Origin of the sequence: Rodentibacter myodis, from assembly GCF_001999305.1 — a bacterium.
GTDB classification, from domain to species: Bacteria; Pseudomonadota; Gammaproteobacteria; order Enterobacterales; family Pasteurellaceae; genus Rodentibacter; species Rodentibacter myodis.
In genome coordinates this window covers 1-111,832 of sequence record NZ_MLHQ01000015.1, presented here as the reverse complement: position 1 = coordinate 111,832, position 111,832 = coordinate 1, and the positions used below count along the sequence as shown (strand labels likewise).

The window sequence follows — 111,832 nt, the reverse complement described above, 5'->3', positions numbered from 1 at the left end:
ATTGTTAAAGAGCAAAAAAACAACGACGCACTGTTATCATTCAAATGTCCCACAACAGTGCGTCGTTGTGTGCCGTGTATTATAGGGAAAAATGAAATCCTTGCAAGCGGTTTTTGTAAAAAAATTTAAATTTTTGATCTTTTGATTAAGTCCTATTCAATTTGTATAAGAACCAATAAAATTTTGCTACTTTATTGAACGTTTTAGCTCTCTCGGTAAATCGGCAAGAGAATCCAACACATAGTCAGCTAATACTTCTCCTTCCTCAGTGATCTTTTTTCCGGTGCGCACTAACACATTCGTCTTCACTTTTGCCCCAATTCCCGCTTTCAAATCATCGATTTTATCCCCCACCATCACAGACTGCGTAGGATCAATCTTTAATTCCTTGATCGCTTGCAACAACATCCCCGATTTAGGTTTACGGCAATCACAATCTTCTTGATATTCACCTTTTCCCTCCGGATGATGAGGGCAGTAATAGATGCCATCCAAATCTACGCCTTGTTCTGCCAATGACCAATCCATCCACTCCGTTAATTGCAAAAATTGCTCTTCTGAAAAATATCCCCGAGCGATCCCGGATTGGTTGGTGACTAACACCAATAAATAGCCCATTGATTTTAACTCACGCAATGTCTCGATCACCCCATCGATAAATTTAAAATGATCAATGTCGTGTACATAGCCATAGTCAATATTCAACGTACCATCGCGATCAAGAAATACCGCTTTATTCATTTTTATCTCCAATTCATAATGATACCGCTATAGTATCACGAATTGAAAATGCGTCCTTAGGAATAATTGCCCCGCGATAACCAATGACACAACCGGCAAGAGTGTGTCCCTGACGAGCGGATTCTACTTCATTTCTACCCTCTAAACGTGCAGATAAATAACCCGCACTGAAAGAATCTCCCGCAGCGGTTGTATCAATAATATGCTTAATTTTTTGCGAAGGAATATCAAATCGTTGATGAAAATGCACAACAATACAACTGTCTGCACCACGCTTAATGACAATTTCCAGTACACCAAATTGCTGTGTTCTTTCAATACATTTTTCTAGCGAATCCTTTTTCCATAACTTAACTTCATCATCTAGGGTTAAAAACGCAATGTCGGTAAAAGATAAAATTTTTTGATACGCAGCTTGCGCACTTTCCACATCACGCCACAAAATCGGGCGGTAATTATTATCAAATGCAATTTTTCCACCATTGGCTTTAAAGTGCGGTAGAAAATCAAAGAGTTTTTGTCGGCTTGCTTCATTTAAAATCGCCAAACTGATTCCGCTGAAATAAAGATAATCAAAACTTTTTAATTGATTTAATACATCATCGGTCAAATCTGTATCCAACCAATATTTCGCCGCAGAATCATTGCGCCAATAATAAAAAGAACGTTCTCCGAACTCATCGGTGATGATGGAATAAAGCCCCGGTAATTTATGTGGCAATTGCTGAACCAAAGCGGTATCAATGTCTTCTGCCTGCCAAGACGTCAACATCATTTGACTATAAGGATCACAACCTAACGCGGAAATGTAATGCACGGAAAAAGTTTCTTTTGGCAATAACCTTGCCAAATAGACCGCTGTATTTAAAGTATCGCCCCCAAAACCAAGTTTGGTTTTTCCTTCTACTTGGGAAAGCTCGAGCATACATTCCCCAATAACACCTATCTTCATTACCACCTCACTTCACGTTATCGACTGCCTGCTTCGCCAATTGGTAAATCTTGTCAAAATCCCCCTGTTCGATTTGATCACGCGGAACAAACCAAGTTCCACCAACACAAAGCACATTATTTAATGCCAAATAATCCCGATAGTTTTTTTCGCTCACACCACCTGTTGGGCAAAATTTCACCTGTGCAAAAGGGCCGGAAAACGCTTTCAATGCCTTCACCCCCCCATTAATTTCTGCCGGGAAAAATTTCAATACCGTCAAACCGTATTCCGCCGCCGACATTAATTCGGAAGACGTTGCCACACCGGGAATAAAAGGAACGTCATATTCTTTACTTTTTTGTAATAATTTCTCCGTCAAACCGGGGCTAATAATAAATTGCGCCCCAGCCTCTACCGCCTGAGTATATTGCGATACGTTTGTTACCGTGCCGGCACCAACAATAGCCTCCGGTATGGCTTGCTTTATGAGACGAATCGCCTCTAAGGCACAATCTGTTCGTAAAGTCACTTCCAGCACCTTAACCCCTGCAAGCACGAGTGCTTTTGCCAAAGGAACAGCATCTTGCACGCGTTGGATAGCTATCACCGGCACAATCGGTGAGGTCGTTAGGACATCAAGTGCGGTTAAATTTTTCATTGTTTTCCCTCCTACAACGTGACGCCACTTTTGAAAATAGCGAGTTCACGAAATTCATTTAATTCATTTTTCGTTTTTTGACCATTTACGGTTGCTACAACCAAATCAATAAATTTTTCAAGTAATTGCGTCATACTCACGTCATAAATTAATTGACCGGCATTAAAATCGATCCAATGTGGCTTTTTCGCTGCTAATTCACTATTTGTAGAAATTTTCATTGTTGGCACAAAGCCGCCATAAGGCGTTCCCCTGCCGGTGGTAAATAGCACCATATGACACCCGGCTGCGGCTAAAGCACTGGTCGCCACCGCATCATTCCCCGGCGCACTTAATAAATTTAATCCGGCAACTTTTAAACGCTCGCCATATTGCAACACATCCACCACCTGACTATTGCCTGCTTTCTGCGTACAACCTAAGGATTTATCTTCAAGGGTTGTAATGCCCCCTGCCTTATTCCCCGGTGAGGGATTTTCATAAATCGGCTGATGATATGCCATAAAATAGCGTTTAAAATCATTCACCATCCGAACCGTTTTCTCAAACGTGGCTTCATCTCGACAATGGTTCATTAAAATACGTTCAGCACCAAACATTTCCGGTACTTCTGTCAAAACGGTCGTACCACCGTGAGCTGTTAAGTAGTCCGAAAAATGCCCTAGCATTGGATTTGCCGTAATACCGGAAAGCCCATCAGATCCGCCACATTCCAAGCCAAAATGTACTTCACTTAATTTCCCTTTCTCACGCTTATCCTGACGCATCGCTTGATAAAGCTGTTGTAAAAGTTGCACGCCTTGTTCAACTTCATCATCACAATGTTGGGCAACCATAAATTTCACACGCTGATCATCAAATGCGCCCAAGCCTTTTTTAAACGGTTCAATCTGATTATTTTCACAACCCAAACCAATCACCAACACCGCACCCGCATTTGGATGTTGCACCATATTTTGCAACATAATTTTGGTATTTTCGTGATCATCTCCCAACTGTGAACAACCATAGTGATGATTGAATGTAAAGACGCCATCAATATCACTGAGATCGTTTCTCTGCATAAACGCATTTTTAATTTGATTGGCGATCCCCACCACACAGCCTACTGTCGGAACAATCCATAATTCATTACGAATACCAATATCTCCGTTTTGTCGGCGATAAATCAATACATCACGATCCGGATTGGTAACAGAAAGTGCGGTCAATTTTGGCTGATATTTATATTCATTAATATCACTCAAATTTGTTTTCACATTATGAGTATGAATATGTTCACCGGCTAAAAGATCACGCAAGGCGTGACCAATGGGATAACCATACTTCACCACATTTTCACCTGCGGCAATGCCACACAACGCAAATTTATGGCCACGGGCAATCGCCTCTCGCAAAGTAATCTTCACATTGTCAATTTCTAACAATGTACCAGCCGATAAATCCTGCAACGCCACCGCAACGTTGTCTTGCGTGCGGATTTTAATAAATTGTTTCATCATCACTCCTCAGCGTAAGACAACAAGGCTTCACGCATTCCTTTCTCTAAAATAGCTTGTAATTGTTCGGTTACCGTATCGACCAACTGAGGAATTTCCACGAGGTTGGTTTCCCAATGTTGTGTTTGACTTAATACAGAAACAACGAATTGATAAAGAGATGTTTCGCCCGCCTCAACCAGTCGCCATCCGGTTTGAAAATGTTCCAACCAAAAACGATCGTCCTGTAATGGAATGACCTGTCCCTGACGCTGCCCCCGATAAAATGCAATCAATGCGGCTAATGCAAAAGTTAAACGCACCGGCAAATGATGATATTTAGCTTGATATGCCAATAATTGAGGCAAAATACGCGTACGATATTTCGTCATACTATTCAGTGCGATGGATAAAAGTTGGTGCTGAATAAACGGATTTTGGAAACGTTGGATCACAGCTTGAGCAAACTGATGTAATTCCGACTCGGGTAATGAAAGAACCGGAATAATCTCTTTTTCGACCGCACTTTTCACGAAACCACAGAGTTGCTCATCTTGCATCGCCTCACCTACAGTATCAACACCGGATAAATAGGCGACAGGAACAAGCGCGGTATGTGCGCCATTTAAGATCGCCACCTTACGTTCTTTGTAAGGTTTAATATCATCCACGACTAAAATATTTAATTTCATTTGTTCTAAATAAAAAACATCACGCAACCATTGTGGGCCTTGAATAACAAACAAATAGAAATATTCTGCCGTATCTAAAAAGGCATCCCGATAGCCTAATTCCGTTTCCAACATTTCAGCTTCGGCTCTTGGGTAACCGGTTACAATGCGATCGACTAAGGTCGAACAAAATGTATTTTTAGCCTCAAGCCAATCAAGAAATGCCTGAGAAAGTTCCCATTCTTTTGCATAACGCAAAACAAGCGTTTTTAATTGTTCACCGTTATAATCAATTAATTCACAAGGCAAAATAATAAATCCCGGTGCATTTTTGCCCAAAACATCAAAACGCTCGTATAGTAAACGCGTTAATTTAGCCGGATAACTCACCGGTGGGCGATCATCAAAACGATCATTTTCGTGATAACTAATTCCGGCTTCCGTTGTATTGGAGAAAATCATCGTAATATCCGGATTGTGTGCCAATTTTAAATACTCATCAAATTGATGATAAATATTAATCTCTTCATTCACCGAACGAATAATACGTGATTGTTTTACGGTATTTCCCTGTTCATCTAATCCGCGGATTACCGCAGTGTAAAGTCCGTCTTGTGTATTTAACGAAGGCGGAAATTCAGAATTAATCGGACGAACAATCGCTATGCCCGAATTAAAATCCGTTTTTTCATTCAATAAATCAATTTGCCAATCAATAAAAGCCCGTAAAAAATTACCTTCACCAAATTGAATAATTCGAGTGGGATATTGTGGACCGGGGAAATTTGTTCTATTTAATGTTTGCATCATCGTATTCCTTCTTAATTTAATTCAATTTCAAAATAATTTTTGGCGTTGTTAAAACAAATATTTGAAACCATTTCACCTAACAGTTTAATATCTGCCGGCGCTTCACCATCACGCACCCAATGTCCTATCATTTGGCATAAAATACGGCGGAAATATTCGTGACGGGTATAAGAAAGAAAACTACGACTATCGGTTAACATTCCCACAAAATGGCTCAATAAACCTAATTGGCTAAGTTGGGTCATTTGACTGATCATTCCGTCTTTTTGATCGTTAAACCACCAACCGGAACCAAACTGCATTTTGGATTTAATGCCGCCTTGTTGGAAATTCCCCAGCATTGTTGCCAATACTTCGTTATCCCGCGGGTTTAAACAATATAAAATCGTTTTAGGTAACCGATTATTTTTAGCTTGCGCATTTAATAATTTTGCCAAGGGTTGTGCTACCGACGCATCATTAATCGAATCAAAACCGGTATCCGCCCCTAACTGAGAAAACATTAAACTGTTTGTATTACGCAGCGCACCAATATGATATTGTTGAACCCAATTTCTTTTATGATATTCGTGACCCAGAAAAACTAAAACGGCAGTTTTAAATTTTGCAATTTGTACTTCGCTTAATGCTTTTCCGGATAATTTTTCCTGCAAAATTTGGTCTAATTCCGATTCATTGGCATCACAATATAAAACCACATCAAGCGCGTGATCCGAGACTTTACATCCGTGGGCGGCAAAATAATCAATACGTGAAGCCAAGGCTTGGCAAAGCGTATTAAACGAAGAAATTTCAATATTTGCCTTTTCCCCCAGCAAATGCAGATATTCGGTAAAGGTTTCTAATTCAATATTGAATGCTTTATCAGGCCTAAAACTTGGTGCAACTTTAGTTTGGAAGTTGTTATCTTGAGCAATCATTTCGTGATAATGAAGATCATCAATAGGATCATCTGTCGTACCAATAAATTTCACATTCATTTGTTTAATGATCCCTTTGGCGGAAAAATCATCTTGTTGTAACAAGGTATTACATTGATCCCAGATCTCCCTAGCAGTATCCGGTGATAACAATTTATTACGAATACCAAATGGACGTCTTAATTCTAAATGCGTCCAATGATAAAGGGGATTGCCAATTGTATGAGGCACGGTTTCACACCACGCTAAAAATTTGTCAAAATCGACCGCACTTCCGGTACAAAACTTCTCATCTACACCATGACTTCGCATAGCCCGCCATTTATAGTGATCACCTTTAAGCCAAATATCATACAAATTTTTAAACCGATAATTCTCTGCTATCTGTTGTGGAGGCAAATGGCAATGGTAGTCAAAAATAGGTTGATCTTTGGCATAGCTAAAAAACAAGTCCTTAGCAAAATCTGTATCTAATAAAAAATCTTCAGTCATAAAACTTTTCATTACTTTCTCTCCTATAACGAACATATAATTCATTCACACAATATGTTATACCAATTAAATAAAATTAATAGCTTTTTTTTGTGATCGTTGTCACAAAACGAAAAATTTGTATGATATTTATAAAAATAAAATGATACCATTGCGCTGTAAGTTACTGAGAGATAGTTCTTTAATCTCAATTAGCATACATAAAGAGATACAAAATCCTCTTGTCATACAACATAATGGAGATCACTATGAAACTCAAAAAATTTATCTTATCCGGCTTATGCGTTGCATTGCCAATGTTATCCCTTTCTAATAACGTATTTGCTAAAAAAGTAGTGTTGAAATTAGCACATAATCTCGATCAAACCCACGTGGTTCACCAAGCCTTGGATAAAATGGCAAAAGAAGTACAAGAAAAATCAAATGGTGAACTAAAAATTCGGATTTATCCTAGCGGACAAATGGGCGGCCCAAGAGAAACGGTGGAGCTTATCCAAAATGATGCCTTAGATATGACAAAAGCAAGTGCCAGTGAAATGGAGTCTTTTGTTAAAGAATTTTCTATTTTTAGCACGCCGTATTTATTTGATAATGAAGAACATTTCAAACGCGTATTATTCGGTGATATTGGTAAAAAAATTACGGATAAAACACAAAACAGCGGATTTAATGTATTAGCTTCTTATGTCGCAGGAACACGCAGTTTCTATGCCAAAAAACCAATCCATTCACCTGCCGATATGAAGGGGATGAAAATTAGAGTGGTATCGACACCAACGACCAATAAACTTATCGAACTGCTAGGTGGCTCACCCGCACCAATTCCATTTGGGGAAGTTTATACCGCACTTCAACAAGGCGTTATTGATGGTGCAGAAAATAATATTCCTTCTTATGAACAAACCCGACACGTTGAAGTGGCAAAATATTACATTGAAGATCAACATACCAATGTTCCTGACTACTTAATCATTGCGAGTAAAACGTGGAATAAACTGGATGAAAATCAAAGAAAAATCCTACAGGAAGCGGCAAAAAACTCAGAAATCTATCAGCAAGAACTTTGGGATAAAGAGGTGGCGAGAGCAAAAGAGTCGGCTCAAAAAACCGGTGCTACCTTTATTCAAGTTGATAAACAGCCATTCCGTGATGCATTAAAACCACTCTATGATGACTTCGCTAAAAATCCTGATTTATCCGACATTATTGAAGCCATAAAACAGGAAGGAAAGAAATAAGGTTAATCTCTCCTCTTGTTTGTAGTGGAGAGATATTTGACTTATTTGAAAATTTGGAGCGTACGCTATGCAATTAGAAAAAATAAAAAAACCGGTAGATAAATTTATCTCGACATTCTCAATTATTGTGATGGTATTACTGGTTATTTGTGTTACTTGGCAAGTATTCAGCCGATATGTATTACATATACCAAGTACCGTCACCGATGAAATTGCCCGATTTAGTATGATCTGGGTAGGATTATTAGGGGCAGCTTACACTGTAGGTTTACAAAAACACCTTTCAATTGATTTGTTTACCCATAATCTAACCCACAAGAAAAAAGCCATTAGCAACATCTTCATCAATCTCTGCATTTTCACTTTTTCTCTAGGGGTAATGGTATTTGGAGGTTTCACGCTTATTGGAAATGTTTATGCCTCCGGACAAATCTCCCCCTCAATGCAAATCCCAATGGCTTATATCTACGTTGCCTTACCGTTAAGCGGAATATTAATGCTCTTTTATAGTGCATTATTTTTAATCGAGAATATTTTTTCCTTAAAGGAGAATAAATAATGGAATGGTTATTTTCTTGGGAATGGTTTGTTCCTTCCGTGATGTTTTTATCTTTCTTTGTTCTTGTCTTTTTAGGCATCCCGATTTCTTTTTCAATCGGTATAGCCACATTAGCCGCCGCCTCTTTTATGCTTCCTCCGGATACGGTGATGATTGTATCGGGACAAAAAATCGCAACAGGGCTTGATAGTTTTTCTTTATTAGCCATTCCGTTTTTTATTTTAGCCGGTTCATTAATGAATAGCGGTGGTATTGCAACCCGATTAATTAATTTCTCACAAGTTTTAGTAGGGCGAATTCCGGGTTCGCTAGGACACGTCAATGTGCTGGCAAATATGATGTTTGGTTCAATTTCCGGTTCAGCAGTAGCGGCTGCCGCGGCGGTAGGTGGCACAATGGCGCCATTACAAAAGAAAGCAGGGTATGATCCGTCTTATTCTGCAGCAATCAATGTTTCTTCTTGTATTACCGGATTATTAATTCCGCCCTCAAACGTTATGATTGTTTATGCACTAACGGCAGGCGGTATCTCAGTTGCAACTTTATTTATGGCAGGATATATCCCCGGAATTTTGATGGGGTTAGGGATTATGGTTGTCAATTATGTTATCTCTAAAAAAAGGCATTACCCCGTATCTGAAAAACCAACATTCGCAATGGTTATAAAATACGCGGTTGATGCAATTCCCAGTATGCTAATGGTCATCATTGTCATGGGCGGAATTTTGGGTGGCGTATTTACTGCAACCGAAGCCTCTGCGATTGCCGTAGTCTATACCTTCATCTTATCCGTTTTGATTTATCGTGAAATAAAATGGAAAGACTTACCCCGAATTATCTTGGATTCCGTTGTTACCACATCTATCGTGTTATTTTTAATTGGTGTGTCAGTGGCAATGTCTTGGGCAATGACAAATGCAGACATCCCATATATGGTAAATGATCTGCTCACAAGTCTGTCAGATAACTTAATTGTTATTTTATTCATCATCAATATCTTATTACTTGTTATTGGCATATTTATGGATATGACCCCGGCTGTGTTAATCTTTACCCCAATCTTCCTGCCTATTGTAAAAGAACTAGGAATGGATCCCGTTCATTTTGGTATTATGATGATTTTTAATCTTTGTATCGGTCTTTGTACCCCACCTGTCGGCAGTGCTTTATTTGTTGGTTGCTCTGTTTCCGGCGTTAAATTACAAGATCTCATAAAGCCAATGTTGCCATTCTTCATTGTGTTATTAGTCACGCTATTTTTAGTCACTTACGTGCCTCAACTTTCCTTATTTCTACCTAATCTGCTCGGATTATGATACCTCCACAACTTACCGGGTCTATCAAACCCGGTAAGTTGTATTACAAGAAGCATTAAGATCTATGTTATAATCTCGCATTATTTTTAACAGTAAAAAAAACTATGGAATGGTCTGATAATCAAAGGTTATATCAACAACTTGCACAAAAATTAAAGCAAAGCATTACTTCAGGAATATACAAAGTTGGAGAAAAACTCCCACCCGAGCGACTAATTTGTGAAGAAATGAACGTTAGTCGAACCGTTGTTCGTGAAGCTATCATTATGCTTGAAGTTGAAGGTTTTGTTGAAGTGAAAAAAGGTTCCGGTATTCACGTCATTTCATCCTCTCCGAAAACGCATACGGAATATTTAAATCAAAGTCGTGGTTTAGAATTTGCTGAATGTGGGCCTTTCGAGTTACTACAGGCAAGACAGCTCGTTGAACCCATTGTTGCTGAATTTGCAGCAAGTCAAGCCACAAAAGAAGATATTATTGAGTTAATGGAAATTCAAAAAAATGCCCGACAGGAAGATCGGTTTCGTGATTCAGAATGGGACTTTAAATTCCATTCAAAAATCGCGCAAATCACACGCAATAGTGCATTAATCACCATTGTGCAAGAAATGTGGCGTCAACGGGTACTTAATCCTTATTGGTTAAAATTACACGAACATATTGATGCAAAATCGATTGATAGTTGGTGTGAAGAACACGATGCCATCTTGAACGCCTTGAAAAATAAAGACTCACAAGCCGCTAAAATTGCTATGTGGACACACCTTGAACACACTAAACAAATGCTCTTTAATGGTGCAAATGATGATTTTGAAATTGATGTGGATAAATTTATGTTCTCTGAAAATCCGGTTGTTCACTTAACCGAGGCTATCTCAACATTAAATACAAAATCATAGGGAATGGAATGCCATATAAATCGCTTATATGGCAATCTTCCCCAAATGTCATCTCCTTCGCCTCATCAATTATACCCCTAACGACTAACCCATAATTAATCCGTCTAAAAAAGATTCCCCAACATATTGACACGGCGATCTAGACGTCTAGAATACCGAAACAGGTTTAAAAGCAATAAAGAACAAGGGCTTATATGATTAAGCTAAATAATATTACGAAGATTTTTGAGCTGCAGGGCAAGAAATTGACCGCACTTGATAACGTGTCGTTAAAAGTCGAGAAAGGTCAAATTTGTGGTGTCATTGGCGCATCCGGTGCAGGGAAAAGTACGTTAATTCGTTGTGTCAATTTGTTGGAGAAACCAAGCAGTGGTTCTGTCGTTGTTGACGGTATCGACCTCACCCAATTATCCAATCGTGAACTCATTCGCGCCCGCCGACAAATCGGGATGATTTTCCAGCATTTCAACCTATTAACCTCACGCACTGTCTTTGAGAATGTGGCATTACCGTTAGAATTAGAAGGTTTACCGAAAGCAAAAATTCAAGAAAAAATAACCGCACTTTTAACTCTCGTGGGGTTAAATGATAAACGTGATGCTTATCCGTCCAATCTTTCCGGCGGTCAAAAACAACGCGTGGCAATTGCACGTGCCTTGGCAAGCGATCCGAAAGTGTTGTTATGCGATGAAGCAACGAGCGCACTTGATCCAGCGACCACACAATCCATTCTAAAATTATTAAAAGAAATTAACCGCACTTTAGGTATCACCATTTTACTGATCACACACGAAATGGAAGTGGTGAAACAAATTTGTGATCAGGTGGCGGTGATTGATAAAGGCCGCTTAGTGGAGCAAGGTACGGTTGGTGAGATTTTCTCGAATCCGAAAACTCAACTGGCACAAGAATTTATCAGTTCAACATTTCACATTACGCTGCCTGATGAATATTTATCCAATCTTACCGATACACCAAAACACAGCAAGGCTTACCCTATCATTAAATTTGAATTTACCGGTCGCTCCGTGGATGCCCCTTTACTTTCACAGGCATCCAAAAAATTTGGCGTGGAACTCAGTATTCTTACTTCACAAATTGACTATGCCGGTGGAGTGAAATTTGGCTATACCATTGCAGAGGTGGAAGGTGATGAAGATGCCATCACTCAAACTAAAATTTATTTAATGGAAAACAATGTACGCGTGGAGGTTCTCGGTTATGTTCAATGATTTATTGACAATGCTTGGTCATCAATTTCCGGACCGATTTGCAAGCCTTCTCGCGGTTTCTACCCTTGAAACGGTGTATATGTCGGTCCTTTCAACCTTAATTGCGGTATTGCTCGGGTTACCCATCGGTTTTTTAACATTTTTAACAAATAAAAGGGCAATATTAGAAAATAAGAAACTTAACGCCTTTTTAAATATTATTATTAATATTGGTCGTTCTATTCCTTACATCATTTTGTTATTGGCACTCATTCCATTAACCAGCTGGCTGTTACCGGGCGGAAGTATTGGTTCTAATGCAGCAATTGTTTCATTAAGTGCGGCGGCAACCCCTTTCTTTGCCAGATTAACCAGTAATGCACTTTTTGAAATTCCCGCCGGACTAACCGAAACTGCCAAAGCAATGGGCGCAACCCATTGGCAAATTATTCGTAAATTCTATTTACCTGAATCGCTACCAACCATCATCAATGCTATCACACTTACTTTTGTGACGTTAATCGGTTACACCGCAATGGCAGGGACGCAAGGTGGTGGCGGATTAGGCAGTTTGGCGATTAACTACGGTGTATATCGTAATATGCCTTACGTAACTTGGGCGGCTACCATTGTGATTGTTGCAATTGTAATGATTAGCCAAAAACTTGGTGATACCCTTGCGAAACGGGTTGATCATCGTTAATCATTTCTTAAACTCACACAAGGAAACATTATGAAACTAAAAAATTTATTCGCAATCACGGCTATTGCCTCAGCGCTTGTTTTAACAGGTTGTAAAGATGACAAAAAAACTGAGACGGCTGGCTCAACTTCAATTAAAGTGGGTGTAATGGCAGGCCCTGAGCATCAAGTCGCAGAAACAGCAGCGAAAGTCGCCAAGGATAAATACAACTTGAATGTTGAGTTTGTTCTTTTCAATGATTATGCCTTACCAAATACAGCCGTATCTAAAGGCGATTTAGATGCCAACGCAATGCAACACAAACCTTATTTAGACGAAGATGCGAAAGCAAAAAATCTCGATAATTTAGTGATTGTCGGCAATACTTTCGTCTATCCATTAGCCGGCTATTCTAAAAAAATCAAGAATGTAAATGAATTACAAGAAGGGGCAAAAGTGGTTGTTCCAAATGATCCGAGCAATCGTGGTCGCGCATTGATTCTTCTTGAAAAACAAGGGCTAATTAAATTAAAAGATGCTAATAATCTGCTTTCAACCGTATTAGACATTGCTGAAAATCCTAAAAATCTGAAAATTTCAGAAGTCGATACTTCTGTTGCCGCGCGTGCATTGGATGATGTGGATTTAGCCGTAGTCAATAATACTTATGCGGGTCAGGTAGGCTTAAATGCTCAAGACAATGGCGTTTTTGTGGAAGACAAAGATTCCCCATATGTAAATATCATTGTTGCCCGTACGGATAATAAAGATAGCAAAGCAATCCAAGATTTTGTGAAAGCATATCAAACAGAAGAAGTATATGAAGAAGCAAAAAAACACTTTAAAGACGGTGTTGTAAAAGGCTGGTAATTTCAACCGCACTTTAGATCTTTTCATATTAAGCCCCTAGTTAGTGATTAACTAATTAGGGGCTTAATTTTTGGATACGACACCTAATGACTATTTAAAGGTAGCTTATATTCACAATGAGATCATTAGGCATAATTTTAAAGTTAGCGTAGAAATTAACAATGAAATTTAAATAGGTTCACTATCGTTTTTTACATTGAGATTTCCTAATTTCAATTAAGGGCAAGCTGGAAGGAAAAGGAAAAGGAAAAGGAAAAGGAAAAGGAAAAGGAAAAGGAAAAGGAAAAGGAAAAGCAATAATCAATAAAAAAGCCAATAGTAACAACTATTGGCTTTTATTTTTTTATAAATAATTATTCAGCTGCTTCTGCAACTTCAGGGCGATCAACTAACTCAATATAAGCCATTGGTGCATTATCGCCTGCACGGAAACCACATTTCAAGATACGGGTGTAACCACCTGCACGTTGAGCAAAACGTGGACCTAATTCATTGAATAACTTCGCAACAGTTTCGATGTTACGGGTACGAGCGAATGCTAAACGACGGTTTGCAACGCTATCTTCTTTTGCTAATGTAATTAACGGCTCAACTACACGACGTAATTCTTTAGCTTTAGGCAAAGTAGTTTTGATAATTTCGTGACTAACTAAAGCACTTGCTAAATTACGGAACATCGCTTGGCGATGACTACTATTACGGTTTAGTTGACGACCACTCTTACGATGGCGCATGATCTTATCCTTCTCAGAAAAATCTTAACCTATGACCAAACTAGTCTTCAGCAATACTTGCTGGTGGCCAATTTTCAAGGCGCATACCAAGTGACAAGCCTCTAGAAGCAAGCACATCCTTAATTTCAGTAAGCGATTTCTTACCAAGATTAGGTGTTTTTAATAACTCAACTTCTGTACGTTGAACTAAGTCACCGATATAGTGAATTGTTTCTGCTTTCAAACAGTTAGCAGAACGAACTGTCAACTCTAAGTCATCAACAGGACGTAATAAAATCGGATCAAACTCCGGTTTTTCTTCCTTGACTTCTGGTTGACGAACATCACGCAAATCAACGAATGCATCAAGTTGCTCTGCTAAGATTGTTGCTGCACGACGAATTGCTTCTTCAGGATCCAACGTACCGTTTGTCTCTAACTCAATAACCAATTTATCTAAGTCTGTACGCTGTTCAACACGTGCTGCCAAAACATTATAGGAAATGCGTTCGACAGGGCTGTAACAAGCATCTACAAGTAAACGACCAATAGGACGCTCATCTTCTTGAGTACGGGCTGAAGCCGGAACATATCCTCTACCTCTTTGGACACGAATACGCATATTAATAGATACGTTTTCATCCGTTAGATGACAAATTACGTGATCCGGATTTACAATTTCAACATCGTCATCGTGAACGATGTCCGCTGCAACAACAGGGCCAATTCCAGATTTATTTAGCGTCAGAATAACATCATTTTTATTCTGTACTTTAACCGCTAGACCTTTAAGGTTTAAAAGGACATCTTGAATATCTTCGTGAATACCTTCCTTACTACTGTATTCATGCAATACACCTTCAATCTCAACTTCAGTTACCGCACAACCCGGCATTGAAGATAGAAGGATACGACGTAATGCATTACCTAAAGTATGACCAAAGCCACGTTCTAACGGTTCAAGGATCACCTTAGCATGAGTTGGGCTAATTTGCTCAATATCTACTAAGCGTGGTTTTAAAAATTCTGTAACAGAACCCTGCATTTTATCCTCTCTCTAGTTTTAAGCTTAACTATTATTTAGAGTAAAGCTCAACGATCAGATGTTCGTTAATGTCTGCTGATAAATCAGAACGCTCAGGAACACGCTTAAACACACCTTCCATTTTTGCAGAATCAACTTCCAACCAAGTTGGTTTTTCTCTTTGTTCTGCTAATTCTAAAGATGCTTTAATACGTGCTTGTTTTTTGGATTTCTCACGAACAGCAATAACATCATTAACTGAAACTTGGAAAGATGGAATGTTAACAACACGACCATTTACAACAATCGCTTTATGACTCACTAATTGACGAGCCTCTGCACGAGTTGCAGCAAATCCCATGCGATAAACAACGTTATCCAATCTACCTTCTAGTAACACAAGTAGATTCTCACCGGTGTTACCTTTTAAACGGTTTGCTTCTTTATAGTAGTTACGGAATTGACGCTCTAAAATACCATAGATACGACGAACTTTTTGTTTTTCACGTAATTGACTACCATAGTCAGACAAACGCGGTTTACGAGCCCCATGTTGACCTGGTGCTGTATCAATTTTACATTTTGAATCAATCGCACGCACGCCTGATTTAAGGAATAAATCAGTGCCTTCACGACGGCTGAGCTTGAGTTTAGGACCCAAATATCTTGCCATTTTCTTTCTCCAACTATCCTATTACGCCATTAAACACGACGTTTTTTCGGTGGACGACAACCGTTATGAGGAATCGGAGTCACATCAGTAATATTCGTGATACGAAAACCCGCTGCATTCAATGCACGGATTGTTGATTCACGACCCGGCCCCGGACCTTTAACCATAACTTCCAAGTTCTTTAAGCCGAATTCTTTAACGATTTCAGCACAACGCTCTGCTGCAACTTGTGCAGCGAATGGAGTTGATTTGCGAGAACCACGGAAACCTGAACCACCTGCAGTTGCCCATGCTAGAGCGTTGCCTTGGCGGTCGGTAATAGTAACGATTGTATTATTGAAAGATGCGTGAATATGTGCAACGCCATCTACAACTTGTTTTTTTACACGTTTACGTGCACGAACTGGTGTTTTAGCCATTATTTACCCCGACTATTTTTTGATCGGCTTACGAGGACCCTTACGGGTACGCGCATTAGTTTTAGTACGTTGACCACGTACCGGTAAACTACGACGATGACGTAAACCACGGTAACAACCTAAGTCTAATAGACGTTTGATGTTTAGTGTCACTTCACGACGTAAGTCACCCTCAACGGTAAATTTACCAACTTCGTCACGCAGTTTGTCAATCTGCTCTTCAGACAATTCTCTGATCTTGACATCTTCAGCAATACCCGCAGCAGCACAGATAGCTTTTGAACGAGTCTTACCGATACCATAAATTGCAGTTAACGCAATTACAGTATGTTTATGATCAGGAATGTTAATGCCTGCAATACGGGCCACTATGCACTCCTATTTTTAATTAATTGGCAAACTGATCTTGAAAAGCCCGTTTTCAGGATACTCAAACAGAATGCCAAGGACATAAATGAGCTGAGCAGTATAACTGCTCAACTGGTTCTTTGCAAGAAAATTATCAATTAACCTTGACGTTGTTTATGTTTAGGGTCACTGCATAATACACGCACAACACCTTCACGTTTAACAATTTTACAGTTACGACACATTTTCTTTACGGAAGCACGAACTTTCATTGCTTATCCTTTCTATGTTAGATGGACAATTACTGTCCTAAACCCTTAAGGTTTGCTTTTTTCAACGCAGATTCATATTGAGACGACATTAAGTGACTCTGAACTTGCACGATGAAATCCATAATTACAACGACAACGATTAAAAGAGATGTACCACCGAAATAAAACTTCACATCCCAAGCCGATGTCATAATATAAGGGACTAAACACACAAACGTTACATAAAGACCACCAATCAAAGTTAGGCGAGTCATTACTTTATCAATGTAACGAGATGTTTGTTCACCCGGTCTAATTCCTGGAATAAATGCACCAGATTTCTTTAAATTATCTGCCGTATCACGCGGGTTATACTGCATCCCCGTATAGAAGAAACTGAAGAAGATAATTGCTATTGCATAAACAAGTAAATACAAAGGCTGTCCGGGATTCAACAACATTGATAAATTATTTAACCATTCAAATTTATCATTTTGACCAAACCATTGCGTTAACGTAGCCGGAAATAAAATAATGCTTGAAGCAAAAATTGCAGGCATTACATTTGCCATATTAACTTTTAATGGTAAGTGTGTTGAGTGTCCACCTAAAATCTGACGACCTTGTTGACGTTTAGCATACTCAATTCTAATCCGACGTTGTCCTCTTTCTACGAAAACAACAAAATAAGTCACTGCAAAAACAATCGCAGCAATCAGTAAAAGAACCAATGGATGCATTTGCCCTTGACGAGCCTGTTCAATTGTTTGCAATATTGCTGAAGGTAAACCGGCCACAATACCACCAAAAACAAGAATTGAAATACCATTTCCAATTCCTCTTTCTGTAATTTGTTCACCTAACCACATCAGAAACACAGTACCGGTTACTAGACTTACTACAGAAGTAAAATAAAAACTGAATCCCGCATTTGGAACCAGTCCAGGTAGCATATTTGGTAAACCTGTAGAAATAGCAACAGCTTGGATCGTCGCAAAAACCACAGTAGCATAACGTGTATACTTTGTAATTTTTCTTTGACCTGCCGCACCTTCCTTCTTCAACTCAGCTAATGCAGGGGAAACCGTTGCTAACAACTGAATCACAATAGATGCCGAGATGTATGGCATAATACCTAATGCGAGAATTGAAGCTCGGCTTAATGCACCACCAGAGAACATATTAAACATATCAATGATGGTGCCTTTTTGCTGTTCAACTAATTGCGCAAGTACGGCTGCATCAATACCAGGAACCGGAATAAAGGAACCAATACGATAAATAATCAGTGCACCCAAAACAAAAAGTAATCTACTTCTCAGTTCACTTTTACCACTATTAGTACTTCTGGTTTGATAACCTGGTTGTTTAGCCATCTGCTAATTATTCCTCAACTGAACCGCCAGCAGCTTCAATAGCTGCTTTTGCGCCTTTAGTCACGCCTAGACCACGAACTGTAACTGCAGACTTCACTTCACCAGCCAAAATAACTTTAGCAAATTGAATATCTTTAGTTAAAACATTCGCTGCTTTTAAGGTTTCTAAAGTTACCACATTACCTTCTACTTTAGTTAATTCATTCAAACGAACTTCTGCTGTTACAGCAGCCTTCATTGATGTAAAACCAAATTTCGGTAAACGACGGTATAAAGGCATTTGACCACCCTCGAAACCGCGACGAACACCGCCTCCAGTACGAGATTTTTGACCTTTATGGCCACGACCACCAGTCTTGCCTAATCCTGAACCAATACCACGGCCAAGGCGTTTAGCACTATGCTTCGCACCTTCAGCCGGAGATAGAGTATTTAAACGCATCTCTTACTCCTCCACTTTAACCATGTATGAAACTTGGTTAATCATACCACGTACTGCAGGCGTATCAATTAACTCAACAGTGTGGTGCATATGGCGAAGACCAAGACCACGCAAGGTAGCTTTATGCTTCGGTAAACGAGCAATTGCGCTACGAACTTGTGTTACTTTAATAGTTTTAGCCATAATAAATTACCCCAAAATTTCATCAACAGTTTTACCGCGTTTCGCAGCAACCATTTCTGGTGATTTCATATTTGCTAATGCATCAATAGTTGCACGAACAACGTTGATTGGGTTTGTAGAACCATACGCTTTAGAAAGAACGTTACGTACACCGGCAACTTCTAAAACCGCACGCATTGCACCACCTGCGATGATACCTGTACCTTCACTGGCAGGTTGCATAAATACGCGGGAACCGGTATGAACACCTTTAACCGGGTGTTGTAATGTACCTTCATTTAAAGCAACATTAATCATATTGCGACGTGCTTTTTCCATCGCTTTTTGGATCGCTGCCGGAACTTCGCGTGCTTTACCATAACCAAAACCTACGCGACCGTTACCATCACCTACTACGGTTAACGCAGTAAAGCTCATAATACGACCACCTTTTACAGTTTTTGATACACGGTTTACTGCGATTAGCTTCTCTTGCAGTTCACCAACTTGTTTTTCGATGTTTGACATCTCAATTTACCTCATTAGAACTGTAGACCAGCTTCACGAGCAGCGTCCGCTAAAGTTTGGACACGACCATGATATTTAAAACCGGAACGATCAAACGCAACCGCTTGAATACCTTTTGCTAATGCACGTTCTGCAACGGTTTTTCCAACTACTGCAGCGGCATCTTTGTTGCCGGTGTATTTTACTTGCTCACGAATTGCTTTCTCAACAGTTGAAGCAGCGGCAAGCACTTCTGAACCGTTTGGTGCAATAACTTGTGCATAGATATGACGTGGAGTACGGTGAATAACCAAACGGGTTACACCCTGCTCTCTCATCATATGACGTGCACGAGCTGCACGACGGATACGAGCTGATTTCTTATCCATAGTGTTACCTTAATTATTTCTTCTTAGCCTCTTTAATACGTACTACTTCATCAGAGTAACGTACCCCTTTACCTTTATAAGGCTCAGGACGGCGATAAGCACGAATATCTGCTGCAACTTGACCGATTAACTGTTTATCTGCACCTTTCAATACAATCTCGGTTTGAGAAGGGCATTCAGCAGTAATACCTGCCGGTAAAGTATGCTCAACCGGGTGAGAGTAACCTAAACTTAATGCAACAACATTGCCTTTAAGTTGAGCTCTGTAACCAACACCGACTAATACTAATTTCTTCGTGAAGCCTTCTGTAACGCCGATAACCATTGCATTAATCAACGCACGTGCTGTACCTGATTGTGCATTTGCTTCAACAAAACCTTCACGAGGTGAGAAAGTTAGTTGACCGTTATCGTGTTTAACTTCAACTGAGTTATGAATTGTGCGAGATAACTCGCCATTTTTACCTTTTACTGTTAATAGCTGACCGTCGAGTTTAACATCAACGCCGGCAGGAATATTAACAGGTGCTTTTGCAACACGAGACATTTTCCTACCTCTCTATTAAGCTACATAACAGATGATCTCACCGCCTAGGCCCGCTTGACGAGCTGCACGGTCAGTCATAACACCTTTAGATGTAGAAACAACAGCAACACCTAAACCGCCCATAACTTTTGGTAATTCATCTTTACGTTTGTAAATACGAAGACCGGGACGGCTTACACGTTGGATACTTTCTACAACCGGTTTGCCCTGGAAATATTTTAAAGTAATTTCCAATTCAGGTTTTACACCTTCTAAAACTTTAACGCTTTCGATATAACCTTCAGCAGCTAATACATTGGCGATTGCCACTTTTAGCTTGGATGAAGGCATACTGATCGCAACTTTGTTCGCAGCTTGACCGTTACGAATACGGGTCAACATATCTGCGATTGGATCTTGCATACTCATTGTACTTTTTCTCCGATTCCAAAATAAAGTGGTTATTACCAGCTAGCTTTTTTAAGGCCTGGAATTTCACCGCGCATCGCAGCTTCACGAACCTTAATACGGCTTAAACCAAACTTACGAAGAACGCCATGAGGACGTCCGGTTTGGCGGCAACGGTTACGTTGACGAGACGGGCTTGAATCACGTGGTAAAGTTTGTAACTTTAACACTGCATTCCAACGATCTTCATCAGAGGCATTTACATCAGAAATGATTTTTTTCAACTCTACACGTTTTGCATAGAATTTTTCAGCCAATTTAACGCGTTTTACATCGCGTGCTTTCATTGATTGTTTAGCCATTATAACCTGCCTTATTTACGGAATGGGAAATTAAAGGCAGCAAGTAGTGCTTGACCTTCTTCATCATTCTTAGCAGTAGTTGTGATAGTGATATCTAAACCACGAACACGATCTACTTTATCGTAATCGATTTCAGGGAAGATGATTTGTTCACGCACACCCATGCTGTAGTTACCACGACCATCAAATGATTTCGCACTTAAACCGCGGAAGTCACGAATACGTGGAACAGCAATTGTAATTAAACGTTCAAAGAACTCCCACATACGCTCACCGCGTAGTGTTACTTTACAACCGATTGGATATCCCTGACGGATTTTAAAGCCGGCAACAGATTTACGAGCTTTAGTTACTAAAGGTTTTTGACCGCTAATTGCTGTTAAATCCGCTACTGCGTTGTCTAGCAATTTTTTGTCGGTCAATGCTTCACCCACACCCATATTCAGGGTAATCTTTTCGATTCGTGGGACTTGCATGACAGATTTGTAGCCGAATTTATTTTTTAATTCGCTTACTACTTGATCTCTGTAGTAATCATGCAGTTTCGCCATCGCATTACTCCAGTTTGTTAGATAATTTCATTGTTAGATTTAAAGAAACGGACTTTTTTGCCGTCTTCAAATCTAAAACCTACACGGTCAGCTTTGTTTGTTTTCGGGTTGAAAATTGCAACATTTGAAGCATCAATTGCCGCTTCTTTTTTCACTAAACCGCCGGCTTTACCTAATGCAGGAACCGGTTTTTCGTGTTTAGTGATAATGTTGACACCTTCAACAAACACTTTACCATTTGGTAACACTTTAGTTACCTTACCACGCTTGCCTTTATCTTTACCGGCAAGCACAATTACTTCATCGTTTTGACGAATTTTTGCAGCCATTTCTCACTTCTCCTTACAGTACTTCTGGTGCCAAAGAAATGATCTTCATAAACTTCTCAGAACGAAGTTCACGAGTCACCGGTCCAAAAATACGAGTACCGATAGGTTGCTCTGTGTTATTGTTTAAAATGACACAAGCGTTACCATCGAAGCGAATGACTGATCCATCTGGGCGACGAACACCCTTCTTGGTGCGCACAACAACTGCTTTTAACACATCACCTTTTTTTACTTTACCGCGTGGAATTGCTTCTTTCACAGTAATTTTGATGATGTCGCCAATTGCAGCATAACGACGGTGCGATCCACCTAGAACCTTGATACACATTACGCTGCGAGCGCCTGAATTATCAGCAACATCCAGCATAGTCTGTTCTTGGATCATATTAGTGCTCCGTTAAGTTTAAAAAAACACCCTTTCGGGACGAACCTACTTACATAAGATAGATGTAAGAGGGTGCGGAATATAGCATAATGCCCTAGGCAAATCAATAAGATTTTATGCGAAAATCCTAGTTAAGAAAAGGAATAGGGGGAGAGGATTATTTATAACGCCATTTGTGGGAAAAATTGCTCGCTAATCGTCACTAAATCCGCCAAAGACACCAGTTGTACTTGGCTTTCTTTGGATAAAAGTGCGGTCAAATTTCTTGCTGAAATATCTTGCTCTAAGGCAAAGCAATGTCCTTTGCAATGCTGAAAAAGTTGAGGGAATTTTATCGCCAACAATACGCCATCTTGCCAAAGTAGCACTGCATCATTTTCTGTGACAGTGCGAAGATAATTAACCAATTCATCCTTGTCATAAACGGCTTGAGAAAAACAATAAAGCATCTTTAATTCCTTAAAACGTCAGCAATTTTTCGGCTTGATTTAACTTCGCCATCAACAAAGTACGGTCAATTTTTTCGGCGGATAAAACCAATTCATTTTCGGTTATACCGAATTTTTCCAACGAATCTTGGCACACAAAGCGTTGATTAATGTCATATAAATCCAAGAGTTTGAAGGTACGAACAAAATCTTTCTGTAATAACCGTTCCGGTTGCTGTCCATTTAATAGATTGAGTACACCGTCATCCACAAAAAAAACACCGATATCCTGCTCATCACAAAAAGCCGTTGCCGCCAATAGTGCGTCTAATCCTTCTCTTGTCTTGGATGAACCGTGCGGTGCAGAACGAAATAAAAAAGCAATTTTCATAATGTGATCACTCTATCCGCTTTTAATGTTGCCGCAATAAATTCACCTAAACCGGCAATCACAAACCCCTCTGCCAAATTGACCTCTCCTTCGCATTTTGCCGTGGTTTGATCCACCACGCCACGGCGTTGGGAAGCCGCCACGCACAAATGCAACGGAATATGATAAGTTTGAGAAAGCCTTTGCCAACGTTGCTGTAAATTCACTTCATCATTAGCAGGATAAACAAACCCGTTCCCATTGCTCACGCCCTCTTGAAAGAAAAAAATTTGCGTGATGCAATGCCCTTTTTCAACCAAGGCTTCAGCAAATTGATAAGCAAGATAAGCACTTTGCTTACCGTAAATCGGGCTTTTTACTGCAAGTACGTAGTTCATTATTCCTGCTCTTGCTTAATTTGACGAATATAAAGATAAACAGTGTGACGGGAAATATTCAAACGTTCCGCGACTAAATTGATGGCATCTTTAATATCAAAAATGCCCTTTTCATAAAGAGAAATCACAATTTGACGATTTTTATTATTATTCGCCAGTGAACGATCCACATTGACTTCTTCAATGGTTTTTTCAATCGTCTGCGACACCAAATCTTCAACAGAACTGGCAAAATTCACCGTGGAGGTTTCATCGCTTTCAACGGTCGGCATAAGGGCTTGAATAAATTGTGAAATCGGTGCATCCAAATTAATATTAATGCAAAGTAACCCTATCATTCGCTGATTTTTATTGCGAATTGCAATGGTCACCGACTTCATCAATACATTACCTTTCGCGCGGGTAAAATAAGGTTTTGAGACGTTTTCACTCTGCATATTACGTAAAGAACGTAAAGCAAAATCGGTAATGGGCGATCCCACTTGGCGATTTGTGTTATGTCCGTTGGCAATACGGATTGCAGAATGTTCAATATCTTCTAAAGAATGTAAAACAATCTCGCAATGCTCCCCGATAAGCGCACTGACGCCATCCACCACGGCATAGTAAGAATTTAGAATTGTGCGATCTTCATCCGTGAAAATATGCTTATCCTGTAACATAAATAGGTTCCAAATCTATGCTAAAAATAACCGCACTTTTGGTGCTGAAAATGAACAAAAAAGCACAAGCCAACGCCTGTGCTTTGATCGAATAAATAAATTATTTTGCTTTAGGATTAACGTCTAACACTTCCACTTCAAAATAAAGGGTCGCATTAGGTGGAATAGAAGCTCCTGCACCTTGTTTGCCATAAGCCAATTCCGGTGGAAGCACCAATTCAATTTTACCGCCTTTTTTGACTAACTGAAGCCCTTCCGTCCAACCTTTGACCACTTGATTTAAACGAAACTCCGCTGGCTGACCACGCTCAACAGAGCTGTCGAACACCTCACCATTTGGCAATTTACCGGTGTAATGCACCTTCACGGTATCTGTCGGCTTAATTGTTTCGCCTTTACCGGCTTCAACCACGCGATACAACAAACCGGATTTTGTTGTTTTCACGCCGTCTTTTTTAGCGAAATCGGCACGATATTTATCCCCTTCCGCTTGTGCTTTTTGAGCAAGTTCTTTTGCTTTCGCCTGTTCTTGGGCAATCATTTTTTGCTCAAATTTTTCTAAAGTTTTGCCTAATTCACCAATTTTTTCTTCGTTCAAATCACCTTTCAACACATCGGCAACGGCTTTATTCACTTGGCTTTCGTTTAATTTTATGCCACCTTGTTCCGCCATTAATTTTGCTTGTGTCATTGAATAAGCGGTTAATGCGTAAGAAACATCATCATTAAATTTAGCATCGGCTTTTTCATCGGCAAAAACACTGCCGGAAATGACCGCACTTACCATCAATGCCGCAAATGATAACTTTTGAATTTTTAACATTTTTTATTAATCCTTTATAATAGAAAAGTGCCGGATAGATTAAATCGGATTTAACCTATTCTCAACTTTTTTTTAAAATTTAGAGAAAAATTATGCAAATTCAACAAATGTTAGAAAATCGCATTGCCGAACTTGAAACAAAAGTCGCATTTCAAGAACAGCTTTTAGAGGAATTGAACCAAGCATTAGTTCAACAACAATTTGATATGGATAAAATGCAAATGCAATTACGTTACATTGCAGGCAAATTAAAAGATTTTCAACCCTCCAATATTGCCAGCCAAGCCGAGGAAACGCCTCCCCCCCATTACTAATAAAAAGGGATAATAACATTCTGCTATTATCCCTTTTTGTTAATGATTACTTCACCACACTAAATGACATTGGTTTATAGAATTTATTCATCACTTGAACCTGTAACGTATATTTGCCGATTGGATCTTGTTCATCAAAACGCCAACAGTTGCCCACGATTTTGCCCTGATTGGCACTTTCTAAAGAAGTTTGAATCACATTGGTTTTACGCCCGTCAGAACTTGACACCTTCGCCCCTTTTGCAACAATCGTTTGTTTTTCCGGCGCTTTCATTGTTTCAATCACATTCACCTTTTTGCTAAACGAACCCTGCACCGCCCAACAAAGTTGAAGATTGGGGTTGCTACGGGAAACTTGCGTAGTATTCAGATCCGTCAAAAGCCCTTTTGAGGCATCAAATACAGACAAATAAATTTCCGGCGTATTTGATTTTTGCATCTTTGCCTTATCCGCTTCTTTTGCCACCACAACATTCGCACCGCTTAATAAAAACGCTGCCACCGACACTAAACCTAAGTATTTTTTCATTCTATTTCCTTAAAATAATTGTGATTAAATTTTTATAAAAATGACCGCACTTTACTGCACGATCAGCACACCAATACAGCCCATATCCGCCAACATTAAGTTGGACGAACCAAAAATAAAGGGATAAGTATTGGAAGAGGGCTTTTCAAAACGCACTAAAATTTGCGTTTTTCCTCTCACCCAAACCGTATCTTTCCACGCCAACTCATTTTCTTCCGGCGCCCCCTGTTCATTGCTTTCTACAATAAATTTTGCCCCTTGAATACTAAAGCCAACCGGTAAAGAAGCGGTTAAAATCCAACGTTCTATCGTTCCTTGTTTCGCCACCACATCCACACGGCGTGGATCAAAACGTTTTTGATTAATTAAGCCGTTGGTCACGTCTAATACAAATTCACGTTCTTGCACCACATTTGCTTTCAGCATTGCAACCGCATCTGTCTCAAACCGAACATCCATTTTTTGTGCAAATGCCGAAAATTCGCCTTGAGGACGTAACTCAAGCACGGTGTTATCCGCCAGCTCCCCTTCGGAAGAAAACACGTTTTTGATGGTATCGAAAATGCCCCGTTTATGTCCGGTGATAAGGGATACGCCCTCGCCTTCCGTTAAATTAATTAAAATTTCCGTACGTTCGCCCGGCGCTAACACGAAAGATTTCACCACTTTGCCTTGAGGTAAAAAACCGAGATCTTTGGCGATAATCATTATTTCTTGATCATTATTCAACCGTAAATCATAAGCCCGTGCCAACGATGCATTCACCAAACGCAAACGCACCCAACCTCGCGGCACCTCCAAATAAGGGGCTTCCAAACCATTCACCAATAAGCGGTTTCCCACAAAGTGCGGTTGATTTTGTTTGAATAATTGCAAGCCATCACCGTTCAATTCCATATCCTGCAAAATGAGCGGTATATCATCCACACCATATTTACGTGGAAGAGGCGATTTCAAACTTTGCTCATCCTCAATCAACCACATTCCCACCAGCCCACGATAAGTCTGATAAGCAGAATTTGCCAAAGTGGCGGAACGATACCAACAGGTTGTGGCAGGTTGTTCAATCGGCACAATCGGCGACCAAGATTCCCCTTTTTTCAACACCCGAGCCGCCCCACCAAATAATTCGCCGGATGCTTGCAATCCCTGAATGGAAAGGGAAACGTGCTGCGGTAAATTATTGTGATAATTTAATTTTGCAAAGCTACCTGATTTAATTTTAATGGTCGGGCCTAAATAATTACCGTTGAATCCCCACACACTCACCTGATGTTTACCGTCTAATTTGTAGCCCATTTCTTCCATCGTCAAAATTATCGGGCGACCACGGCGAACCTCAATTAACGGCGGTACAACCAATTTCGGGCGGGAGGCAGCCAATAATGGTGATGGCACGGCGGCAAGTGCGGTGGAAATTACCGTTGTTTTTAACAACTGACGGCGGGAAAATTTAGGCATTTTGGCTTTCCTTTTCGGCTTGAGCAATTTCCGCATCTAATTCCGCAATGCGTTTTTCCATCAAGTCGTGGCAATATATCGCCAGATCACGCACCGTCTCTTTGCTATAACCGGTCGTATCAATCGGTTCCATCATTTCACAAATCACTTTGCCATTATGCCAACGGTTTAAATTGATTTTATTATGGGTTGTCGAACACACCACCGGAATAATGGGTACGCCTGCCGCCACTGCCGCATAAAACGCCCCCGTTTTGAACGGCAATAACCCACGCCCACGGCTGCGTGTACCTTCCGGAAACATCCAAACGGAAAGGTTATCTTTATGAATACGTTCTGATAACTGCGTCATTGTGCTATGTGCTTTGGCGCGATTTTCACGATCAAGAAAAATGTTGCCCGTTACCCAATACAAAATGCCAAAAAACGGAATCCAAATCAGACTTTTCTTCCCAACACTTACCGTTCTAGGCTGCACCATATAAGAAATGGTAACCATATCGTAGTTATTTTGGTGATTACCGATATAAATCGCACGCCCAAGATTTTCTTTATGTGGCGGAAAACGATGTTCCACCTGCAATCCGAAAAGCGGATACAAACGCCCGAACCAACGTGCCACCACGCCTACATTACTTGGATTTTTAAAACGAATAAAAGAATAAATCGTGCCAAGCACGCAAATAAGGATACAACAAATCGTGATAATAATAATTCGAGCCGCTTTTAACATATCAATCCCTGAGAGAAAATTTCGGCGAAGTATAGCAAATATGAAGGGATTTTGTGCTAATCTAAACAAAAATTACGGAATTTTTATGAAAAAAACCTATTTCATCGCCGACCTTCATCTTAGCGAAACGCAACCCAAATTGACCGCACTTTTCCTCGATTTTATGCAAAATCTCGCCCCAAATGCGGAACGGATTTACATTCTCGGTGATTTATTTGATTTTTGGATTGGGGATGATGAGCAATCGGCGTTAATCGAACAAGTCAAATGTGCCATCAAAAACGTGACCGAAAAAGGTATCCCGTGCTATTTTATTCACGGGAATCGGGATTTCTTAATCGGCAACGGTTTTGCAAAAGAAACCGGCATCATTTTACTGCCGGACTATCAAGTCATCGAACTTTACGGCACGCCCACCCTGCTTTGCCACGGCGATACACTCTGCACCGATGATGTGAAATATCAACAATTTCGCCAAAAAGTGCATCAAAAATGGCGACAATGGCTGTTTCTCCATTTACCTTTAAAAGTGCGGTTAAAAATCGCCGAGAAAATTCGAGCCAAAAGCAAACGGGATAAAATGCACAAATCCAATGAAATTATGGATGTCAATCTTCCTTTTACACAACAAACAATGCGTCAATTTAATGTTCCGCAGTTAATTCACGGACATACCCACCGCGAGGCAATTCATCAATACGAAAACCAAAAACGCATTGTGCTTGGCGATTGGCGAACCGATTACGCCTCCATATTGGTCGCAGAAGAAAAAAGAGAATGTTATTTTCTCAAATGATACGACCAAGTGCGGTCAAAATCCTGATGATTTTTCTGTATTGTCGCGTACCAATAATGCGGCTCGAAGGAACGTCGCGCTCGTGTCCTTATCAACACCCCAAACAATTGCAATAAATTAACAACAAGGACGCCGGCGTGGGGCGTCTCTACCAATCACGTTACGTTATCTTTGTGCGTTTGCTACATAATGCCGTTATTTTCAACCGCACTTTATAACTTTTTCATCTATCAAATAGCCTTTATTTCTTTCCCTCATCTAAAACACTCACATAATATCTACCTAAACAAATAACTTTAGCAACCTATACAGGAGAACTTTATGTCACAATTCACCATTCACACTATTGAAAGCGCACCTGAAGCAACAAAAGAAGCATTAAATGCAGTAAAAAATGCGAATGGATTTATTCCCAATCTTATCGGTGTATTAGCCAATGCCCCAACCGCTTTAGAAACCTACCGTACAGTGGGCGGTATTAATGGCAGAAACAGTCTCACCCCAACAGAACGTGAAGTAATACAGATTACAGCAGCCGTGGTCAATGGTTGCGGTTTCTGCGTGGCGGGACACACAAAAATTGCATTAAAAGCATTAAAACTGGAAGAAGAATTAGTTAATCAAATCCGTGCAACGGCACGCATTGAAAGCGATCACAAACTTGATATCTTGGCACGCTTCACCCTTGCCGTGATATTACAAAAAGCCAAGCTAACAGAGGCTCAGTTACAAACTTTCTTTAAAGCGGGTTACACTCAAGAACACGCCATTGATGTGATTCTCGGCATAAGTCTTGCCACATTATGTAACTATGTCAATAACCTTGCGGAAACACCGATTAATCCGGAATTGCAACCTTTCGCTTAATTCATAAGGGAACAATAGCAAAGTTTAAACTTTACTATTTTCACATTTGGCTTTAAAAGCTCGAACCGGGTTGGGTTAAAAATTCAATTTCTTCTGCGGTGCTTTCTCGTCCAAGCACTTCGTTACGATGTGGATAACGCCCAAAGCGATCGATAATGACTTTATGCTTTAATTCAAAATCTAAGGTTTCCGGCGGGCAATATTTTTCAAATAAACGGGCGGCTTCAGCGTGAATAACTTTGCTTTCACTGTGCATTAGCGGCATCAACATAAAATGGCGTTCACTTACCGTCATCAAAGGAAATTCCGGCTGTTTAATGGCTTCCTGCGTCAATGCCACCGCCATATTGTCTTGTGCAAATGCCAAAGGGCTATTGCGGTGTAAATTGCGGGAAAATTGATCCAACACGATAATTTCAGCCAAACGCCCTTTTAGGCTTTCACGCCAATGACTTAATTCCGCCTGTGCCGCCTGTTGCCATACGGCATAAAATTGTTCCCGAATTTGGCGATCAAATTCCTCACTTTTAGCGAACCAAAAGGGTTTTGTCTGCTCGCTAAACCAAAAATCCAATACCGATTGATAAGACATCATTTGCTCCATTTATACCGTTAAAAGGAATAATTGTTTTATATAAACAGCCCATTAGAATAACAGTTAGTTATATAAAATTCTATATCATCCTTGTCATAGCCCAATAGTCTTCCTATTTCTCTTTCTACCATAGGATTAAATTCCCCTGCCGCTTCTTTTAGTAGTTCCACTAAGTAGTTTACATCCTTTATGTATTTGTCTTTATAGATTATATTATAGGAAAAGGGATTCTTTAATTCATCTACTGGATTAACTACTCTAAGTTTAAATATATTATTTTCTAAATAAGGCAAAAAACTTTCCGGAATATCATAATCACTATAAAAAAGTGCTATATTTTTTTGATTATTTAACATTAATTCCAATTCTTTACCCTCATGAGGTCCGATAACAGCCATTAGTTTGTTTTCCTTTTAGTTACTGAGTTCCATAAAAATAAAATTACTTGTATCAACGCCAACATATTCATATATTATAGAAAATCCAATTAATATCGAAACAAATTTATTCCCTAAAAACCACCACGCAATCGTTTTCGTTTTCTGTGTTTTCCTTTATAATGGCGCGCAATTTTTACTTCCATTCAGACTCAAAGGGAATCCTTATGTTTCAAATTTTCCGCGGCTCTCCTGCCCTTTCCGAATTCCGTATTAATGGCTTAATGCAAAAATTCCGACAAAATGATGTGCCGGTCAAATCCGTCTATGCGGAATATGTGCATTTTGTGGAACTCAACACGGCACTTTCCACCGAGCAGGAAAGCAAATTGAAAGCCCTGCTCCATTACGGCCCAACCTTGGCAGAACACGAAGCAAAAGGCGAAACCTTTATTGTGATTCCTCGTATCGGCACAATTTCTTCTTGGTCATCAAAGGCAACGGATATTGCCCATAATTGTGGTTTGAAAGAAGTGGAACGTATTGAACGGGGATTGGCGTATTATTTTGAATTTAGCCAACCTTTGAATGAAAAAACGCAAGAAAAATTGACCGCACTTTTGCACGACCGAATGATGGAAACCGTGGTGCGTGAAGCAAAAGAGGTGGAAATCTTATTCCGTCATCAAGCCCCAAAACCTTTCACCACAGTGGATATTTTAAATGGCGGTCGTCAAGCCTTAGAAAGGGCAAATATTGAATTAGGCTTGGCACTGGCGGAAGATGAAATTGATTATTTGGTGGACAATTTCACCGCCCTTGGACGTAACCCAAACGATATTGAACTCTATATGTTCGCCCAAGCCAACTCAGAACATTGTCGCCATAAAATCTTTAACGCCGATTGGATAATTGATGGTGAAAAACAAGATAAATCCTTGTTTAAAATGATCAAAAACACCTTTGAGAAAACACCTGATTTCGTGCTTTCCGCTTATAAAGATAATGCGGCAGTTATGGAAGGTTCAAAAGTCGGGCGTTTCTTTGCCGATCAAGACGGACAATACCGTTACCACAATGAAGATACCCACATTTTAATGAAAGTGGAAACCCACAATCACCCGACCGCCATTTCGCCTTTTCCGGGGGCGGCAACCGGTTCCGGCGGTGAAATTCGTGATGAAGGTGCAACCGGTCGTGGGGCAAAACCAAAAGCCGGTTTAACCGGTTTTTCCGTCTCAAACCTTATGATTCCAAACTTTGAGCAACCTTGGGAAAATCCGCTTTCTAAACCAAACCGCATTGCTTCAGCCCTCGATATTATGATTGAAGGCCCATTGGGTGGGGCGGCATTCAACAATGAATTTGGTCGTCCGGCATTGCTCGGTTATTTCCGCACTTATGAAGAAAAAGTAAACAGTTTCAATGGCGAAGAAGTGCGTGGCTATCATAAACCCATTATGCTTGCCGGCGGAATTGGCAATATCCGCGCCGAACACGTGCAAAAAGGCGACATTCCTGTCGGTGCAAAACTCATTGTCTTAGGCGGTGCCGCAATGAATATCGGTTTAGGCGGTGGCGCGGCATCCTCAATGGATAGCGGCAAATCAAAAGAAGATTTGGATTTTGCTTCCGTTCAACGTGAAAACCCTGAAATGGAACGCCGTTGCCAAGAGGTGATCGATCGCTGTTGGCAACTTGGCGAAGACAACCCGATTTTATTTATCCACGATGTGGGGGCAGGCGGCTTATCCAACGCAATGCCGGAATTGGTACACGATGGCGAACGTGGCGGCAAATTCGATTTACGTTCCATTCTTTGTGATGAAAAAGGGATGTCGCCACTTGAAATTTGGTGCAACGAATCGCAAGAACGCTACGTTTTAGCCGTAGCACCGGAAAAACTTGAATTATTTACCGCACTTTGTGAGCGTGAGCGTGCGCCATTCGCGGTGATTGGCGAAGCGACCGAAGAAAAACATTTAACTTTGCACGATAGCCATTTCAATAATAATCCGATTGATTTACCGATGAATGTGCTACTCGGTAAAACCCCGAAAATGACCCGCAATGTACAATCAAGTGCGGTTGAAAATCCCCGTGTTTTACAAGAAGGGATTGAACTAAAAGAAGCCCTTCACCGTGTATTACGCTTGCCGGTCGTGGCAGAAAAAACCTTCTTAATTACCATTGGCGATCGCTCCGTTACCGGTATGGTCGCACGTGATCAAATGGTCGGGCCGTGGCAAATTCCGGTCTCGGATGTGGCTGTTACCACCGCAAGTCTTGATAGCTATCACGGTGAAGCAATGGCAATGGGCGAACGTGCGCCTGTCGCCTTACTTGATTTTGGTGCTTCCGCACGTTTGGCGGTTGCCGAATCCATTACCAACATTGCCGGCACCAATATTGGCGAGATTAAACGCATTAAACTTTCCGCAAACTGGATGTCTGCCGCAGGCCACTGCGGTGAAGATGCCGGTCTTTACGAAGCCGTAAAAGCGGTGGGGGAAGAACTTTGTCCGGCATTGGGTCTTACCATTCCGGTGGGGAAAGATTCAATGTCAATGAAAACTACTTGGCAGGAAAATGGCGAACAAAAAACGGTAACCGCCCCTCTTTCTTTAGTGATCAGTGCATTTGCACGCGTGGAAGATGTGCGTAAAACCGTCACACCGCAACTTCGCACCGATAAAGGCGTATCCCGCCTACTCTTCATTGATTTGGGCGAAGGAAAAAATCGCCTTGGGGCGACCGCCCTTGCTCAAGTTTACAAACAACTTGGCGATAAACCTGCCGATGTGGTGAACGTAGCGACATTGAAAAATTTCTTCAATGCAATGCAATCTCTTGTGGCGGCACGTAAATTATTGGCTTATCACGACCGCTCAGACGGCGGTTTAATCACCACCTTGGCAGAAATGGCATTCGCCGGTAACTGTGGTGTGGAAGTGGATATTTCCGCATTAGGCGACAATGATCTTGCCGTATTATTCAACGAAGAATTGGGGGCAGTGATTCAAGTTGCCGAGGGCGAATTAAGTGCCGTGCGTGATATCTTACAAGCCCACGATTTATTGCCAATCACACACGAAATCGGTGCGGTTATCACCGATGATCGCATTGAAATCGCACGCGGCAACCAAAAATTACTCAGCGAAAAACGTTCGGCATTGCGTGGAATTTGGGCCGAACTCACCCACCAAATGCAACGTTTACGTGATAATCCTGAATGTGCCGATGAAGAATTTGAAGCGAAAAAAGATCCAACCAACAAAGGCTTATCAGCATTCTTAACTTATCACCCAAATGAAGATATTGCCGCCCCTTACATTGCCAAAGGGGCAAAACCAAAAGTCGCCGTATTGCGTGAACAAGGCGTAAACAGCCACGTAGAAATGGCAGCCGCCTTTGACCGTGCAGGCTTTGCGGCAATTGATGTACATATGAGCGATTTAATGGCAGGTCGCTATAACTTAAATGACTTTAATGCAATGGTTGCCTGCGGAGGATTCTCTTATGGGGATGTACTCGGTGCAGGTGGTGGCTGGGCAAAATCCATTTTATTCAACCCACAATTACGCGATCAATTCAGCCAATTCTTCGCCAATGAAAATACCCTTTCACTCGGTGTATGTAACGGCTGTCAATTTATCTCAAACCTTGCAGAAATTATCCCGGGGGCGGAAAACTGGCCTCGTTTCGTTCGTAACAAATCCGAACGCTTTGAAGCCCGTGCCGCAATGGTGAAAATTAACGATACCTCCTCCCTCTGGTTTCAAGGTATGGCGGGATCACATATGCCAATCGCCGTATCACACGGGGAAGGGCGGGTGGAATTTAAAACACCGGAAAATTTGACCGCACTTCAAGCACAAAACTTAATCGTTGCACAATACATTGATAGCCATTTGAAGGTTACCGAAACTTATCCGGCAAACCCAAACGGCTCGGCATTGGGCATCACCGCAATCACCAACACTGACGGCCGCATTGCTGCAATGATGCCTCATCCGGAGCGGGTATTCCGTGCTGTCTCTAACTCTTGGTATCCGGAAGAGTGGAGCGAAGACGGTGCTTGGATGAGATTATTTAGAAATGCAAGAATAGTGTTGAAATAGCGATGAATATAACGAAAAAAGCAACAACCCAAAAGGCTGTTGCTTTTTTATCCTCTGTACTTTTATTTACAAATTTAAAATGATTGGATATTGTGCGAATATTGTTACGACTATAACTGTAAAAGGCGAAAAGTGCGGTTAAAAACAGTGTAGTTTTGCGTGTTTTGTTCTTGTATGAAAAGACCATCACAAATCTAATCACTACCTATTTTCACTCACTTTATTTCTCCCCTTTTCCCTGACCATAGTCTTTCAACAAATGATGCAATCGTTTGGTGTTTTTACCAAAAGCCCGACAATACGGACAAATGAGTAAATGGGTTTTAAGACGAATTTTCTGATAAGTCGACAAGGGTTGCTCATAAGATAATGAAATAAATTGAGTCGCTTGTTTACATCGCATCATTTTCACCATTAAACCAATTTCTTGCCAAACAAACCTGCAGTTGTAATCTGGCACGATAAAGTAACACATTAAGGTTACTCACTGAAATTTCGCATTCTTGGCAAATCTCTTGAGTGGCTAAACCGAGATAGTTACGCATCATAAAAACACGAGCTTGTTGAGCGGGGAGTTTATTTAAACAAAGATGAAAAATTGCCCAAAATTCACTCTTATACACCGTAGCTTGAATACCGGTCCATTCCGAAGGAGCATCATTTTCGCTCCAATGCCCTGTCTGGTCAAAAAAATTTTCAATCTCGTGATCTTCCACCAATTCCGATACCGGGATCGGTTTCTTTCGCTTCAAAGCATCAATAATTTTATTTTTAAGAATGGAAAATATCCAAGTTTTCAAAGCTGATTTTCCGCAGAAAGTATCTGCATATTTATAGGCAGATTCAAATGCTTCTTGAACAATATCTTCCGCTAAATTTGAATCAGAAAGTTGTAATACAGCAAATTTAAGCATTTGCAACCGTATTTCATCTAATTCTTTATTTGATAGGTTATACATTTTGTTTTTCTAATTTTTTGTAAGGATTTTAAATGATTTTCGTCAAACAAGAAAACTATTTTTATAAAACAAGGAGATAAACGATGCTAAAACAATCAGATGTTACCCCTGAAGCGATTTTTAAGCAAAGACGTAAAATTATCGCAGCCCTTGGTCTTGGGGCGGTGGGGGCATTGTTGCCAAAAACAAATTTTGCGGAAACCACGTCCCGATCGCCCGATAAACTGATACTGACCCCCGAAGAAAAAGTGATCGGTTATAATAATTTTTATGAATTTGGGGTAGATAAAGGCTCGCCTGCCCAATACGCCAAAGATTTTAAGACAAACCCGTGGCAACTTGAGATTGACGGTGAAGTGGAACAACCTTTCACCCTTGATTACGCCGCTTTAACCAACACCTTCCCGTTGGAAGAACGTATTTACCGTTTTCGCTGTGTCGAGGCGTGGTCAATGGTCATTCCTTGGCAAGGGTTTGAACTCGCCCGTTTAATTGAAAAAGCCAAACCCACCGCCAAAGCCAAATATGTTGTCTTTCATACACTGTTTGATCCGGAACAAATGCCCGGACAAAAAAATCACTTTTTCGGTGGCGGCATTGAGTACCCTTATGTAGAAGCCTTACGCTTGGATGAAGCCTTAAACCCACTCACCTTGCTTGCAACGGGCTTATACGGAAAGCCGTTGCCACCACAAAATGGTGCGCCGATTCGATTGGTTGTGCCGTGGAAGTACGGCTTTAAAAGTATCAAATCCATTGTCAAAATCACCTTCTCGGAAACCCGTCCGCTCACCACTTGGGAAAAACTCGCCCCGCAAGAATACGGTTTTTACGCCAATGTGAATCCGAATGTGGATCATCCTCGTTGGTCGCAAGCCTCCGAAAGGGTTATCGGCAGTGGTGGATTGTTCTCGGTTAAACGTCAACCAACCTTAATGTTCAATGGTTACGAAAAAGAAGTGGCACAGTTGTACACCGGTTTAGATTTAAGGGAACATTTCTAATGCTACGTTTTTGGCAAATATTAATTCATTTATGCTGTCTTAGCCCGGCAATTTGGTTGGGCTATGCCTTAAGTGGCGACAATCCGAACCTGCTCGGCAGTGATCCAATTAAAGAAATTGAGCATTTCCTTGGTTATACGGCAATCATTATTTTTTGTGTGATGTTTTTGGTTGGGATAATGTTGCAAGTATTGCGTAAAAATCAGTACCAAATTTTACGCCGACCACTTGGATTATGGGCTTTTGTTTGGGCCGCATTACACGTTACAAGCTATTTTATGCTGGAATTGGGGCAGGATGTCAGGTTATTCTTCAGCGAACTGTTTAGCCGACCTTATTTAATCTTGGGGTTTATCGCCTTTGCTATTTTAACGGTCATGGCGATCACCTCATTACCTTCACTTAAGCGTAAACTCGGGCAAAAATGGTTTAAAATCCATCAATGGGCTTACCCCGCCATTGGGTTGGCAGCAGTGCATTATTATTGGTCGGTGAAAAGCGTTACCCTCGCCCCGCTCGTAATCGGCGCTTGCGTATTCGTGATTTTGTTGTGGAAATGGCTTTCACCAAGGTTTCTTCGTTAAGCCTTCATAAGGGAAAACCTGTCATCAACCGGTTTTCCCTTTATTTTCGGTATTATGTTGCCGTTGTGCAATGAAGGGGTTATTTGAAAAAGGACGACAGCGTGGCTGTCTCTACTATTCACACTATTTTTTCTTTGTGCATTTGTTTCATCACGCCACCAAATTTTCTTCCTCTGTTTATCAAGAGAAATGCTTGAAATACCCAATTTTCCTTCCCTCTCTCCATTTACAAAAGAATGTGCCTTAGGCTGAGGGAGAGAAAAGTGCGGTTATTTTTCACAAAGTTTTTGCGACTACGTTACAATCCCTCCCTCAGTCACTTCGTAACAGGTTACTCTCTTCGCTCGCCCCTTTGGGGTCGTAGGCAAAGCCAACGCTCAAATGTAAGCATCAGTCCTCCGCAAGCAGAGAGAGTGAAGAAAATATAAACGATGTGTTCGGGGTAAGATGTAAAGGATGTTATCAGGTTGCCCCCCTTTCTCTCTCCGCTTGCGGAGGGAGGTGCCGCAGGCTGAGGGAGGAAAAGTACGGTCATTTTTAGGGAGTTTTTTAACTCACCAGTTTCTTCAACTGATATAAATATGCCAACGCTTGTTTTGGGCTGAGTTCATCGGGGTCGAGTTTTTCAATGGTTTCCCGTAGAACATCCGTTGTTTGTTCAAACATTAATTCGCCTTGATTTTGATTGGCCTCACGCAAGGCTTGAATTTGTTGATCCGCCGAATGTCCGGCGTTTTTTTCTAATTGCGTTAATTTTTGTTTTGCCAATTTTATGACAGGTTGTGGCACACCTGCCAATGCCGCCACCGCCAAGCCATAACTTTTACTTGCCGCTCCCTCTTGCACGGCGTGCATAAAAGCGATGCTATTGTTGTGTTCCAATGCATCCAAATGGACGTTTTGAATGCCTTCAAACTGTTCCGGCAAAACGGTCAGTTCAAAATAATGGGTGGCAAATAAGGTGAGGGCGCGAGTTTTTTTCGCCAACCATTCGGCACAAGCCCAAGCCAGAGAAAGTCCGTCATAAGTGGATGTTCCCCGCCCGATTTCATCAATCAGCACAAGGCTTTGTGCCGTGGCTTGATGAAGAATATTTGCCATTTCCGTCATTTCCACCATAAACGTAGAACGACCGGAAGCAAGATCATCCGATGCGCCAATGCGGGTGAATATGCGATCAATCTGCCCGATTTGCGCACTGTCTGCCGGTACAAAACTACCGATATATGCCATTAGCGTAATCAACGCGGTTTGGCGCATATAAGTGCTTTTACCGCCCATATTCGGGCCGGTAATGATCAGCAAATGGCGATCCGAATTCAGTTCAACAGGATTGGCAATAAACGGCTCTTTTAAGACTTGTTCCACCACCGGATGGCGACCGTTTTCAATGCTCACCCGAATATCATCGCAAAAAGTCGGCATTACATAATTTAAGGTGTCCGCACGTTCTGCCAAGTTCACCAATACATCCAGTTCTGCCAAGGCAAGGCTTGCCATTTGCAATGCCCCTAAATACGGTAACAATAAATCAAACAATTCCTCATACAGTTGTTTTTCTAATGCCAATGCCGCCCCTTTGGATTTCAGCATTTTATCTTCATATTCTTTCAATTCGGGGATGATGTAACGCTCGGCATTTTTCAAGGTTTGGCGGCGTACATAATGGATTGGAGCTTTATGCGCCTGCCCTTGGCTGATTTGAATGTAGTAACCGTGTACGGCATTAAAACCGATTTTGAGGGTATCAATGCCCGTGCTTTCACGTTCCCGTTTTTCAAGATTTTCAAGATATTGGGTTGCGCCATCAGAAAGGGTTCGCCATTCATCCAGTTCGGCATTGTAACCTTTGGCAATCACGCCACCATCACGAATTAATAAAGGCGGCGTTTCGATAATCGCACGCTGAAGCAAATCACATTGTTCGCTAAAATCGCTAATTTGCCCGAAAAGTGCGGTCAAAAATGGCGGTGTTTTTTGTTGAACAATGGTTTGCAATGCGGGAATTTGCTCCAATGCGGTACGCAAACGGGTTAAATCACGTGGACGTGCCGAACGCAATGCTACTCGAGCCAAAATGCGTTCCATATCGCCCACTAATTGCAAGTAAGGTTGCAACTCATCCACCAGATCAAAATTGAGAATTTCCGCAATGGCTTGTTGGCGTTGTTGCAATTTTTGTCTATCCCGAATCGGTTGGTGAATCCAACGTTTCAATAAACGACTGCCCATTGGCGTGACGCATTTATCCAACACGGAAGCCAAGGTATTTTCCGTTCCGCCGGCAAGGTTTTGGGTCAGTTCTAAATTACGGCGTGTCGCTGCATCAAGCTGAATGCAGTCTTGGTTTTGAATCACACTAATACTTTGAATATGTGGCAGTGCCGTACGTTGTGTTTCTTTTGCATATTGCAACAGGCAACCTGCGGCACTTAATCCCAGTGGTGATTTTTCCACGCCAAAAGCACGAAGATCTTTTGTCCCGAACTGGCGGTTTAATAAGGTAATGGCGGTACTAAGTTCAAATTCCCAAATCGGGCGGCGGCGTAAACCTTTACAATGTTCAATCGCTGCCATTTCGGTAAAATCTTCACAATAAAGCAATTCAACAGGGGCAATGCGTTGCAGTTCTGCCCGTAAAGTTTCTTTATCTGCCGGCTCACAAAGCTGAAAACGACCGGAAGTCATATCCAAGGTGGCTAAACCAAATTTGTCTTTTTCTTGATATACGGCTGCAATGAGATTGTCTTGCCGTTCCGGCAATAAGGCTTCATCACTCACGGTGCCGGGGGTGACAATCCGTACAATTTGACGTTCCACCGGCCCTTTACTCGTTGCCGGGTCACCCACCTGTTCACAAATTGCGACCGGTTCTCCCAACTGAACCAATTTGGCCAAATAACCTTCCACCGCGTGATAAGGCACACCTGCCATTGGAATAGGCTCGCCTGCCGACTGTCCTCGTTTGGTTAAGGAAATATCCAATAACGCTGCCGCTTTTTTCGCATCGTCATAAAACAACTCATAGAAATCCCCCATCCGATAAAACAGCAAAATATCCGGATTCTCCGCTTTAAGTTTGAGATATTGCTGCATCATTGGGGTGTGTTGTGAAAAATTTTCTTGAGAAATCATTGAGTTACCTGTTTATGTGCTAAAAATCGGCAGAAATGCGATCAGTAAATGGGGCTTATTTTAGGGCTTGAGGGAGAAAAAAGCCAATAGCAATCCGGTACAAGTTTAAATTATGCCCTTTCAAAGAATTGGGTGATTTGGGTCATTACCTTTGATCTTAATTCATCCCGTTCAAATAAAATTTCGTGTTTGGCGTTTTGGATTAATTCGCACTGAGCATTGGGGAAAAGTGCGGTGAGTTTTTCCAGTGTTTGGTTATCGACAATTTTTTCTTTTTCCGATTGTAAGATTAACACCGGAATTTCAATGCGTGGAATGATGAGTGGTAATCGTTTGATGGCATTAAGACATAAATGCACCCAGCGAAAAGTAGGGCCGCCGAGGTGAAGTTCGGCGTATTTTCGGTTTATCCGATTCATCCATTTCATTCGGGTTTTACAAAAACTAAGTTCGTTATTTTCTAAATGTGCCGGTTTATACGCACCTTTGCCGAAGACATAACGTTTCCCCAGTCCGAATAAATTCATCGTGGCGATAATTAATTCATCCCGAATCGGGTGTTTTAGCGGCACGCCAAAAAAGGGGGAGGATAATACGGCTTTTTTGATGTGGTGGTCGCAATTTGCCAAATAATAGGTGGCAATTAATGCCCCAAGGGAATGGGCGAGTAAATGTTGAGTTTGATAAGCAAAAAGTGCGGTGGTTTTTTCGATGATTTTTGCCATATCTTCCACATAGAAACGAAATTCATCCAAATGCCCTTTTTCCGTCTCTTTTAAAAGCCTGTCTGAGTAACCTTGTCCGCGGTGGTCAAAAAGTAAAACATCATAGCCTTGGTGGTAAAAATCATAGGCAAGTTCCGACCATTTCAGCATATTTTCCGCTCGTCCATTCACCAAAATCATCAATTTTCTGACCGCACTTTTATTGTGAACAAAATGACGATAGGCAATATTGATGCCATTTTTCCCATTCAAATATTGCGTTGGAAATTGTTCAAAGAAGGGAAGCAGTTCGGTTAAAGCAAATTGGGTGAATTGAGGTTCTCGGATCATAGATATTTTAGGCAAGGTTTATTAGCCGGAATGATGTTGAAAATAAAAAAGGTGTGCGAACCCTCGGTTCACACGCCTTATCAATTATGCGACTAATTGTTTTAAAATTCGGCGAACCGGCTCTGCGGCACCCCATAATAATTGGTCGCCCACGGTGAACGCCGCTAAGTATTCAGGCCCCATTGCCAATTTGCGTAAACGTCCAACTGGTACACTTAATGTGCCGGTGACTTTAGCCGGTGTTAGTTCACGCAATGTGGTTTCTTTGTCGTTTGGAATGACTTTCACCCATTCATTGTGTGAGGCAATAATTTGTTCGATTTCTTGCAACGGTAAATCTTTTTTCAATTTAATTGTGAAGGCTTGGCTGTGGCAACGTAATGCACCGATACGCACGCATAAACCGTCCACCGGAATTGGGTTGTCACTCAATCCCAAAATTTTGTTGGTTTCGGCATAACCTTTCCATTCTTCTTTGGTTTGTCCTGTTTCCGGCAGTAATTTGTCAATCCAAGGAATGAGGCTGCCGCCTAATGCTGCACCGAAGTTTTCGGTTGGGAAATTGTCGCCACGCATTTCAGCCGTTACTTTACGTTCAATTTCTAAAATGAAAGAAGCGGGGTTGGCTAATTCTTCTTTCACCGCATCACGCAATAAGCCCATTTGGGTGAGCAATTCACGCATATTTTTTGCACCGGCACCGGATGCCGCTTGATAGGTAGCGACAGAAATCCATTCCACCAAATCTTTTTCAAATAAACCGCCGATTGCCATTAGCATTAAGCTGACGGTACAGTTTCCTCCCACAAAGGTTTTTACGCCATTTTTTAAGCCTTCGGAAATCACGTGTTGATTCACCGGATCTAATACGATAATGGCATCATCTTTCATACGCAGTGCAGAGGCGGCATCAACCCAGTAACCGTCCCAACCGGTGGCTTTTAATTTAGGATAAATTTCGTTGGTGTAATCACCACCTTGGCAAGTAACAATAATGTCCAACTTTTTCAATTCTTCAATATCAAAAGCATTTTTCAGCTCGCCTGCCTCTTTACCGGCAAACACCGGCGCTTTTTGTCCTGCTTGTGATGTGGTGAAGAAAACAGGGTTTAAATCCGCAAAATCATTTTCTTGCACCATACGATCCATTAAGACGGAACCAACCATTCCGCGCCATCCAATAAAACCAACGTTTTTCATAGTGTTTCCTTAATTGTGTTTGAATGGCGTTATTAATTACAAGATAGTATTTGTAAAATCAAGTATTTTTATCGGGAAGGAGAAGAAATTTATTAATTGATTAATTTTCGTCAATAAAAAATCCCCTTTCGGGGATTTTCATTATTTTTTAGCTTTCTTTACGGTTTTTCCGCCGGTTTTCTTTTCTGCAGTTTTGGCTGCAGATTTACCTTCGGATTTGACCGCACTTTTTTTGCTTGTGGCGGCGGTTTTGGTTTCAGTCGCTTTTTTAGTCGCCGACTTTTTCGCTGCCGCTTTTTTCTTCGGTTTTTCACCTAAATTCGCCACTTTCCATTCATCAAATTTTTCTAACAAGACTTTACCCATTGGGCTTGGATCGCCGGTAAAGAGGGTTTTTAAGCCATTGGTTTCAATAATATGGCGGCGTAAAGCTAAACGTTCTTCGTGATTTTCAGCCAAACGAATTGCACGTTCAACATATTCATCTACAGTGTTGGCAATTAACCATTCCGGTAAACCTAAACGTTTAAACAAGCCTTCGTCAATGTGTTCGTGAACTTCCGGCCCGGTTTTACAAATGCCCACTAAACCAAGCGTCACCATATCGATAATTCCGTTGGTATTGCCGAATGGGAATGGGTTTACCATCATATCGCAGTTATGCAAAATTCTGAGGTATTGATGATATGGCGAATGGGCGTGAGCGGTTGCATCATCACCTAAATAGGATTTAATAAAACGTTCAACATACGGATGGGTAATACCGCTTGATTGTCCCAATGCGAAGTGGAAATGCACTTTCACTTTTGCACGATCACGGATTGCTTTCAACGCTTCTAAGAAATATGGGTTTAATTTCATCGTTGTTGAAGCGATACCAATATTCACCACTTCCGGATTTTCACGTAAGCGATACTCCACATTTTGCGGTGCAAGGGCGGACGGTACGTAAGGAAGGGCATCCTTCGGCAAGCGTAGCAAGGTTTCACTGAAACAATCTTCAGAACCCACGTAGTCATCTTCCACAATGACATATTCGATAAAATCAGAATGGGTAGTTGCCGGATGTCCCAACGCAATCACTTGGATTGGCGCAAGTCTTGTGTTGCTGGCAAAAATCGTGGTGAGATCCATACCGATACTCGGCATATAGAACACCGCCGCACCGTTTTTATTACAAATATCTTTAATTAAATGCAATTTATCGAAAATATTGTTGCCTTCTAATAAATGAAACTCATCAAACACCGCTCTGCCGGCCTCATCCACCGCTTGGCTACCAATACCAATTAAATGGAAGCGTTCACGTGCCGCCACCATTGAGGTGGAATGGGTACGATAAATAGAATGTGCGGAATGGAAATGTTCCAACAATACCACCATCACCGGTTTGCCGTTTCTTGTGCCAATTTGAGTAACATCACGATCTTCCCAACCTAATTCAAGCAAATGGCGGCGGATAACTTGGTTCAAGGCTTTTTTCACTAAATGTTTGTTTGAGGCAATGTCATAACTACAATGCATATACACATCGTGAGAAATACCGCTTGGCAGGTTATTCAAATTGTTAAGTTGCGCCAATTTTTCCGGGAACCATTGCAATAATGCACCACGTTTACCGAATGATTGTTGCGTTCCGATAAAACGAGGGGATTGCAATGCAAAACAAAGTGAGGCACAAAGTTCCGGATCAAGCGTCCACAAGGCATCTAAATTTAGGCTAACGTTTGATTCCGGCAAATATAAAATACAGAATTTAATTAATACCGCTTGTGTCGGATCTAAATGAATATCCAATGGATTTGTCGGTGCCGGATTACGGTTGTAAGTTTGTAAAATGTGATCAGCATTGACAAAAGGTGAGGAGGCAAAAATTAAGTTTAACCAACGTTGCAAAGTAAAGAAACGTTGCGCACCGGAAAGAGAAATTTCTAATTTCGGATCACTGAATAACTGCGTGATCGCAACCGCCATACGGGTACAAAAATAAACGGTTTTTTCTTGTTCTAATTCGTTTAATTGTTCAGGGCAATCAAATTCAATATCTTGAATGCCACCGAAATTTGAATCAATTTTGCCAAGAATATCGAGTAATTCTACACACGCCGCTTCATAATTTTTAGCTGCCACTTCTTTTTCAAAGCGTGCAACATTTGTTTTTTTCACTTCAGACATTTTATTTTTCCTTTCGATTTTAACTAACAGGTTCCCCAAAGATCGTATTCATCCGACCGGGTAACGGTTACTTTAATCACGTTACCAACTTTTACATCAATGCCGCTTAAATTATCCACATAAACTAAGCCATCTACTTCCGGTGCATCAGCCTTAGAGCGTCCGATGATTCCTTCATCATCAATTTCATCGACTAAAACATCAAGGGTTTTGCCGATTTTCAATTTTAAGCGATTCGCAGAAATTTCTTGCTGTAATTGCATAAAACGATGGAAGCGTTCTTCCTTCACGTCTTCCGGTATTTGCTCCGCCATCTCCGTTGCCGGTGCGCCCTCAACAGGACTAAATTTAAAACAACCTACTCGGTCAAGTTGTGCTTCTTTTAAGAAGTCTAATAATAATTGAAAATCTTCTTCCGTCTCGCCCGGAAAGCCTACAATAAAGGTAGAACGCAGGGTTAAATCCGGACAAATTTCACGCCATTTTTTAATCCGCTCCAAAGTGCGGTCAATAGCACCCGGTCTTTTCATTGCTTTGAGAATTTTCGGGCTGGCGTGTTGTAACGGAATATCTAAATAAGGCAACAATATGCCGTCTGCCATTAATGGAATTAAATCATCCACGTGCGGATACGGATAGACATAATGTAAACGCACCCAAATACCAAGTTTTCCTAACTGTTTGCAAAGGGTGATTAAATCATTTTTGATAGGCATTCCGTTCCAAAAAGCGGTTTTTACACCACCATCTTGGCGTTTTAAATCCATTGCATAAGCAGAGGTATCTTGCGATACCACAAGCAATTCTTTTACACCGGCTTCCGCCAAACGCTTGGCTTCATCCAATACTTGGGTAATAGAACGGCTTTCCAAATCCCCCCGCATAGAAGGAATAATGCAGAAAGTGCAACGATGATCACAACCTTCCGAAATCTTTAAGTAAGCATAATGTTTCGGGGTTAATTTCACGCCTTGTTTCGGCACAAGACTGGTGTAAGGGTTATGCATTGGCTTCGGCACATATTTATGTACCTGTTCCATTACCGCTTCATAACTATGCGGGCCGGTCACTTCCAACACTTTTGGATGTACTTCACGAATACGGTCTTCTTTTGCCCCCAAACAACCGGTAACAATGACACGACCGTTTTCTTCTAACGCTTCACCAATGGCTTCCAATGATTCTTGCACCGCACTGTCAATAAAACCGCAGGTATTGACGATCACCAAATCCACGTTTTCATAACTCGGTACGATGTTGTAACCATCGCTGCGCAATTCTGTCAAAATACGCTCGGAATCCACCAAGTTTTTTGGACAACCAAGGCTTACAAAGCCAATATTTGGTGTAGAAGTCTGCATAAAGCCCTATCTCTATCTGCTCATATTTAAGTCGGCAGATTCTACTCAATTTCCCCTGAGAAGTCGAACAGATAAACGTAAAATATTGTAAATTTAAGTATATTTTTATTTTTCAAATCGCTAGAATTGACGGATTGTTTTTTGCTCAAATCCCCTTATGGAAAATTCACCGCTTATTTTGACCGCACTTTTAGAATCCCTTCATTTAACCATTCTTGGAAAAATGTTTTTGGCATTAATTTTAGGCAGTATTATCGGGCTGGAACGTGAACTCAAACACAAACCGGTCGGCATTAAAACCTGTGCCATTATTGCCATTACCACCTGCACGCTCACCATTGTTTCTATTCAGGCGGCGGAACATTATGCGCAGGTGTCGGAAAATATTCGTACCGATCCAATGCGTCTTGCCGCTCAAGTTATCAGTGGTATCGGTTTCTTAGGAGCTGGGGTGATTTTACATAAAAAGAACGATGCAATTTCAGGTTTGACGACTGCGGCAATTATTTGGGCGGCTGCCGGAATCGGTATTGCAACAGGAGCAGGTTTTATTTTTGATGCCTTGATCGCCACAGCGATGATCTTAATTGCCATTCGATTCAGTCCAATGGTACAACGTTTAATTCGTCGTAAAGGACGCAAAAAGAAAACCAAAATTATCATTCACCTCAGTGCTTCCGATGATATTGCGGCAATCACCAATTTATTGATTCAAAATGATTACCGTATTGAAAATCTTTCCGTAAAAGATTTGGCGAATGGCGAGGTGCGTGTACAAGTGAGATGTTTCGCGATCGATACAACAATGATTAAAGATGTTTACACACTGCTCAAAACAGAAGAAGGCGTACTAAGCGTGGAGTTGTTTGAAAATTAAAAGGGATAAGTACAAGCAGAGATTTTATATTGACTTGCTCCGCCATAAATGCCAGCGAGAAAATCTCTCATATTTTTGACGATTATATAGGGTAAAACCTTATGTTTTACCCTATTTTGTTTGAAGAAATTAAATTATGCCCAGTATTTGTCGATTTCCGCACGAATGGCTTCGGCGGTGGCTTTGCCTTTTTCACCCACTAAAGCACGGCCGGCAATAAAGGCTTTGGCATTTTTAATTTCTTTAAAGAGGTGAATATCTTCAGGTACGATACCGCCGGTGATAGATAATGCTAAGCCAAGATCAGACAGTTGTTTCATTAATTCCACATCTTCCGGTGTCCAACCTTTGCCGGCAAGTTCGGCATCGCGGGAGCGGTGATAAATAGCTTGTTTTACGCCAAGTTCTACCCATTCCTTCGCATCTTTTTCGACTGTCCAGTTGCCGTAGATTTCGATTTGAATTTCTTTTTTCACTTTTAATTCGGGATGTGCGGCATTAAATTCATCCGCCACTTTTTTACACGCCGCTTTGGTGGCAGGATGTGCCGCTGCAGAAACGGTCAGCCAATCTGCACCGGCTTCAAATGCCATTTTCGCCAAAATTGCACCGCCGTCTGTGGTTTTTAAATCGCATACAATAATGTGATTTGGGTGCAATGCACGCAAGGTGCTAACCGCTTTCATTCCTTCTGCACAGGCTAAAATCGTGCCGACTTCAATGATTTCAACCACTGATTCCGCCTGTTTGGCATCGGCAACGGCTTTTTCAAGACTTAAAGAATCCAGTGCGATTTGGAGTAAAGGTTTAGACATAGTATGTTCCTCTCAGTGAAATAAAATTAGGTGCTTTGGGATGAAGTGCGGTCAATTTTGAAGAAATTTTTCGTTAAAAAATCTATTTTTTAACCGCACTTCGCTTGATTAGCCGTTTAATGCTTTATCAATGGCGGCGTAAACCTCTTCTGCCGTATTGCATTGACGGAAACGGTTTAAATCTACGCCATCATCACTATCCGGATCATCAAGCACTTGGGTGATTTCCATTAAGCCCTGCATATGTTGATCGGAGTCGCTGCCGGCGAGAGTAATAAGCACATAAACCGGATCATCTTCTCCCTCAAAATAAACCGGTTCGGTTAGCGTGACTAAAGCGAAAGCGGTTTTCACCACGCCTTCTTCCGGTCGGGAATGTGGCATTGCCAAGCCCGGTGCCAAAATGATGTACGGCCCTAAACTTTCAATATTACTGACGATAGATTCATAATAGCGGGGTTCAATCGCACCGGAGGCTTCCAATAAATCTGTACCAATTTTTATTGCCGCTTTCCAATCTGTGGCGGTTTGATTGAGTTTAATTGAGTTATTGTCAATAAGTGATTGTTTTAACATAGTCCGCTCCTTAATTCTTACGGATAATCTCGCGGTCAATTTAAGGGAAAAATTGACCGCACTTCGGTTTATTGGGTTTGGAATTTTTTAATCAGTTCAATTAATTCATCACCGAATGAGTTTGGGTTAAGCATATTTTGCACGCCTAATACATATTTGCCTTCGCCCACTTGAATTTCATCGGATAAATGTTTGGAAGAGACGATAATGTCGGTTGCATCCAGTTTACCTTTGTAATCGGTCACGGCACAAGAATCCATAATATTGGGAATACCGCGTTTATCCAAATAACCTTTGATCTTCATTTTCATCATCATTGATGAACCCTGACCGGAACCGCACACGGCTAAAATTCGCACCGGTTTTACCTCTCCGGAAACATTTGTATTTTCGACCGCACTTTGTGCTGTGCCTGTTGAAACACTTTGCACAACGGTAGTTTCTTCTACTTCATCAACACCGTAACCATCCATTTGCTCAAGGGTTTTCCCTGCCGCAGCCGCTGCGGCTTCTGCCGCGCGTAATTTTTTGGAAGCGAATGCCATATAGACAAATGCTGCGGCTAAGATAACAAAGAAGAAGAATGGAATGCTGACAATACCTTGCAATACCGGTGGGAAGAATAATGCCCAGTCCGCCATTCCCATCCAACCGTTAAAGGTTGCACCTTGTGTTGCTAATAAATGGATGACCCAAGCAGAGCCTAAAACTTCAATAATCCCCATCACAAAACAGATTTTCATCACCGCTTTCCAGCCACCGAAATGGTTGGCAAAAACCCCGACTGTGGCGTTAGAGAAAAACATTGGGATAAAGCCCGGGATAATTAATACGGAAGCATCAAAGCCGAGTAATAAGCCTACTGCAACAAATTGACCGATTGCCCCCCACATAAAGCCGAATACCATCGCATTTGGTGAGAAAGCATAAATTGCGGCACAGTCAATCGCCAATACTGCGTTGGGAATAACCCGTTCGGAGATCCCTTTGAAGGCTTCGGAAAGTTCGGCAACAAACATACGCACACCGATCACGATCACTTGAATCGCCACGGCAAATTTTAAGCCGGTTTCAAAAATATAAATTGCCCAGTGGGTTTTACCTGCCATTGTTTGCAGATTATCCAAGCCGAAAGAAAGCAGGATAATGCCGAAGAAAACCGTCATCACCAAAACGGTGGCAGAAATACTGTCGTGGAAAATATGCAACCATTTCGGTAATTTCATATTATCAACGCTGTCTTCTTTATTACCGAGTTTTGGCGCAAGTTGAACGGCAATCCAAGAGGCAATTTGTTGTTGGTGACCAATGGAAAAACCTGCCCCACCCGTTACGGCTTGGGTCGGTTTATACATAATGTTGGATGAAATCCCCCAATACAATGCCATAATGATTGCGGTGTAGATGATGGTTTCCATCATTGAGGCACCGATCAACATATAGAACACCGCAACCAAACCCGCCTGTTGGAACATAATATGACCGGTCAGCATAATGGTGCGGATACCGGTAAAGCGTCTAAACAACACTAACAAAATATTTAACGCCAATGCCAATAATACGGCATAACCCACCCAAGCATAATTATCCGCCATCGTTTCAATGGTTGCCTGCATACTGGTGTAAGGATCAATCACCGCACCGGTTAAACCGTGGTATTCGGAAAGTTTTGCGATAATCGGTTTGAAACCTTTTACCAATTCGCCCGCCCCGACTTGCACCAACATAAAACCAACGATGGTTTTGATCGTACCTTTAATCACAGTGGTGGTGTCTTTGCGTAAAAGAATATAGCCGATACAGGCAACAATCCCCAAAAGAAGCGGGGCTTTATTGAGTACCTGATCTCTAAAAACGATAAATAGATCTAATAATGTTTCCATAACAGAACCTCTGTTGCATTGTGAAAATGGGGAAAACGTCTCGGAATGTTTGTTTTTCAGTCCCTTGAAAAACAAAAGCGGCTAGATAATAGCAACAATTATTGAATAAAAAAGATTAAATTTGATGTTTTGTGAAGTGTGTCACATTTTATTTTCATCTTTAATCATTTGTTCTGATGAAATTCTCAAAAACGCTCTCTTTTATTATTAATGGGGCTTTCTTGTGATCTCAAGCCGTTAATCGCTTTCTTGGAAATAAAAATGAGATCTTGATCACAAAAATGATAAAAAAGATTTTACAAAGAAAAATGATTGCGTATGATTATTTTTGATTATTTAAATCCGGTTCTATAATTGACTAATCAGGAGTTTACAATGAGCAAAATTCAAGAAATTACCCGTGAGAGTTGGATTCTTTCTACCTTTCCTGAATGGGGGACGTGGCTAAACGAAGAAATTGAACAAGAAGTGGTGCCGGAAGGTAACTTCGCAATGTGGTGGCTAGGCTGTGTGGGGGTGTGGATTAAAACCCCGGGCGGTGCAAACCTTTGTATGGATTTGTGGTGTGGTCGTGGTAAATCCACCAAACAAGTGAAAGATATGGTGCGTGGCCATCAAATGGCGAATATGGCGGGTGTGCGTAAGTTACAACCTAACTTGCGTGCCGCACCAATGGTGCTTGATCCGTTTGCCATCAACGAAGTGGACTTTATCCTTGCTTCTCACTATCACAGTGACCACATTGATGTAAATGTGGCAGCCGCAATTGTGAATAATCCAAAATTGGATCACGTTAAATTTGTCGGCCCTTGGCATTGTGCAGAATTATGGAAAAAATGGGGCGTGCCGGAAGAGCGTATTATTGTGGTAAAACCGGGTGATGTGGTGAAACTCAAAGATGTGGAAATCCACGCCCTTGATTCTTTCGACCGCACTTGCTTGGTAACCTTGCCGGTAGAAGGTGCTGAAGAACAAGGTGGTGAATTGGCAGGGCTTTGCCCATCTGATGAAGAAATGGGTCGCAAAGCGGTAAACTATGTCTTCAAAACACCGGGTGGCAATATTTACCACGGTGCAGATTCCCACTTCTCCATTCAATTTGCCAAACACGGTAAACAATTCGATATTGATGTTGCATTGAATAACTATGGTGAAAATCCGGTGGGGATTGCCGATAAAATGACATCTGTGGATTTACTCAGAATGGCAGAAAGTTTACGTTGTAAAGTGATTATTCCTGTTCACCACGATATTTGGACGAATTTTATGGCAAGCACCGATGAAATTATCCAATTATGGAAAATGCGTAAAGAACGTTTGCAATACAAATTCCATCCGTTTATTTGGGAAGTGGGGGGAAAATATGTTTATCCACGTGATAAAGATTTGATTGAATATCATCACCCACGCGGTTTTGATGATTGCTTTGAACACGAACCAAATATTCAATTCAAATCAATGTTATAACAATAAAAGCCGCCTTTTTACTTGAAGGCGGCTTACTTTTTGTTCATTATTAGCAAGAGGTAAGAGAAAGCAAGGAAAATATAATGAACGAAAATTATCGTCATAAGCAACTTTTAGCGTTATTGCTTGAGAAAGGATCGCTTTCAACGGCGGAAATTATCGAACAATTAGGCATTTCACCGGCAACAGCAAGACGGGATATTAACAAATTAGCACAGCAGGGGCAGCTCACCAAAGTACGTAACGGTGCGGAATCCTTACAATCAGGTTCATCAAATAAACCAAAACCGCTCACTACCGTGAATAATTTTGATGAAAAACAACGCATCGCCAAAATGGCAAGTCAATTATGTCAAGAAGGCGATTCCGTGATTTTAACCTGTGGCTCGACTATGCAAATGTTGGGTAACCATTTGTGCGGACGAAAATTGCAAATTATCACCAACTTTTTGCCTTTAGCCAATTCTCTGATTGAGCAAAATCATGAGGATGTCGTCATTATGGGCGGACAATATCATCGCAATAAAGCCATCACCCTTTCGCTAAATCAAAATGAAAGCCCTTATGCCGCCAATATTATGTTCACCAGTGGCAAAGGATTTACCGAAGAGGGGCTTTATAAAACCGATATGATTATTGCCAATTCCGAACAACGATTATCCGCAAAAGCAAGCAAATATGTGGTGTTGCTGGATAGTACGAAGTTGGGGCAACAGGTGGGAATGTTATTCACCCAATTATCGGATATTGATTTATTAATCACCGGTAAAGAAGCGGATAAAAATTTCATTGAAGCATTGCGTAGCAAAGGATTGGACGTAATGCTTGCCTAAAAGTGCGGTCGGATTTTGATGAGAATTTATGAAATGATGTCGCGATTGCACAATGAATAAAGTAGGAATATCAGCCGGCGTTCTCAATAGATGATGGACAACGGTGAATACCTTTTACCCAATATAGATGAAGTAAGACAACAATTTAAGGAGCTTCCGTGAGAAAACATAAACTGGGTATTTATGAAAAAGCCCTCCCGAAAAATATTAGCTGGCAAGATAGACTTTCCATTGCCAAAGCCTGCGGATTTGATTTTGTGGAAATGTCGGTGGATGAAACCGATGAACGATTGGCTCGACTTGATTGGAGCAAAAAAGAGCGATTAAAACTGGTCAAAGCCATTGTAAATACCGGCGTTACCATTCCTTCAATGTGCTTGTCGGGACATCGCCGTTTTCCATTTGGCAGCCGTGATGAAGCTACCCGCCAAAAAGCCTATGAAATTATGGAAAAAGCAATTCAATTTGCAGTGGATACCGGCATTCGCACCATTCAGCTTGCAGGCTATGACGTATATTATGAAGAACAAGATGAAGGCACCATCGCCCGTTTCCAACAAGGTTTGGAATGGGCGGTAGAACTTGCAGCAAGTAACCAAGTGACCCTTGCCGTTGAAATTATGGATACAAAATTTATGAGTTCCATTTCCCGTTGGAAAAAATGGGATGAACTGATCAAATCACCGTGGTTTACCGTGTATCCCGATCTCGGCAATTTATCGGCTTGGAATGATAATGTTGCGGAAGAATTAAAACTGGGTATTGATAAAATTTCCGCTATCCATTTAAAAGATACTTATAAAGTCACACCAACCTGCAAAGGTCAATTCCGTGATGTTCCTTTTGGTGATGGCTGTGTTGATTTCGCTGCCTGCTTTAAAACCTTGGCGGAATTAAATTATCGCGGTGCATTTTTAATTGAAATGTGGACAGAAAAAGCGGAAGAACCCATTGCCGAAATTATCAATGCACGCCGCTGGATCGAACAAAAAATGCAAGAAGGAGGATTCCAATGTTAGAAGCATTAAAAGAAAAAGTATTAAAAGCCAATTTAGCCTTGCCAAAACATAATTTGGTTACCTTTACGTGGGGAAACGTGAGTGAAATTGACCGCACTTCCAACTTAGTGGTGATTAAACCCTCTGGTGTTGAATATGACGTAATGACTGCCGATGATATGGTTGTGGTGGACTTATTTAGCGGAAAGGTGGTGGAAGGCAATAAGAAACCGTCCTCCGACACCCCAACCCACTTGGAGTTGTATCGTCAATTTAAAGATATCGGCGGTATTGTTCACACCCATTCACGCCACGCAACAACTTGGGCGCAAGCCGGTGAAGATTTGTTGGCACTGGGAACAACCCACGCCGACTATTTCTACGGCACTATTCCTTGCACCCGTAAAATGACCCCACAAGAAATTCAAGGCGAATATGAATTGGAAACCGGTAAAGTGATTGTGGAAACCTTCCAAAAACGCCATATCGATCCGAATCAAGTGCCTGCCGTATTGGTTCATTCTCACGGGCCTTTCGTATGGGGAACAGATGCGGACAATGCCGTTCATAATGCCGTTGTGTTGGAAGAATTGGCATATATGAACTTATTTAGCCAAGTTCTCCGCCCAAGTTTGGGCTCAATGCAACAAGAATTGTTAGATAAGCATTATTTACGCAAACACGGCAAGAATGCTTATTATGGTCAGTAATAACAAACAGAAAAATAAGGCAGTAGAAAACTGCCTTTTCCATTTTATTTAAGGAGTAAGTATGCATTATCACCATTATAACGTAGTGACTTTCGATCTTGACGGCACATTATTAAATAGTCAGGGCAACATTTTGCCGGAGAGCAAAACGGCAATTCAAGCAGCAATGGCACAAGGCGTTAAAATTATTTTGGTGACCGGTCGCCATCATACTGCGGTGAAACCTTACTATCGGGAATTAGGATTGGATACCCCTATCATTTGTTGTAATGGTACTTATGTGTACGATGTAGAAACCGATTCCACGCCCTTTGCCAATCCGCTATCGAAACAGCAAGCACAGTTAATTTTTGATGTAGCAGAAAAACATCAATGTCATTTGTTGATGTACTCTCGGGATTCAATGAATTATGCCGAACTCAATCCGCATATGGAAAAATTTATTAAATGGGTGGAAAGCTGTCCACAGGATGTTCGCCCCGATGTACGAAAAGTTGAAAGCATTCAAGAAGTAATCGATCATCACAACCCAATTTGGAAATGCGTTATCAGCGCACCGGACAAAGAGATTATGAACGCCGTTGTCGCCGATTTACCGCAAAATGAATTTAGTTGCGAATGGTCTTGGGTGGATCGCGTGGATATTGCCAATGCAGGCAACACCAAAGGCTGTCGATTGTTAGCTTTACTGCGGGAATGGCATATCGATCCGCAACAGGTGATTGCATTTGGCGATAATCACAACGACATCAGTATGCTAACCGCAGTCGGGTTGGGCGTGGCAATGGGCAATGCCGAAACGGAAGTACAACAACAAGCGAAATTAGTCACTTCGTCCAACAATGAGAATGGCATTGCACAGGTGTTGAAAACGTATTTATCTCTTTAAAGAATCGTTTTCGGTATGTAGTACTTACCAAAAACATCCACAAAAATGACCGCACTTTATCCATAAAAAAAACGGCTAAGCACATAGGCCTAGCCGCTTAATTTATTATGCAAACTTCCCTTTTAAGAAATCCAATAATTGCCCTTTAGCAATCATTTCTTTTTCTCCGCTGCGGCGGTTTTTGTATTCAATTTCGCCATTTGCAAGATTTTTCTCACCAATGACAACCATATGCGGTACGCCAATCAGTTCCATATCGGCGAACATCACACCGGGGCGTTCTTTACGATCATCAAAAATCACGTCTACGCCTTGTGCTTGTAAAGTGCGGTATAATTCTTCGGCATATTGTTGTACGCTTTCGGATTTGTGCATATTCATTGGCACAATCGCCACAGTAAAAGGCGCGATTTCATCTGTCGGCCAAATAATGCCACGATCATCGTGATGTTGCTCAATCGCTGCCGCCACCACACGGGTAACACCAATACCATAACAACCCATCGTTACCACCATTGGACGACCATCTTCACTTTGAACGGTAGCATTCATCGCCTCGGAATATTTTTTACCCAGTTGGAAAATATGCCCCACTTCAATACCACGTTTGATAAGTAATGTACCTTTACCGTCCGGACTTGGATCGCCCTCGACCACATTACGAATATCCGCAATTTTTGGCAATGCCACATCACGTTCCCAGTTGATATTGAAGTAATGTTTACCATCAATGTTTGCACCGGCACTGAAATCGGACATCAACGCCACACTGCGATCAACAATCACCGGAATATTGAGGTTTACCGGCCCTAACGACCCGACACCGGCACCAATTTTTGCCTTAATTTCCGCTTCATCGGCAAATTCAAAGGGGGAGGCGACTTCCGGTAATTTTTCCGCTTTGATTTCGTTTAACTCGTGGTCGCCACGAATCACTAATGCCACTAAAGGCTGCGCTTCCGTTGCGCCTTTCACAATTAAGGTTTTCACGGTTTTTTCAATCGGTTGATCGAACTGTGCGACCAATTCCGCAATGGTTTTCGCATTTGGTGTATCGATAAGTTCCATTGGTTTTGTTGGTGCGGCACGTTCGCCAATCGCAACTGCCTCAGCAAGCTCAATATTCGCGGCATAATCCGATTCGGTGGAAAAAATCACATCATCTTCACCGCTATTTGCCAATACTTGGAATTCGTGGGAAGCACTCCCGCCAATGGAACCGGTATCCGCCTGCACGGCACGGAAATCTAACCCTAAGCGGGTAAAAATATTGCTATAAGTTTGATACATCACATTGTAAGTTTGTTGCAGGCTTTCTTTATCAGTGTGGAAAGAATAGGCATCTTTCATAATAAATTCACGGCTACGCATTACGCCAAAGCGCGGACGAACCTCATCTCGGAATTTGGTTTGAATATGATAAAGATTAATCGGAAGTTGGCGATAAGAAGTGATCTCACGGCGCATTAAATCAGTAATGGCTTCTTCATTCGTTGGACCAATCACAAAACCGCGCTCACCACGATCGGTAAAACGCAATAATTCAGGTCCATACTGCTCCCAACGCCCTGATTCCTGCCAAAGTTCTGCCGGTTGTACGACGGGCATTTTAATTTCAAGTGCACCGCTTTTATCCATTTCTTCACGGATCACTTTTTCCACTTTGCGAAGTACACGCCAACCTGTCGGCATCCAGTTATATAAGCCGGAAGCAAGCGGGCGGATCATTCCTGCACGCAACATCAGTTGATGACTGACAATCGCCGCTTCCGCAGGGGTTTCTTTTAATGTAGAGAATAAATATTGACTTGTACGCATTGGTTTAACCTTAAGTGCTTTAAATTAAGAAAAAATTGGCGAGAGTATAACAAAAAGTGCAGTCATTTTTAACCGCACTTTTTTAAGAAGAGATTAATTGGTTTTTAATTTATTCCAATATTTTTCGTAAATATCCACAGCTTCGCCTACGTCACCTTGCATAATCCCTTTTTCGACCTGTTCAGCCGGCGGGAATAAAGTCGTGTCGTTTGCTAATTCAGGGCTAAGTAATGCTTGCACACCGTTATTTGGCATAGAGAAGCCCATACGTTCTACCACAACTTTGGCATTTTCAGGGCGAAGTAGGAAGTCGATGAACTTATGCGCGCCTTCTACATTTTTGGCAGTTCTTGGAATGGCGTAGTTATCCATCCAGAAAATCGCCCCTTCTTTCGGATAGACAAATTGAAGGCTTGGATTTTCTTTATGGGCTAAATATGCCGAGCCGTTCCAAATCATACCGATTGCCGCTTCTCCCTGTACATAAGGTACTTCCGGTGAATCGGAATTGAAGGTAACGATATTAGGCAACAATGTCACCAAACGCTCGTAAGCGGCTTTGATTTCTTCTTCATTTGTGGTGTTTGGTGATTTACTGTCCAGTAATAAAGCAATGTGGAAAACTTCACGTGCATCGCTGGTCATCAAGACTTTATGTTTAAATTCCGGCTTCCATAAATCCGCCCAACTTGTAATGCTGCTTGGGTCAATATCATCCGCATTCACTTCAATCCCTGTTAAGCCATACACATACGGCAGAGAATATTTATTCTCAGGGTCAAATTCCTTATTTAACAGGTGGGTCGGCACTTGTTTCAAGTTAGTGAGTTTGTTGTGATCAAGCGGTTGTAACATATTCTCTTTGATCATTTTGCTCACATAGTAACTTGATGGAAACACCAAATCATAACCTTCACCGGCGTTTTCCGTTAACTTCAATTTAGCGTACATTTCTTCGTTGCTTTCAAAGGTAGAATAAATGACTTCCACACCGGTTTCTTTGGTGAATTGCGCAACAAGATCGGAAGGCACATAGTCCGTCCAGTTATAAACATAAAGTTTATTATTTGCAAAAGCAGATGCCGCAAAAAATGCAATAGCAGAAAGGAAAAGCGATTTGATTGAGCGAACAAAAGATTTTTTCAATTTATTGACCTCCTGAGTCAAAAAAGGGAACTATTTAAGCATCAATGCGTAAAATTTACGCGGTTGGCAGTATAGCATTTTTTTCGCAAAGGGTTTGACATATTTCCCCATAAGGGTAAGATTTCGCCAATTTTTATTCACGAGATTTTTTATGCTGAATTTTTCCCATCAAGAACACGTTCCTTCTTACTATTTCGACACCCGCAATCAAGATTTTCAACTTCCTGCGTTAACACAACAAGAACAAGCGGATGTGTGTGTGATCGGTGCCGGTTTTTTTGGTTTATCTGCTGCATTGGAACTTGCTGAAAAAGGAAAAAAAGTGATCGTACTGGAAGGCGCACGCGTGGGATTTGGTGCTTCCGGGAGAAGTGGCGGACAAGCCATCAACGGCTTTGAAGAAGGCATTGATGAATATATCAAACACGTAGGCTTTGATAACGCACGGAAATTATGGGAAATGTCGTTGGAAGCCATTGACATTATTGATGAACGCATTGCGAAATACGGCATACAATGCGATTGGAAAAAAGGCTATGCCACGCTTGCATTAAATGATCGTCGAATGGATGATCTGATTAAAATTGAAAAAGCCAGCCACGAAAATTTTGGCTACCAAAATATGCAGCTTTGGGACAAGGCGAAACTCAAACAACATTTAGGTAGCGATATTTATGTAGGCGGTTTATACGACAGTAACTCGGGGCATTTGCACCCTCTTAATTATTGTTTAGGGCTGGCAAAGGCCTGTTTAGATCTTGGCGTACAGATTTTTGAACAATCGCCGGTGATTGATCTCATTGAGAAAAACGGTTCTATTGAAGTGAAAACCGATAAAAGTGCGGTCATTTCTCAAGATATTATTTTAGCCACCAATGCCTATATCGATGCTCTACCAAAATCCATTCATCACGGCATTAACCGTAAAATTATGCCGGTGGAAAGTTTCATTATCGCCACCGAACCTTTAAGTCAATCCGTTGCAGATTCGGTGATTAACAATGGAATGTCCGTTTGTGATAACAATTTGTTACTCGATTATTATCGTTTAAGTGCGGACAATCGTCTGCTTTTCGGCAGTGATTCCCGTTCGGAAAAAGATATGGTTGCGGTGATGAGAAAAAATATGTTGCACGTTTTTCCTCAACTTGAAAATGTGAAAATTGATTACGGTTGGGCGGGGCCTATTGATATGACGATGAACTCCACCCCCCATTTCGGTCGAATCTCCCCGCATATTTATTTCGCCCACGGTTATTCCGGACACGGCGTTGCTTTAACCGGATTGGCGGGGCGCATTGTGGCAGAAGCAATTTTAGGCAATGATGAACGCCTGAAAATTTTTGAAGGATTAAAAGTCCCTTCCGTTTATGGTGGGAAAATTGTGAAAAATCTCGCCACCAAAATTGGCGTGCAATATTACAAATTTTTGGATCGGTTCTTTTAATAAAAAATCAGAAGAATGTAGATATGTAGGGACATCACATTGATGTTCTTAATATTAAACTTATTGGAATCGCTTGATTTTTTGATACGGACGCGAACGTCGCCTCCCTACTTTTATTCAGTAGCTATTGTGCAATAGTTAAGAATAACGAACTAAAAAAACGTCTAAAAAATTGACCGCACTTTGTGAAGTTGAATGGGTTTTACTACAAGCAACAATTTTCGTAAAACCCCATATCACGCGTCTAAGGCTTAATATCCCGCAGAATCGGGTTTTGCATTGAAATTAACGTTTCGGTGGACTGAATTTCATCAATTAACTGAATTTTGGTTGCCAGTACGGAATGCAACTCTGCAATGGTGTGTGTCATTACTTTAATAAAAATCGAATAATTTCCGGTAGTGTAATAGGCTTCTACCACCTCAGCAAAGGTTTCCAACTTCTTAATCACTTTTTCATAATCTTTTGCACTTTTTAAAATAATGCCAATGAAACAGCACACATCATAACCCAGTTTGCGTTCATCAATGATCACTTTTGTGCCTTCAATAATGCCTGACTGGCGCATTTTTTCCACTCGAACGTGAATCGTTCCGGGGCTTACGCCAAAATTTTTTGCCATTTCCGCATAGGGCGTACGGGCGTCTTTCGTGAGAACACGAAGAATTTGTTGGTCTAAGTTATCAATATTGGGCATAAAATCTTCTCCTTTAGAAATCATCTAATAAATCCTAATTGGATTGAATAATATTCAAACATAATCCAAATGTAAACAAAATACTTGAAATATAACCGAACTTTATTAAATAATACGCAACCAAACCAACCTATCATTAAAAACAGGCAGGAAATATGAAAAAAACATTTATCTTACAACAGCAAGAAATTAGCTTTGTTAAAAACACTTTCACCCAAAACTTAATTGAGCAACTGGGCATCATTGAAGTGCAAGGCCCAATCCTTAGCCAAGTGGGTAATGGGATGCAGGATAACTTATCCGGCATTGAAAAAGCGGTGCAAGTCAACGTGAAACAAATTCCTAATGCGGTATTTGAAGTGGTTCACTCTTTAGCAAAATGGAAACGCCATACCCTTGCCCGTTTCCATTTTAAAGAGGGCGAAGGCCTATTCGTTCATATGAAAGCATTACGTCCGGATGAAGATTCACTCGATCCAACCCACTCTGTTTATGTAGATCAATGGGACTGGGAGAAAGTTATCCCTGCCGGTCGCCGTAATTTTGCTTATTTAAAAGAAACCGTGAATTCCATTTACCGTGCGATTCGTCTAACAGAACTTGCGGTAGAAGCCCGTTTCGATATTCCTTCCATTTTACCAAAACAAATTACCTTCATTCATAGTGAAGATTTGGTAAAACGTTATCCTGATTTAAGCAGCAAAGAGCGTGAAAATGCGATTTGTAAAGAATACGGTGCGGTATTTTTAATTGGTATCGGCGGTAAACTTTCTGACGGTAAACCTCACGATGGTCGTGCGCCGGATTATGATGACTGGACGACAGAATCCGAAAACGGCTACAAAGGCTTAAACGGCGATATTTTAGTGTGGAATGAAGAACTCGGCACAGCTTTTGAGCTTTCCTCAATGGGTATCCGTGTGGACGAATCCGCTCTGCGCCTACAAGTTGGCTTAACCGGTGATGAAGATCGCTTAAAAATGGACTGGCACCAAGAGTTACTCAACGGCAAACTCCCACTCACCATTGGTGGCGGTATCGGTCAATCCCGTTTAGCTATGTTCCTGTTACGCAAAAAACACATTGGTGAAGTCCAATCAAGCGTGTGGCCAAAAGAAATGTTAGAGCAATATCAGCATATCCTTTAATCTTTTCAAACAAAAAAGTGCGGTCAAATTTGACCGCGCTTTTACTATATTTAAATATTATTTTTTTATTCTTCATCTTCCTTTGCCCATTCTAACGAACGTTTTACTGCTTTTTTCCAACCTTTATAGCGGCGTTCACGTTTTTCGTTATCATTGTCCGGGGTGAAGGTACGTTCTACACGAGCTTTGTCTCGGAGTTCGTCTAAGTCTTTCCAAAAACCGGTGGCAATGCCTGCAAGGTAAGCCGCACCAAGTGCAGTAACTTCTTTCACCACGGGACGTTCTACATTCACATCTAAAATATCTGCTTGGAATTGCATTAAGAAGTTATTATTTGTCGCCCCGCCGTCTACACGGAGATATTGTAAACGTTCACCGGAATCGGATTGCATTGCTTCCAGTACATCACGGGTTTGATAAGCAATGGATTCCAACGTGGCACGCACAATATGGTTGCGGTTCGCACCACGGGATAAGCCGAAAATCGCACCGCGTGCGTATGGATCCCAATATGGCGCGCCCAAGCCGGTGAAAGCAGGCACTACATACACACCGTTGCTATCAGGAACTTTTTGCGCAAAATATTCGGAATCAAAACTATCGTGAACGATTTTAAGTTCATCACGCAGCCATTGAATGGAGGCACCGGCGATAAAGACCGAACCTTCCAAGGCATATTCAGGTTCACCTTTTGCGTTACAAGCAATGGTGGTCAATAAGCCATTTTTTGAGGTAATGGCTTTATCACCGGTGTGAAGTAACATAAAACAACCTGTGCCGTAAGTATTTTTCGCTTGACCGGCGTGAACGCATAAATGGCCATAAAGTGCCGCTTGTTGGTCGCCCGCAATACCGGCAACCGGAATACGCACACCACCTTTACCGCCGATGTTGGTTTGTCCGTAAATTTCCGAAGAATTACGCACTTCCGGCAACATTGAACGTGGAATATCCAAGATTTCAAGCATCTTGTCATCCCATTGTTTGGTATGAATATTAAATAGCATTGTGCGTGAAGCATTGGTGTAATCGGTTACGTGTACACGACCTTGCGTCAATTTCCACACCAGCCAAGTATCTACCGTACCAAATAAAAGTTCGCCGCGTTCCGCTTTTTCACGCGCGCCTTCCACATTATCTAAAATCCATTTTACTTTCGTACCGGAAAAATAAGGATCAACCACCAAGCCTGTAGTGTGGCGAATATAATCTTCATAACCATCGGCTTTGAGTTTATCGGTCATATCGGCAGTACGGCGACACTGCCACACAATCGCATTATAAACCGGTGTACCCGTGGCTTTTTCCCAAACAATTGTGGTTTCACGCTGATTGGTAATACCAATTGCCGCAATTTCATCGGATGTAATACCCGCTTTTGCCACCACTTCATTTAACGTAGAACTTTGCGTTGCCCAAATTTCCATCGGATTATGTTCTACCCAGCCTGCCTGCGGATAAATTTGGGTAAATTCGCGTTGAGCAATTTCGACAATGTTCGCATTATGATCTAATAACACCGCTCTTGAACTGGTTGTGCCTTGATCTAAAGCAATGATGTATTTTTTATCGGTCATAGAAAAACTCCTTAAAGGTACGTTTTAGTGGTAAACGAATATTTTGAGTCAAAAACGAACAAATTGCGCGCGTAAACTAATGGAATTTATAGACAATGAAAATACCCACTTTTTGATTTTATGATATTGATCACAAAAATTTTTTCCTTTTCGATAAATTATGTGATCTATTTCTCATTTCTGAAATTTAGTGATTATTCCCACTTGAACTGTAAGGTTTTTAGATAATAATGAACGCACTCACATTGAGTTTTCTCTCTTTGATCGAATAACGAACATAATTGCCTTTTGGTGGATTCTTTCGATGAAACCGTTTTCTATCATCCTATGGAGATTCTCTTATGAATGCTTATTTTGCAGAATTTTTCGGTACCGCGCTGATGATCCTTTTGGGAAATGGTGTGGTTGCCAATGTTTGTCTGGATAAAACAAAGGGACAAAGTGCCGGTTGGATTGTGATTACAACGGCTTGGGCATTTGCCGTCTATGTTGCCGTAGCGGTAACCGGGCCTTATAGCGGTGCGCACTTAAATCCTGCCGTCACCTTAGGGCTTGCGGCAAAAGGTGCATTTGATTGGGCGTTGGTGCCTGGGTATGTCATTGCTCAAATGTTGGGGGGAATGACGGGCGCATTCTTTGTTTACTTAATGTATCGTGATCATTTCCTCGCCACCGAAAACGAAGGGGCAAAACGCGCCTGTTTTTGTACCGAACCGGCTATTCGCAACTATCCAAGTAACCTCATCAGCGAAATTATTGGCACATTTGTACTGATTTTCGTGATTTTCTATCTTACCGGCGCAAGTATCATTTTCCCGGGAGCGGCTGAAACAACACCGATTGGTTTAGGCTCTATCGGCGCATTGCCTGTGGCGATTCTTGTGTGGGCAATCGGTTTAAGTTTAGGCGGAACAACGGGTTATGCCATTAATCCCGCACGGGATTTAGGCCCTCGTTTAACCTTAGGGATTTTCCTCAGTCGCAAGTTAAAAACCAAAGCAGATTGGGGGTATAGCTGGGTACCTGTTATCGGGCCACTGGTAGGGGCATTGTTGGCTGCAGCGGTTTATGCGGCAGTGATGTAAGCTCAACAAAAAACAACGCTCAAATCAACCGCACTTTTCAATAAAAAGAACCCGTGCTTTATCGAAATGGGTTCTTTCTTTTGAGAAAAAACAATTTCTTCACTTTAAAATTTTTGTTTTTAAGCGTATCTTTAATTCTTTGAGATTAAAAATTAATAAGGTACTTCTAATGTTTCCCATTCCCAATTTACGCAATCAAATTAAAGTCGTCTTTTTTGACATTGATGAAACCCTAATCGTCAAGCACAAAGATTATTTACCGGAAACGGTGTTACCGGCACTAAAAGCCCTCAAAACCAATGGCATTATTCCTGCGATTGCGACCGGTCGTTCACCTTGCAGTATTCCGTTAAAAGTGAAGCGATTGATGGAAGAAGTGGGCATTGAATTATTGGTTACAATGAACGGGCAATTTGTTTGTTTTGGACAAAAAGTCATTGAAAAACACCCGATCCCCACAGAAAAAATTGCCAACATTACCGCTTATTTTGATCGCCAAAATATTGCCTATGCCTTTGTTTCACAAGATGATATTTATGTTTCGGCAAAAACGCCCGAAGTTCATTCGGCACTTGATCCTATCACCACCAATTATCATATCGATAAAAATTACTATTTACGTCACGAAGTTTTCCAGATCCTTCCTTTTTATCGGGAAGATAAAGATGAACAGGTGGCACAATCGGGGATTTTAGATAATCTCAAAGTTGTTCGTTGGGATGAAGACTCGGTGGATTTATTTGACGCACAAGGCTCAAAAGCGCGTGGTATTCAAGCAGCGATAAATTATTTAGGCTTCACAATGGAAAATGTTATGGCATTTGGTGACGGCTTAAATGATCTGGAAATGATGGAAGCCGTAGGCGTGGGGGTAGCAATGGGAAATGCCCACGATAAATTAAAGGCGAAGGCTGATTTTATTACCGATCACATTGAGGAACAGGGCATTGCGAATTTTTTACGCAAATCAGGATTAATTGATTAACATTTTGCAAAAAACAGCAACAAAACTGACCGCACTTTTAAGCGTAAAAAAAGAACCCAATTTTTGAATTGGGTTCTTTGCGTTTATGTTTATGTAGGAGAATTATTTTTTACTTTTCAAAAATGCCACGCCGGTATCAGGGAAATCGGTGAATACACCGGTTGCACCGGATTGATTCAATAAGGCGTCATACATTTGATTTACATCGGTGAAAAATTCAGGCAGGGCATCTTTACGGACGGTGTACGGGTGTAATTCCACCTTATACTGTGCCAGCTCTTTTACGAGAGGGGTATATTCAATTTTTCCCGGTTTGGATTTTTCCTGATCAATCAACATATACCAGCCCGGGCCAACACCATCGGCATATTTCACCACTTCCGCCATTGCTCCCGGTTTGAACATCCAATCATAATCGTAGTTTACCCATTTGCCGTTGGTATTTTTTTCCTCCGTTTCGTGCCAATCGGTGTAAGCAACAAGTTGAACCAATTTTAAATCCATTCCCATTTGAGGTAGAAGTTCGGTTTTAATCCGTTTAAGTTCATTAAAGTCGAAAGTTTGTAAATAAACCCTGTCCGTTTTTTTGTCATAACCATATTTTTTCAGCACTTTAAGGGTTTCGGTGGCAATATCTTTGCCATTTTGATGATGGAACCAAGGGGCTTTAATTTCAGGGTAAATCCCAACTTTTTTACCCGTAGATTTTTCTAGCCCTTGGATAAATTCAATTTCATCTTCAAAGGTGTGAATTTTGAAATGGGATTTCCAAAGTGGAAAACGGTTCGGATAGACGGCTGTTTGTTTACCATTTTTGGTTTCAAAGTTTTCCGTCATATTTAAACGTTGAATTTCCGCCAACGTGAAATCAATCACATAGTAACGCCCGTCTTTACGATGACGATTCGGGAATTTTTTCGCCACATCGGTTAAACCATCAAGGAAATGATCGTGAATCACCACTAAATGACCGTCTTTTGTCATCGCGAGATCTTGTTCTAAATAATCAGCCTGCTGTGCAAAGGCAAGGGCTTTGGCTTCCAGCGTGTGTTCCGGCAAATAGCCGCTCGCACCACGATGGGCAATAATAATTTTCTCTGATGTCATCTTTTCTGCCATTGTTAAGGGTTGGCTACTACAACCGACCAAGACGCCGGCAGTCAATATGGAAAGGGCGAATGCTTTAAGTTTCATTGTGATTTCTCCTTAAAAGTGCGGTTAATTTTGGGGGGTAATTTGCAAAGCGGATAAATCTCTATCGCGCTTGATTAAATTTAAGTAACAAAAAAGGCGAGCAAGCTATACGCTTATCGCCTTTTAGATTAACTATTTAGTGCCGTAAGTATCACCTAATTTTGCTTTGTGTTTACCTTCTTCAATCATTACATTGAGAAGCAGTAACACCGCCAAGATACCGCCTGCGATCATCACGTAGAAACCGCCATCCCAGCCATAATATTCAGCCGCCCAACCAACTACTGCCGAGGCTGAAACCGTACCGCCCAAATAACCAAATAAACCGGTGAAACCTGCTGCCGTACCTGCCGCTTTTTTCGGCGCAAGCTCTAAGGCGTGTAAGCCAATCAGCATTACCGGGCCATAAATCAAGAAACCGATGGTGGTCATTAAAATAAAGTCTGTTAATTGATAAGGGTTTTGATACCACGCGGCATAACTTGCAATTTCCGCTTCAGGTGTCGCCGGATTTTTCCATAATGCAACCACGGCGATAGTGGTTAAAATCATAAAGATGAAACCGGTTAAACCACGTTTCCCTTTGAACACTTTATCGGAAACCCAACCGCACAATAGTGTGCCGGGAATTGCCGCCAATTCATAAATGGTGTATGCCCAAGCCGTGCCTTTAATATTGAAGTGTTTTACTTCTCCCAAATACACCGGCGACCATTTCAGCACACCATAACGGATTAAATAAACAAACACATTCGCAATGGCGATATACCATAACAATTTGTTTTTTAACACATAAGTCATAAAGATTTCTTTGGTAGAAAGCTCGTGCTCATAAGTTTTTTCGTTATAGTCATCGGGATAATCGTTACGCCATTTTTCAACCGGTGGTAAACCGCAAGATTGTGGTGTGTCTTTCATCACAAGGTAAATCGGAATGGCGATAATCATCGCGGCAATACCCGGATAATATAAGGCTTGTTGCCATACGTCTTTTGCCGTGGCTTCCACACCGTAAGTGCTGAAGTAAATTGCACCGGCTAAAAGTACCATTGCGCCCGGCACCATACCGCCAAGATTGTGTGCGGTATTCCAAATAGAAACTATCGTTCCACGTTCGGATTTAGACCACCAGTGAACCATACTTCGACCACAAGGCGGCCATCCCATTCCTTGAAACCAACCGTTCAAGAAAATCATAATCCACATTATTACAATGCCGGATGTTGCCCAAGGGAATAACCCCATCATTGTCATACACAAACCGGACAACAATAAACCGAACGGCAAAAAGACTTTCGGGTTAGAACGATCGGATAACATTGCCATAAAGAATTTTGATAAGCCGTAGGCTAAGCCTGCCGCAGTACCGACAATCCCTAGCTCCGCCTTGTTATACATACCGGCTTCAATTAAACCTTTTTGTGCCAAATCAAAATTTGCCCGCACAAAATAATAAGCGGCATAACCGAAAAAGATGCCTGCGAAAACTTGCCAACGCAAGCGTTTGTAGGTGGAATCAATTTTTTCCGCCGGAAGTTCCGCAATATGTGGTGCGGGTTTGAATGGTCCAAACATAATTTTTCTCCAACATTTCTATTTATGGTTTCTCCTTTGATCCCTCAGACCGAAAGAAGCCTGGCGGATAATAAAAGAAAATAAAAAATAAGAAAGCAGGAGTATTCAAAAATGTGACCTAATTCACAAAATTTTTATACGCCTATGAGTGAGTTTGAAAATTATGTGATAAACATCACAAAATCATTTTCTTTTTCGCTCAAAATGTTGTTAATTTAAGCGTTATTCTCTACAATCGACCATATTCTACATTTCTTATTGGCAGGATTGGGGGAAAAGATGGGATTGTCGCCTCATTTATATCGGAATGCGGGGGATCTTTCCCCTTTATCAACGGATGTGATCATTATTGGCGGTGGCGCAACCGGTGCGGGGATTGCACGAGATTGTGCTTTGCGTGGGATAAATTGTATCTTATTGGAACGCCGTGACATCGCAACCGGTGCAACAGGACGCAACCACGGCTTATTACATAGTGGCGCACGTTATGCCGTGAATGATCAAGAATCCGCCCGAGAATGTATCAGCGAAAACCGTATTTTACGAAAGATTGCCCGCCACTGTATTGATGAAACGGAAGGTTTGTTTATTACGTTGCCTGAAGATTCGATGGACTATCAAAAAACTTTTATTGAAAGCTGTACCCAATCCGGCATTGAAGCGGTTGCCATTGATCCTGATTTAGCCAAAGTGATGGAGCCGTCCGTCAATCCAACGCTTGTTGGTGCCGTCGTGGTGCCGGACGGTTCAATCGATCCATTCCGTCTCACCGCTTCCAATATGCTTGATGCCACTGAAAACGGCGCGAAAATGTTTACCTATTGCGAGGTGAAAAATTTAATTCGTGAAGGCGGCAAGGTGATTGGCGTGAAGGTGTACGATCACAAAAATAAGGCAGAACGCCAATTTTTCGCGCCGGTTGTTGTGAATGCGGCAGGCATTTGGGGGCAAGGCATTGCCGAATATGCGGATCTCAATATCAAGATGTTTCCGGCAAAAGGTGCGTTACTTGTTATGGGGCATCGCATTAATAAAATGGTGATTAACCGCTGCCGTAAACCGGCGGACGCCGATATTCTTGTGCCGGGGGATACCATTAGTGTCATCGGAACAACCTCCAGCCGAATCCCTTACGATCAAATCGACAATATGGAAATCACGCCGGAAGAAGTGGATATTCTTTTCCGTGAAGGCGAAAAACTCGCCCCAAGTTTGCGCCATACACGGGTATTGCGTGCCTATGCTGGCGTTCGTCCGTTGGTAGCGACCGATGATGATCCCTCCGGTCGTAATGTAAGCCGTGGTATCGTATTGCTTGACCACAAGGAACGTGATGGCTTGGACGGATTTATTACTATCACCGGCGGTAAATTGATGACTTATCGCTTAATGGCAGAATGGGCGACCGCTCTCGTTTGTAAAAAACTCAATAAAACCGCCCGTTGTATTACAGCCGAACAACCTTTACCGGGTTCAAACGAAAGTCGTCAAGAAACCAACCAAAAAGTCATTTCATTACCCAGCACCATTCGTTATTCTGCCGTCTATCGCCACGGTTCACGCGCCACACGTTTGCTTGAAAAAAGCCGTTTGGATCGCTCTATGGTGTGCGAATGTGAAGCGGTGACTGCGGGAGAGGTGCGTTATGCGGTGGATGAATTGGATGTGAATAATCTGGTGGATCTACGCCGTCGTACCCGTGTGGGAATGGGAACTTGCCAAGCGGAACTTTGTGCTTGTCGTGCCGCCGGCTTAATGAATCGTTTTGAGGTGGCAACACCCCGCCAATCCACCCTTCAACTTTCCGCTTTTATGGAAGAACGTTGGCGTGGTATTGAACCTATCGCTTGGGGAGAAGCCATTCGGGAAGCGGAATTTACCGCTTGGATGTATGGCAGTGTATTAGGCTTAAATGATGTAAAACCGCTTGAAGAACAAGCGCAACAAGGGACGGATAGCAATGAATTTTGATGTGGTTATTATCGGCGGCGGCTTGGCAGGTTTAACCTGTGGAATCGCCCTTCAACAGCACGGCAAACGCTGCGTGATTATCAACAATGGACAAGCCGCGATTGATTTTGCCTCCGGTTCATTTGATCTATTAAGCCGAATGCCTTCAGGAAGTGCGGTCGAAAATTTAAAAGAAAATCTCACCGCACTTTGCCACCTATTGCCTACCCATCCTTACAGTTTACTGGGAACAGAAAATGTTCTCGCCAAAGCAAAAGCCTTTCAAACCTTGGCAGAATCCCTCAATTTAGATCTCATTGGTTCTTCCGAAAAAAATCATTGGCGCGTAACGGGATTAGGCGGTTTACGGGGTTCGTGGCTTTCGCCAAATAGCGTGCCGACAATCGTAGGCAATAAGACATTTCCACATAAACGAATTGCGGTGTTGGGCATTGAAGGTTATCACGATTTCCAACCGCAATTATTGGCGGCAAATTTAGTGCTTAACCCACAATTTTCCCATTGTGAAGTCACAAGCGGTTTTTTAAATATTCCCCAATTAGATGAACTGCGTGAAAACGCACGGGAATTTCGTAGTGTGAATATTGCTCAACTTTTAGAACATAAATTGGCTTTTGATGAGTTAGTAAAAGAAATGGTGGAATCGGCACAGGGTGCGGAAGCAGTGTTCTTACCGGCTTGTTTCGGGTTAGAAAATCAAGAATTTATGACCGCACTTCGCCAAGCAACCCAACTCGCACTTTTTGAATTACCCACCTTGCCACCCTCATTACTCGGTATGCGGCAGCGTATTCAATTACGCCGTCAATTTGAATCGCTAGGTGGCTTAATGATGAATGGCGACAGTGCGCTCAACGCTCATTTTGAAGGCAACCGAGTACAGGGCATTACGACCCGTTTACACGAAAATGAAGAAATCACTGCCGATCATTTTGTACTGGCATCGGGCAGTTTTTTCAGCAAAGGCTTGGTCGCAGAATTCGACAAAATTTATGAACCGGTATTTGAATCGGACATTATCGGCGTGGCAGGCTTCAACAATAAAGATCGCCTAACTTGGACGGATTCCCGTTTTTCTCATTCTCAGCCTTATCAATCTGCAGGCGTGGCAATTAATCGTCATTGCCAAGTGCAAAAGTGCGGTCAATTTTTAACGAATTTATATGCGATCGGCAATGTGATTGGCGGCTTTAATGCCTTAGAACTGGGATGTGGCTCGGGCGTAGCGGTGGTGACAGCCCTTGCCGTGGCAGATGAAATTTTGGCGAAATAAGGGGGAAGTATGAATATTCAACGCTTAATTGACAGTGCAAAGCAATCGCTCAATTCACCGGCAAGCCACCAATATATTGATGAAAGTTTTGAAAGCTGTATTAAATGTACGGCTTGTACTGCCGTCTGTCCGGTTTCGCGAAACAATCCCCTTTATCCCGGGCCAAAACAAGCCGGGCCGGATGGTGAACGCCTGCGTTTAAAATCTGCCGAACTTTATGATGAAGCTCTTAAATACTGTACCAACTGCAAACGCTGTGAAGTGGCGTGTCCGTCAGATGTAAAAATCGGGGATTTAATTGTGCGTGCGCGGAATAACCATCTGGCACAACAGAAAAAGCCATTAATGAACAAATTGCGTGATGCCATTTTGAGCAATACGGATGTAATGGGTAAACTCAACACCCCACTTGCCCCCATTGTCAATCGGATCACCGGCTTGAATGCCACCAAATTTGTGTTAGAAAAAACACTCAACATCAGCAAAAAACGCACGTTACCTAAATATTCTTTTGGCACTTTCCGCAGTTGGTATATGAAAAATGCCTTGGAAGCACAAAAAAAATTTGAACGCAAAATCGCCTATTTTCACGGTTGCTATGTGAACTATAACAATCCACAACTCGGCAAAGAATGCCTAAAAGTATTCAATGCAATGAACATAGGCGTGATGTTATTGGAAAAAGAAAAGTGCTGTGGTTTGCCGTTAAGTGTAAACGGTTTCCCTGAACGGGCGCGTAATATTGCCCAATTCAATACAGATTACATTGGCAAAATGGTGGATGAAAACGGCTTAGAGGTGATAAGTGAAGCATCAAGCTGTGCCTTAAATTTACGGGATGAATATCATCATATTTTGGGTATCGATAACGCCAAAGTACGTCCGCATATTCATATGGTTACGCCGTTTTTGTATCAATTATTCAAAGAAGGCAAAACCCTCCCCCTCAAACCTTTAAAACTGCGTGTTGCCTATCACACCGCCTGCCACGTAGAAAAAGCCGGTTGGGCGCCTTATACCCTCGAAGTATTGAAACAAATCCCGGGTTTGGAAATTGTAATGTTACCCTCCCAATGCTGCGGCATTGCCGGCACTTATGGTTTCAAAGCGGAAAATTATGATGTCGCCCAATCTATCGGTAAACATCTTTTTGAACATATTAATGAAGGCGGGTTTGATTTTGTTATTTCCGAATGCCAAACCTGCAAATGGCAAATTGATATGTCATCCAACGTAACTTGTATTCACCCTTTAACCTTACTTTGTATGTCTATGGAGGTTTAGCTTGTCTTAGAAAAGTGCGGTCAAATTTGACCGTATTTTTTAGCTGCTGCGTATTGCACCACAGTTACACAATGTACGTTATAGATTACCCAATTTTTGCAACAACCTATCCATTGCCCGATAGCCTAACGCTTCTGCTAAATGGGCTTGGGTGATCTGTTTTTCATCATTAAGATCGGCAATCGTGCGTGAAACTTTTAAAATTCGATGATAAGCCCGCACGGAAAGCCCTAATTTATTGAGGGTATTTTCTAAAAATAACGCTTCTCTTTCATTTAATTTACAATCACGCTCAATTTCTTTACCGGTGAGGTAGGCATTGATTTTCCCTGCTCTTGCTAACTGAATTTCCCGTACTTTTAACACTTTCTCCCGTACTTGCGCACTGGTTTCACCGCGATCACCGCTATTTTGTAAACTCCCTTGTGGCAACAAAGGCACTTCAATGGATAAATCAAAACGATCTAAAAATGGGCCTGATAAACGATTTAAATATCGCATAATTTGTTGTGGCGAAGTGCGGTTATGCGTACCGGTATAATGTCCCGTAGGACTTGGGTTCATCGCCGCAACCAGTTGAAAGCGTGCCGGAAATTGAATTTTGGCATTGACACGGGAAATAATAATTTCACCACTTTCCAAAGGTTGTCGTAGTGCATCAAGCACTTTGCGTTCAAATTCCGGCAATTCGTCTAAAAAAAGCACACCATTATGTGCTAAAGAAATTTCCCCCGGTTTAGGAATCGTCCCACCGCCCACCAAAGCCGGCAAAGACGCACTATGGTGTGGCGAACGAAATGGGCGTTGTTTCCAGTTGTGGAAGTTTAGTTCATTTTGTACAAGGCTGGTTACAGAAGCCGTCTCTATCGCTTCTTGGTCGGTCATTTCTGGCAACAATGCAGTGAGCCGACCGGCAAGCATTGTTTTACCTGTGCCGGGCGGCCCGAGCAGTAATAAATTGTGCTGTCCTGCTGCCGCGATGGTCAGCGCACGTTTGGCGTGCTGTTGTCCGATAATATCCGTTAAATCTAAAGGATTTTTAGGCTGAAAATTGACCGCACTTTCAACGGTCAATTCCGAGGCAAGAGGTAATTTTTCCTGATTATTCAAAAACTGCACCACCTCTAAAAGAGTTTGTGCAAAATAAGTATTTTGCTCGGAAACCAACGAGGCTTCATTGGCATTTTGTTTTGCAATAATTAACTCCCGTCTTGCTTTTTGTGCCGCAAGAATTGCCGGAATAACGCCGTGTACACCACGTAAATGCCCTGTTAGTGCAAGTTCACCGACAAATTCAAATTGCTTTAAACGCGAACCATCAAGCTGATCTGAGGCAGCGAGAATACCTATTGCAATAGGTAAATCAAAACGTCCGCCCTCTTTTGGTAGATCCGCCGGGGCAAGATTGACGGTGATACGTTTTGCCGGATATTTAAATTGCGCATTCATCAATGCACTACGAACCCGATCTTGTGCTTCTTTGACGGTTTTTTCCGGCAAACCTACAAGGGTAAAACCTGGTTTACCATTACTGAGATGAACTTCAATGGTAACAAGAGGGGCTTGAACGCCCATCGAGGCACGGCTATAAACAATGGCAAGCGACATAAAAATCCTTAGAAAAATAACATCCGACAAAGGGAATGGAAAATTACCTACGGAAATTTACTATAAAAAAAGCCTGTAATGAGATCACTCATCACAGGCTTTTTTTGCGGGTTTGATCGCAAAACTTACCGATTATTCGCTAAAAATAGGTGAAAACCAGTGATCTAACTTCGCAGCAAGTTTATCAATACCAATTTTATTTTGCGCAGAAAAGGCTTCCACCTGAATATCCCCTTGGAAAGGAAGAATCGCCTCACGCACCATTTTCACCTGTTTACTGCGTGCGCTTTGGCTGAGTTTATCCGCCTTGGTGAGCAGTAAAAGCACCGGTAAATCTGCCGAAACCGCCCATTCAATCATTTGCTGGTCGAGATCTTTTAACGGATGGCGAATATCCATTAAAACCACCAATCCCCCCAAACATTCTCGTTTTTGCAAATATTCCCCTAAGGATTTTTGCCATTGGATTTTCATTTGCTCCGGCACGGCAGCATAGCCATACCCCGGTAAATCCACTAATTTGCAGTGGGGTTCAACTTCAAACAAATTAATAAGCTGAGTACGTCCCGGTGTTTTTGACGTGCGTGCTAAATTTTTTTGATTGGTTAACGCATTAAGTGCGGTCGATTTTCCTGCATTTGATCGACCGGCAAAGGCAATTTCAATACCGCTATCTTCCGGAATTGCCCGAATATTCGGGGAACTGGTTAAGAAATGGGTTTTATGATAATTCAATTTAATTTCAGACATAAGGATTCTATCTCATTGCAATAAGCCGATAAATTGGCTCATAGCATATCATAGATCAAGTTTTGCCTGAAATGAGGGCAAAAAAGAGTGGTCAATTTTGACCGCTCTTTCCATAAAATTAAATCTTAATACAGCACACGAGCGCGAATTGTGCCGTCAATTTCACGCAGTTTTGCCAATAATGGGGCGGTATCTCCTGTTTCAACATCCACTACCACATAACCGATTTTCGGATCGGTTTGTAAGTATTGGGCGGCAATGTTGATATTGGCTTCAACAAAAACTTGGTTCAGTTTATTAAGAATACCCGGGCGATTTTCGTGAATATGCAATAAACGTTTTGTGCCTTCGTGTTCCGGTAAGGACACTTCCGGGAAGTTTACGGAAGATAGCGTTGAACCGTTATCGGAATATTTCACAAATTTACCCGCTACTTCAAAACCGATATTTTCTTGTGCTTCCGCCGTTGAACCACCGATATGCGGCGTTAAGATCACATTGTCAAATTCACGCAATGGCGAAACAAATTCTTCATTAATTGACGCCGGTTCAATAGGGAATACGTCAATGGCCGCACCGTGAATTTTGCCTTCTTTTAATGCTTTCGCTAATGCATCAATATCCACCACCGTGCCACGTGCCGCATTAATTAAAATTGAACCTTGTTTCAGTTGTGCAATACGTTCCGCACTCATTAAATTGCGGGTTGAAGGCAAGTCCGGTACGTGTAGCGAGATCACATCGCAAGAACCCAGTAATTCTTCCAAGCTACGAACTTGTTTGGCGTTGCCGAGGGGTAATTTATTTTCAATGTCGTAAAAATGCACATCCATACCGAGGGATTCCGCAATAATGCTTAATTGTGAACCAATATGACCATAGCCAACGATCCCTAGTTTTTTGCCACGCACTTCGTGAGAACCGACCGCAGATTTATTCCACACGCCACGATGAACTTCCGCATTGGCTTGCGGCACATTGCGCATTAATAACAAAATTTCCCCTAATACCAATTCCGCAACGGAGCGGGTGTTTGAGAATGGAGCGTTAAAGACCGGAATACCACGTGCTTTTGCCGCATTCAAATCTACTTGATTGGTGCCGATACAGAAACAACCGATGGCAATCAGTTTTGGCGCACTCTCAATCATTTCGGCGGTTAAATGCGTGCGTGAACGAAGCCCAATAAAATGCGCGTCTTTAATCGCCGCTTTCAATTCATCACCATCAAGGGCTTTTTTATAATAATCAATGTTTGTATAACCTGCCGCGTGTAGGGTATCCAATGCACTTTGATGTACACCTTCCAACAGCACAAATTTGATTTTTGATTTATCAAGTGAAACTTTGTTTGTCATATTTGCATCCTTATGTTTATTTTTATGAATTAATCGATAATTTTTGCACCTTCCGGTGTGCCGACAATCACCACATCTGCACTACGTAGGGCAAAAATACCATTTGTCACCACGCCTGCCACGTTATTTAATTCTTTTTCCATTTCCACCGGATTTAAAATTTTGAAGTTGTGTACATCTAAAATGACGTTACCATTATCGGTTACCACACCTTCACGGTATTCCGGTGCACCACCCAGTGCAACTAATTTTCGTCCCACTTGGGAGCGTGCCATTGGGATCACTTCTACCGGCAATGGAAAGGTTGAACCTAATACATCCACCTGCTTGCTTGTATCCACAATGCAGATAAATTTTTTCGCCAATGCCGCCACGATTTTTTCACGGGTTAATGCCGCGCCACCGCCTTTAATCATCATTTTTTGCGGATTAATTTCATCTGCGCCATCCACATAAATATCCAAAGCGGAAACCTCATTTGCACTGAATACTTCAATGCCTTGTTGACGTAATAATTCTTCCGAGGCTTTTGAGGCGGCAACCGCACCTTTAATTTGATTTTTCATTGAACCTAAAGCCTCAATAAAACAGTTCACTGTTGAACCGCTTCCCACTCCCACAATGGTATCCGCTTTCACATATTGCAAGGCGGCTTGGGCGGCGAGTTTTTTCATTTCTAACTGATCCATTTCTTTTCCTTTTTGAGAAGTAAAACGATTGCGTTACTTTAATACGCACATTATCAATAAACAAGTGCAAATTTTTCTCAGGCACGATGAAAAGGAATAATGCCTTTTAATCCTCCGGTAAAAACAATGCCAATAATTCGTTCAAAAATAATTTTCCCCGTTCGGTAACCTGCCAAGATTCATTGGTTTCCACAATGTAGTGTTGTTGAAGGGCTAAATCGATCTGATTTTTGACCGCACTTTGCGACAAACCGGTATAGGCTTCAAATTCGCATTTAGGCACAGCTTCCAACAAACGAAAGCGGTTCATAAAAAACTCAAAAGTGCGGTCAATTTCGGGAATATTTTTTTCTTCATACAAATATTCGCCACGTAAATAGCCTTTCGGGTGCTTGGTTTTGGAAAAACGTAAAATTTCCCCCTTCTCGAAAGTCAGTTTGCCGTGCGCACCGCAGCCGATCGCCAAATAATCACCAAAACGCCAATAGTTTAAATTATGACGACATTGAAAACCCGGCTTGGCATAGGCGGAAGTTTCATATTGTTGATAACCGGCTTCCGTCAGTAATTTATGCCCTTGTTCAAAAATAGCCCAAAGTTCGTCATCATCCGGCAGTTTGGGCGGACGATAGGCAAACATTGTATTCGGCTCAATGGTGAGTTGATACCAAGAAAGATGAGGCGGTGAAAGGGCGATGGCTTGGCGTAAATCCTCCAATGCCTCTTCTAAGGTTTGGTTCGGCAAACCGTGCATTAAATCTAAATTGAAACTTTTCAAACCGGAAACTTTCGCTAAATTGACCGTACTTTTTACCTCAAAAGCATTATGAATTCGCCCTAAACGCTGAAGTTTGTCATCGTTAAAACTTTGAATACCCATCGAAATACGGGTTACGCCTGCTGCCACATAGCCTTTAAAACGTTCCGCCTCCACCGTACCGGGATTGGCTTCTAAGGTAATTTCAATATCGTCCTCGAAAGGGATATGTTGTTTTATTTCCTTTAACAAGCGGGTAATACTTTCCGGCGAAAATAAACTCGGCGTGCCACCGCCAATAAAAATGGACTGTAATTTGCGATCTTGGATGGCATCTTTAAAACGTGTCAAATCCGCCAGCAGATCCAACAATAAGTGATGTACATAATCCGCTTCGGGAAGATCACCTTTTTGTGCGTGAGAGTTGAAATCGCAATAGGGGCATTTTTGCACGCACCAAGGAATATGAATATAAAGGGAGAGAGGGGGGAGTTTAAGCATCATTTTTGAAAATAAAAGGGCTTGTTTTCATCACAAGCCCAAAGTGTATCATTAATTAACCGCTCTGGTGGTTTTTGTTGTCGCTTTACGGCGAGGTGTTTTTGGTTTGGCTTCCACTTTCACAAACTCAATGCCTTCCGGTGGATTTTCCAACGCGAAACCAAGCACTTCATCAATGGTTTCAACAGCGTGAATGGCAAGGCTTTCTTTTACGTTCGCCGGAATTTCTTCCAAGTCTTTCACGTTGTCTTTTGGAATCAACACCGTTTTAATTCCGCCACGGTGTGCCGCCAACAGTTTCTCTTTTAAACCGCCAATCGGCAGCACTTTACCGCGTAAGCTGATTTCACCCGTCATTGCCACATCGGCACGCACCGGATTACCGGTTAAACAAGAGACAAGTGCCGTACACATCGCGATACCGGCACTTGGTCCGTCTTTTGGCGTTGCCCCGTCCGGCACGTGAATGTGGATGTCCCGTTTTTCGTGGAACTCAGGGTTGATACCAAGTTTCTCTGCACGTGAACGCACAACGGTCATTGCCGCTTGGATGGATTCTTTCATCACATCTCCCAGTGAGCCGGTGAAGGTGAGTTTGCCTTTTCCAAGCACGGACGCCGTTTCAATGGTTAATAAATCACCGCCGACTTCTGTCCAAGCCAAACCGGTTACTTCGCCCACACGATTTTGCGTGTCGGCTTTGCCAAATTCAAAACGTTTCACACCAAGGTAATCGTGCAGATTATCGGCATTCACGGTGATGGATTTTAGTTTTGGATTGATCAGTAGATTTTTCACCGCTTTGCGACAAATTTTGGAAATTTCACGTTCTAAATTACGCACGCCGGCTTCACGGGTGTAATAGCGGATGATGTCCAAAATAGCATTTTCTTCCACCACCAATTCGCCTTTTTTCAAGCCATTGCGTTCAATTTGTTTTTGTAACAAATGACGCATTGCGATGTTGAGTTTTTCATCTTCGGTATAGCCGGAAAGACGAATCACTTCCATACGATCAAGCAGCGGCCTCGGGATATTCATTGAATTTGAGGTTGCCACAAACATTACATCGGACAAATCGTAATCCACTTCTAAATAGTGATCGTTAAATGCGGTATTTTGTTCCGGATCAAGCACTTCCAATAATGCTGAAGCAGGGTCGCCTCGCATATCCGATGCCATTTTGTCGATTTCATCAAGCAAGAATAATGGGTTTTTTACCCCCACTTTTGCCATTTTTTGAATCAATTTCCCCGGCAATGCACCAATATAGGTTTTACGATGGCCACGAATTTCCGCTTCATCACGCACACCGCCCAACGCCATACGCACATATTTACGCCCGGTAGCATTGGCAATGGATTGACCGAGAGAGGTTTTCCCCACCCCCGGCGGCCCCACTAAACAGAGAATCGGGCCTTTCACTTTATTGAGTCGGGCTTGCACCGCAAGATATTCCAAAATGCGTTCTTTTACACGTTCTAAACCATAATGATCCGCATCTAACACCTGCTGTGCTTTGGCAATATCTTTTTTCACTTTGGTGCGTTGGTGCCAAGGCACCTGAATCATCCATTCCACATAGCTACGCACCACGGTGGCTTCTGCCGACATTGCCGACATCATTTTGAGTTTTTGCAGCTCGCTTTCCACTTTTTCACGCACTTCTGCCGGCATTCCTGCCGCATCTACTTTTTGGCGAAGTTGCTCCACTTCATCAATGGTATCTTCGTTTTCCCCTTCGTCCATTTCCTTGCGAATCGCTTTAATTTGCTCGTTCAAGTAATAGTTACGCTGGCTTTTTTCCATTTGTTTTTTCACGCGGCTGCGAATGCGTTTTTCCACTTGCAGAATATCCGCTTCCGATTCCATCATTCCAAGCAAATATTCCAAGCGTTCCTGCACATCGGCAAGTTCCAATACATTTTGTTTGTGACGAACGGTTACCGGCAAATGTGCCGCCATCGTATCGGCTAAACGATCCGCATCATCAATGCGTTGGAGTGCGCCCAACACATCGGCAGGTATTTTTTTATTCAGGTTGAGATAGTTTTCAAACTCTGCCAATACCGCATTTTTCACCACATCCACTTCTAATTCATTGCCATAGGTGGAATCAATCGGCGTAATTTTTGCCGAAAAGAAATTTTCGCCTTCTTCCAAATGATTAATTTTGGCGCGTTGTTGCCCTTCTACCAGCACTTTCACCGTGCCGTCAGGCAATTTCAATAATTGGATAATGTTGGCAATCGTCCCCACATCAAACACATCATCGACAGTCGGTTCTTCTAAATCCGGTTGTTTTTGAGAAACTAACAGAAGCTGTTTGTTTTCATTCATCGCTTCTTCAAGGGCATTAATGGATTTTGCACGCCCTACAAAAAGCGGCATAACCATATAAGGAAAAACCACGACATCACGTAATGGCAATACGGGAATCGTGCGTTGTGTTCTTTTGGCGTTCATATTTTCTCTCTAATTTCTTGACAATTTCGGGGGTATATGAGGGCAGGCTTGATAAATTCAAGTGAAATACTTGGATTTTGTTGGCGCAAAGTGCGGTCAAAAATAACCGCACTTTGATCAAAGACTAAAGAATATCCAGCAACTGACTAAAATCATCAAACACCCAGTCCGGATTAGATTCACCAATAGGAATATTATAGTTATAACCATAGGTCAATCCCACCACCGCACAACCTGCAGCGTGTGCCGCGATGATGTCATTTTTAGAATCCCCTACAAAGAGGACTTGACGGGGTTCAAGCCCAAATTTTCCACATAAATAATAAAGCGGTGCCGGGTGAGGCTTAATTGCCGGCAATGATTGCCCACCCAACATTTCACTGAATAAGTGATCGATACCAAACGCCGCTAATACGGGTTGTACGTGTTTGGTCGGTTTATTGGTTACCACGGCAAGCGTATAACCTTTGGCTTTTAAGGCTTCTAAGGTTTCTTTTACATTGGGATATAAGCGGCTGATATTACAAAGATTTTCGCCATAATAATAGCCAAAACGTTCTTTTACTTTTTCAATTTCTGTTTCAGTTAAAGTTCGCCCTGTTTGTGCATACGCCCAATCTAATGCACGGGCAATCAGCACGGGTGCGCCGTTTCCAATCCAAGTTAATACCAATTCTTCCGAGGCTTGGGGTAGATCCAATTCCGCCAAAGCCGAATTTACGGATAAGGTGAGATCCGGCAAACTATTGACTAATGTACCGTCCAAATCAAACCCGATAAGTTTAAATTGTGTTTTCATTTTGTCTTCTCTACTTTTTCTATACTTCTATACGATTGCTTAAAACCTTTATTTTCCGCTTACTTTAGCAAGCTCATCCCTCATTTTATCAATCACTTGCTTGTAATTCGGTTGATCAAAAATCGCCGAACCGGCAACAAACATATCCGCCCCTGCCGCCGCAATTTCTGCGATATTATTAATTTTTACTCCACCGTCGACTTCAAGGCGAATATCAAAACCACTGTCATCAATGATTTTGCGAACCTGTTGTAACTTTTTCAATGTCGCCGGAATAAAAGATTGTCCGCCAAACCCAGGGTTAACCGACATTAACAAAATCACATCCACTTTATCCAACACATAATCCAAATAACTCAGTGGTGTTGCCGGATTAAACACTAAACCGGATTTGCAACCCTGATCACGAATCAGTTGCAATGTGCGGTCAATATGTTCTGAGGCTTCCGGATGAAAGGTAATATAACTCGCACCGGCTTTGGCAAAATCAGGAATAATTCTATCTACCGGTTTTACCATTAAATGCACATCAATTGGGGCGGTAATGCCGTAATCACGCAAAGCTTTGCACACGGCAGGCCCAAAGGTCAGATTCGGTACATAATGGTTATCCATTACATCAAAATGAATCACATCCCCACCGGCATTAAGCACATTTTTTACATCATCACCAAGGCGGGCAAGATCGGCGGAAAGAATGGAAGGGGCAATAAGATAAGGTTTCATTGTCATCTCCTGAAAGATAAAAGTTGCGCTAGTTTACTACGTTAAAGCAAAAATTGCCCCGATTATTTCCCAAAAAACACGGAAAAAAATAACCGCACTTTGCCTGCCCGCTAAAGGAAGAACAAAGTGCGGTCGATTTTTGAAAGATATTTTATTTACCCACTTGGCTGCCGATTAAACCACCTAACGCCGCCCCACCTAATGTGGTTGCCGCGTTACCTTTAATCATATAACCGGCTGCGCCACCAATAGCTGCCCCAACAGCGGTATTTTTTTGGCTACGGCTCATATTTCCACAAGCCGCCAATGAAACAACCGTCATACCAATAATGAATGATTTTGCAATAAATTTCATAACATCTCTCCGAATAAAACGAAAACGCTATCAAGGATGATAGCGTTTTGTAAGACAAATTCGGCTGAACAAAAGTTCATTAAAATCACCTATCCGAAATGTAACTCAAAAAAACAGCCCATTGTTTTATCGATCTAAAATTGCCGTCACGACTTTTAAATATTCAATCGCCAAACTCTGATGTGTGGCACTTGCATTAAAAACCAAATCTTCCGAAAGTACGCCACAAGGGAGATCTTGAGGAATTTCGCCCTGTTCATAAGCTTCATAATCCTCCCGCCAATCCCCTTCAAAATAATATTGTTCCAACTGTTTCATTTTCGACAAAAATGCCTGCCATTTTTCAAGAAAACTCTCTGCTTCGGCAAGAAAATCTGTTGCCTCATTCAAAATGGCTTCCATCTCGGTAATTTGTGTTAAACGTTCTTTAGATAACATTTGCTCCTCCAAAATTTTTATAAATAGTTTGTATCAATGTCATCCGTAACAATATCAACGGATACAGCGATAAGTTAAACCATAATAACCAATAGAGGCAATAAGTGTGCAGCAAAACATTGTATAAAGCATTGGTGCGGCACTGTTGATTTGCAATATTGTGATGCAAGATCCCACGATAGCACCAGTGGCAAAGCGAATGCCACCAATGAGTGAATTTGCCGTACCTGCTAATGTAGGAAATTGAGTTAGTACCGATGCCATTGTATTGGTAGATATTAACGAATTTTGCCCGACAAATAGTGCAATGCCGAAAGTCATTGACCAAAAACCGAGATCAAATAATTGTGTCAGTACCAACCACACACCGGCAATAAACTGTAAGGTTAAACCAATTCTTAACATCATTTCTGTTCCCCAATGAACAACCCATTTTCGATTAAGAAAGGCAACACCAATCATTACTAGTATATTTAAAATAAAAAAATAACCGAATTGTGCCGGTGAGATTCCATAAACGCCAATATATACAATGGAGCCGGTTGTAATCACGGCAAATAATCCGCCAAAGCTAAATGAAGTCGCCAAGATATAACCCCGTATCGTCTTTCTTTGCCAAAATTGAATAAAATTTTGTACAACAATACGCCAATTTAAAGGGATGCGATTTTCTAGTCGATGAGTTTCCGGGATCAATCGCCAAACTAAGTAGAGAGATACAACGCCCATAAATCCAATGATATAAAAAATTATCGACCAATGGGCGTATGTGACAATATAGCCACCAATAATTGGAGCCAGTAAGGGAGCAACCATAAATACCAAAGAAACAGATGACATTATTTTGGACAATTCATTTTTGTTGAACAAATCTCGTAATAACGCCCCCACCACCACAACGGATGCCGAAGCAAAGAAACCCTGAATAAAACGTAATAAAGTGAATGTAATAATAGAGGTGATATTAGGGAGACATAATGCAATAAACGAGCTGATAGCAATGCCGAGCAAAATGATTGGCTTGCGCCCCATACTATCGCTAATTGGTCCCCAGCATAATTGCCCGAGAGCCATTCCATAAGCAAAGAAAGTCAAAGTATATTGGCTATTTTCCGCTTCGACATTCAGATCAGTAGAAATCGCAAGAAGTGCCGGTAAATACATATCGACGGCTAATGGTGGTAGCATAGACAATAAGCCTAAAGTTATTATAAAAATAATATGGGATGTAACAGGTATTTTATTCATTTAATGAAATTCTCAGCAGAAATACATATTAGAATATAAGAAAAAAGTGCGATCAAATAAACCGCACTTCTCTATCATTTTTATTTACACATCATAAGTTGTCGATGCCGTATTGCCACCACGTCCTGTCCAGTTGGTGTGGAAAAACTCACCACGTGGTTTGTCGGTGCGTTCGTAAGTATGTGCGCCGAAGTAGTCACGTTGAGCCTGCAATAAATTTGCCGGTAAACGGGCGGAAGTATAACCGTCTAAGAAGGTGATCGCAGATGCCATACAAGGCATTGGAATACCGACTTCAATGGATTTCGACACCACTTTACGCCAGTCGCTCATTGCATTTTCCAAAATGCCTTTGAAATAAGGATCTGAACCTAAGAACACTAAATCAGGGTTAGTTTCATAGGCATCACGAATATTGCCTAAGAAACGGCTGCGAATAATACAGCCTTCACGCCATAAAAGTGCGGTCGCGCCGTAGTTAATATTCCAACCGAAGTTTTCTGAGGCCTCACGAATGAGCATAAAGCCCTGTGCGTAAGAGATAATTTTTGAGGCTAACAAGGCTTTGCGAACGGCTTCAATCCATTGTTGCTTGTCGCCTTCCACTTTTACAATAGTTTTATTAAAGAGTTGGGAAGCCGCTACACGTTGATCTTTAAACGAAGACACACAACGCGCGAACACGGATTCCGTAATCAAGGTTAATGGAATACCGAAATCAAGCGCGTTAATTCCTGTCCATTTCCCTGTGCCTTTTTGCCCTGCGGTGTCTAAGATTTTTTCTACTAACGGCTCGCCATCAGTATCTTTATAGCCTAGAATATCCGTTGTAATATCAATCAGATAACTATCTAACTCGGTTTTCTTCCAATCGGCAAAGATCCCTTGCATTTCTTCATAGCTCAAGCCTAAACCATCTTTTAAGAACTGATAGGCTTCGCAAATTAACTGCATATCGCCATATTCAATGCCGTTATGCACCATTTTGACGAAATGCCCAGCGCCTTCTTTGCCCACCCAATCACAGCAAGGCTCGCCTTTGTCGGTTTTAGCCGAAATCGCTTGCAAAATTGGTTTCACAAATTGCCAAGCCTCTTCGTTACCACCTGGCATAATAGAAGGCCCATGACGCGCACCTTCTTCGCCGCCTGATACGCCTGTACCGATAAAACGAATACCTTTTTCGGCAAGGGCTTTCACACGACGATTAGTATCAGGATAGTTAGAGTTACCACCATCAATAATAATATCGCCTTGCTCTAAGTGCGGTAGTAATGCGTCAATAAATTGATCCACCACCTCACCAGCACGCACCATTAACATCACTTTGCGTGGTTTTTCCAACTTCGCCGCCAAATCTTCCAACGAATAAGCCCCAATAATATTGGTACCTTTCGCTGCACCTTCCAAGAACTCATCAACTTTAGACGTGGTACGGTTATACGCCACCACCTTAAAGCCATTATCGTTCATATTTAAAATTAAATTTTGACCCATTACCGCTAAACCGATAACGCCGATATCACCTTTTACTGACATTTTTTTCTCCTAGTAGTATTAGATATATTCTTTGACTTAAAATTTCTAAGCCTATTCCTTTTATCAGCATAATTTAATAGACTTATTTCTGGAATACATACAAGTAATATGGAAAGTATAATCCCTAAAGGATCTTTAATAGAAAAAATAAATGACATTGTAATGGCTAGTCCTATACACCAAATAAAGAATGCTCCATACCACAAATGCAAATCCCAATCCCATTTTCTATTTAATAATTTCTTACCATCATCCGTCAGATTTAGAGAATCATCTATCCATTTCTTTTTATACAAATCCAAAAAAGTAAAAAAATTATTATCTCCAATATCAATTTTTAATAGTTTATCTACTTCAGTAAAAGTAACACCTCTGAAGCTAGGAAATATCCTTATCGTCATATCTTTAATTATAGCTGGTTCTTGTTTTAATTTATTAAAACTATCTTTTGATAAATATTTTTCAGCTAATTCAAGATCTCTGATAAATTTCTTTTGTGGAAGATTGTATTTCAAGCCCCCCCATATAATGCCAAATACAGTAAAAATGTAAGGTAATGTATCTTTCCAATTTTCTTTAAAGAAATCACCACATTCATAGATAAAGTTCATCATTTTATATTCCTTTATTTCTTAATTATAATGAAATTATATCCTTAAAAGATCTAATAACGACCAACTCACAAGATTATCATTGTAAAATAAATCCGAATATACTTTACGGCATATTCAACCACTCCCCCAAACAATCCAAACCCAATAACCTTTGCTGATAGGCTAAGGATTGCTGGCTAAAATACTTATGTAGCCCATAACTTTCAATTCTCAATGCCACAGGAACAAAAAACGCGTCAACTGCGGTAAAGGCTTTGCCTGCAAGGAAATTGTCACCGAATTGGTTTAAGCCCTGTTGTCAGAGTTGATCTAAGCGTGCTAATTCTTGCTCACGTGCGGTAGAAATGGGCGATGTTTATAATCGTTCCAATGGGAGGAAATCGCAAATTTCTCGCAACTGTTCAAAGCCTGAATGCATTTCCGCACAGGCAGCTCTTGATCAAGTACTAGCCAGTTTTTTTGTCGCCCATACTTACGGATACGTTTCCGCTAAATATTTTACAATCGCCAAACTATCCAAAACCGTCGTGCCATTATGTTCCAACGCGAGGATTTTTGCTGTGGGGGGAAAATTGCAAAAACTGCTGACGTTGAGCGATTTTCTCGTCCAAATAACGCACATTCACTTGTTCAAGAGGAATGCCAATCTGTTTTAGTAAAATCCACACACGTAATGACCAAGAGGATTTTGATGGATTTACATACAGTTTCAACATTTTTATTCCCTCTTTTTTGGCAACAATTTGGGCTTAATTCTGCCTAATCCTAGAAAAATAAGCCACTAAATGTCACAAGTGCGGTCAAAATAAGGGCTAAAATGTCCATTACAAAAACTTCGCTGCCGCTTTATCTAAATACCATTCTGTCACACCATTTTTTGCCTGAATTTTGGCTGCCGGATAAGGCAAATTTTCAGCCGGTGTGGTTTGGATTTCTTTTAAGATTTCCGCTTTGCCTTCGCCGGTGACTAAGTAGGTAATGCGTTTTGCTTGCTCAATCAGTTTTGCCGTTTTGGAAATACGGATTTGTCCTGTTTCCGGGTGCTTGGCAATCACGGCAAGGTTTTCATCATCAAAGTTGGTTTGATGTGGGAATAATGAAGCCGTATGCCCGTCCGTCCCCATTCCAAGAATAATCCAGTCAAAAACGCCGCTCGGAATGACAGCACTTAACTCTTGTTCAAAACGTTCCAGCTCCAAGTGCGGTTCATTTTCGCCACGGATTCGGTGAATGTTCTCAGTTGGAATGACGATATGATCGAACAATAATTTCTGTACTTCACCATAATTGCTTTCGGGATCATCAGGATTCACCATTCGGTCATCGCCCCACCAAAAATGTAAATTTTTCCACTGAACTTGAGAAACATAAGGCTCACTCACCAAAGTTTTAAAAAGTAATTTAGGCGTTGAGCCGCCCGAAAGCGAAATATGCACAGGGTGGTTTAATTGGCTATAAAGTTGAAATTCTTGTGCTATTTTTTCTACAGAGTTTTGTGCCGTTGGAAAGATTAAGTAATTCATATTTTTTCTCTTAATTAAGGGGTGGGAGGGAGAATAAATTCACCTTTTGCCACTTCAATGACGTTACCACCAACCCAAATACGCTGTTGTTCATCCACCTGCAAAGATAAACGATTAGGACGGCCAAGTTCATCGCCTTGGCTAATAGCCAGTTGAATAGGGACTTTTTGCTGTAAAATATACCAACCGCCTAAATTTGCTGCTGCCGAGCCTGTACCAGGATCTTCCAAAACCGCTCCATATTGTTCAAAAAACATTCGTGCATTCACTTGTCCTTGTTGTTCAAACCAAATATAGCACTCTTTTAAAGCAAAATCCGTAGTAAGCTTTTGATTAAAAAGTGCGGTGGAAACTTGACAATTTTTAACTGCCCTTCGGTTGCTTACCTGTACCAATAAATGACAAGTTCCCGTATTGACCCACACTGGTATACCAGCAATATCCTGCTCTTGTAACCCTAACACCGATGCGATATCTGCTTTGCTCAAATTTACTTCATGGCTTTTTACATCACAGGTTAAAATTAAGCTAATCTTACTCTTCCGGTGTTGAATCTCCACCAAGTTCGCCAAGGTTTCCAGCTGATAATGGTCTTGTTGACAAAATAAATGGCGAATAACAAAACTTGCTCCTAGGGTGGGATGTCCTGCAAAGGGAAGTTCCACTGTTGGTGTAAAAATTCTCAGTTTTTTTACTGCACTTTGAATCGTTGAATCTTGTATAAAGACAGTTTCCGACAAATTAAATTGCCGTGCGATAAGCTGCATTTGCCGATCCGTTAAGTCATTCGCATAAGGGAATACCGCCAAGGGATTCCCCCCAAAATGCGTTTCAGCAAATACATTAAGAAGATAAAACGGACAAGCTGTCATTGTTACTCCCTATCGTTATACTTTTTTCTTCATTAACCCACTTGGTTTACGCCACACACGACCACTTTTGGCAATCAGTTTATCGGCAGCAGTTGGCCCCCAAGTGCCGGCTTCGTATTCGTGGACTCGACCGCCGTTAGCTTTGTAGTCTAAAATCGGTTGTACAAAACGCCAAGCGGCGTGAACGGCATCGGTACGCGCGAACAAGGTGGCATCCCCTTTCATTGCGTCCAGCAATAAGCGTTCGTAAGCCGTTAGCACTTGCGCACCGGCAAGATCCGCATAGCGGAAATCCATTGAGACTTCTTTTGCTTCAAAACCTGCCCCCGGTTTTTTCAAGCCAAAACGCATTGAAATGGCTTCGTCCGGTTGAATACGAATAATGAGTTTATTTTCCGGTGCGTCTTGGCTAAATACCGGATGTGGCGTGGTTTTAAAGTGAATGACAATTTCCGTCACGCGTGCCGGTAAACGTTTTCCGGTACGCACATAGAAAGGTACGCCTGCCCAACGCCAGTTTTCAATTTCACAACGCAATGCCATATAGGTTTCCGTGTGAGAATCTGCCGGCACGCCTTTTTCTTCCAAGTAACCTTTTACTTTTTTACCGTTAATTTCTGCCGCAGTGTATTGACCCAACACGAGGTTATGTTCCACGTCTTCCTGTGTTAATGGACGCAAACTATGCATTACTTTTGCCACTTCATCACGCATTGAATTGGCATTGATGATTGCCGGCGGTTCCATCGCCACCATAGCAAGCACTTGTAATAAATGGTTTTGGAACATATCACGCATTGCACCGGAGCCGTCATAATAGCCGCCCCGTTCTTCCACGCCGATGGATTCAGCACCGGTAATTTCCACATAATCGATAAAATTGCGATTCCAAAGGGGTTCAAACCAACCATTGGAAAAACGCAAGACAAGTAAGTTTTGAACGGTTTCTTTACCAAGATAGTGATCGATACGATAAATTTGGTGTTCTTCAAAGAAACGGTGAATTTGCACATCTAGGGCTTGGGCGGTTTTTTCATCATAGCCAAACGGTTTTTCCACAATAATGCGTTTCCAACCGTATTCTTCGGTATTCAAGCCGTGTGCAGCCAAACATTCGGGAATCACGCCATAAAGACTTGGCGGAGTGGACATATAGTAGAGGGTATTGCCACAAGTTTGATATTTATCGTGCAGTTCATCCAAACGTGGTACCAGTTTGCCATAGTCGGCGGCATCTGCCGTATTAATGGCTTGATAGTAAAGGTGATGACAAAATGCGTCTAGGGTTTCAGGCGTAGTTTCTTCATTATTAACCAATGCATCACGCATTTTTTCACGGAAGGTTGCATCAGTTAAATCGGAGCGTGCAACCCCAAGCACTGAAAAGTTTTCGCTTAGTCGCCCGATTTTATATAGATTATAAAGAGCGGGAATGAGTTTACGGTGAGTTAAATCACCGGATGCGCCAAAGATGACGATACAATTATTGTCTGTTTGCATAATAATTCCTTGTAAAATACCGAGTGTCGGAAATGATGGGCTATTCTAACGAAAATTACTCATTGAACCAATCAATTAAATTGAAAGATAGATTGCCAATCCGCCGATTTATCCGCCACCATCACAAAATAGGGATTAATTAAGGTTTCACGCTGGTTATAAGTCAGCGGTTTAAAATGTTGATCGAAAATTTGCCCGTTCATTTCGCCTAATAAAACTTCTGCCCCTGCAGTATCCCATTCGCCCGTTCTTCCAAGTCGAATATAACAATCTACGGCACTTTCTGCCACGAGACCGCTTTTTAGGCTGCTTGAACCTAATACCACAAATTCACAATCGATATTCTTGGGCAAAATTGACCGCACTTTTTCTTGCGAAGTGGTTGCCCCCACGGCGATCCGCAAAGTGCGGTCAAATTTGACGGTATTTTTTGTGAGTTTTTTCACGTGCTCACCTTGTTTTTTGTACGCACCAAAGTCTTCCATCGCATAATAAGTAAGGGATAAAACCGGCGCGTGAATAATGCTCATTACCGGCTTATTTTTACGCACAAGGGTGATTAAAACGGAAAATTGATCCGTGCGATTAATAAATTGTTGCGTGCCGTCAAGGGGGTCAATCAACCAATATTCTTTCCACGTTTGACGTTCTTCAAAAGGAATATGGCAATTTTCTTCTGAAAGCACGGGAATATGGGGAAAAAGTGCGGTCAATTTTTCCGTTAAAAATTGACTGACGAACAAATCTGCTTCCGTCACCGGTGTGTTATCTTCTTTTATTTTCACGTTAATCTGTTGGTGATAAAAACGTTGCAAATGATTACCGGCTTGGTAAGCAATAAGCAGGATTTGGTTCAGTAAGTGTTCATTAAGTATCAGCATAATGTTCTCCTTAACAATCGGGCGATGAGGATTTTTCTTTTGGCAACAACCACGGTATGACAAACAACGAATAAAACACCATTCCGCACACACTTAGTAGCCCAAGGGATAATCCTCCTTCGGTGATCCATTGCCAAAATGAGGGCGTTTCTTCGCTCATCACCAACAAATAGAAATACGCCGCAATGTTGCAATAACAAAAAGCAACTAAAGATGAACATAACACAATAGCGGCAATATTATGGCGAACATAGCCAAACCTTGTGGCAATAAGGGCGATAAGAAAAGCGGGAATGGTGGCGAGGAAAAATGCGGTAACAACATAACGACTGAAAGGCATCGGGCTAAGATCCGCATCTAAAAAACCAAATAATGCTGTTGCCAACACCTGTAACATCAAGGGAAATAAAATGAGTGTTTTAAGATAAGGCTTCATAAAAAATAGGCTATCGGAAAAGATAGCCTATTTTATAGGAAAATAGCCCTTTTTTATAGAATCCTTATGTTGATATTTTGGCTTCTCATTGAGATACAAGATACTCAAGAGCTATTAAACAACAGAAAAGAAGAAAGCACCATCGTTCAGCCAACAACCCCAAGCGAAAACCAATACCGAAATTGCCGATTATTTCAGCGGTGACAGTATCACCGACAACGACAGACTTTGCTTTTTGTTTCAGTTATCTAAAACCTGCGATCCTGTCATTGTATTTACTTACAGTCAGGCTTTTCACTAACTTACAAATATAAAGGCTTTTTTCCTCAAATTAAGCAGTTCAATAAAAAGTTTAAGGCGGCATAATTCATTTCATCACTATACTTAGATAAAAATAATAGATATAAAATAAGCACTTCCTATTTAAAGTTAATTAGAAAATGCTTACTTTATTATATTGAAAAATTAGAATGTTCGACTGGCTTCAATAAATATCAGCGATTTGTCATAGCTATAAAACGGAATGTTACTATCAGTTTTTGTATAATTCCAAGTAATTCGAGGTGTAAAACCTGCATAATGAATTTCTTTATGCCATAAAGAAACACCTGATGAATATTCTTTATTTTCCTGTTTACCTAAAAAACTTGCTTCTTTATAGTTACGTTTTGCTATACCTAAAGAGATCGCACTGGATATTCCAAGCGGCCATTCCTGTCCCCAAACCAAACGCGTTCCATAGCGGGAATAACTATTACTATGATCTTTCGCCTTTTTACGAGAAAGATCTACTGCAAGCATCCAATATTGTTTTGCACTTGGTAAATAAGATAGCGCATTAGTAAAATAATGTGCAGGGCCGTCATATTGGTTAGCATTCACTTCTCTGTCATATTTATCATAACCAAAGCTGTAGCTAAATGTATATTTTAGTTGTTGTGTCAACCAATAATTAGTCGTTATGCTTGCGCCATAATTGGTTGAATAACGTTTAAGTGCATTGCCATAATTATATCCACCTGCATACCATCTTTTGTAAACACGTGGCATAAACTCAATATTAAACTTCGCATTTGAATAGCCAAATCCCAGCCCAATATTAGTATCCAAATCATTATAACGTTTATTATCCCAATAATATTTTCCACTCATTCCCGAACTAAGTTTTAAATATTTTCCATTAGATAATGCCCATTGTTTATCCGCCCCAAACCAAGCTGAAATACCTTGTCCTTTTTGTTTTGGTGTATTATAGGTAAGCACAGCACCATTTTGTAATGTCATTTGTGTACCCTCATCAGCAGCATCGGCAAGATTAGGATCATTTAAAAAAGTTGTACCAAATGAGAAATTCCACTGCTCTTTAGAATTAATCACATCAATATAGCGATTGATCACTTCAACATCTTTAGGGTTAGAAACCGTTGTTCTTATTTTCTCAAATTGGCTTTTTGCGGCTTCGTACTCTTGGTTAAAAAATAAAGTTTCAGCAAGTTGATAGCGAATAAAAGAATTATCAGGAAAAGCCGAAATAAGTTTACGATAAATTTTTATAGACTCATCAAGATCATTATTAATTGATAAGATGGCATCTGCCCATTCAATTAATGAATCATCTCGATCATTAACTTGTCGATATACTGAAATTAATTCAGGTAATGCTTTTATATTACGATAAATAAGTGCCTGAACAATCGCTTGTTCTAACTGAACTGAATTTTTTATTAAATCTGCTTTAGCGTTTTCGGATAATTTAAATTCTTGTTCACCACTTAACATTTCTTGTCGTAACAGATCTTCTTGAACTGTTTTAGTATTAATTTTATCCGTTTCTATTTTTGTTTTTTCAACATCTCTTATATTAACGGTTTGGGCATAACTAAAATGAGGCAATGTTAATAACATACCAAATACAATGGAAAGGGAATATTTTTTCATAACGACCTTCTTATGTTATAGAAAAAAACAGCCCACTTTTAGGTGGACTGTTTACGAATAAAAAACCCAAATTAGTTAGAATTGTTATTTTTATCTGTTGATGCAGCAAATGGATTGTCTAATGTAACAGGACCGCCGGTTTTAACCGCGCCAAATACCGCACCCCATTTATTAGCGTCTTTCGCATCAGAAATAATTGAACCGCCTAACTCTTGAGCTTGTGGACCAAATAAGTTTGCTTGGAAAGAACCGGTTGCTTTATCGCCGTATGCTTTAGCAGAAGTACCTGCAATATTACCTTGTGCAGCAACATCACCTTTGAAGGTTGCTAAAGTTTGAACACGGTCAGCCGCATTTGCTTTTTGATAAACATCATAAACACTACCGCTTACAGCTTTAGTTGCCAAATCAACCGTTGCTTGTACATGGTGACCGGATTTTAATGCCCAATTTGCCGGCGCCGGAGTAGTTGTTGTCACAGAAGGTCTTGCTGAAACCGCGTTAGCGGGATTATCTGCACCATTCGTTGTGTTAGTAACAGGGCCTGCCACACCATCTGTCGCCGGATTATGTAAACCAAATGCAACAGCATGACCTTGGTAAGTTAAAGTACCGGATAATTTCGCTAACTCTTCTTTAGTTGTTGGTTGTACACCGCGATAGAAATAGTTATTTTCAGTACCTTTATCACCGTATTCACCGTAATTTACCACAAAGGTATTCGGTGCCACGCCATCTTTATAAAGTCCTTGATTCTCTAAGTAAGCCGAATCATTTAACGATGAAGTAACACGACCATATTGAACACGTTGTAATGTTGCACCGGTATAGCTATCCGCAGCCCCTGTATTTTCGTGTCCTAATGCATTTTTTACTGTAGTCACACCATCTTGAGTACTTACTTGATGAGCTTCAAAATAAGTATTACCTAAGCGGTCGGTTTTAGCAGTAACTAAAGGTAAATTGCTTTGATCTGCTTTATTACCATATTTAGTACCGTTCTCGGTATCTTGTGTATAATCTTGAGCAAAAGTACGGTGTCCATAAACTTCAGCTACAGAGTCTTTTAATACAACATCACTGCGTCCACCGGTGTTTCCGTGGTTGGTATAATCCACACGGTCTTGGTTATCATAAACAAATGCTTTACCCGCTTCAGTACCGGCAGTTGATGTTTTGGTTTCGGTTTTAGCGCGAGCGGTTCCACCTACTGTAGTTTTAGAGGCATCAGTTTTATCGTTTTCATTTACAAGATAGATTGTTGATAAAGTGGTTTCGCCGTTGTTTGCCGTATTACCAACAAAATCAAAATCTTCAACATAACCTAATTTTCCGGATTTTTGATTTGGATTAGGTGTACCCACTACAACTGTATCTAAACGAGCAGAAGCCGAAGCACTACCATCACTATAAGTTTCAAATGGAACTGTCATTTCGGCATTGTTAGACATACGGTTCAAATTTTGACCTTTAGTGTCGTTATCTAAAATAAGATCAGAACCAATTTTATTTACAAATTTACCACCACGGTTAACAGCTGCATTATCTTTTTTTGCTTGAGCCTCAGCTGCAGCTTTTTCCGCTGCTGCTTTCTCTGCGGCTGCTTTTTCTGCAGCTGCTTTTTCTGCGGCTTGCTGTTGTGCAGCTTTTTCTGCCTCTGCATTATTACTTGAACCACCTGATGAACCACAAGCAGCCAAAATACCTGCAGCAACAAGAGTTAAGCTAAATTTAATTAAATTGTTCATATAAGGTACCTATATTAAATCATCGTTAATTAAAAACTGTGCTCACCATAACGTAAACAATTGAAAGTAAAGCACGTATTCTTATTTTTAGAAAAAGAAAAACCCATATTTTTCTTAATCTCTCCTGATACTAAGGATCCGTAAACTCAAACAATCTTAAATCCTGTTACTCCGGTTCATAGAATTCTATTTGCTCAAAAGAGAAGCAATAGACCGCGTTACCTAAAGCTAAAGATTAATGATAACCTATTGAAATTACGAAGTTTTAATACCATTTATTCCCCCTCAAACATTCCTTAAAAAAGTTTAGCAAGAGGAGTTGTTATCTCTGTAAAGAGATAACAACAAGGAGTATACTCCTTGCGATTTTTTCACTTTATCAAATGCAGGCTTATCAAAATTTATTGAAGGAAAAGGGGATGAAACAAAGTATGGCGGAAAAAGGTAACTGCCTTGATAATGGTGCTATGGAGAGGTTTTTCGATCGATTATTGAGAAAGACTTTAATAATAAGTATCCGGCTATAATAAAAATCCACCTTCGTAGAAGGTGGATTTTTTAACTGTATAATACTGAGAATTTTAGGGACTAATCAGATTTTTTCGCACGTAATACACGGGCGGCGAAAATCGCAATACCGAGAATAAAGACCACTAAACCTAACACTTCACCAATGCTACCCCAGTTTTCAAGATTTAAAGCAAGAGGGGCTTCAGATCCACCGGAAGTCACCGAGGCGGCAATGATGAAGGCTAAAATCACCCCCATTAAACTTTCGCCAACGATTAAGCCTGCCGAAAATAATGTGCCGAAACGTTCTGCTTTGGCGGAAATTTCTTTATTACCTTTCTTCGCAATGTGGCGATTGATAAACCACGCTAAAAATGCGCCAATGGTTACCGGCATATTGATAGACGGCGGTAAATAGATACCGATCCCGACTGCCAACACAGGAAGAGCGAAAGCGTTACGGCTGATTTTTTTCAAGAAAGCGTCAATCACAATTAAAATCGCACCTAATCCCACACCACTTAAAATGTATGTCCATTCTAATTGGTTAGAAAAAATACCTTGTGAGATGGTGGTCATAATAGTGGCTTGTGGCGCAGAAAGGGCTTGGCTTGGATCCATATCCGCACGCGGTAATGCACCGCTGAAACCATAAGCGTGATAAAGAATTTCCAACACCGGTGCAATTACCAACGCCCCCACAAAACAGCCGATAATCAATGCCACCTGCTGACGCCAAGGCGTGGCTTCTACCAATAAACCGGTTTTTAAATCTTGCAGATTATCGTTAGAAATGGTTGCAGTGGTTAATACAATAGAAGCGGTAAAGAGCGTAAGTGCGGTCAAAAATTTCTGACCTTCTGCGGTTTCAAATAAACCGGCTGCATTACCAATAGACACCAACACAAGGGAAATCACAATCACGGAAATAATCCCGATACCGGAAATCGGGCTGGAAGAAGACCCCACCAATCCTGCCATATAACCGGACGCCGCCGCTACAAAGAAACCGATAAATACGGCAAGGAACGTACAAACTACCACCAACAAAATAGCAAGTTCAGGTGAAATTGGGGCGGCCGCAATAAAATGATGTAACGAAATGACAATCAATGCCACGGTTGCAATCAAAATATAAATCATTGTTTTTGGGGAAAGGTCAATATCAATGCGATGTTCGGATTCGGCGTGTTCACCTTTCAACATACGGAACGAATGTACCATTCCTTCCACCATCGGTTTCATTAGCACCAATAATGTCCAAATTGCCGCAATCCCAATCGTACCGACACCGATAAAACGCACTTTGGTTTTCCACGTTGTCATTGCAAAATCAATCAGGCTCATATCCGCCGGCATATCGCCCGAAGCAGTGAAAAACGGCACAGCAACACCCCAAGTTAAAACCGTGCCGATTAACATTGCGATACCGCCCACGATACCGATTAAATAGCCCGCGCCGAGTAATGCTAAGGAGAAGCCCATCGGCAATTGAAATGCCGCTTTTCCGCTTTGAATCCACGCGCTCGCACCATCTGCCATCACACGCAAACCGTTTGTTAAAAATGCCACCAAAGCGGCTAACACACCACCGTAAGCAATGTCTTTCACGCCACTGTCGCCGTTTTCATTATTACCGGCTTTCAAAATTTCCGCTGCGGCTACACCTTCCGGATAAGGTAAGTCACTATTTACCACCATCGCACGGCGTAATGGAATGGTGAATAACACGCCCAACGTACCGCCGGAGGCACAAATCAACATCGTTTGCCAAAATGGAAAATCGTTCCAGTAACCCATCATTAATAAGCCCGGCAAAACGAAAATCACGGAAGAAAGTGTTCCCGCTGCCGAAGCTTGGGTTTGCACCATATTGTTTTCCAAAATACTGGAATCTTTAAAGAATTTCAGCACTGCCATAGAAATAACGGCGGCAGGAATAGATGAGGCAAAAGTCATCCCGACTTTTAACCCTAAATAGACGTTAGAAGCAGTGAAGATCACCGTAATTAACGCCCCGAGAATAATCCCACGAAGGGTGAGTTCTTTTAAATTGGAATGAGGCATAATTTTTCCTTAGGTTAAATAAAAAGGCGTTTACCTTCGCAAAAAATCGGGGAAAACTCAAGAATTGTTTAATGTTTCTTTGATTTAGTTAAAAGACATTTAATAAATTGCATTTTTATTAAAAGAATTATCGAGCAACCGCTCACGTGCGATTGCTCAAATAATCCTTTAACACATAAAGTGCGGTTAAATTTCGGGCTTCGTTGAAATTCGGATCAGCCAGTAGTTCATCAATCTTTAATAGGGGAAAACGCACGATTTCCAATGGCTCAGGCTCGTCCCCTTCAAGCCGACAAGGGTAGAAATCCTCCGCAATCATAATGTGCATTGTGCTACGCATATAGCTTGGGTTGGTACTCACCGAGCGTAAGAAATGAATTTGTTTTGCGCCAAGCCCAATTTCTTCTTTCAATTCACGGTTCGCCGCCTCTTCTGCCGTTTCGCCCTCGTCCATTCCACCTTTCGGAAAACCCAATTCATAACGTTCAGTTCCCACGGCATATTCTCGAATCATCAACATCTCATCGCCATCAATGGGAATCATCATCACCGCTTGGTGTGTACCCGGTTTAAAGCGTTCATAAGTACGTTGTTCACCATTGGAAAAAGCTAATTCCACCGATTGAATTTCAAACAACCGAGATTTTGCTGCGGTGCGAATCGATAAAATTTTCGGCAATGATTTTTGAATATTTGACAACATAGGCTTCTCTTATTTTGTGATACTATGAGCGCAAACTTTATCACAAATTACCTAAAGAGCGATCTGAAATGGAAGAAAAAGAAGTTAGACTGGATAAATGGCTTTGGGCGGCACGTTTTTATAAAACCCGCAGTATCGCAAAAGCGATGATTGAAGGCGGCAAAGTACATTACAACGGACAACGCGCCAAAGTGAGCAAACTCGTGGACATCGGGGCGATTCTGAAATTACGCCAAGGCAATGAAGAAAAAGAAATAGAAATTTTAGCCTTAAGCGATCAACGCCGTGGCGCACCGGAAGCACAACAACTTTATCGAGAAACAGAACAAAGCGTGAAAAAACGGGAAGAAATGGCTTGGGCAAGAAAAAATAACGCCCTTTCAATGCCTCACCCTGATCGCCGCCCAAATAAAAAAGAACGGCGTGATTTGTTGAAATTTAAACATCAGGAATAACAAAAGTGCGGTTAAAAATTGATGTGTTTTTCAACCGCACTTTTTTGCGTTTTCCCGTTCGGATAAACCTAAACAACCGACTCCAACGCCCAAAGATCCTGTAAACTTTCACGGCGGCGAATTAAATGGGCTTTATCGCCGTCCACCAACACTTCTGCCGTGCGTGGGCGGGAGTTGTAATTCGAGGACATACTAGCCCCATACGCACCGGCAGAACATTGTGCAATATAATCCCCTTCGGCAATCGCCAATTCACGTTGTTTGCCCAAGAAATCGGAGGTTTCGCATACCGGCCCAACGACATCATAAATCGCTTTTTCACGCCCTAAAGTGCGGTCAATTTCAATGATATTCATATAGGCTCCGTATAATGCCGGACGAATCATATCGTTCATTCCTGTATCGGTAATGGCAAAATTGCGGCTTTCATTACTTTTCAGATATTGCACTTTCGCCACCAAAATTCCTGCATTGGCAGAAATTGCCCGTCCCGGTTCAAGAATAATTTCGAGATCACTATAATCTTTTAATTTTTCCAGCAAGGCTTTGGCATATTCACTTGGATGTGGCGGATTTTCGTCCGTATAAGTCACCCCCAAGCCACCGCCTAAATCTAAATGTTCCAACACAATACCGTCTTGTTTAAGCTGTTCCATTAGCACAATTAAACGATCCGCCGCATCAAGGAAAGGCTGTAATTCTGTGAGTTGTGAACCAATGTGGCAATCCATTCCGGTGATTTTCACATTTGCTAAACCTGCTGCAAGTTTATAAACATCACGGGCTTCTTCCACGCTAATGCCAAATTTATTTTCTTTCAAGCCGGTGGAAATATAGGGGTGCGTATGGGCATCCACATCCGGATTCACCCGCAGAGAAATAGGCGCAATTTTGCCCATTTCTGCGGCAATCTGGTTGATGTGTTTGAGTTCGGAAATGGATTCCACATTAAAACAACGAATCCCTACTTCCAAAGCGCGCATAATTTCCTCACGAGATTTCGCCACACCGGAAAATACGACTTTTGAAGCCTCGCCGCCTGCCACAAGCACACGTTCCAATTCGCCTTGCGATACAATATCAAAACCCGAACCCAATTTTGCCATCACACTCAACACCCCAATATTGGAGCAGGATTTCACGGCAAAACAAATTAAATGAGGATGATTTCCCAATGCCGAATCAAAAGCGTGCCAATGGCGTTCTAATGTTGCACGGGAATAAATATAAAGCGGGGTGCCGAATTGCTCGGCAAGCTGTTGCACCGGCAGTTGCTCGGCATAAAGTTTGTCGTTTTGATATTGAAAGAAATTCATTGTGTATCCTTTATTTATTGCGTTTCTTGCGTTTTTTCTTTTTCAGGAAAATATAACGGCCCTTTTACACCGCAACCGCTCGCCAAAGCACAAATCGCACTTAATACTAAAATAGAAAGTAATTTTTTCATTTTTTCAATCTCTTTCATTGTTAAAACTGCCTTTCACTAGGGCGTGAAAGGCTTTATAATCTGCCGCATTCTATCAGATTTACAGGGAAAAACGTGATGAATGTTGCAGAATTTCACCAAAATATCGAACAAGTTTGGCAAAAAATTGAGGAAGAATTAGACGCACAAGGTGCGGATGCGGATTGCGAAATCCAAGGTTCGGTATTCACCATCACTTTCGACAATCGTTCACAAATTGTGATCAATAAACAAGAACCCTTGCTTGAACTTTGGTTGGCAGGCAAATTAGGTGGCTTTCACTTTGCCTTCAAAAACGGGGAATGGATTTCCAATGATGGTAAACGTTTTTGGGATAGCTTAACCGAAACCTGTGCTGCACACGGCGAAAACGTTCAGTTCTAAGATGACCACGCCTTCCCCAAAAACAACGGAAAAATCCACCGCACTTTCCGTATTAAATTCAGTTTTCGGCTATCAATCTTTCCGCAAAGGGCAGGAAGAAGTGATCAACGCTGCACTGAAGGGGAAGGATACGTTGGTGGTGATGGCAACAGGAAACGGTAAATCACTTTGCTATCAAATTCCTGCCCTCTGCTTTGAGGGATTAACATTGGTGATTTCGCCATTAATTTCCTTGATGAAAGATCAGGTGGATCAATTACAAGCCAATGGTATTGAAGCGGATTTTCTCAATTCCAGCCAAACGCCGGAGCAACAACAACAGGTACAAAATAAACTGATTGGCGGACAGCTCAAACTGCTTTATGTGTCACCGGAAAAGGTGATGACCAACAGTTTTTTTCAACTCATTTCCTATCGTCAAGTCAGTTTTATCGCCATTGATGAAGCCCATTGTATTTCCCAATGGGGACACGATTTTCGCCCCGAATATACCCAACTTGGCGGCTTAAAAGCCAGTTTTCCGAATGCTCCGATTATGGCACTGACGGCAACCGCTGATTATGCCACGCGACAAGATATTCTCACTCATCTTAAACTGCAAAATCTATATCAATATATCGGGAGCTTTGACCGCCCTAACATTCGCTACACCCTAGAAGAAAAATTCAAACCGATGGAACAACTTACTCGGTTTGCACTGGCACAAAAAGGAAAAAGCGGCATTATTTATTGCAACAGCCGTAACAAAGTGGAACGCATTGCGGAAAGTTTGCGTAACAAAGGCATCTCCGCCGCCGCTTATCACGCCGGAATGGAAACCGCCCAACGTGAGCGGGTGCAACAGGATTTTCAGCGTGATAACGTACAAATTGTTGTCGCAACCATTGCTTTTGGAATGGGGATCAATAAATCTAACGTACGTTTTGTGGCGCATTTCGATTTGCCCCGTAGCATTGAATCCTACTATCAAGAAACCGGTCGTGCCGGCCGTGATGATTTACCTGCTGAAGCCGTATTATTTTATGATCCGGCAGATTACGCTTGGTTACAAAAAATTTTATTGGAAAAACCGGAAAGCCCACAACGCCAAATTGAACAACATAAATTGGAAGCAATTGGTGAATTTGCCGAAAGTCAAACCTGCCGCCGTTTGGTTTTGCTGAATTATTTCGGCGAACATCGCCAAACACCTTGCAATAACTGTGATATTTGCCTTGATCCGCCAAAAAAATATGACGGTTTAGTGGATGCACAAAAAGTGATGTCCACCATTTATCGTGTCGGGCAATGTTTTGGCGTGCAATATGTGATTGCCGTGCTACGTGGAATGCAAAATCAAAAAATTATTGAACGCCAACACGACAAACTCAGCGTATATGGCATTGGCAAAGAGAAAAGCAAAGAACATTGGCAATCGGTGATTCGCCAGCTTATTCACCTCGGATTTGTGCAACAAGTGATCGGTGATTTCAACGCAACGCTACAACTGACCGAAAGTGCAAAACCCGTGTTAAAAGGTGAAGTGACACTCGAGCTTGCAATGCCACGTATTTCCGCAATCAGCAAAATCGCCCATAATCCACAACGCAGCACTTTGACAAGCTATGATAAAGATCTTTTTGCCCGTTTACGTTTCTTACGCAAACAAATTGCCGACAAAGAAAACATTCCCCCTTACATTGTATTCAACGATGCCACCTTACAAGAAATGGCGCAATATATGCCAAGTTCCAACATTGAAATGCTACAAATTAACGGTGTTGGCTCAATAAAACTCGAACGCTTCGCCCAACCTTTTATGAGCTTAATTGAAGAACACAAGGCGATTTTGGAAAAAGCGAAAAGGGGATAACGAAAAAATGCAGTCAAATTTAACCGCACTTTTCGTTTGCTCAATTTAGTTAAAACTGCACATAAAAACAAAAATCAAATTCTGTTTCGTTCAACCGATATTGCGGTTTTAATGTTGGCCCACAGGAATTTGAGCCGATACCGCTCATTTTATAATCCACACAAAGTACCGTTGAAGGGCTTTCCTGCAAATCATAACAATGCGATTTTTCCGTCATTTCCTCTTGTGTATAAGGGCAAAGATTAAAGCTGAATGCCGCATCTGCCGTAACGGTTAAATCTTTTAATGCCACAAAGTGCGTACCGTAATGGCTGCCGTTTTCTTGGGGTTTGACATAAGGCATTTTATAATTTGACACATCCGCAGCATAATTCCCCAGTCGGGCAAGATGATGTTTATCTATGTAGCTTTCTTGCTCGCCATAACCAAAATACTGTGCTTGATTATTGTTTTTTCGCAAGAAAAAACGTAAACCGAAGCGTGGTAGATAAGGCAAATTAGCGGGGCGTTTAGCATTGACTTGAATTGTCAACTTTCCTGCTTTTGAAAGCAAATAACGTACGGAAAGTTGCAAAATCCGCATTTTTGCCACAGCGACTATGCCGATTTCTGCATCAATTTGTATTTGCTCCCCTAAGCGTTTCCAGCTTACCTGATAGGCACGGCTGAACGCCTTGTCATAGCCTGCATTTTGCCAAAATTCCCGAATAAGACGGTCGTTATCCGTTGGCGCACGCCATACATTGAAGTCTAGTGGTTGCTGGATTATCGCCTGCCCATTTTTATGAATTTCCGCCAATATCCCTTTGTTTTTATCCAACATAAATTGGAATTGCTCATTAGTTAAGCATAAACGCTCATCCGTTTCTTCTATGTTAAAGTCAGAAAGTGCGGTTAAATTTGGCTGAGGTTTTACTGGACGAACCAAATCTTGCCCATAAATCACAATCTGATCAAAGCCAAAATCGTGATCTTTTGGCAATAAATCACTTGGTTTTGTGCTGATATAATGTAAATCTAAGGTTAAAAATTTTCCCTGATAAGGCGGAATACTGAGAGGTAAAACAGCAGTGTGTTGCGGTGGGCAAGAAATGGCTAATTCGCCTTTTTCAATCGTTTTACCATTCGCCACAAAGGCATATTGAATATGAAGATTGTCTTTAAGATCGGTAAAATCCCAGTAGTTTTTAATTTGTACTTGATGATTAACCCATGTCGCACGTACAGGGCGATTGACATTTTTTAATTCCAACAAATTACTGTGTGGTATGCGATCTTGCGAAACTAATCCATCCATACAGAAATTACCATCATTTGGCGTATCACCAAAATCGCCGCCATAGCCTACCCCCCCCGAGCCGTCAGGCAAGTAAGGCGCGTGATCGCACCATTCCCAAACAAAGCCACCGCAGGATTTTTCATTCCGTTCAAAGGCTTGCCAATAATCTTCTGCATCACCGTTAGAATTGCCCATCGCGTGGGAATATTCACACAGCACATAGGGTTTTGCTGCCGAGCTTTGCTCGTAGTTATCTAAGGATTGGGTGGGTGCATACATTTCACTGTAAAAATCAAGATTGTTGAGGTCATTCTTGTAAGCTTGATGTTGATAAATTGAGCTTTCATAATGCACCAAACGGCTGGTATCACGCTGTTTAATCCAAGCGGCGGCAGCTTCAAAATTTTCGCCGTAGCCGCTTTCATTACCCAGCGACCAAATGATGACTGACGTGCGATTTTTATCCCGTTCCACATTGGCAAAAGTGCGGTCTAAAATCGCAGCTTTATACTCAGGTGCGCGGGCAAAATAACAGAAGTTATTAATGGTTTGTTGACGAATGATTTCATCTTGATTGATCCGTTTTTCATTGAGGAAAATGCTCTGCTCAGGCTGCTCAACATACTGCATTGCCGCCCCGTGACTTTCAATATCACTTTCTGAAATCAAATAGAAACCGTATAAATCGCATAGCTCACTAAACCAAGGGGCGTTAGGATAATGGGCGGTGCGAACTGCATTGATATTGTGCTGTTTCATTAGCTTAAGATCGACCAAGGCTTGTTCAGGCGAAATGGCATAACCTGTTTTGGGATCACTATCGTGCCGATTGACCCCTTTAAATTTAATCGGTTGACCGTTAATTTTTAATACGGCATTTTCTACATAAATTTTGCGGAAGCCGATTTTTTGCTCAATCATTTCATCGCCTGTTCGCATCGTTAAACGATAAAGCTGCGGATTTTCGGCATTCCATAAAATGGGTTGAATTAAATTAAGGGAAAAATTGACCGCACTTTGTCGGGTGATTTCATTCCCCTGTGGATGATAAAGTACAAATTCAATTTCTTGATTTTGCTGTGAAAATTGTGTTTCCACTTTCAGTTCTACTTGGCTGAAATCCGCATTTAATGCGGTTTTGATAAAGAAATCTTGTAAATAGTTAGGTTCCCGTTCTAATAGATAAACATCGCGGAAAATCCCTGACATACGGAATTTGTCTTGATCTTCTAAATAACTGCCATTGCACCATTTTAGTACCACGACATCTAGCTGGTTTTTTCCTGCTAAAAGATAGTTGGTAATCTCAAATTCATTGGTGCTATGGCTGATTTGCCCATAGCCTACAAATTGTTGATTCACATAGACAAATAGACAGCTATCCACCCCTTCAAAATTCAATAAATAGCGTTTATCTGATTTTGGACTGAAATTAAATTCACGCCGATAATGCCCACAAGGATTTTCTTTTGGCACAAAAGGGGGATCAAAGGGGAAAGGATAGTTGATATTGGTGTAATGATGTTGATCAAAGCCGTGATTTTGCCAGTTAGACGGAACGGGAATTTGGGTTTTTAGTGGATCGGTTAAAAAGGTTTCAGGTAAATATTGTACGCTATCATAATAACTAAAATCCCAGTTTGCCCCCGAAAGTGCGGTGAAAAATAGTGAGGTTTTTCGTGCAAGTTGATTTGGTTCTTGCTCAGGGCTAAAGGGAATAAAATAAGCGTGATGCGGTTGGCGGTTGACCTGTAAAATATCAGGATTTTCAAAATATTGCGGTAAAATCATAATGGTTATTCCTTCTTGAGTTAGTGTGAGCGAGCGTTGCGTTTCTGTAATTGATAGCGTTCATTAAGGGGCATTTTCCCCGTTAATGTGAAGGCGGAAATCAGGGTAAATGCCACGGCGATACAACCTAAAATAAAATAGGTGTGTTGAAAACCATATAAATCATAGCCTGCTCCGACGATTGGCGACACAATCATATTGCCGATTTGTTTGGTAAAGTGGCAGGCGACAAGATAAATCGTGGCGGAAAAATGTAGCTCAAAGGTGTTGGCAATATATTTGAACACACCGACAAGATAGAACGGCACTTCAAACATATGCAACGTTTTAAGCACCACAACGTGCCAAGCCTCGGTGGCGAAAGACGAACCTATAATGCGGATACTCATAATTGCCCCTGCAATTAATAACGCATTTTTTGCGCCGATTCGGTTGATAATAAGCGGCACGAAGAACATTATCAACGCATTAAGCATTTCGCCGGCAGTGGTAACATAGCCGAACATCTTAATGCCTTCGGCGTTAGAATCAAAAAAGCGGTTAAAAAAGTTACCAAATTGTTGGTCAAAAATATCATAAATGCAGGCAACCCCTACCACATAAGCCAATAAAGCCCAAAATTTCGGACGCTTAAAGATGATAAAGGCTTGTCGTAATGTGACGGGATTTTTAGTATTAACCAGTTGCTCAACCACTTTTGCCGTTGAACTTTCTGTTGGCTTGGCAAGAAAGACCAACAAAAGCAATATCACGGCGGCAGCCGAGCCAAGCCAAAACACATAATCGGGATTAGAACCATAAAGATTACCCGCAATAGAAGCACAAATCGCCCAACCAAACATTCCAAACATTCTTGCCCGACCATATTCAAATCGGCTGCAACGGCTAATACGTTCGATGTAGGCTTCTGAGGCAGGTGCTCCGGCTTGAAATACAAAGCCTATATAAACACCACCGGCAATAGCACCAAGCCAAATATTGATTTTAAGCAATGGTGCGAAGACATAAATGAAGAAGGGGGCATAAAAAACGAGCGTAATGGCCAAAATCCAAAGTAAGTGTTTTCGCACGCCCAGTTTATCTGAAACATACCCAAATACGGGCTGAAAACAAAGTGCAAAAAATGACATCATTGCAAATACCATACCTGCATCTTCGCCTGATAGTCCATTTATATCGCCAAGCCAAATACCAAGAAAAGGATAGCAAGTTGCCATAATAAAAAAGAACGCGAAGAAATAACCACCGAAGATCCAGTAGTTTCTATTCGTTAAGTAATAACTTTGCGTTGTATTATTCGTTTCCATTTTTTACTCCCTAAAAGTATTCCCTCTTAATGTTAACGATAACATTTATTTTAACAAATTAAATTTGGCTAATTTGTGATGTTAATCACAGATTTTAACGTTAACATTTAAAGTTAATAAAAATAGAGAACGATTTTGCAGTTAACGCTAATAATTCAGTAAAAACAGCGTATGATCTAAATTAAATAAATGGATAATAAATCAAAAAACTTTCTAGAAATAAAAAAGGAGGGAAAGGTTTATGGTATCACTTAAAGATGTTGCGGACTTAGCCGGTGTCTCAATGATGACGGTATCGCGAGCAATTAATAATCCCAACAAATTATCCGAAAAAACCTATCAAACAGTAAAACAAGCCATTGATCAACTCGGTTATGTACCAAATTTTGCCGCACAAAATATTCGCGGTGTAGCGGGAAAAACGATTGGCGTGTTGTCTCTTGGTACGGCAACAACACCTTTTTCTGTTGAGATTTTATTAGGTATAGAAAGGACGGTTCGCAAATTTGGTTGGCATTCTTATGTTATTAATGCTTTTGAAAACGATGAAATAGAAATGGAGCAAGCGGTTGAACAGCTTGTATCTCATCGCCCGAATGCGATTATTATTGCCCGTAATGGGTTAAAGAGGGTGAAAATTCCTGAAAAATTACGCCAGTTTCCCATTGCTTTGGCAAATTGTGTGACCAATGATTTACCGGTGGCAAGCTATATTCCCGATGATTTTCAAGGACAATATGAAATTGGAAAATTATTGGCTGAAAAGGGTTATAAAAAACCATTATTTCTGCATATTCCACATAATTACATTGCTACAAAAGCACGAAAAGAAGGCTTTGAAAAAGCGTTTTTTTCTCAAGCGCCAAAAGAGAGTGTAAAAATCGATAACTACTTTATGCAAGAAGACGGGGAAGATTATTTTGAAGGTGCCAAACCACTACTCGAAATGCTACAACAACCAAAAAAGCTCGATTATGATGTGATTGTTTGTGGAAACGACCGAATCGCTTTTGTAGCATACCAATTACTATTAAGCCACGGCTACCGTATTCCTGAAGATATTGCAGTAACGGGATATGATAATACGATAGGGATCGCTCATTTATTTATACCGCCGCTCACAACCGTAGAATTACCTCATTACGCAATGGGAGAACAGGCTGCCTTACATTTAATTGAAGGACATAAAAATGTAGATTGTCATAAACTGGCTTGTCCTTTAATGATAGGAAAATCCTGTTAAATCACGAAAAACTATTAGAATCGAGAATATACCGTTTGCTTTATTCTGACCAGAAAGGGATAACGTCCCTAATTTTTAGCATTTTCTTCCTGATTCTACGAGCTGACTCACATTTTTATCATAAAGATCAAAAATTCACTTGATACTGTATATCAATACAGATACAATCTACACAAATTTGATAACATAAAAGGTTAAAAAATGGCTACTCAAGAAGAAAAACAAAAAGCGCTTGCCGCAGCATTAGGACAAATCGAAAAACAATTTGGTAAAGGCTCTATTATGAAATTAGGGGATACCAAAGCACTTGATGTTGAATCGATCTCAACCGGCTCAATCGGACTTGATGTGGCATTAGGGATCGGCGGTTTGCCAATGGGACGTATCGTTGAGATCTTTGGGCCCGAGTCTTCCGGTAAAACCACACTCACTTTATCTGTTATCGCGCAAGCCCAAAAAGCAGGCAAAACCTGTGCATTTATTGATGCCGAACACGCACTTGATCCTATTTATGCCGCAAAACTTGGCGTAGATGTAAAAGAATTATTAGTTTCTCAACCGGATAACGGTGAACAAGCGCTTGAAATTTGTGATGCACTTGTTCGCTCTGGTGCTGTCGATGTGGTGATTGTGGACTCCGTTGCAGCCCTTACGCCAAAAGCGGAAATTGAAGGCGATATGGGTGATTCGCATATGGGGTTACAAGCACGTTTAATGTCTCAAGCATTGCGTAAATTAACCGGTCAAATTAAAAGTGCGAATTGTTTGGTGATTTTCATCAACCAAATTCGTATGAAAATCGGTGTAATGTTTGGCAATCCGGAAACCACAACCGGTGGTAACGCGCTCAAATTTTACTCTTCTGTGCGTTTAGATATTCGCCGTACGGGCTCTGTAAAAGATGGCGAGGAAATCATTGGTAATGAAACAAAAGTAAAAGTCGTAAAAAATAAACTTGCTGCTCCATTCCGTCAGGTAGATTTCCAAATCCTTTATGGTGAAGGTATTTCCAAAGCAGGCGAGTTAATTGAATTGGGTGTAAAACATAAACTTGTGGATAAATCGGGTGCTTGGTATGCTTACAATGGTGAAAAAATTGGTCAAGGTAAAGCCAATGCAATGAAATGGTTAAATGAACATACCGAGAAAGCGGCAGAATTAGAAACCAGACTTCGTGCCGAGTTGGTTGCTAATCCTGAGCAATCATTAATGGCAGATATTGAACAAGTCGAAGAAGAATCTTCAGAAGACGAATAAATTAATAATCAAGTGCGGTTAAATTTTTCTTCAAATTTTAACCGCACTTTTTATGGGGAAAAACAATGTCTTCACTTGTTTTAGGCTATGTGGTCAAGTTACTTGCCCGCAGAGAATACAGTGAATTTGAACTCCGAAATAAAATGCAGGAAAAAGCATTTTCTGAGGAAGAAATTGAGTACGTATTGACATATTGCCAACAAAAAAATTGGCAAAATGATAAACGTTTTGCCGAGAATTATATCAATGCACGATCTCAGCGAGGATATGGGGTAAATAGAATTAAACAAGAGCTTCGTCAGCTAAAAGGAGTAACCAATGATGTGGTTGAAGAGGCTTTTTATGAATCTGATATTGATTGGTCATCCCTTGCTTTTGCGACATTAAGAAAAAAATTCCCCAACTATGCCGAAAAGCAAATGCCCAAAAATAAGCAAAAAATTTGGCAATATATGCTTTCCCACGGCTTTTACAGCGAGGAATTCTCTGACTTTATCGGTTCTGCTCCTGAAGAAGATTTTTAACTAATATTCGTCCTATAAAAATCCCCAAGGTTGTACAAAGCAAACCACCAAACAAATGGGAAAAAATAATCAAAATACCCTTTAGCCATTTATCCGACATAAAATATTCAATCACTTCGGCAGAAAAAGAGGAAAAGGTAGTAAATGCGCTCAAAAATCCGGTGACAATAAATAACTTCCATAGCGTATTCATTTGAGGATATTGCCAAAATATGGCAATCATTATTCCCATCAAAAAACAGCCAACTAAATTAGCCAGTAATGTGCCAAAAGCCAAATAAGAAAAAAGAGAATTAAGCCATAAACCTAATCCCCATCTCGACAAGGCGCCCAGTGCTGCCCCACAACTTACAGATAACAATGATTGCCACATTATTTTATTTCAAACATATTTTTAAGATATTGCGCCACCGCTTCATCTTTATTTAAACCGATTTGCTCAAGTGAAGGGCAAGCCTGTTTTAGACGAATATCGGCATTTCCCATAATGCACCCTTTCCCTACACTTTTTAGCATCTCCACATCATTCATTCCATCACCAAAGGCGATACAATCTTCTAGATTGTAGTCCCTCTGTGCCAGTACATACTTTAATGCTTCACCCTTAGAAACATTTTTATTCATCACTTCTAAGCAACTTAATCCGGAATAAACAATGTTTACTACATCACCAAAATGCTCGCGTAAATAATGCTCAACCTCAACTAAATCTTCGGGTGTTTTTCCGATAAAGAAAATTTTTTCAACAGCTCGTGCGTGGTGTTGGGAGAAATTAACCACTTCATACATAAAATGAGAATCTTGATGATATGCTTTGAGTTCCGGTACATCCGTATTAATAAACCAACCTTCATCTTGATAAGCATTTAAACAAATACGACTGTTATCAAAAGGTGTTTTATAAAGTGCCAATACAATATCTTCCGGTAAACTATTGCTATAAATAAGATTGCCCTCTAAATCTCTTACTCTTGCACCATTTGAGGTAATCATTACCGCACGTTCAGCACCAATTTTTCCTAAAATAGAAGAAACATCCGTATGATTTCGCCCTGTCGCAAGAATGAGATCAACGCCTTGTTGCTCCAAACGATTTAAAATATCAATAGTAAAATCACCTACAACGTGATTAGCATTCAACAAGGTACCATCAAGATCAGAAACAACAGCACGGAAAGGTTGTTTTCGCATAGAATAATCCTCCAAAATTTTTCTGTATCATATCAAAAATAAAAAAGAAAATGACCGCACTTCTTTGATAAAGAAAGCTCAAATGATCATTGTTTATTAAAAAACAAAAGGCAGATCTTTCGATCTGCCTTCTTACTTTGATTTCAATTCATCAAATCAATTATTTGATGATTTTTGCTACCACGCCCGCACCTACTGTGCGACCGCCTTCACGGATAGCGAAACGTAAACCTTGGTCCATCGCGATTGGGTGGATGAGGCTTACTGTCATTTTGATGTTATCACCCGGCATTACCATTTCCACGCCTTCCGGTAATTCGATTGTACCGGTTACGTCTGTTGTACGGAAATAGAATTGTGGACGGTAACCTTTGAAGAATGGGGTGTGACGACCACCTTCATCTTTTGATAATACGTAAACTTCTGATTCAAAATCAGTGTGTGGCGTGATTGAACCCGGTTTCGCTAATACTTGACCACGTTCGATTTCTTCACGTTTAGTACCACGTAATAATGCAC

At 41.2% G+C, this 111,832-nt stretch carries 112 protein-coding genes; 32 read left to right on the top strand and 80 right to left on the bottom strand.

The genetic code is table 11. The features are described from left to right. Window positions 1–186: 186 nt before the first annotated feature. From gmhB to uxaC, 6 genes are read right to left on the bottom strand one after another with little or no spacing between them, the layout of a single operon-like run. Complete coding sequence (gene gmhB, locus BKL49_RS07125) at window positions 187–741, bottom strand: D-glycero-beta-D-manno-heptose 1,7-bisphosphate 7-phosphatase (protein WP_077423958.1); 555 nt, start codon at window positions 739–741, stop codon at window positions 187–189. A gap of 13 nt (window positions 742–754) precedes the next feature. Next, on the bottom strand, window positions 755–1,693 hold the full coding sequence (kdgK, locus tag BKL49_RS07120; protein ID WP_077423956.1) for a 2-dehydro-3-deoxygluconokinase: 939 nt from the start codon (window positions 1,691–1,693) through the stop codon (window positions 755–757). A 7-nt stretch (window positions 1,694–1,700) separates the two neighbouring features. Next, window positions 1,701–2,333 carry a bifunctional 4-hydroxy-2-oxoglutarate aldolase/2-dehydro-3-deoxy-phosphogluconate aldolase gene (locus BKL49_RS07115; protein ID WP_077423954.1) on the bottom strand — a complete coding sequence of 211 codons (633 nt, stop codon included), beginning with the start codon at window positions 2,331–2,333 and terminating at the stop codon, window positions 1,701–1,703. Between the two features lie 11 nt (window positions 2,334–2,344). After that, window positions 2,345–3,835: a UxaA family hydrolase gene (locus BKL49_RS07110; RefSeq protein ID WP_279625915.1), complete on the bottom strand. Its 1,491-nt coding sequence runs from the start codon at window positions 3,833–3,835 to the stop codon at window positions 2,345–2,347. Then, window positions 3,835–5,292, bottom strand: coding sequence for a tagaturonate reductase (locus BKL49_RS07105; protein WP_279625914.1), 1,458 nt, complete (start codon window positions 5,290–5,292; stop codon window positions 3,835–3,837). Before BKL49_RS07105 ends, BKL49_RS07110 begins: the two co-directional genes overlap by 1 nt. Window positions 5,293–5,303: 11 nt before the next feature. After that, on the bottom strand, window positions 5,304–6,716 hold the full coding sequence (gene uxaC / locus BKL49_RS07100; RefSeq protein ID WP_077423948.1) for a glucuronate isomerase: 1,413 nt from the start codon (window positions 6,714–6,716) through the stop codon (window positions 5,304–5,306). 236 nt (window positions 6,717–6,952) lie between these two features. On the opposite strand from uxaC, the gene BKL49_RS07095 reads away from it, so the two are divergent. The 7 genes from BKL49_RS07095 to BKL49_RS07065 all read left to right on the top strand — a co-directional run bounded on the left by BKL49_RS07095 (window position 6,953) and on the right by BKL49_RS07065 (window position 13,479). Continuing rightward, a complete protein-coding gene (locus BKL49_RS07095; RefSeq protein ID WP_077423946.1) occupies window positions 6,953–7,942 on the top strand; it encodes a TRAP transporter substrate-binding protein in 990 nt (329 codons plus the stop codon). A gap of 67 nt (window positions 7,943–8,009) precedes the next feature. Next, complete coding sequence (locus tag BKL49_RS07090; protein WP_077423944.1) at window positions 8,010–8,501, top strand: TRAP transporter small permease; 492 nt, start codon at window positions 8,010–8,012, stop codon at window positions 8,499–8,501. Next, a complete protein-coding gene (locus BKL49_RS07085) occupies window positions 8,501–9,817 on the top strand; it encodes a TRAP transporter large permease (RefSeq protein ID WP_077423942.1) in 1,317 nt (438 codons plus the stop codon). The genes BKL49_RS07090 and BKL49_RS07085 overlap by 1 nt, the downstream gene beginning before the upstream one ends. Before the next feature lie 104 nt (window positions 9,818–9,921). Further along, window positions 9,922–10,716: a transcriptional regulator ExuR gene (gene exuR, locus BKL49_RS07080; RefSeq protein ID WP_077423940.1), complete on the top strand. Its 795-nt coding sequence runs from the start codon at window positions 9,922–9,924 to the stop codon at window positions 10,714–10,716. 194 nt (window positions 10,717–10,910) lie between these two features. Continuing rightward, window positions 10,911–11,948 (top strand): methionine ABC transporter ATP-binding protein MetN, encoded by a 1,038-nt coding sequence (gene metN / locus BKL49_RS07075; RefSeq protein ID WP_077423938.1) that lies wholly within the window; start codon window positions 10,911–10,913, stop codon window positions 11,946–11,948. Continuing rightward, complete coding sequence (locus BKL49_RS07070; RefSeq protein ID WP_077423936.1) at window positions 11,938–12,630, top strand: methionine ABC transporter permease; 693 nt, start codon at window positions 11,938–11,940, stop codon at window positions 12,628–12,630. Before metN ends, BKL49_RS07070 begins: the two co-directional genes overlap by 11 nt. 30 nt (window positions 12,631–12,660) lie before the next feature. After that, a complete protein-coding gene (locus tag BKL49_RS07065; protein WP_077423934.1) occupies window positions 12,661–13,479 on the top strand; it encodes a MetQ/NlpA family lipoprotein in 819 nt (272 codons plus the stop codon). 353 nt (window positions 13,480–13,832) lie between these two features. Here the strand turns inward: BKL49_RS07065 and rplQ are convergent, their stop codons facing one another. The 22 genes from rplQ to BKL49_RS06955 form a co-directional block, all read right to left on the bottom strand. Next, a complete protein-coding gene (rplQ, locus tag BKL49_RS07060) occupies window positions 13,833–14,213 on the bottom strand; it encodes a 50S ribosomal protein L17 (protein ID WP_077423932.1) in 381 nt (126 codons plus the stop codon). Window positions 14,214–14,253: 40 nt separating this feature from the next. Next, window positions 14,254–15,237: a DNA-directed RNA polymerase subunit alpha gene (locus BKL49_RS07055; protein WP_077423930.1), complete on the bottom strand. Its 984-nt coding sequence runs from the start codon at window positions 15,235–15,237 to the stop codon at window positions 14,254–14,256. Window positions 15,238–15,268: 31 nt separating this feature from the next. After that, complete coding sequence (rpsD, locus tag BKL49_RS07050) at window positions 15,269–15,889, bottom strand: 30S ribosomal protein S4 (protein WP_077423928.1); 621 nt, start codon at window positions 15,887–15,889, stop codon at window positions 15,269–15,271. Between the two features lie 29 nt (window positions 15,890–15,918). After that, entirely contained in the window at window positions 15,919–16,308 is a 390-nt protein-coding gene (gene rpsK / locus BKL49_RS07045) for a 30S ribosomal protein S11 (protein WP_005543603.1), read from the bottom strand. A 12-nt stretch (window positions 16,309–16,320) separates the two neighbouring features. Beyond that, window positions 16,321–16,677: a 30S ribosomal protein S13 gene (gene rpsM, locus BKL49_RS07040; RefSeq protein ID WP_059366018.1), complete on the bottom strand. Its 357-nt coding sequence runs from the start codon at window positions 16,675–16,677 to the stop codon at window positions 16,321–16,323. Between the two features lie 137 nt (window positions 16,678–16,814). Beyond that, window positions 16,815–16,928: a 50S ribosomal protein L36 gene (rpmJ, locus tag BKL49_RS07035; protein WP_005625868.1), complete on the bottom strand. Its 114-nt coding sequence runs from the start codon at window positions 16,926–16,928 to the stop codon at window positions 16,815–16,817. A 29-nt stretch (window positions 16,929–16,957) separates the two neighbouring features. Then, the gene (gene secY, locus BKL49_RS07030) at window positions 16,958–18,283 is read right to left on the bottom strand and encodes a preprotein translocase subunit SecY (protein ID WP_077423926.1); all 1,326 of its coding nucleotides are present in this window, start codon (window positions 18,281–18,283) and stop codon (window positions 16,958–16,960) included. Between the two features lie 7 nt (window positions 18,284–18,290). Then, the gene (gene rplO, locus BKL49_RS07025; protein WP_077423924.1) at window positions 18,291–18,725 is read right to left on the bottom strand and encodes a 50S ribosomal protein L15; all 435 of its coding nucleotides are present in this window, start codon (window positions 18,723–18,725) and stop codon (window positions 18,291–18,293) included. A 3-nt stretch (window positions 18,726–18,728) separates the two neighbouring features. After that, a complete protein-coding gene (gene rpmD / locus BKL49_RS07020; protein ID WP_046339253.1) occupies window positions 18,729–18,908 on the bottom strand; it encodes a 50S ribosomal protein L30 in 180 nt (59 codons plus the stop codon). Between the two features lie 6 nt (window positions 18,909–18,914). Further along, window positions 18,915–19,415 (bottom strand): 30S ribosomal protein S5, encoded by a 501-nt coding sequence (gene rpsE, locus BKL49_RS07015; RefSeq protein WP_005625871.1) that lies wholly within the window; start codon window positions 19,413–19,415, stop codon window positions 18,915–18,917. Between the two features lie 14 nt (window positions 19,416–19,429). Then, entirely contained in the window at window positions 19,430–19,783 is a 354-nt protein-coding gene (gene rplR / locus BKL49_RS07010; RefSeq protein WP_077423921.1) for a 50S ribosomal protein L18, read from the bottom strand. 13 nt (window positions 19,784–19,796) lie between these two features. Next, on the bottom strand, window positions 19,797–20,330 hold the full coding sequence (gene rplF / locus BKL49_RS07005; RefSeq protein WP_077423919.1) for a 50S ribosomal protein L6: 534 nt from the start codon (window positions 20,328–20,330) through the stop codon (window positions 19,797–19,799). A 15-nt stretch (window positions 20,331–20,345) separates the two neighbouring features. Beyond that, window positions 20,346–20,738, bottom strand: a complete 393-nt coding sequence (rpsH, locus tag BKL49_RS07000; RefSeq protein ID WP_018356925.1) for a 30S ribosomal protein S8 — start codon at window positions 20,736–20,738, stop codon at window positions 20,346–20,348. Between the two features lie 35 nt (window positions 20,739–20,773). Beyond that, window positions 20,774–21,079, bottom strand: coding sequence for a 30S ribosomal protein S14 (gene rpsN, locus BKL49_RS06995; protein ID WP_005701877.1), 306 nt, complete (start codon window positions 21,077–21,079; stop codon window positions 20,774–20,776). Window positions 21,080–21,090: 11 nt separating this feature from the next. Next, a complete protein-coding gene (gene rplE, locus BKL49_RS06990; RefSeq protein ID WP_077423917.1) occupies window positions 21,091–21,630 on the bottom strand; it encodes a 50S ribosomal protein L5 in 540 nt (179 codons plus the stop codon). Window positions 21,631–21,647: 17 nt separating this feature from the next. Then, the gene (rplX, locus tag BKL49_RS06985) at window positions 21,648–21,959 is read right to left on the bottom strand and encodes a 50S ribosomal protein L24 (protein WP_077423915.1); all 312 of its coding nucleotides are present in this window, start codon (window positions 21,957–21,959) and stop codon (window positions 21,648–21,650) included. Window positions 21,960–21,972: 13 nt separating this feature from the next. Continuing rightward, on the bottom strand, window positions 21,973–22,344 hold the full coding sequence (gene rplN, locus BKL49_RS06980) for a 50S ribosomal protein L14 (RefSeq protein ID WP_005548786.1): 372 nt from the start codon (window positions 22,342–22,344) through the stop codon (window positions 21,973–21,975). 161 nt (window positions 22,345–22,505) lie between these two features. Next, window positions 22,506–22,793, bottom strand: coding sequence for a DsrH/TusB family sulfur relay protein (locus BKL49_RS06975; RefSeq protein ID WP_077423913.1), 288 nt, complete (start codon window positions 22,791–22,793; stop codon window positions 22,506–22,508). Window positions 22,794–22,803: 10 nt separating this feature from the next. Continuing rightward, window positions 22,804–23,163, bottom strand: coding sequence for a sulfurtransferase complex subunit TusC (tusC, locus tag BKL49_RS06970; RefSeq protein ID WP_077423911.1), 360 nt, complete (start codon window positions 23,161–23,163; stop codon window positions 22,804–22,806). Beyond that, the gene (gene tusD / locus BKL49_RS06965; protein WP_077423909.1) at window positions 23,160–23,540 is read right to left on the bottom strand and encodes a sulfurtransferase complex subunit TusD; all 381 of its coding nucleotides are present in this window, start codon (window positions 23,538–23,540) and stop codon (window positions 23,160–23,162) included. The genes tusC and tusD overlap by 4 nt, the downstream gene beginning before the upstream one ends. Next, window positions 23,540–24,202, bottom strand: coding sequence for a helix-turn-helix transcriptional regulator (locus BKL49_RS06960; protein WP_077423907.1), 663 nt, complete (start codon window positions 24,200–24,202; stop codon window positions 23,540–23,542). The genes tusD and BKL49_RS06960 overlap by 1 nt, the downstream gene beginning before the upstream one ends. Before the next feature lie 100 nt (window positions 24,203–24,302). Further along, a complete protein-coding gene (locus BKL49_RS06955; RefSeq protein ID WP_077423905.1) occupies window positions 24,303–25,025 on the bottom strand; it encodes an FKBP-type peptidyl-prolyl cis-trans isomerase in 723 nt (240 codons plus the stop codon). A gap of 92 nt (window positions 25,026–25,117) precedes the next feature. Here BKL49_RS06955 and BKL49_RS06950 point away from each other — a divergent pair, with 92 nt between their 5' ends. Further along, window positions 25,118–25,339 (top strand): SlyX family protein, encoded by a 222-nt coding sequence (locus BKL49_RS06950; protein ID WP_077423903.1) that lies wholly within the window; start codon window positions 25,118–25,120, stop codon window positions 25,337–25,339. A 46-nt stretch (window positions 25,340–25,385) separates the two neighbouring features. Here BKL49_RS06950 and BKL49_RS06945 read toward each other — a convergent pair whose 3' ends face one another. The 3 genes from BKL49_RS06945 to BKL49_RS06935 are packed head-to-tail and all read right to left on the bottom strand — an operon-like array spanning window position 25,386 to window position 28,062. Then, window positions 25,386–25,868 carry a hypothetical protein gene (locus tag BKL49_RS06945; protein ID WP_077423901.1) on the bottom strand — a complete coding sequence of 161 codons (483 nt, stop codon included), beginning with the start codon at window positions 25,866–25,868 and terminating at the stop codon, window positions 25,386–25,388. Window positions 25,869–25,919: 51 nt separating this feature from the next. Beyond that, window positions 25,920–27,329 carry a multicopper oxidase domain-containing protein gene (locus tag BKL49_RS06940; RefSeq protein WP_077423899.1) on the bottom strand — a complete coding sequence of 470 codons (1,410 nt, stop codon included), beginning with the start codon at window positions 27,327–27,329 and terminating at the stop codon, window positions 25,920–25,922. Continuing rightward, window positions 27,322–28,062, bottom strand: coding sequence for a 1-acylglycerol-3-phosphate O-acyltransferase (locus tag BKL49_RS06935; RefSeq protein ID WP_077423897.1), 741 nt, complete (start codon window positions 28,060–28,062; stop codon window positions 27,322–27,324). The genes BKL49_RS06940 and BKL49_RS06935 overlap by 8 nt, the downstream gene beginning before the upstream one ends. Window positions 28,063–28,147: 85 nt before the next feature. Here BKL49_RS06935 and lpxH point away from each other — a divergent pair, with 85 nt between their 5' ends. After that, window positions 28,148–28,858, top strand: coding sequence for a UDP-2,3-diacylglucosamine diphosphatase (gene lpxH / locus BKL49_RS06930; RefSeq protein ID WP_077423895.1), 711 nt, complete (start codon window positions 28,148–28,150; stop codon window positions 28,856–28,858). 321 nt (window positions 28,859–29,179) lie between these two features. Beyond that, window positions 29,180–29,725, top strand: a complete 546-nt coding sequence (locus BKL49_RS06925) for a carboxymuconolactone decarboxylase family protein (protein ID WP_077423893.1) — start codon at window positions 29,180–29,182, stop codon at window positions 29,723–29,725. Window positions 29,726–29,777: 52 nt separating this feature from the next. Here the strand turns inward: BKL49_RS06925 and BKL49_RS06920 are convergent, their stop codons facing one another. Both BKL49_RS06920 and BKL49_RS06915 read right to left on the bottom strand, forming a co-directional pair. Beyond that, on the bottom strand, window positions 29,778–30,320 hold the full coding sequence (locus BKL49_RS06920) for a DUF924 family protein (RefSeq protein WP_077423891.1): 543 nt from the start codon (window positions 30,318–30,320) through the stop codon (window positions 29,778–29,780). Window positions 30,321–30,355: 35 nt separating this feature from the next. Further along, on the bottom strand, window positions 30,356–30,718 hold the full coding sequence (locus BKL49_RS06915; RefSeq protein ID WP_244151970.1) for a hemocin immunity protein: 363 nt from the start codon (window positions 30,716–30,718) through the stop codon (window positions 30,356–30,358). Window positions 30,719–30,924: 206 nt separating this feature from the next. Here BKL49_RS06915 and purL point away from each other — a divergent pair, with 206 nt between their 5' ends. Continuing rightward, window positions 30,925–34,818, top strand: a complete 3,894-nt coding sequence (gene purL, locus BKL49_RS06910; protein WP_167367127.1) for a phosphoribosylformylglycinamidine synthase — start codon at window positions 30,925–30,927, stop codon at window positions 34,816–34,818. 220 nt (window positions 34,819–35,038) lie between these two features. On the opposite strand, the gene BKL49_RS06905 is transcribed toward purL, so the two are convergent. Beyond that, the gene (locus BKL49_RS06905) at window positions 35,039–35,224 is read right to left on the bottom strand and encodes a zf-HC2 domain-containing protein (RefSeq protein WP_244151969.1); all 186 of its coding nucleotides are present in this window, start codon (window positions 35,222–35,224) and stop codon (window positions 35,039–35,041) included. Beyond that, on the bottom strand, window positions 35,211–35,777 hold the full coding sequence (locus tag BKL49_RS06900; protein ID WP_077423885.1) for a sigma-70 family RNA polymerase sigma factor: 567 nt from the start codon (window positions 35,775–35,777) through the stop codon (window positions 35,211–35,213). Before BKL49_RS06900 ends, BKL49_RS06905 begins: the two co-directional genes overlap by 14 nt. A gap of 83 nt (window positions 35,778–35,860) precedes the next feature. Between BKL49_RS06900 and msrP the strand changes: the two genes are divergently transcribed. Together msrP and BKL49_RS06890 are read left to right on the top strand one after the other, a co-directional pair. Beyond that, window positions 35,861–36,781, top strand: coding sequence for a protein-methionine-sulfoxide reductase catalytic subunit MsrP (msrP, locus tag BKL49_RS06895; RefSeq protein WP_077423883.1), 921 nt, complete (start codon window positions 35,861–35,863; stop codon window positions 36,779–36,781). Further along, window positions 36,781–37,365, top strand: coding sequence for a protein-methionine-sulfoxide reductase heme-binding subunit MsrQ (locus tag BKL49_RS06890; protein WP_077423881.1), 585 nt, complete (start codon window positions 36,781–36,783; stop codon window positions 37,363–37,365). The genes msrP and BKL49_RS06890 overlap by 1 nt, the downstream gene beginning before the upstream one ends. A 549-nt stretch (window positions 37,366–37,914) precedes the next feature. Here the strand turns inward: BKL49_RS06890 and mutS are convergent. The 5 genes from mutS to rimO all read right to left on the bottom strand — a co-directional run bounded on the left by mutS (window position 37,915) and on the right by rimO (window position 46,291). Continuing rightward, window positions 37,915–40,500 carry a DNA mismatch repair protein MutS gene (gene mutS / locus BKL49_RS06880; RefSeq protein WP_077423877.1) on the bottom strand — a complete coding sequence of 862 codons (2,586 nt, stop codon included), beginning with the start codon at window positions 40,498–40,500 and terminating at the stop codon, window positions 37,915–37,917. 110 nt (window positions 40,501–40,610) lie between these two features. Beyond that, window positions 40,611–41,555: an alpha/beta fold hydrolase gene (locus BKL49_RS06875; protein ID WP_077423876.1), complete on the bottom strand. Its 945-nt coding sequence runs from the start codon at window positions 41,553–41,555 to the stop codon at window positions 40,611–40,613. A gap of 84 nt (window positions 41,556–41,639) precedes the next feature. Beyond that, window positions 41,640–42,755, bottom strand: coding sequence for an aspartate-semialdehyde dehydrogenase (gene asd / locus BKL49_RS06870; protein ID WP_077423874.1), 1,116 nt, complete (start codon window positions 42,753–42,755; stop codon window positions 41,640–41,642). Between the two features lie 141 nt (window positions 42,756–42,896). Further along, entirely contained in the window at window positions 42,897–44,930 is a 2,034-nt protein-coding gene (locus BKL49_RS06865; protein WP_077423872.1) for a UDP-glucose:protein N-beta-glucosyltransferase, read from the bottom strand. Window positions 44,931–44,953: 23 nt separating this feature from the next. Further along, window positions 44,954–46,291: a 30S ribosomal protein S12 methylthiotransferase RimO gene (rimO, locus tag BKL49_RS06860; RefSeq protein ID WP_077423870.1), complete on the bottom strand. Its 1,338-nt coding sequence runs from the start codon at window positions 46,289–46,291 to the stop codon at window positions 44,954–44,956. A 157-nt stretch (window positions 46,292–46,448) separates the two neighbouring features. Here rimO and BKL49_RS06855 point away from each other — a divergent pair, with 157 nt between their 5' ends. Then, entirely contained in the window at window positions 46,449–47,168 is a 720-nt protein-coding gene (locus BKL49_RS06855; RefSeq protein WP_077423868.1) for an MgtC/SapB family protein, read from the top strand. Window positions 47,169–47,302: 134 nt separating this feature from the next. On the opposite strand, the gene BKL49_RS06850 is transcribed toward BKL49_RS06855, so the two are convergent. The 3 genes from BKL49_RS06850 to BKL49_RS06840 form a co-directional block, all read right to left on the bottom strand. After that, the gene (locus BKL49_RS06850; RefSeq protein WP_077423867.1) at window positions 47,303–47,983 is read right to left on the bottom strand and encodes a 3-keto-L-gulonate-6-phosphate decarboxylase UlaD; all 681 of its coding nucleotides are present in this window, start codon (window positions 47,981–47,983) and stop codon (window positions 47,303–47,305) included. A 108-nt stretch (window positions 47,984–48,091) separates the two neighbouring features. Beyond that, window positions 48,092–48,559: a PTS sugar transporter subunit IIA gene (locus BKL49_RS06845; protein ID WP_077423866.1), complete on the bottom strand. Its 468-nt coding sequence runs from the start codon at window positions 48,557–48,559 to the stop codon at window positions 48,092–48,094. 68 nt (window positions 48,560–48,627) lie between these two features. Beyond that, a complete protein-coding gene (locus tag BKL49_RS06840; RefSeq protein WP_077423865.1) occupies window positions 48,628–50,442 on the bottom strand; it encodes a PTS ascorbate-specific subunit IIBC in 1,815 nt (604 codons plus the stop codon). A 375-nt stretch (window positions 50,443–50,817) separates the two neighbouring features. On the opposite strand from BKL49_RS06840, the gene ulaG reads away from it, so the two are divergent. From ulaG to BKL49_RS06815, 5 genes are all read left to right on the top strand, one after another. Beyond that, window positions 50,818–51,909: an L-ascorbate 6-phosphate lactonase gene (gene ulaG / locus BKL49_RS06835; RefSeq protein WP_077423864.1), complete on the top strand. Its 1,092-nt coding sequence runs from the start codon at window positions 50,818–50,820 to the stop codon at window positions 51,907–51,909. An 83-nt stretch (window positions 51,910–51,992) separates the two neighbouring features. Further along, window positions 51,993–52,742 (top strand): HTH-type transcriptional regulator UlaR, encoded by a 750-nt coding sequence (gene ulaR / locus BKL49_RS06830; RefSeq protein WP_077423863.1) that lies wholly within the window; start codon window positions 51,993–51,995, stop codon window positions 52,740–52,742. Window positions 52,743–52,900: 158 nt separating this feature from the next. Further along, window positions 52,901–53,761 carry an L-ribulose-5-phosphate 3-epimerase gene (locus BKL49_RS06825; protein ID WP_077423862.1) on the top strand — a complete coding sequence of 287 codons (861 nt, stop codon included), beginning with the start codon at window positions 52,901–52,903 and terminating at the stop codon, window positions 53,759–53,761. After that, complete coding sequence (gene araD / locus BKL49_RS06820; RefSeq protein WP_077423861.1) at window positions 53,755–54,450, top strand: L-ribulose-5-phosphate 4-epimerase; 696 nt, start codon at window positions 53,755–53,757, stop codon at window positions 54,448–54,450. Before BKL49_RS06825 ends, araD begins: the two co-directional genes overlap by 7 nt. 61 nt (window positions 54,451–54,511) lie before the next feature. After that, the gene (locus BKL49_RS06815) at window positions 54,512–55,339 is read left to right on the top strand and encodes a pyridoxal phosphatase (RefSeq protein ID WP_077423860.1); all 828 of its coding nucleotides are present in this window, start codon (window positions 54,512–54,514) and stop codon (window positions 55,337–55,339) included. A 105-nt stretch (window positions 55,340–55,444) separates the two neighbouring features. Here the strand turns inward: BKL49_RS06815 and proS are convergent, their stop codons facing one another. Both proS and BKL49_RS06805 read right to left on the bottom strand, forming a co-directional pair. Beyond that, window positions 55,445–57,157, bottom strand: a complete 1,713-nt coding sequence (proS, locus tag BKL49_RS06810) for a proline--tRNA ligase (protein WP_077423859.1) — start codon at window positions 57,155–57,157, stop codon at window positions 55,445–55,447. 93 nt (window positions 57,158–57,250) lie between these two features. Then, window positions 57,251–58,303, bottom strand: a complete 1,053-nt coding sequence (locus BKL49_RS06805) for an extracellular solute-binding protein (RefSeq protein ID WP_077423858.1) — start codon at window positions 58,301–58,303, stop codon at window positions 57,251–57,253. Between the two features lie 151 nt (window positions 58,304–58,454). Here BKL49_RS06805 and BKL49_RS06800 point away from each other — a divergent pair, with 151 nt between their 5' ends. After that, window positions 58,455–59,750 carry an NAD(P)/FAD-dependent oxidoreductase gene (locus BKL49_RS06800; protein WP_077423857.1) on the top strand — a complete coding sequence of 432 codons (1,296 nt, stop codon included), beginning with the start codon at window positions 58,455–58,457 and terminating at the stop codon, window positions 59,748–59,750. Window positions 59,751–59,994: 244 nt separating this feature from the next. Here BKL49_RS06800 and asnC read toward each other — a convergent pair whose 3' ends face one another. Further along, window positions 59,995–60,447 carry a transcriptional regulator AsnC gene (gene asnC, locus BKL49_RS06795; RefSeq protein WP_077423964.1) on the bottom strand — a complete coding sequence of 151 codons (453 nt, stop codon included), beginning with the start codon at window positions 60,445–60,447 and terminating at the stop codon, window positions 59,995–59,997. A 155-nt stretch (window positions 60,448–60,602) separates the two neighbouring features. Between asnC and asnA the strand changes: the two genes are divergently transcribed. Further along, entirely contained in the window at window positions 60,603–61,595 is a 993-nt protein-coding gene (gene asnA, locus BKL49_RS06790; RefSeq protein WP_077423856.1) for an aspartate--ammonia ligase, read from the top strand. 65 nt (window positions 61,596–61,660) lie between these two features. On the opposite strand, the gene glpK is transcribed toward asnA, so the two are convergent. Further along, a complete protein-coding gene (gene glpK / locus BKL49_RS06785; protein WP_077423855.1) occupies window positions 61,661–63,172 on the bottom strand; it encodes a glycerol kinase GlpK in 1,512 nt (503 codons plus the stop codon). 341 nt (window positions 63,173–63,513) lie between these two features. Between glpK and BKL49_RS06780 the strand changes: the two genes are divergently transcribed. Together BKL49_RS06780 and BKL49_RS06775 are read left to right on the top strand one after the other, a co-directional pair. Then, window positions 63,514–64,257, top strand: a complete 744-nt coding sequence (locus tag BKL49_RS06780) for an MIP/aquaporin family protein (RefSeq protein ID WP_077423854.1) — start codon at window positions 63,514–63,516, stop codon at window positions 64,255–64,257. A 169-nt stretch (window positions 64,258–64,426) separates the two neighbouring features. Continuing rightward, window positions 64,427–65,242 carry a Cof-type HAD-IIB family hydrolase gene (locus BKL49_RS06775; protein ID WP_077423853.1) on the top strand — a complete coding sequence of 272 codons (816 nt, stop codon included), beginning with the start codon at window positions 64,427–64,429 and terminating at the stop codon, window positions 65,240–65,242. A gap of 102 nt (window positions 65,243–65,344) precedes the next feature. Here BKL49_RS06775 and glpQ read toward each other — a convergent pair whose 3' ends face one another. Together glpQ and glpT are read right to left on the bottom strand one after the other, a co-directional pair. Beyond that, window positions 65,345–66,436: a glycerophosphodiester phosphodiesterase gene (glpQ, locus tag BKL49_RS06770; RefSeq protein WP_077423852.1), complete on the bottom strand. Its 1,092-nt coding sequence runs from the start codon at window positions 66,434–66,436 to the stop codon at window positions 65,345–65,347. A gap of 132 nt (window positions 66,437–66,568) precedes the next feature. After that, a complete protein-coding gene (gene glpT / locus BKL49_RS06765; RefSeq protein ID WP_077423851.1) occupies window positions 66,569–68,011 on the bottom strand; it encodes a glycerol-3-phosphate transporter in 1,443 nt (480 codons plus the stop codon). A gap of 279 nt (window positions 68,012–68,290) precedes the next feature. Here glpT and glpA point away from each other — a divergent pair, with 279 nt between their 5' ends. The 3 genes from glpA to glpC are packed head-to-tail and all read left to right on the top strand — an operon-like array spanning window position 68,291 to window position 72,539. Then, entirely contained in the window at window positions 68,291–69,982 is a 1,692-nt protein-coding gene (glpA, locus tag BKL49_RS06760) for an anaerobic glycerol-3-phosphate dehydrogenase subunit A (protein WP_077423850.1), read from the top strand. Next, window positions 69,972–71,255, top strand: a complete 1,284-nt coding sequence (gene glpB, locus BKL49_RS06755) for a glycerol-3-phosphate dehydrogenase subunit GlpB (protein ID WP_077423849.1) — start codon at window positions 69,972–69,974, stop codon at window positions 71,253–71,255. The genes glpA and glpB overlap by 11 nt, the downstream gene beginning before the upstream one ends. Before the next feature lie 9 nt (window positions 71,256–71,264). After that, the gene (gene glpC / locus BKL49_RS06750) at window positions 71,265–72,539 is read left to right on the top strand and encodes an anaerobic glycerol-3-phosphate dehydrogenase subunit GlpC (RefSeq protein WP_077423848.1); all 1,275 of its coding nucleotides are present in this window, start codon (window positions 71,265–71,267) and stop codon (window positions 72,537–72,539) included. A gap of 78 nt (window positions 72,540–72,617) precedes the next feature. Here the strand turns inward: glpC and BKL49_RS06745 are convergent, their stop codons facing one another. The 24 genes from BKL49_RS06745 to nudE form a co-directional block, all read right to left on the bottom strand. After that, window positions 72,618–74,147, bottom strand: coding sequence for a YifB family Mg chelatase-like AAA ATPase (locus tag BKL49_RS06745; protein ID WP_077423847.1), 1,530 nt, complete (start codon window positions 74,145–74,147; stop codon window positions 72,618–72,620). A gap of 132 nt (window positions 74,148–74,279) precedes the next feature. Next, window positions 74,280–74,897 carry a ribosome biogenesis GTP-binding protein YihA/YsxC gene (yihA, locus tag BKL49_RS06740; RefSeq protein WP_077423846.1) on the bottom strand — a complete coding sequence of 206 codons (618 nt, stop codon included), beginning with the start codon at window positions 74,895–74,897 and terminating at the stop codon, window positions 74,280–74,282. Between the two features lie 125 nt (window positions 74,898–75,022). Next, window positions 75,023–76,255 carry a phosphoglycerate dehydrogenase gene (serA, locus tag BKL49_RS06735; RefSeq protein ID WP_077423845.1) on the bottom strand — a complete coding sequence of 411 codons (1,233 nt, stop codon included), beginning with the start codon at window positions 76,253–76,255 and terminating at the stop codon, window positions 75,023–75,025. Window positions 76,256–76,284: 29 nt separating this feature from the next. After that, on the bottom strand, window positions 76,285–76,944 hold the full coding sequence (rpiA, locus tag BKL49_RS06730) for a ribose-5-phosphate isomerase RpiA (protein WP_077423844.1): 660 nt from the start codon (window positions 76,942–76,944) through the stop codon (window positions 76,285–76,287). A gap of 106 nt (window positions 76,945–77,050) precedes the next feature. Continuing rightward, window positions 77,051–78,202, bottom strand: coding sequence for a radical SAM family heme chaperone HemW (gene hemW / locus BKL49_RS06725; RefSeq protein WP_077423962.1), 1,152 nt, complete (start codon window positions 78,200–78,202; stop codon window positions 77,051–77,053). 51 nt (window positions 78,203–78,253) lie between these two features. Then, window positions 78,254–80,668, bottom strand: a complete 2,415-nt coding sequence (lon, locus tag BKL49_RS06720) for an endopeptidase La (RefSeq protein WP_077423843.1) — start codon at window positions 80,666–80,668, stop codon at window positions 78,254–78,256. 124 nt (window positions 80,669–80,792) lie between these two features. Further along, entirely contained in the window at window positions 80,793–81,467 is a 675-nt protein-coding gene (locus tag BKL49_RS06715; protein ID WP_077423842.1) for a phosphoglycolate phosphatase, read from the bottom strand. 48 nt (window positions 81,468–81,515) lie between these two features. Next, entirely contained in the window at window positions 81,516–82,193 is a 678-nt protein-coding gene (gene rpe / locus BKL49_RS06710) for a ribulose-phosphate 3-epimerase (protein WP_077423841.1), read from the bottom strand. A 151-nt stretch (window positions 82,194–82,344) separates the two neighbouring features. Next, entirely contained in the window at window positions 82,345–82,548 is a 204-nt protein-coding gene (locus tag BKL49_RS06705) for a hypothetical protein (protein ID WP_077423840.1), read from the bottom strand. A gap of 126 nt (window positions 82,549–82,674) precedes the next feature. Continuing rightward, window positions 82,675–82,986: a DUF4298 domain-containing protein gene (locus BKL49_RS06700; RefSeq protein ID WP_077423839.1), complete on the bottom strand. Its 312-nt coding sequence runs from the start codon at window positions 82,984–82,986 to the stop codon at window positions 82,675–82,677. Window positions 82,987–83,040: 54 nt separating this feature from the next. Beyond that, on the bottom strand, window positions 83,041–84,234 hold the full coding sequence (locus BKL49_RS06695) for a Bcr/CflA family multidrug efflux MFS transporter (RefSeq protein ID WP_077423838.1): 1,194 nt from the start codon (window positions 84,232–84,234) through the stop codon (window positions 83,041–83,043). A gap of 84 nt (window positions 84,235–84,318) precedes the next feature. Beyond that, window positions 84,319–85,773 (bottom strand): decarboxylating NADP(+)-dependent phosphogluconate dehydrogenase, encoded by a 1,455-nt coding sequence (gene gnd / locus BKL49_RS06690; protein ID WP_077423837.1) that lies wholly within the window; start codon window positions 85,771–85,773, stop codon window positions 84,319–84,321. Beyond that, a complete protein-coding gene (locus BKL49_RS06685) occupies window positions 85,764–86,387 on the bottom strand; it encodes a hypothetical protein (RefSeq protein ID WP_077423836.1) in 624 nt (207 codons plus the stop codon). Before BKL49_RS06685 ends, gnd begins: the two co-directional genes overlap by 10 nt. Before the next feature lie 472 nt (window positions 86,388–86,859). Then, the gene (locus BKL49_RS12695; protein ID WP_244151971.1) at window positions 86,860–86,931 is read right to left on the bottom strand and encodes a hypothetical protein; all 72 of its coding nucleotides are present in this window, start codon (window positions 86,929–86,931) and stop codon (window positions 86,860–86,862) included. After that, complete coding sequence (locus BKL49_RS12690) at window positions 86,921–87,103, bottom strand: thioredoxin domain-containing protein (RefSeq protein ID WP_244151972.1); 183 nt, start codon at window positions 87,101–87,103, stop codon at window positions 86,921–86,923. The genes BKL49_RS12695 and BKL49_RS12690 overlap by 11 nt, the downstream gene beginning before the upstream one ends. A 108-nt stretch (window positions 87,104–87,211) precedes the next feature. After that, window positions 87,212–87,910, bottom strand: coding sequence for a 6-phosphogluconolactonase (pgl, locus tag BKL49_RS06675; RefSeq protein WP_077423835.1), 699 nt, complete (start codon window positions 87,908–87,910; stop codon window positions 87,212–87,214). A gap of 14 nt (window positions 87,911–87,924) precedes the next feature. Next, window positions 87,925–88,782 (bottom strand): PhzF family phenazine biosynthesis protein, encoded by an 858-nt coding sequence (locus BKL49_RS06670; RefSeq protein ID WP_077423834.1) that lies wholly within the window; start codon window positions 88,780–88,782, stop codon window positions 87,925–87,927. 15 nt (window positions 88,783–88,797) lie between these two features. Next, window positions 88,798–90,282, bottom strand: coding sequence for a glucose-6-phosphate dehydrogenase (gene zwf / locus BKL49_RS06665; RefSeq protein ID WP_077423833.1), 1,485 nt, complete (start codon window positions 90,280–90,282; stop codon window positions 88,798–88,800). A 71-nt stretch (window positions 90,283–90,353) separates the two neighbouring features. After that, on the bottom strand, window positions 90,354–91,163 hold the full coding sequence (cysQ, locus tag BKL49_RS06660; RefSeq protein WP_077423832.1) for a 3'(2'),5'-bisphosphate nucleotidase CysQ: 810 nt from the start codon (window positions 91,161–91,163) through the stop codon (window positions 90,354–90,356). A gap of 10 nt (window positions 91,164–91,173) precedes the next feature. Then, entirely contained in the window at window positions 91,174–91,599 is a 426-nt protein-coding gene (locus BKL49_RS06655; RefSeq protein ID WP_077423831.1) for a hypothetical protein, read from the bottom strand. A 465-nt stretch (window positions 91,600–92,064) separates the two neighbouring features. Beyond that, the gene (locus BKL49_RS06650) at window positions 92,065–93,537 is read right to left on the bottom strand and encodes a surface lipoprotein assembly modifier (RefSeq protein WP_077423830.1); all 1,473 of its coding nucleotides are present in this window, start codon (window positions 93,535–93,537) and stop codon (window positions 92,065–92,067) included. 71 nt (window positions 93,538–93,608) lie between these two features. Beyond that, window positions 93,609–95,285, bottom strand: a complete 1,677-nt coding sequence (locus BKL49_RS12325; protein WP_077423829.1) for a transferrin-binding protein-like solute binding protein — start codon at window positions 95,283–95,285, stop codon at window positions 93,609–93,611. 588 nt (window positions 95,286–95,873) lie between these two features. Next, window positions 95,874–97,862 (bottom strand): OPT family oligopeptide transporter, encoded by a 1,989-nt coding sequence (locus BKL49_RS06640; RefSeq protein WP_077423828.1) that lies wholly within the window; start codon window positions 97,860–97,862, stop codon window positions 95,874–95,876. Between the two features lie 142 nt (window positions 97,863–98,004). Next, a complete protein-coding gene (gene nudE, locus BKL49_RS06635; RefSeq protein WP_077423827.1) occupies window positions 98,005–98,565 on the bottom strand; it encodes an ADP compounds hydrolase NudE in 561 nt (186 codons plus the stop codon). A gap of 68 nt (window positions 98,566–98,633) precedes the next feature. On the opposite strand from nudE, the gene hslR reads away from it, so the two are divergent. Then, a complete protein-coding gene (gene hslR / locus BKL49_RS06630; protein ID WP_077423826.1) occupies window positions 98,634–99,020 on the top strand; it encodes a ribosome-associated heat shock protein Hsp15 in 387 nt (128 codons plus the stop codon). Window positions 99,021–99,088: 68 nt separating this feature from the next. Here the strand turns inward: hslR and lysA are convergent, their stop codons facing one another. Together lysA and lptM are read right to left on the bottom strand one after the other, a co-directional pair. After that, entirely contained in the window at window positions 99,089–100,336 is a 1,248-nt protein-coding gene (lysA, locus tag BKL49_RS06625) for a diaminopimelate decarboxylase (protein WP_077423825.1), read from the bottom strand. 14 nt (window positions 100,337–100,350) lie between these two features. After that, the gene (lptM, locus tag BKL49_RS06620; RefSeq protein WP_077423960.1) at window positions 100,351–100,467 is read right to left on the bottom strand and encodes an LPS translocon maturation chaperone LptM; all 117 of its coding nucleotides are present in this window, start codon (window positions 100,465–100,467) and stop codon (window positions 100,351–100,353) included. A gap of 96 nt (window positions 100,468–100,563) precedes the next feature. Here lptM and cyaY point away from each other — a divergent pair, with 96 nt between their 5' ends. Continuing rightward, window positions 100,564–100,869 carry an iron donor protein CyaY gene (cyaY, locus tag BKL49_RS06615; protein ID WP_077423824.1) on the top strand — a complete coding sequence of 102 codons (306 nt, stop codon included), beginning with the start codon at window positions 100,564–100,566 and terminating at the stop codon, window positions 100,867–100,869. A gap of 1 nt (window position 100,870) precedes the next feature. Then, complete coding sequence (gene recQ, locus BKL49_RS06610) at window positions 100,871–102,721, top strand: DNA helicase RecQ (RefSeq protein ID WP_077423823.1); 1,851 nt, start codon at window positions 100,871–100,873, stop codon at window positions 102,719–102,721. A 49-nt stretch (window positions 102,722–102,770) separates the two neighbouring features. Here recQ and BKL49_RS06605 read toward each other — a convergent pair whose 3' ends face one another. Together BKL49_RS06605 and BKL49_RS06600 are read right to left on the bottom strand one after the other, a co-directional pair. After that, window positions 102,771–105,791, bottom strand: coding sequence for a glycoside hydrolase family 2 TIM barrel-domain containing protein (locus BKL49_RS06605; protein WP_077423822.1), 3,021 nt, complete (start codon window positions 105,789–105,791; stop codon window positions 102,771–102,773). A 20-nt stretch (window positions 105,792–105,811) separates the two neighbouring features. Then, a complete protein-coding gene (locus BKL49_RS06600) occupies window positions 105,812–107,098 on the bottom strand; it encodes an MFS transporter (RefSeq protein WP_077423821.1) in 1,287 nt (428 codons plus the stop codon). A 241-nt stretch (window positions 107,099–107,339) separates the two neighbouring features. Here BKL49_RS06600 and BKL49_RS06595 point away from each other — a divergent pair, with 241 nt between their 5' ends. From BKL49_RS06595 to recX, 3 genes are all read left to right on the top strand, one after another. Further along, window positions 107,340–108,341: a LacI family DNA-binding transcriptional regulator gene (locus BKL49_RS06595; RefSeq protein WP_077423820.1), complete on the top strand. Its 1,002-nt coding sequence runs from the start codon at window positions 107,340–107,342 to the stop codon at window positions 108,339–108,341. A 201-nt stretch (window positions 108,342–108,542) separates the two neighbouring features. Further along, on the top strand, window positions 108,543–109,598 hold the full coding sequence (gene recA / locus BKL49_RS06590) for a recombinase RecA (RefSeq protein ID WP_077423819.1): 1,056 nt from the start codon (window positions 108,543–108,545) through the stop codon (window positions 109,596–109,598). 65 nt (window positions 109,599–109,663) lie between these two features. Then, window positions 109,664–110,122, top strand: coding sequence for a recombination regulator RecX (recX, locus tag BKL49_RS06585; RefSeq protein WP_077423818.1), 459 nt, complete (start codon window positions 109,664–109,666; stop codon window positions 110,120–110,122). On the opposite strand, the gene crcB is transcribed toward recX, so the two are convergent. From crcB to BKL49_RS06570, 3 genes are all read right to left on the bottom strand, one after another. Beyond that, window positions 110,091–110,495 (bottom strand): fluoride efflux transporter CrcB, encoded by a 405-nt coding sequence (gene crcB / locus BKL49_RS06580; protein ID WP_077423817.1) that lies wholly within the window; start codon window positions 110,493–110,495, stop codon window positions 110,091–110,093. The genes recX and crcB overlap by 32 nt on opposite strands. Beyond that, complete coding sequence (locus BKL49_RS06575; protein WP_077423816.1) at window positions 110,495–111,313, bottom strand: Cof-type HAD-IIB family hydrolase; 819 nt, start codon at window positions 111,311–111,313, stop codon at window positions 110,495–110,497. The genes crcB and BKL49_RS06575 overlap by 1 nt, the downstream gene beginning before the upstream one ends. 160 nt (window positions 111,314–111,473) lie before the next feature. Then, window positions 111,474–111,832: EF-Tu C-terminal domain-related protein (locus tag BKL49_RS06570; RefSeq protein ID WP_042594721.1), on the bottom strand; the 359-nt coding region annotated here is incomplete at its 5' end.

Coding starts and splice junctions, on each gene's coding strand:
- gmhB (WP_077423958.1), bottom strand. CDS start 741: ATGAATAAAGCGGTATTTCTTGATCGCGATGGTACGTTGAATATTGAC.
- kdgK (WP_077423956.1), bottom strand. CDS start 1,693: ATGAAGATAGGTGTTATTGGGGAATGTATGCTCGAGCTTTCCCAAGTA.
- BKL49_RS07115 (WP_077423954.1), bottom strand. CDS start 2,333: ATGAAAAATTTAACCGCACTTGATGTCCTAACGACCTCACCGATTGTG.
- BKL49_RS07110 (WP_279625915.1), bottom strand. CDS start 3,835: ATGATGAAACAATTTATTAAAATCCGCACGCAAGACAACGTTGCGGTG.
- BKL49_RS07105 (WP_279625914.1), bottom strand. CDS start 5,292: ATGATGCAAACATTAAATAGAACAAATTTCCCCGGTCCACAATATCCC.
- uxaC (WP_077423948.1), bottom strand. CDS start 6,716: ATGAAAAGTTTTATGACTGAAGATTTTTTATTAGATACAGATTTTGCT.
- BKL49_RS07095 (WP_077423946.1), top strand. CDS start 6,953: ATGAAACTCAAAAAATTTATCTTATCCGGCTTATGCGTTGCATTGCCA.
- BKL49_RS07090 (WP_077423944.1), top strand. CDS start 8,010: ATGCAATTAGAAAAAATAAAAAAACCGGTAGATAAATTTATCTCGACA.
- BKL49_RS07085 (WP_077423942.1), top strand. CDS start 8,501: ATGGAATGGTTATTTTCTTGGGAATGGTTTGTTCCTTCCGTGATGTTT.
- exuR (WP_077423940.1), top strand. CDS start 9,922: ATGGAATGGTCTGATAATCAAAGGTTATATCAACAACTTGCACAAAAA.
- metN (WP_077423938.1), top strand. CDS start 10,911: ATGATTAAGCTAAATAATATTACGAAGATTTTTGAGCTGCAGGGCAAG.
- BKL49_RS07070 (WP_077423936.1), top strand. CDS start 11,938: ATGTTCAATGATTTATTGACAATGCTTGGTCATCAATTTCCGGACCGA.
- BKL49_RS07065 (WP_077423934.1), top strand. CDS start 12,661: ATGAAACTAAAAAATTTATTCGCAATCACGGCTATTGCCTCAGCGCTT.
- rplQ (WP_077423932.1), bottom strand. CDS start 14,213: ATGCGCCATCGTAAGAGTGGTCGTCAACTAAACCGTAATAGTAGTCAT.
- BKL49_RS07055 (WP_077423930.1), bottom strand. CDS start 15,237: ATGCAGGGTTCTGTTACAGAATTTTTAAAACCACGCTTAGTAGATATT.
- rpsD (WP_077423928.1), bottom strand. CDS start 15,889: ATGGCAAGATATTTGGGTCCTAAACTCAAGCTCAGCCGTCGTGAAGGC.
- rpsK (WP_005543603.1), bottom strand. CDS start 16,308: ATGGCTAAAACACCAGTTCGTGCACGTAAACGTGTAAAAAAACAAGTT.
- rpmJ (WP_005625868.1), bottom strand. CDS start 16,928: ATGAAAGTTCGTGCTTCCGTAAAGAAAATGTGTCGTAACTGTAAAATT.
- secY (WP_077423926.1), bottom strand. CDS start 18,283: ATGGCTAAACAACCAGGTTATCAAACCAGAAGTACTAATAGTGGTAAA.
- rplO (WP_077423924.1), bottom strand. CDS start 18,725: ATGCGTTTAAATACTCTATCTCCGGCTGAAGGTGCGAAGCATAGTGCT.
- rpmD (WP_046339253.1), bottom strand. CDS start 18,908: ATGGCTAAAACTATTAAAGTAACACAAGTTCGTAGCGCAATTGCTCGT.
- rpsE (WP_005625871.1), bottom strand. CDS start 19,415: ATGTCAAACATCGAAAAACAAGTTGGTGAACTGCAAGAGAAGCTAATC.
- rplR (WP_077423921.1), bottom strand. CDS start 19,783: ATGGATAAGAAATCAGCTCGTATCCGTCGTGCAGCTCGTGCACGTCAT.
- rplF (WP_077423919.1), bottom strand. CDS start 20,330: ATGTCTCGTGTTGCAAAAGCACCTGTTAATATTCCTGCCGGCGTTGAT.
- rpsH (WP_018356925.1), bottom strand. CDS start 20,738: ATGAGTATGCAAGATCCAATCGCAGATATGTTGACCCGTATTCGTAAC.
- rpsN (WP_005701877.1), bottom strand. CDS start 21,079: ATGGCTAAACAATCAATGAAAGCACGCGATGTAAAACGCGTTAAATTG.
- rplE (WP_077423917.1), bottom strand. CDS start 21,630: ATGGCGAAACTGCATGATTACTACAGAGATCAAGTAGTAAGCGAATTA.
- rplX (WP_077423915.1), bottom strand. CDS start 21,959: ATGGCTGCAAAAATTCGTCAAAACGATGAAGTAATTGTGCTTGCCGGT.
- rplN (WP_005548786.1), bottom strand. CDS start 22,344: ATGATCCAAGAACAGACTATGCTGGATGTTGCTGATAATTCAGGCGCT.
- BKL49_RS06975 (WP_077423913.1), bottom strand. CDS start 22,793: ATGCTTTATTGTTTTTCTCAAGCCGTTTATGACAAGGATGAATTGGTT.
- tusC (WP_077423911.1), bottom strand. CDS start 23,163: ATGAAAATTGCTTTTTTATTTCGTTCTGCACCGCACGGTTCATCCAAG.
- tusD (WP_077423909.1), bottom strand. CDS start 23,540: ATGAACTACGTACTTGCAGTAAAAAGCCCGATTTACGGTAAGCAAAGT.
- BKL49_RS06960 (WP_077423907.1), bottom strand. CDS start 24,202: ATGTTACAGGATAAGCATATTTTCACGGATGAAGATCGCACAATTCTA.
- BKL49_RS06955 (WP_077423905.1), bottom strand. CDS start 25,025: ATGTTAAAAATTCAAAAGTTATCATTTGCGGCATTGATGGTAAGTGCG.
- BKL49_RS06950 (WP_077423903.1), top strand. CDS start 25,118: ATGCAAATTCAACAAATGTTAGAAAATCGCATTGCCGAACTTGAAACA.
- BKL49_RS06945 (WP_077423901.1), bottom strand. CDS start 25,868: ATGAAAAAATACTTAGGTTTAGTGTCGGTGGCAGCGTTTTTATTAAGC.
- BKL49_RS06940 (WP_077423899.1), bottom strand. CDS start 27,329: ATGCCTAAATTTTCCCGCCGTCAGTTGTTAAAAACAACGGTAATTTCC.
- BKL49_RS06935 (WP_077423897.1), bottom strand. CDS start 28,062: ATGTTAAAAGCGGCTCGAATTATTATTATCACGATTTGTTGTATCCTT.
- lpxH (WP_077423895.1), top strand. CDS start 28,148: ATGAAAAAAACCTATTTCATCGCCGACCTTCATCTTAGCGAAACGCAA.
- BKL49_RS06925 (WP_077423893.1), top strand. CDS start 29,180: ATGTCACAATTCACCATTCACACTATTGAAAGCGCACCTGAAGCAACA.
- BKL49_RS06920 (WP_077423891.1), bottom strand. CDS start 30,320: ATGATGTCTTATCAATCGGTATTGGATTTTTGGTTTAGCGAGCAGACA.
- BKL49_RS06915 (WP_244151970.1), bottom strand. CDS start 30,718: ATGGCTGTTATCGGACCTCATGAGGGTAAAGAATTGGAATTAATGTTA.
- purL (WP_167367127.1), top strand. CDS start 30,925: ATGTTTCAAATTTTCCGCGGCTCTCCTGCCCTTTCCGAATTCCGTATT.
- BKL49_RS06905 (WP_244151969.1), bottom strand. CDS start 35,224: ATGATGCGATGTAAACAAGCGACTCAATTTATTTCATTATCTTATGAG.
- BKL49_RS06900 (WP_077423885.1), bottom strand. CDS start 35,777: ATGTATAACCTATCAAATAAAGAATTAGATGAAATACGGTTGCAAATG.
- msrP (WP_077423883.1), top strand. CDS start 35,861: ATGCTAAAACAATCAGATGTTACCCCTGAAGCGATTTTTAAGCAAAGA.
- BKL49_RS06890 (WP_077423881.1), top strand. CDS start 36,781: ATGCTACGTTTTTGGCAAATATTAATTCATTTATGCTGTCTTAGCCCG.
- mutS (WP_077423877.1), bottom strand. CDS start 40,500: ATGATTTCTCAAGAAAATTTTTCACAACACACCCCAATGATGCAGCAA.
- BKL49_RS06875 (WP_077423876.1), bottom strand. CDS start 41,555: ATGATCCGAGAACCTCAATTCACCCAATTTGCTTTAACCGAACTGCTT.
- asd (WP_077423874.1), bottom strand. CDS start 42,755: ATGAAAAACGTTGGTTTTATTGGATGGCGCGGAATGGTTGGTTCCGTC.
- BKL49_RS06865 (WP_077423872.1), bottom strand. CDS start 44,930: ATGTCTGAAGTGAAAAAAACAAATGTTGCACGCTTTGAAAAAGAAGTG.
- rimO (WP_077423870.1), bottom strand. CDS start 46,291: ATGCAGACTTCTACACCAAATATTGGCTTTGTAAGCCTTGGTTGTCCA.
- BKL49_RS06855 (WP_077423868.1), top strand. CDS start 46,449: ATGGAAAATTCACCGCTTATTTTGACCGCACTTTTAGAATCCCTTCAT.
- BKL49_RS06850 (WP_077423867.1), bottom strand. CDS start 47,983: ATGTCTAAACCTTTACTCCAAATCGCACTGGATTCTTTAAGTCTTGAA.
- BKL49_RS06845 (WP_077423866.1), bottom strand. CDS start 48,559: ATGTTAAAACAATCACTTATTGACAATAACTCAATTAAACTCAATCAA.
- BKL49_RS06840 (WP_077423865.1), bottom strand. CDS start 50,442: ATGGAAACATTATTAGATCTATTTATCGTTTTTAGAGATCAGGTACTC.
- ulaG (WP_077423864.1), top strand. CDS start 50,818: ATGAGCAAAATTCAAGAAATTACCCGTGAGAGTTGGATTCTTTCTACC.
- ulaR (WP_077423863.1), top strand. CDS start 51,993: ATGAACGAAAATTATCGTCATAAGCAACTTTTAGCGTTATTGCTTGAG.
- araD (WP_077423861.1), top strand. CDS start 53,755: ATGTTAGAAGCATTAAAAGAAAAAGTATTAAAAGCCAATTTAGCCTTG.
- BKL49_RS06815 (WP_077423860.1), top strand. CDS start 54,512: ATGCATTATCACCATTATAACGTAGTGACTTTCGATCTTGACGGCACA.
- proS (WP_077423859.1), bottom strand. CDS start 57,157: ATGCGTACAAGTCAATATTTATTCTCTACATTAAAAGAAACCCCTGCG.
- BKL49_RS06800 (WP_077423857.1), top strand. CDS start 58,455: ATGCTGAATTTTTCCCATCAAGAACACGTTCCTTCTTACTATTTCGAC.
- asnC (WP_077423964.1), bottom strand. CDS start 60,447: ATGCCCAATATTGATAACTTAGACCAACAAATTCTTCGTGTTCTCACG.
- asnA (WP_077423856.1), top strand. CDS start 60,603: ATGAAAAAAACATTTATCTTACAACAGCAAGAAATTAGCTTTGTTAAA.
- glpK (WP_077423855.1), bottom strand. CDS start 63,172: ATGACCGATAAAAAATACATCATTGCTTTAGATCAAGGCACAACCAGT.
- BKL49_RS06780 (WP_077423854.1), top strand. CDS start 63,514: ATGAATGCTTATTTTGCAGAATTTTTCGGTACCGCGCTGATGATCCTT.
- BKL49_RS06775 (WP_077423853.1), top strand. CDS start 64,427: ATGTTTCCCATTCCCAATTTACGCAATCAAATTAAAGTCGTCTTTTTT.
- glpQ (WP_077423852.1), bottom strand. CDS start 66,436: ATGAAACTTAAAGCATTCGCCCTTTCCATATTGACTGCCGGCGTCTTG.
- glpT (WP_077423851.1), bottom strand. CDS start 68,011: ATGTTTGGACCATTCAAACCCGCACCACATATTGCGGAACTTCCGGCG.
- glpA (WP_077423850.1), top strand. CDS start 68,291: ATGGGATTGTCGCCTCATTTATATCGGAATGCGGGGGATCTTTCCCCT.
- glpB (WP_077423849.1), top strand. CDS start 69,972: ATGAATTTTGATGTGGTTATTATCGGCGGCGGCTTGGCAGGTTTAACC.
- glpC (WP_077423848.1), top strand. CDS start 71,265: ATGAATATTCAACGCTTAATTGACAGTGCAAAGCAATCGCTCAATTCA.
- BKL49_RS06745 (WP_077423847.1), bottom strand. CDS start 74,147: ATGTCGCTTGCCATTGTTTATAGCCGTGCCTCGATGGGCGTTCAAGCC.
- yihA (WP_077423846.1), bottom strand. CDS start 74,897: ATGTCTGAAATTAAATTGAATTATCATAAAACCCATTTCTTAACCAGT.
- serA (WP_077423845.1), bottom strand. CDS start 76,255: ATGACAAACAAAGTTTCACTTGATAAATCAAAAATCAAATTTGTGCTG.
- rpiA (WP_077423844.1), bottom strand. CDS start 76,944: ATGGATCAGTTAGAAATGAAAAAACTCGCCGCCCAAGCCGCCTTGCAA.
- hemW (WP_077423962.1), bottom strand. CDS start 78,202: ATGCTTAAACTCCCCCCTCTCTCCCTTTATATTCATATTCCTTGGTGC.
- lon (WP_077423843.1), bottom strand. CDS start 80,668: ATGAACGCCAAAAGAACACAACGCACGATTCCCGTATTGCCATTACGT.
- BKL49_RS06715 (WP_077423842.1), bottom strand. CDS start 81,467: ATGAAAACACAATTTAAACTTATCGGGTTTGATTTGGACGGTACATTA.
- rpe (WP_077423841.1), bottom strand. CDS start 82,193: ATGAAACCTTATCTTATTGCCCCTTCCATTCTTTCCGCCGATCTTGCC.
- BKL49_RS06705 (WP_077423840.1), bottom strand. CDS start 82,548: ATGAAATTTATTGCAAAATCATTCATTATTGGTATGACGGTTGTTTCA.
- BKL49_RS06700 (WP_077423839.1), bottom strand. CDS start 82,986: ATGTTATCTAAAGAACGTTTAACACAAATTACCGAGATGGAAGCCATT.
- BKL49_RS06695 (WP_077423838.1), bottom strand. CDS start 84,234: ATGAATAAAATACCTGTTACATCCCATATTATTTTTATAATAACTTTA.
- gnd (WP_077423837.1), bottom strand. CDS start 85,773: ATGTCAGTAAAAGGTGATATCGGCGTTATCGGTTTAGCGGTAATGGGT.
- BKL49_RS06685 (WP_077423836.1), bottom strand. CDS start 86,387: ATGATGAACTTTATCTATGAATGTGGTGATTTCTTTAAAGAAAATTGG.
- BKL49_RS12690 (WP_244151972.1), bottom strand. CDS start 87,103: ATGTTGAAACTGTATGTAAATCCATCAAAATCCTCTTGGTCATTACGT.
- pgl (WP_077423835.1), bottom strand. CDS start 87,910: ATGAATTACTTAATCTTTCCAACGGCACAAAACTCTGTAGAAAAAATA.
- BKL49_RS06670 (WP_077423834.1), bottom strand. CDS start 88,782: ATGACAGCTTGTCCGTTTTATCTTCTTAATGTATTTGCTGAAACGCAT.
- zwf (WP_077423833.1), bottom strand. CDS start 90,282: ATGCAAACAGACAATAATTGTATCGTCATCTTTGGCGCATCCGGTGAT.
- cysQ (WP_077423832.1), bottom strand. CDS start 91,163: ATGCTGATACTTAATGAACACTTACTGAACCAAATCCTGCTTATTGCT.
- BKL49_RS06655 (WP_077423831.1), bottom strand. CDS start 91,599: ATGAAGCCTTATCTTAAAACACTCATTTTATTTCCCTTGATGTTACAG.
- BKL49_RS06650 (WP_077423830.1), bottom strand. CDS start 93,537: ATGAAAAAATATTCCCTTTCCATTGTATTTGGTATGTTATTAACATTG.
- BKL49_RS12325 (WP_077423829.1), bottom strand. CDS start 95,285: ATGAACAATTTAATTAAATTTAGCTTAACTCTTGTTGCTGCAGGTATT.
- BKL49_RS06640 (WP_077423828.1), bottom strand. CDS start 97,862: ATGCCTCATTCCAATTTAAAAGAACTCACCCTTCGTGGGATTATTCTC.
- nudE (WP_077423827.1), bottom strand. CDS start 98,565: ATGTTGTCAAATATTCAAAAATCATTGCCGAAAATTTTATCGATTCGC.
- hslR (WP_077423826.1), top strand. CDS start 98,634: ATGGAAGAAAAAGAAGTTAGACTGGATAAATGGCTTTGGGCGGCACGT.
- lysA (WP_077423825.1), bottom strand. CDS start 100,336: ATGAATTTCTTTCAATATCAAAACGACAAACTTTATGCCGAGCAACTG.
- lptM (WP_077423960.1), bottom strand. CDS start 100,467: ATGAAAAAATTACTTTCTATTTTAGTATTAAGTGCGATTTGTGCTTTG.
- cyaY (WP_077423824.1), top strand. CDS start 100,564: ATGAATGTTGCAGAATTTCACCAAAATATCGAACAAGTTTGGCAAAAA.
- recQ (WP_077423823.1), top strand. CDS start 100,871: ATGACCACGCCTTCCCCAAAAACAACGGAAAAATCCACCGCACTTTCC.
- BKL49_RS06605 (WP_077423822.1), bottom strand. CDS start 105,791: ATGATTTTACCGCAATATTTTGAAAATCCTGATATTTTACAGGTCAAC.
- BKL49_RS06600 (WP_077423821.1), bottom strand. CDS start 107,098: ATGGAAACGAATAATACAACGCAAAGTTATTACTTAACGAATAGAAAC.
- BKL49_RS06595 (WP_077423820.1), top strand. CDS start 107,340: ATGGTATCACTTAAAGATGTTGCGGACTTAGCCGGTGTCTCAATGATG.
- recA (WP_077423819.1), top strand. CDS start 108,543: ATGGCTACTCAAGAAGAAAAACAAAAAGCGCTTGCCGCAGCATTAGGA.
- recX (WP_077423818.1), top strand. CDS start 109,664: ATGTCTTCACTTGTTTTAGGCTATGTGGTCAAGTTACTTGCCCGCAGA.
- crcB (WP_077423817.1), bottom strand. CDS start 110,495: ATGTGGCAATCATTGTTATCTGTAAGTTGTGGGGCAGCACTGGGCGCC.
- BKL49_RS06575 (WP_077423816.1), bottom strand. CDS start 111,313: ATGCGAAAACAACCTTTCCGTGCTGTTGTTTCTGATCTTGATGGTACC.